Origin of the sequence: Paraglaciecola mesophila KMM 241 (assembly GCF_000315015.1) — a bacterium.
GTDB classification, from domain to species: domain Bacteria; phylum Pseudomonadota; class Gammaproteobacteria; order Enterobacterales; family Alteromonadaceae; genus Paraglaciecola; species Paraglaciecola mesophila.
Map to the genome: position 1 here is coordinate 1 of NZ_BAEP01000024.1, position 91,762 is coordinate 91,762.

Sequence of the window (91,762 nt, forward strand, 5' to 3'; positions counted from 1 at the left end):
GTTCTTAGCTTGGATGAATTTGAATTTCAAACTCGCCCAGATGAAATTAACGTGGAAGACGGTGAAGTGGGTGACCCAAGTCTACAGTGGAGCACTTCTATTGATTACCGTATAGACGATCTAAACGTTAACTGGAGTTCTCGTTTCATAGATAAGAGTGCGTTGTTTGACGTATCACCAGGTGGCGGTTCACCAGAAGATGCATCACCTAACTACATTGATTCAGTATGGACTCATGACTTGTCAGCGGTGTACTACCTAAATGACAACGTTAGCTTCTCTGCTGGTATTCGTAATGTGTTCAACGAAGTCCCTTCAGGAAATACATTTGACGCACTTTATGACCTTATTGGTCGTCGCGCAAATGCAGGTGTTAAAGTTAGCTTCTAATATTTAGCTAACTCAGTGCATCACCTTCGTCCCTGCGGGGGTGATGCATTTTTAAATTACATATCAATCCTTCGAAATACTCACTCGACCATTCACGGTTGACACCGATACCTTGCCTTGGCCTTGTCCTGTGCTTGTGGCTAACCAGCTACTAGGGCCGTACTTTTCTTTTTGTACTGTATCTTGGGTTAAACGGTTAATGATTTTTCCGCCTGCATGGGCTCGAATGTCAAACAACGCGGAAACCCCTGCACTAAAATTCAAATCAATTTCTCCGCCCACCGACGTAGCGTGAAGCTCCCCCCCCTCAGCCAGTGCTAGTGCTATTTTGAGCTCACCGTTAACGGTCTCTAAATTGGCGTATTTAACGGACTGCATCATGAGTTTCACGTCACCGTTGACAGTCGTAGCGCGCACCTCTTCACTACTAGATTCTGCGTTCACGTCGCCATTGACAGTTTCATATCTATCTTCACGGCCTTGGGTGCTGTTTGAGCGAATGTCACCGTTGACCGTTTGAATGGCCACATCACCTTGGAGTTCGCTGGCGTTAATGTCGCCATTAACCGATTCAAGACGCAGGCGCCCAGCCAGCTGCTTGGCCTTAATATCACCGTTAACCGTTTCTGCGCTAACACCTCCTTTAACATCGCTGAGCAATACATCTGCATTGACGGCTGTGTAGTTTAGGCGGCTTTGGCGCGGTACAAAAATTACCAACTTATCTTCGTCATCTCCCCCCCAACGACTGCTATGCTTGCGGCTGTTTTTAACTTTCACCTTGATTAACACTTCGTTGCCTCTGCGTTCAAACACAAACCGCTCTGTTAGCTCGCCCAGCGTTCCTTTCACTTGTACTTGGGGTTTATCCCACCCCTTTATTTCAGCCTTTCCATTAACGTGCTCTATTTCCACATACCCCTTAGGATTTGCTTCAACGATGCGATCGATCTGTTCGCCCGCAGAAACACTCAACACAGTCATGATACCGATTACTGTGAACGCCCCTTTAAGCATTATTAGTTTCATTTTTCACTCCTAACATTCTGACTAGATCTGTGACCACTTGGGTGAATGCACACGTTCTATTAAGTTGATCTGTTGCTGATGTACGCTTTGCAGCATTTTCAACAACGCCATATTATTCGGTTCGTTTTGCAGCGCTTTCTTAATCGCCTCAGCGGCATTATCAAGCTCAGTTAATTGCTGCTGCCAGTTGTCGGTAAGAGCGCTTTTTCCTTTAAATTGCACTAACAGTGCATTTTTTTGCTCTTCGTGCTGAGCGCTCAAGGCAGCCACTAATTCATCACCGCTTATCATTTCGTCACTAGGGAGCAGCCCTTTCCAGCTTACCAAGGCAAGCATAGCGACAGCCGCTGCAAATACGGCTGCCTTGGTCCAATAACGATGATTGCTATTAGCTCGAACATTCTTCTCGCTCAGGTCAAATACATTGCGCGCTTCGTCTTCCTGCTTAACTAACGCCAACTCTATGCCCGGCCATAAATCACGTTCAGGTTGCTTTTGGGTGTCGAGCTGGGCAAGTTTTCCCTGCAAGACCTGTTCAAAATCTGGCTTATGCATACCCCATCCACTCCTCTAGTAACTGCTTTGCTCGATGGAATTGAGCCTTACTTGTTCCTACTGCCATATTGGTCATTTGCGCAATTTCTTCATGGCGGTAGCCCTCAATAGCGTGTAACACAAAAACGATCCTCGCGCGCTCAGGTAAACGGGTCACGTAGTTTTCAATATCTACTTCCCCAGCAGAAGGTTCGGCAACATCGTTTGCTACGCTTGAGTCTTCTATATTAAACATGCGCTGCACCCAGCCTCGCTGCTTACGAATATACGAAATCGTAATATGGGATGTCACCGTATGCAGCCATGTAGAGAACTTACTTTGTTCTGAGTAATCCCCTATTTTTCGCCACAATTGAATAAAGACCTCTTGTGATGCATCCTCTGCCAACGCCTTATCTCCCGTCAGCCGGTAGCACAAAGCATATACCTGACCAATATATTGATGGTACAGCTGATGATATGCCTGTCGGTTTCCATTTTTTACTGCTAGCAGTAGCTGCCGCTCTTCATCGGTGGCAAACTTGTGCTTAGCAGCAACAACGTTCGAATTCTCAGTCAATCTTCTATCTTCGTTGGCTAGCTTACTAAGTGAGTCGCAGGTTACCTCACAAAGGTTTAAAGCTACAAAAAAGAAATGCGAATGAGTACAACGGGTTTAGTCGTTATACCAACGGGAGCGATATGAAAGTATTAGGTTTATTTGCAGGTGTTATCCGTCCTATCGGCCCAAAGTACGCCCCTTCAGGCATTGATAAGCGACCTGTCGAGCGCGCAGAGGTGAATAACCTTGGTATTGTTGGTGACGTTCAGGTTGATAAGCGTTACCACGGAGGTCCTGAACGCGCTTTACATCAATATTCTTTGCGAGGTTACGAGACGATAATAAAACGCCACCCTTTGATGCACAGGACAGCGGTAATGGGCTCCATTGGAGAAAACCTAGCAGCCACTGATATGCATGATAAAAACGTGAACATTGGCGATATCTATCGCGTTGGCGACGTCACAGTGCAGGTGACCTCCCCGCGCATTCCTTGCTGGAAGATTGAAGAAAAACTCCATCAAAAGGGCTTAGTCGAGCTCATTAAAAACCAGCAGATCACTGGTTGGTACTATCGTGTCCTTGAAAACGGGACAATTACATTAAGTGACAGCATCACACTTGTCGAGCGCCCTAATGCCAACTTGTCAGTAGCGTCTTTTGTTCAGCAGCACTTTGACAAAAACACATCAGCGGATCCCCTACACCAAATGAGCAATGCGATAGGGTTAGACTCAGAATGGCAACAAAAACTACTACGGCGTATCGATAATCAATAGTCAATAAACTGTAGGCATAAAAAAACACCGCTTAGTGCAATGCAACTAGGCGGTGTTTTTAGTATCCAAAAAGGCTTAAATTAAGCTTCTTGAATAACAACCAATTTGATTGTAGCCGTTACTTCTGAGTGCAACTGTAGGTCGATTTCGAACTCGCCAGTTTCACGTAAAGTACCAGTAGGCAATTTAACTTCAGATTTAGCAATCTCAACACCAGCGGCAGTAATTGCCAATGCGATGTCGCGAGTACCGATAGATCCGAACAATTTACCTTCGTCACCAGCAGGAGAAGCGATAGTCACTTCAGCCAACTCAGCAACTTTCGCTGCACGAGCTTCTGCCGCTGCAAGCTGCTCAGCAATTTTTGCTTCAAGCTCTGCACGACGTGCTTCAAATTTTTCTACGTTTGCTTTAGTAGCAGGAACAGCTTGCCCTTGAGGGAACAAGAAGTTACGTGCATAGCCTGATTTTACAGTGACATTGTCACCCAAGCCGCCCAGGTTGGCGACTTTGTTTAGTAGTATGATTTCCATCTTGCTACCTCTTAATTTCGCTAGGGTTACTTGTGAGAATCAGTATATGGAAGCAATGCTAGGAAGCGCGCGCGCTTGATAGCAGTTGACAACTGACGCTGATATTTAGCGCTAGTTCCAGTGATACGGCTAGGTACGATTTTACCACTTTCAGTGACATAGTTTTTCAACATAGCGATGTCTTTATAATCGATCTGAACAACACCATCAGCTGAGAAACGGCAGAATTTACGACGTCTAAAAAAACGAGCCATTTTTTGTCTCCTTATTCTTGTTCGTCAGAAGCAGTAGCTGCTTCTGGTTCTGCAGACTTGTCTTCAGAAGACGGTCTTTCATCACGCTTTTCACGACGCTCTTCTTTAGCCATTGGCGATTGCTCAGTTTCAGCATCTTTTGTACGCATAACAAGGTTACGCAATACAACATCATTGAAACGGAAAGCAGTCTCTAGCTCTTCAACTGCTTCAGCAGAAGCTTCAGCGTTGATAAGTACGTAGTGTGCTTTATGTAATTTGTCGATAGGGTAAGCCAATTGACGACGGCCCCAATCTTCCATGCGGTGGATTGTGCCACCATTCTGGGTAAGAATTCCGGTATAACGCTCGATCATACCAGGAACTTGTTCACTCTGGTCAGGGTGAACCATGAATACGATTTCGTAATGACGCATCATATTGCTCCTCACGGTTGTAGCCTCGACAGCACAGTCAAACTGTATGGAGACAAGGAACTAAAATTAAGGTGACTGTTTTAAGCGGCGCGAATTGTATATAAACTAGTCGAAGGGCACAAGCTATATTTATGCTTATGCCCTATAAAAACGGGATGTTTAGAAAAATAGAGGTGATTTAAATAAAGTGACTCACATACCTTCGCGGCTACGCCCCTTAATCGTCTATATCTTGCTTGGTTAGCCAGTCACCGAGTTTTTTCATATCTTCTTCGGCGGCAAAGGTCAGCTCTTCAACCCAATCATGCACATTTTCCCACCATGCGGGGTGATCGCCCTGCTGTATTTGGTTGGCAATTTTCTGCACTCTTGCTAAGCCAACAGAACCCGCTGCGCCTTTTATCTTGTGCGCTTGGGAACATACTTCGTCTTTTTCACTGGCACTTAAGCTAAGCTGCAGAATCTCTAAATAAACAGGCATATTCTCTTCGAACACTTTAACACTGGTGCTAACCATTTCATGGCCTATGGTATCCACCAACATTTGCAGTAAATCCAAATCCAATATTGCGTCTAACTCTTTATCAGGCTCTTCATCTTTGGGTTTGTGAGACTCATACGGCTGTTCACTAAAGAGTGAATTAAAGACTTCAATGATTCGGCTCTTTTTAACAGGCTTAGCAATAACATCATCCATACCGCTATCAAGGTATTCCTGACGCCGCTTAATCACATTGGCTGTTAAAGCGACGATACTGGTTTGTTCCACCAAGCTCTCTTCATGCAACGTAGCTGCGACATCAAAGCCCGTCATGTCTGGTAGTTGAATATCAAGCAGAATCAAATCATATTGTTTATCGCGCACCATTTTAATCGCTTCGCCACCTGTCATTGCCACATCTACATGCTGATCAAGTTTTTCTAAAAGCGCTTTTGCGACCATTACATTGAGCTCTATATCCTCTACCAACAAGATATTCAGGCCTCGCACTTGCAACTCTTCCACTTGCATCGGGCGATTACTAATCGGCAAGGGTAACTCCACCGAGAAGCATGTGCCTTTACCTATCTCACTGCTGACTTTTATTTCACCGTTCATTAACGACACCATCTGCTGACATATCGCCAAGCCAATACCTGTACCGGTCGCACTTTGATGCTCAGGCAAGTTCACTTGATAGTACATGGCGAATATTTTATCGAGCTCAGTTTGCGGAATACCCACGCCAGTATCACCAACACGGAAGGTCACATGGCTGATACCATCGCCTGAGGTTTGCGCTTCCACACTCAAGCTGACCTTACCTTTTTGAGTGAACTTAACCGCATTGAACAGCAAGTTCCACAGAATTTGACGCAACCGGGTACCATCAACTTCGACAAAATCAGGAAGCGGCTCTCTTATCTCGGTATCAAAAGCAAGGCCTTTATCTGCCGCAAGCAACTTAATAATGCTGCTCAATTCTTCTGTAAAATCTTTGATAGATACCGTTTTTAATGACAGCTCAAGTTTGTCACGCCCCATGCGGTCAATATCAATGATGTCATTAAAAATATTGCCCAAAGTAATGCCACTGGCGTAAATAGTGCTGACCCAAGCAAATTGCTCTTTATCTAATTTGGTATCGCGCAGCATGCGACTTAAACCGACGATGCCGTTTAACGGCGTGCGCAATTCATGGCTGATCGTAGCGATAAATTTGGTTTTATCTTTACTCGCCTTAGCCACAATATTCTCAGCTTGTTTACGCTCAGTAATATCACGTCCAAACGCTAATAATCCTAAGCGTTTATTGTCTTTGTCATAGAAAGGTACCTTGCGCATTTCAAAGTAACCACGGCGACCATCGGCAAAGCGCAGCCAAATCTCTTCGGTAATACTGACATCGTTTTCTAACACTTCTTGGTCACTCGCCGCTACCTGGCGAGCCAACTCTTCTTCCCACACTTCGTGCGGCGTTAAACCAATTAATTCAGCTTCGGTGAGTCCAGTCATTTGCTCGGCGACGCGGTTGCAACCGGCAAATTGGCCTTCTTCATTACGGTAGTAAATTAAATCTGGTGAGGCATCGATAATGGAACGCAATAAGGTCGATAAACGCAGAGCCTGTTCTTCTTTTTCGGCCCTGTCTTTAATTTCGTTCTCTAGTTCTACAAAAACATTTTCACGTTCTTCTTGGGCATTTTTGCGCTGCTCAATTTCGTAATTTAACTGTTTAATATTGTTTTGTAGCTCTCGGCTAAGCAAAATATCTTCTTCACGAAGCCGTTCAAGTTGAGTCACTGCGTCCGATAGATGCTCTCTGGAGCGCTCAAGCTGCTTAACCAACTCACTGAAGAAAAATAACACCCATGGCGCACTGACTATGGTCAGAATAATCGCACTCATAAAGTCTTCGAGCTTTACATCACCAATGATGTAAATGCGCAAAAAGTACGTACCAGTCATGGTAAACATTAGGGTCAGAATAACGAACAGCACGCTGACACGCAGGGTGCCAAAACGGTTAATAAACTGGGCAAATCGAAGGGCCCAAGGTTCTACTGATTCTTCTCGCTGCATGTATCGCTCTCATATCTAAATGTAAGGCTGTAAGCGCGACATGCTAGCAAGTTCGACCACAGCGTCAACTGATAATCTTTCGTGGCCGATGCTAATCCAAGGAGGCTTATCCTTCATAAAAATTAGATATCTCACCGCTTCTGGCAGGTTTTAGCAGTGTTTCCACATCGATACGCGTACTTTTTATGCATTTTTTTTAAATAAATATTCTCCTTACAATGGAAAACTAGGTGTTTGCGGAGGCTGAAATTAACTATTTATTAACACATGACAGTAAATACCACCTTTATTTCATAGGATATAACCAAGTAAATGGAATAGCCTTAACTCACTGTTTAACATAAAGTTAATAAGCAAAACCCAACTGAATGTAAGGATTTTTCAAGCAAGTTCGCACTTCTCAATTGATTTATATATTTTAACTCGGTATTTTGTACGGCCTGCTTAGTATAAATATTCGATACTCGACTGGTATCCCCAATAATAAAAACGACAAGAATACATAGCGTGACATGGCGCAATTAGGCCACTTTTTTTGTGTGCCAAAGTTTACCCGTGAGCGTTATACAAAAATACAGCAGTAACCTAAAACACAACCCTAACCAGTCGTCGGTTGAAGGAGTTACGTCAATGAGTTTATATAATCCTAATGATTCCAAAGACAACTGTGGATTTGGTTTAATCGCCCATACCCAAGGCGAAGCCAGCCACAAGCTTGTCACCACTGCAATTGAAGGATTGGATCGCATGCAGCACCGTGGTGGTATCGCCGCCGACGGTAAAACCGGGGATGGTTGCGGCTTGCTACTTCAAAAACCGGATGCGTTCTTTAAAGAAATCGCCGCTGAAAACGGTTGGAAATTAAGTAAAAAATACGGTGTGGGGGTTATTTTCCTCAATCAGGACGACACCTTAGCGGCCCGTGGCCGTGAAATCTTGAACGAAGAGCTAGAACGCGAAACATTGAGCGTTGCCGGCTGGCGTGTGGTACCGACAGATCACTCCGTATTGGGTGATTTAGCCGCTTCAGGTGTACCACAAATTGAGCACGTTTTTGTTAATGCGCCTTCTGGATGGCGCAAACGAGACTTAGAACGCCGCTTGTTTATGGCACGTCGCCGCGCTGAAAAGCGCATGAGCGAAGACAGCGAATTTTACATCGCTTGTTTATCCACGCTTGTGACTGTGTATAAAGGCCTTGTTATGCCGAAAGATTTGCCAAAGTTCTATTTAGACTTGGCAGATGAGCGCATGCAATCAGCGATTTGTGTATTCCACCAACGCTTCTCTACTAATACTTTGCCTAAGTGGCCATTGGCGCAGCCTTTCCGCTTCTTGGCACATAATGGTGAAATTAACACTATTCGTGGTAACCGTGATTGGGCGCAAGCCCGAAGCAGTAAATTCGTTACCCCGTTATTGCCTGATTTAGCCGATGCAGCCCCTTTTGTGAATACAGAAGGCTCAGATTCGTCTTCATTAGATAACATGCTTGAGTTGTTCCTTGCTGGCGGTATGGATTTGTTCCGCGCCATGCGCTTGCTTGTGCCACCTGCATATCAAAACAACAGCACCATGGACGACGAGTTACGCGCGTTTTACGAATTTAACTCGATGCACATGGAGCCGTGGGACGGACCAGCCGGTATCGTATTGACCAATGGTCGTCACGTTGCCTGTAACTTGGACCGCAATGGCCTGCGTCCTGCACGTTATGTCATCACCAAAGATGGTTTAATCACGCTTGCCTCTGAAATTGGTATCTGGGATTACAAACCTGAAGATGTGGTTGAAAAAGGCCGTGTAGGGCCAGGTGAAATGCTTGCCGTAGATACCTACAATGGCAAAATTTGGCGTTCTAACGAAATTGATGAAGAGCTCAAAAGCCGTCATCCTTATCGCGAATGGATCGACAAAAACATTCGTCGTTTAACGCCTGTTGAACAATGCGATGCGTCATTGATTGGTCAACGCGTATTTGACGACAATATGATGGCGACCTACCACAAGCTGTTCGCCTACAGCTACGAAGAGCTTCAGCAAATTGTTAAAGTGCTAGCCAAAGATGGTCAAGAAGCAGTGGGCTCTATGGGTGATGACACCCCAATGGCCGTGCTTTCATCAAAACAGCGCACCATTTACGATTATTTCCGTCAGCAGTTTGCCCAAGTCACCAACCCACCTATCGATCCATTACGTGAAAATCACGTTATGTCGTTAGCGACATGTATTGGCCGTGAACAAAATGTCTTTAGCGAAACATCTGGCTATGCGCATCGCGTGCTGTTTGACTCTCCGGTACTTATTTATACCGATTTAAAGCAACTGCGCGAATACAATGCTGAGCATTATTATTCTGAAGTGGTTGACCTAAACTACAAGCCAGAAGAAGGCTTGAAAAAAGCCATCTCGCGTATTTGTAATGAAGTGGAATATTTGGTTAAAACCAAACGTGCTGCGTTTGTGATTTTGTCTGACCGCAACGTGAAAGCGAACCGCTTAACCATTCCAGCAGCCATGGCCGTTGGCGCAGTGCAACGTCGCTTAATCGATAAATCACTTCGTTGTGACGCCAACATAGTGGTTGAAACCGCTTCGGCTCGTGACCCGCACCACTTTGCCGTATTGCTAGGCTTAGGTGCTACCGCGATTTATCCGTTCTTGGCTTATGAAAGTATTGAGCAAATGGTCGATAAGGGCGAACTTGGCATTACCGCCATGCAAGGGGTACTGAATTACCGTAAAGGCATCAATAAAGGTCTGTACAAGATCATGTCTAAAATGGGGATCAGCACCATTGCCAGCTACCGTAGCTCGAAGTTATTCGAAGCCATTGGTATCAATGCTGACGTCACCAAGATGTGCTTCCAAGGCGTGCCAAGTCGTTTGCAAGGCGCTGGTTTTGAAGACTTCGAACAAGACCAAATTAACTTAAGCCGCGTGGCTTGGTTAAAACGTAAGCCGGTCGATCACGGTGGTTTATTAAAATACGTCCATGGCGGTGAGTATCACGCCTACAACCCAGACGTTGTCACCAGCTTACAAAAAGCGGTTGTTAGCGGAAAGTACGACGATTATCGCGTGTTCAGTACATTGGTGAATGAACGTTCACCGAGTCATTTCCGTGATTTATTGGCACTAAAAGCAGAAAGCCCAGCGATTGATATCAGCGAAGTTGAACCAGCAGAAGATTTGTTCAAACGCTTCGATACTGCTGCCATGTCAATCGGTGCGCTTAGCCCTGAGGCTCACGAAGCCTTAGCAATTGCGATGAACCGCTTAGGTGGCAAATCTAACTCAGGTGAGGGCGGTGAAGATCCAGCGCGTTTCAACACTGAGAAAAACTCCAAAATCAAGCAAGTTGCATCGGGCCGCTTTGGGGTCACGCCGCATTACTTAGTGAATGCAGAAGTGATTCAAATCAAAGTCGCCCAAGGCGCCAAGCCAGGTGAAGGTGGTCAGTTACCGGGTGATAAGGTCAACAGCTACATCGCAGAGCTACGCTTTGCCGTGCCTGGCGTGACGCTAATTTCACCGCCGCCCCATCACGATATTTACTCTATCGAAGATTTAGCCCAGCTCATTTTTGACTTGAAACAAGTTAACCCCACTGCGCAAATTTCAGTGAAATTAGTATCTGAGCCAGGCGTAGGAACCATCGCTACAGGTGTGGCTAAAGCCTATGCCGATTTGATTACCATTTCAGGTTATGACGGCGGCACAGGTGCGAGTCCACTGACGTCAGTTAAGTACGCAGGTAGTCCGTTTGAGCTTGGCCTTGCTGAAACCCAACAAGCACTGGTTGAAAACGGTTTACGCCATAAAGTTCGTGTCCAAACCGACGGCGGTCTTAAAACGGGTTTAGATGTGATAAAAGGCGCCATTCTAGGGGCTGAAAGCTTCGGCTTTGGTACAGGCCCAATGGTGGCGTTAGGGTGTAAATACCTAAGAATATGTCACCTGAACAACTGTGCGACAGGCGTAGCAACCCAAGACGAAAAACTACGGGAAAACTACTTTATTGGTTTACCCGAAATGGTAATGAACTACTTTAAGTTTATTGCCCAAGAAGTGCGTGAAATCATGGCATCTATTGGTGTAACCAAGCTTGATGATTTGATTGGACGTACTGAATTGCTTGAAATATTGCCTGGTGTAACCGCCAAGCAAAGTCACTTAGACTTAAGCCCTATTCTGGCTAAGCCGAAAGCAGGTTCGCACACAAAACTGTTCTGTTCTGAAATAGCCAATAATCCTCTGGATAAAGGCGACTTGAACGTACAAATTTTAAATGACGCTCAAAGTGCAGTCGCGTCATTACGCGGTGCATCTTTAAAGTACAACGTTCGCAACACCGACCGTTCAGTGGGTGCCATGCTTTCTGGTGCTATTGCTAAAGTACATGGCAACCAAGGCATGCACGACGCGCCTATTCACATTCAGCTGACCGGCACAGTCGGTCAAAGCTTTGGTGTATGGAACGCAGGTGGCCTTGAAATGCACCTAGTGGGCGATGCCAACGATTATGTTGGTAAAGGTATGACAGGCGGTAAATTGGTTATCAGTAACCCAACCAACATCAGCTTTGACCCACATGTTAGCGCGATAATGGGTAATACTTGTTTGTACGGTGCAACAGGCGGAAAATTGTTCGCTGCGGGTCGTGCAGGTGAGCGTTTCGGTGTGCGTAACTCAGGTGCGGTAGCGGTTGTAGAAGGTACAGGCGACAACGCGTGTGAATACATGACAGGCGGTATTGTTGCGGTACTTGGCGCCGTTGGCGTTAACTTTGGTGCCGGTATGACAGGTGGTTTCGCCTACATTCTGGATGAATTAGACGATATTGAACATCGTATTAACCCTGAACTAGTGGAAATTATGGGCATTGAAGACAAGGTTATTTTGTCTGAGCACTTACGTGGCCTCATCAATCAACACTACGAAGAAACAGGCAGCGAGTACGCCATGGGCTTACTTAATAACTTCAATGAAGTGTTGTCTAAATTCCGCTTAATTAAGCCTAAGACCAGTAATGTGAAAAATCTGTTGGGGCACATTAGTCGCTCATCATCAGAACTTAGCATTCAGGCCCAATAAGTAGCAGGACGAGAATCATATGTCTAAAAACGTATACCAATTTGTTGACGTAGAACGTATCGACCCGCCGAAAAAGCCGATCGTTGTACGTAAAGCAGAATTCGCTGAAATCTATCAGCCTTTGACCCAATCACAAACAGAAGGTCAAGCTGACCGCTGTTTAGATTGCGGTAACCCCTATTGTGAATGGAAATGCCCAGTGCATAACTTTATCCCTCAGTGGCTTGAATTAGCCAACCAAGGGAAGATTTTAGAAGCGGCTGAGCTTTCTCACAAAACCAACAGTTTGCCAGAAGTCTGTGGCCGTGTTTGTCCACAAGACCGTTTATGTGAAGGTGCTTGTACCCTTAACGACGACTTTGGTGCCGTGACCATTGGTAGTATTGAAAAATACATTACTGACACGGCCTTTAAGATGGGCTGGCGTCCTGACATGTCAGGTGTTGTGGCAACAAACAAGAAAGTCGCCATTGTCGGTGCTGGGCCTGCGGGCCTTGCCTGTGCGGATATTCTAGTACGTAACGGCGTCAAACCCGTTGTGTATGACAAATACCCAGAAATCGGCGGTTTGCTGACCTTTGGTATTCCGGCCTTCAAGCTTGAGAAAGACGTGATCACCCGTCGTCGAGATATTTTCACTGAAATGGGCGTCGAGTTTGTGCTCAACACTGAGATCGGCAAAGACATCGACTTCCAAACCTTACTCGATGAATACGATTCCGTGTTCCTAGGCATGGGCACGTACAAGCCAATGCAAGGTGGTTTTGCGAATGAAGGAGCACCGGGTGTGTACGAAGCCCTGCCCTTCTTGATTGCCAACATCAACCGTCACCTTAAGTTTGAAAAATCAGCGGATGAATTCGTTGATATGAAAGGCAAGAAGGTCGTAGTGTTAGGCGGTGGTGACACCACTATGGATTGCGTACGTACGTCCATTCGCCAAGGCGCCACAGACGTAATCTGTGCCTATCGTCGTGACGAAGACAGCATGCCGGGCTCACGCCGTGAAGTGGTTAACGCCAAAGAAGAAGGCGTTAAATTCACCTTTAACGTACAACCGCTGGATATCGAACTTGATGCCAATGGTAACGCGTGTGGCGTACGCTGCGTAAAAACTGAAATGGGCGAGCCAGATGCAGAAGGTCGTCGTCGTCCTGTTGTCATCGAAGGCTCTGAACATGTTATCGAAGCTGACGCAGTCATTATTGCGTTTGGCTTTCAGCCTAGCCCTGCAGGCTGGTTTGGTGACTACGGTATTATCCTGGATGAAAAGGGTCGTGTACGCGCTCCAGCTAAAGGAAAGTATGCATTTCAAACGTCTAACCCTAAGATTTTCTCGGGAGGCGACATGGTACGCGGTTCAGATTTAGTAGTTACGGCTATTTTCGAAGGCCGAGAAGCCGCCGAAGGTATGCTCGACTATATGGGCGTGTAAGCTGCTCCAAGTCTATTGACCTACCAAACTGAATAAAAAAGGAGCTTAGGCTCCTTTTTTTTGTGCTCCAGTACATCAGTAAAACTCACACTGTATTTATTAGCCTAAAAAATAATCACTGAGCGTTTGTGTATGGCGTTACTCTTCACTATGGGTTAGCGTAAACACATGACTTATTGAGGTATTAGCGCTATGACGACCACGATTAATCTACCCAAAATCATGCAAATTGGCGCGGGCGCTATTAACGCTTTACCCGCGACGCTTGAAAACCTAGGCTGCCAATACCCATGCATTATTACTGACGCCACTATGGTCACCCTTGGCTATACCGATAAGATCACTAACTTACTAAAAGCGCAAAACATAGATTACGGCCTATTTAGCGAGACCAGAGCGGAGCCAAGTGAAGATTCCATCCTGCCTGCGGTAGACTTGGTTCGTCAGGGCAAATACGATTGCTTGCTAGCATTAGGGGGCGGCAGCGCCATTGATACCGCCAAAGCGATTGCGTTATTAGCTAGCCACGGCGGTACCATGCGCGATTACAAAATGCCACGCCTGGTTAATATGCGCAGCTTGCCAGTCATTGCCATTCCTACCACTGCAGGCACCGGCTCAGAAGCCACCCAAGCCACCATAATCACTGATGCCAGCACAGACGAGAAAATGCTATGCATGGGGCCAGGCTTAATGCCCATGGCCGCCATAGTGGATTACGAGCTAACCCTAAGTTTACCCATGCGCATAGCTGCCGACACCGGTATTGATGCCCTCACCCATGCGATAGAAGCCTACGTCAGTCGCAAAGCGAATTTGTTTAGCGATCAACAAGCCATCGCCGCCATGAAACTCATCGGGCAGAATTTACTGCGCACCTGCCAAGACGCGACAGACCTAGCCGCCCGGGAAGCAGTTATGCTCGGGGCAACCCTTGCTGGTGTCGCCTTTTCTAATGCCTCTGTTGCTTTAGTGCATGGTATGAGCCGCCCCTTGGGCGTGCATTTTCATGTACCCCATGGGTTGAGTAACGCCATGTTGCTGCCTACGGTAACGGAATATTCCATTAGCAGCTCGCCCACACGCTATGCTCAGTGCGCTATGTATATGGGACTGGTCGATGACATTGCTGATAAACATCAAGCGCACAAAGCATTGCTTAGCCAACTCAGGCTTATTAACACGACATTAAAAGTACCAACATTAGCCGAGTTTGGTGTGCAAAAAGACACCTTCTATAACACCTTGGCGTTAATGGCGGAGCAAGCCCTGGCCTCCGGCTCGCCAAACAACAACCCACGCTTGGCTAGTAAAGATGAAATCATCACGTTGTACAAAACAGCATGGGAAAGCGAATAGCTAGCTACGGCGACCTTCTTCGTTATCTGTGTCGTTATCGTTAAAAAGCGCCCAACAAAAAAGGAGCCTAGGCTCCTTTTTCTCTTTTACTGACTTGTATATTAACGACTTATCAACTATCGATTCGTCAATCGCGCCATCGAGACTTAGGCGCTCACATTCTCAGCTTCCACTTCTTGGGCAATCTGCGTTAATGCTTGCTCAAACACGGAAGCAGGCTGACCGCCGCTGATCAAATGTTTGTTGTTCACGATAACCGCAGGGACTGAGCTAATCCCATTAGATTGGTATAAATGCTGTGCTTCGCGCACCTCTTGGGTGTACTTACCCGAGGTCAATACTTCTTGGGCAGTGGCTTTATCAAGCCCAACACGCTCAACCACGGTTAATAATTGCTCGTGGTTACTTGGGTCACCACTTTCTTTGAAGTACAAATCGAAAAAGGCCAACTTAAGCTCTGTTTGTTTGCCTGCTTCTTCTGCCCAATGCAACAACCTGTGCGCATCGAAGGTATTGTAAATACGACCACCGCCTCGATTACCAAACTCGTAACCCACATCTAGACCGCGCTGCTTGATCATTTCGCGGTTCTGCTCACTTTGTTCAACGCTGATGCCGTATTTTTCAGTGATGTGCTCAACAATTTCTTGGCCCTCTGGGGGCATGTTCGGGTTCAGTTCGAACGGCTGCCAAGTGATATCCGCTTCAACTTTGCCGTCAAGTTTACTTAGTGCTTCATCCAAGGCTTTATAACCTATAATGCACCATGGGCACGACACGTCAGAAACGATATCTATTTTAAGGGGGGTAGCCATAATTTAACTCCTACTAATTGCTCAGCAAACACAGTAGCGTGTTGCCGTTTAATAACCAATAGATTGGTCTTGCTTTGCTGATAGATTGGTCTTGCTTTGCTGATATTCAAGCGCAACTACCAAAAACACATCCCTAGAGCCAGTCAATCATTCGGTCGCATTCACAAAGATGAAGCTATGTAGGCGCAAGCATCAGCCCATCAAAATGCCACTAAATACTAGTGGGCTAAGTAGCAAGACCGTGCTAAATGCTAAATAAATGCACTTTTCGTAAAAAAACACGAATTTTTTGATAATTTAACTTGAGATAATTTCCCCTAACCCCATTTATGACCGCAGAACAAATTTCTGAGTAAGGTGAAAACCATGCTCATTTTAACCGTCCGAGCAATCGGCAACTTAAACCTTTATTAACATTGGAATTTTCAGGAGATTTGAAAATGGCAATTCGTCCTTTAAACGATCGCGTTATCGTTAAGCGTCACGAACAAGAAAGCAAATCTGCCGGCGGCATCGTATTAACGGGCTCAGCAGCAGAAAAATCAACTCGCGGTGAAGTTATCGCTGTCGGCAATGGTCGCACACTTGATAACGGCGAAGTGAAAGCTGTTGACGTTAAAATCGGCGACATCGTTATTTTTAACGACGGTTACGGCGTAAAAACAGAGAAGCTAGACGGCGAAGAAGTATTGATCCTTAGCGAAAACGACATCCTAGCAGTAGTCGAATAATTAACCGTTAACCAAATTTAGAGGAATTAATATCATGGCAGCAAAAGAAGTACGTTTTTCTGATGACGCTCGCGTAAAAATGCTTGCAGGCGTTAACATTCTAGCTAACGCAGTAAAAGTTACCCTAGGTCCTAAAGGCCGTCACGTAGTGCTAGAAAAATCATTCGGCGCACCCACCATCACTAAAGATGGTGTTTCAGTCGCCAAAGAAATCGAATTAGAAGATAAATTCGAAAACATGGGCGCCCAAATGGTGAAAGAAGTTGCTTCTAAAGCCAATGACGAAGCCGGTGATGGAACAACAACTGCAACTGTACTTGCACAGTCTATCGTGACTGAAGGCCTAAAAGCCGTTGCAGCAGGTATGAACCCAATGGATCTTAAGCGCGGTATCGACAAAGCAGTTGTCGCTGCGGTTGAACAGCTTAAAGCCCTTTCTGTTCCTTGTGCTGACAGCAAAGCAATCGCCCAAGTAGGTACGATCTCTGCTAACTCTGACACTGAAGTAGGCGACCTAATCGCTGAAGCAATGGACAAAGTAGGCAAAGAAGGCGTTATCACCGTTGAAGAAGGCCAATCTCTACAAAACGAATTAGAAGTTGTAGAAGGTATGCAGTTCGACCGTGGTTACCTATCTCCTTACTTTATGAACAACCAAGAAAACGGCACTGTTGAGCTAGACAGCCCGTTCATCCTATTGGTTGACAAAAAAGTATCTAACATCCGTGAATTACTACCGACTCTTGAAGCAGTAGCAAAAGCCTCTAAGCCTTTGTTAATCATTGCTGAAGACGTTGAAGGTGAAGCACTTGCTACGCTAGTTGTGAACAACATGCGCGGTATCGTGAAAGTAGCAGCAGTTAAAGCGCCTGGTTTTGGCGACCGTCGTAAAGCGATGCTTCAAGATCTTGCCACCTTAACGGGCGGTACTGTGATTTCTGAAGAAATCGGTCTAGAGCTTGAAAAAGTGACTCTAGAAGACCTAGGTACAGCTAAGCGTGTTGTTATCAACAAAGACAACACTACGGTGGTTGACGGTGCTGGCGAAGAAGAAGCGATTAAAGGCCGTGTTGCTCAAATACGCGCTCAAATCGAAGAATCAAGCTCAGACTATGACAAAGAGAAGCTTCAAGAACGCCTAGCTAAGCTTGCTGGCGGTGTTGCGGTTATCAAAGTTGGCGCAGCCACTGAAGTTGAAATGAAAGAGAAGAAAGACCGCGTTGAAGATGCACTACACGCAACTCGCGCAGCGGTTGAAGAAGGCGTAGTAGCCGGTGGTGGTGTTGCTCTTGTACGTGCAGCGTCTAAAATCGCTGACCTTCAAGGCGACAACGTAGACCAGACTCACGGTATCAAATTGCTACTTCGCGCAATGGAATCGCCAATGCGTCAAATCGCAGCAAACGCCGGTGCAGAAGCATCTGTCGTGACTAACGCTGTTAAAAACGGCACTGACAACTACGGCTACAACGCAGGTAACGACACGTACGGTGACATGATAGAAATGGGTATTCTTGACCCAACTAAAGTGACGCGTTCAGCACTACAGTTCGCAGCATCAATCGCAAGCTTGATGATCACAACTGAAGCGATGATCGCTGAAGCACCAAAAGATGATTCTGCCGGTGGCATGCCTGATATGGGCGGCATGGGTGGTATGGGTGGAATGGGCGGCATGATGTAAATCGTGTTTCTCAAAGCTCCGCTTTGAAATCTTAGAAAACCCGCTTCGTGCGGGTTTTTTATTGTTTGTTTTTTATGGCCTGCGGCCAACTTATGTGCTGCGCACACTATGCGCGTTGCTTACTTGAGAGCTGCGCTCACGATATGCGCTTCGCTTATTTATGGCTTTCAGCCACTTTATGCACTGCGCTCACCTCATGTGCTACGCACACTATGCGCAAAGCGCACCTATGGGCTACGCCAACCTTTACACGCTGCGCGTGCGGGGCATTCGCTTCGCGAACTTTATGCGCTTCGCTTATGGCATCCATGCCTACTTTCAAACCTCATCCATGAGGTACGACTGACTTTTTACCAACAGCCGCAAAAAGTAAGCAAAAAGGGCCGCTCTCCAGCAAGACTCTATTCTCTATGCGTCTCGACTAACACCGGTCGTGAAAACGTGTTCCCGACACGACTTTCACTTAGATTGCATCCATGCAATCGACCCAGTGTTAGCCTTCAATGCTCGAGGATTCTTGAGTCGAGAAAAGGGTGCTTCGTAGTTAGATTAAAGGTATAACAAGGCGCCACTTTTAGCGGGAAAGTGTGAGTCGCAAGAAAAGCAAAAGCAGCGACTTCGTCGCCAAAATATACGCTTCGCTTATGGCATCCATGCCTTTTTCCAAGCCGCGTCCCTCGGCTCGCCTCACTCTTTCTTCAACAGCTAAGAAAGAGTCACCAAGACAAAATGGTCGGGAACCATTTTGAACATCCGAAGGATGGCCCGCAGGGCAAAGTACAGGACGTACTTTGTAAAGGCCGCACTCCAACCAATTTTTTGATCCATATTTTTAATCGACTTTCATGTCAGAGCGGCGAAAGGAAACATCCATGTAAAGCACTTCGCTAACTAAACTCTTTGAAAACTCATAATACAAAACTAAGTTTAAACCCGTCCTTGGTACCTCACCCAGCTTCACCATCCATGGCGAATCGTTCACCCGATAGGAGCGTTGCTCCTAAAAGCCTCGGCTTCATCCCTGTCTGGACATCTGACAAGCCGAAGAAAAATATGGAAAATTGGAGTCGTGAAAAAGCCAAAGCATGCGCTTCGCTTATAAACATTACATCGACACCCATAATAAAAATGCTTACCGAAAAGCCTTTGATAACTGTATTTGACGGTTTGCGGGATTGTAAGCGCGGCAAGTTTTGAGCTGTACAGGTTTAACGGCGTGATCGGTATTTGTATAAGCAGCTAGATATAAAAGAATCCCCTCAATTCGAAGTGTTTCTTGTTTGTACATGAAATAATGCAGTTAATTATTAACCCAACCACCTACTTTATTGATAGCTCTACCACGTCTTTTCTTGCTGCGACTCTGAGGGTCATTAGGATGGCGTTGTCGTTTATATCGGTAATGTAATCCACCGCATCGGGTAATTGGCCAAGTACCTCGAACGAGCCGTTTTCGAGCATGTACTTCCACAGCTGATATTGGTCATTTATGCCGTAGATAACGTCATTTTTAAGGATGAAGTGTTGATGACTGCCTTGTGTTGTCAGTTCGGGTATAAGTTTGTTTTCAATTGCGCTGGATAGCCAAAACCTGTCTGCATTGTCTTTATAAATCAGTTCGCCGCGATCGGTTTTTGCTGCCCACGTGACTTCGTGATTGGTTAAAATACTAAATTCACTGTTGGTGAGATTCAGCTCTACCAAAGTACTGACTCCCCGATAGAGAATATTGGCGATGATCATTTTATGCTCGCTGTCCCAGTGAAATAAGCTTGTCACTGGGTAACTAAGTGAAGTGCTTTCTTCTGCACCGTTCAAGTAAAGGCGTGTTAGCTGGGATGACGCATTCACAAGTAAGCTCTGGCCGTCAGCGGCCCACAGTATGTTTCGCACATAGGTATTGGTAGGAAATTGGCTACGCTGTTTGGTGTAATTACTGTCAGCTGCATTGTGGGCAAAGTCGTTGGGTGAGACTGTGCCGGCTAAGCCTTCATGGTGTAAATCAGTGCTGCCCTGCGCTATGTTGGTTGTCCATACCTGTGATGTGCCGTCGCCCTCAGAGTAGTAAGCAATAAGGCTTCCATTGGGATGGTACTTTGCACGGTTTTCTTCCTGCATAGAGCGCACGACTGTTTCATACTCAACAGTGGCACCTAAAGTGTCAGTCTGTTGCGTATGAGAATGAGAAAATTGTGATAACGGGATAGATACGATATCGCTGTCATAATGCCCCTTTATAGCGAGCATCTTTTTACCGTTGGGGTGAAATAACGGCGTACCTATGGCGTCGGTAAGCGGCATGCTTATGGCGCTAATATCTCCGTCAAACGATAGCGTGAACAGTTGCTTGCCAGTGCTAAATATCAAGTGCCCGTCTATTGGGGAAAAGTTCGGGTAAATAGTGCCATATTGCGGAACCACGCCGCGAAAATTAATCGCGTGACTAGAGAGCTGTGCTCCCTCTGGCGTTAGTTTTTCGATATGAAGTACACCGCTTTCGTGCACTGTGGTCAGAGCAATTAAGTTATGTCTTTTTGAAAAATCGTAAGACACCACGCTGCCATTATTCACCTCGTACAGTAATCCGCTTTTGTCTGCTTTTACGGAATAGCGAATTAACTTCCAGCGCCCCTGGTCCTTCTGCAAAAGCGCGATGTCATTTGCACTCAACCATGTTGGGCTTTTAATGTCAGTGTGCTTACATTCCATCAATGTGGCGGGTGTTTGTGGTGATTGCAACGCTTGTTCAAAATCTAGCTGTTGTAATAGAAAGCACTTTTTCTGTAGGGCGGGCGCTGAACAGTTGTTCTGTTTTACAAAGGTGAGCGAAGCGCCATCTTGAGAAAACGCAAGGCTGCCATATGAGCCTAAATCAAGAGTCAGTTGGAACTCTTGTTGGGTCTCGATATCTTTTGCCCATAAATGACTTGTACACATCACCTCGGGAAAGCGCTGAAATACGATAAATTTTCCATCAGGGGAGTATGCACTCGCTAGCTCTCTATTATCGGTTGATGTAAGCAATCGAATATCGTTAATGTGCAGTGGGCTAGCAGGCGACGGAATAGGTAAAGAGGAAGGCCATAGAGTACTGGTGATACTAATCACTAGCACAATAAACAAGCTTAAAACGAAGATGTGCTTGGCGCTAAACCTGTCTTTTACTACTTTATTGGTGCCGGGCTTCGGGTGATGAGGAGGGCTTTTGTTCAATTCATTCGTATTAACAGTAATATTGCCTCTTCGCGAGTCTTTCCAGCGAATAGCAGCCTCTAAGCTGTAGCCTTTTTTAGCATGGGTTTTAATTAGGCCTTGTGCCTTGCCATCATCACCGAAGGCTTTTCTTAGCTGCGCAATACAACGCTGTAGGGAATTAGGCGAGACGACTATGTCTTTCCATACCTGATTCAGCAAGTCTTCTTGGCTTACCACATCGCCTTGATGCTTTGCGAGGTAAGTTAAAACGGCGAGGGCTTTTGGTGGCAGTGTTTGGGTATGCTCATCATGCGTTATTTGGTTTCTTGGCAAGTTAATAAAAAAGTCACCAATCCAATATTGTTCGGTCATACACTCTCTAACCCGTAAATTAATAAGATACAGGCATGTAAAAGCCTGATTAACTTTTATTACCGTACCACTATAAATCATTGATCAGAATAAGGTGTTTCCTGAACACGCAGAAATCAGCGAAAAATCAGGCTTTTGTCATGTATATCTTGTTCAGTTCGTTAGCGTGGTGGCTAACAGCGTTTATGTGCCACTGACATAGTGCGCACTTGCGCGTTTGGCGCTCCTTCAAATGTCGTCATGCACATTAACGCGGCAACGAAAACAACAAGGAAATAGTATGAACATAACAATAAAAGCAACCGCTTTACTCGCGATTGTATGCTGCTCTGGTGTTGCAAATGTTTCGACGGTATTGGCTGGGGAAGAAAGGACAATCCCCCCAAAAGCGACTCCCGATGAGGCTCAAATTATGCATTGGCGAATGCCCGAAATAGAAAAACGGTTTATGGATATCCCTGAGTTAGATTCTCCTTACATAAGTACTTCGCCCATTGTTTTAGATGACGGTATCGCCGTTGGTCAATTCAGCCATAAAACTACCCATGCAAGTACCGATGAAGGTGATAAAGCTATCGAGGAAACGCCAATAATAACACTCGCCAAAGAGCTGGCAGCAGGTGATCACGGTAAATACGACAGCCTGTTAATTGCTAAAAGTGGCACTTTGGTGTTTGAGTCTTACTACAAAAGGGGCAGAGTCGATTTGCCTCATCCCCAATCTTCGGCCACAAAAAGTTATACCTCATTAGCCCTAGGCCGAGCGATTCAAATGGGATATTTATCAATGGATGATTTAGATAAACCGGTCATTAGTTTTTTTAACGATATCGATAGTACCAAGCTTGTGAAAGGCGCAGAAACGATCACGCTACACCACGCACTAACAATGACCACCGGTATCGATATTTCTGAGGAAGGGTGGGATGCCATAGCGACGAACCTAAAGCGTGTTAACGGGCAAGGTGAAATACAAGCTATTTTAGAAGACAGTGCGCCTGTCACTGAACAAACACAGGTTTTCAAATACGGTACGGGCCCTCAGTTTGTAATGCAGGTAATTGAAGCCGTAGTACCTGGTTCAGCTGAAGAATTCATCCGCACTGAGTTGTTTGGCAAGCTAGGTATCACAAACTACGATTGGCGCTTGGCACCCAGTGGCTTACCAGAATCAGGATGGAAAGTAAGCGTGACCGCCCGAGATATGCTTAAAGTAGGACTGCTCATTGACAATTATGGTAAATGGAAGGGGGAGCAACTTATCCCTAAAGCGTATTTGCAACGTGGCACCAGCAGACAAATATTGACCGGAGATGACGATATTTACGGCGGCGGTGAGTTAGTATCAAACCAAGGTTATGGCTATTTTTTCTGGGGAACAGACTTGGCACTAAAGGGTAAAAAGCACCATGCTTTTTCAGCCCAAGGAGGCGGCGGTATGTATATTCTATTGGTGAAAGATTTTGATCTTGTTGTGGTGGTCACCGCCCACGAACGAGAAGATGTTACGCAGCAATTGATTGCCGAGCGCATTCTGCCTTTGCTTTCCAAGCGTTAACGTAAATTAAAACGTTAAAGAATCTTGTAGTTCAAATAGCTTTTAAGAATGACGCTGAGTTAATCCCTCAGCGCAATGCGCAAATGGCGCCCGGTCAAAATGACGCGAGTTGCGCCCTTGGTTTCTCTGCGAATTGATGTTGTGAAGCTCATTAGGCGGTCTTTAGTGTTCTGCCCTCATGATATTTAGCTGAGCTCTTATCAGGTTGCTCAGCTATAAATCTATCCCCTTGAGACCCGCAGCTCGTTCAACAAATCCCCATACCGATTGTTGGGCTGTAGCTACTGGCAGAGGGGGCGTGCTTGTTAACGCAATTCTAACCCCCGACATCACACCAGAGAGCAACATAGACGCTAACATTAACGGGTTATGAGCAGCATCGATTTCACCTTTTCGCTGGGCATCGGCGATGTTTCTTGCTCCTAATTGCTCTAACCTGTCATTGCGTTGCAGTTCTTCTTTTGTGAACGCAGGGTCGGTGCGTAGCCGCGTTGCTGCAATCATTGCCACTGGGTCATCATAAAATAACGAGACCATGGCGTGTACCCGTGCTTTTTCTCTTTCTTTCCATGTGTCACCGTCAAAAGGTACGCCCGCAACCTTGTCGTCTAAATCGTGATAAAATTCATTTACGATGGCATTGATAAGCCCAGCTTTATTACCGAAATGATAGTATGTAAGTCCGTCAGATACCCCCGCTCGTTTGGCTACATTCGCCACGTCTAAATCCCCATTGCCGTTAACAATTTCAACTCTGGCCGCCTCTAATAAACGCTTTCGCGTGGACTTTTTCGCTGCTTTTTTTGTCATCACATGTCCTCTAATAGTCGTTTAGGATGCATGCCATTGACCATTCCAATAAACGGAGGGTGAATAGAAAACCCCAACATTCTGCGTATGTCCTCTGACAGATCCGCGACTACGTTTAATGGCGTACCCAAAAAATAGTTTTCTTGGGTGCGCAACCATGGCTCACAATATTGGCAGGTGACCGCAAGGCGATTAGCACTTGAGTGGTTTGCGCCTCCACCATGCCAAAACGTTCCAGGATAAAAGAGTACAGATCCCGCTTTCATAACTGCTGATTTCGCCTGCTCTGTTGTGGGCTTTTGGTTATCGTCCCATGTGTGGCTATTTGGCACGATTACGGTTGCGCCATTGGACTCTGTGAAATCATCAATTGCCCATATGGTAGCCGCGCCTAGCGGTGCCCGGGGTCGAGGGATAGGGTAAAAGCCATCATCGAAGTGCAGTGGCTGACCAGATTCGCCCGGTAACAAATTGATGACCTGCAATTGGGACAAAAGGTAATTTGGCATGAATAATTTGTTGAGTAAGGCAAGAATACGCGGGTGGTCAACTAAGCGATCCAGTGCTCTCGTTTTGTTCAGAACGCCATACAATCTCTGTGTTTTGTATCCTTCAAATGAATTCCTGCCAGTTTCATTTAGCAAAGGCGAAATTGAATTTTTAACCGTCGTAATTTCGTCTCCCGACAACACGTTTTCAATCACTATATAACCGTGTTCTTCCACGTGTTTTAGATCAGCTTGTGTCACATGTTCCGGTATCAATTTGACCTTCTCACTCTGGGTCTGTCGATACTTACCTGCATTGTCTCCTGCTACATATGCGTTATCGATATTTTTAGTTGCGAGCGTTGACATAGGGCCTCCTGAATTCACTTTACTGAGTTGAGTTCAACTCAAATTTAAACCCAATTAAATTACTGGTCAAATTTTAAGCATAAAAAGGAGCGTAAAAATTTATACAGGGTGAAACGCGGCTGAGTATAAAAGCGGAGGTCTAGTTACGATCAATATTTAATTACTGTGTTTGGATAAACAGATTTAGAGCGCATTTTAGATATACAAAAACATTGAGCTGCACTTTTATTGGTTTAAAGGTACAGGTTTAGCTTTCAAGAATTTAGGTTTTCAAAAAGTTTTAAAACTTAATGGATTGGGAGATTTAGTCATTTAGGGATTACTTTAAAATGAGATTCAAGGACACTTTGGCAAACCGCAGTGGTTTATCAATTAGATTAGAATGACTAACTTACTTTCATTTGCCAGTTGCAAACGCTTATCGTTATAATATAACATATCTAAAATAATGTTACATTATAACGATATGGATTCTGTGTGATAGAAATAGATCAGGCTAAGGCTGTCATTGAAGCAAGTTCGCTTTGCGTCAACATAAAAAATAACCCCATTTTGAAAAGTCTAAACTTCCGAGTTAAAGCCGGTGAAATATACGCTTTGCTCGGTGGCAATGGGGCGGGTAAATCAACCACACTGAAGACCCTTTTAGGGTTTAACGCCCCAAGCAGTGGCTCGGTAAAGGTAGATGGCAAAGAGGTTCTAGAAGCCCTGAATCATGTACGCAAAAAAACTGCTTACTTACCAGAATCAGCGACCTTATACACTCACCTTACCGCCAGAGAAAACGTCAAATATTTCTTATCTTTAGCGGATATTGAAAAAACAGATGCGGAGATTGACCAAGCGTTTGATCGCGTTGCTTTACAAACGAAAGCACGGGATCGTCACATGCAAACCTATTCAAAGGGCATGCGACAAAAAACCGCAATTGCGCTGGCCTTGTTGCGTGAAGCCCCGATATTTTTGTTAGACGAACCCACCTCGGGCCTCGACCCTGTGGCTATCGATGAATTTAACCAACTTGTGCGCGAACTTGCCTCCGGTGGCGCTACCATTTTAATGGTGACCCATGACGTATACGGTGCCTGCCAAGTAGCTGATCGTATCGGCTTGTTACGCGATGGCGAACTTGTGGGTGAATTTTCGGCTCCGCAAGACGGGCAAATTGAAACCGAGGAAGTACACGCGGCATTTGCCCAACGAGGCGCAGCGTGAGCGAGAATTCATCTTCAACAACACCTTTTGCAAAAATCATTATTGTCGCCAAAGACGAGTGGCGGTATTGGTTGCGCTCTAAATTGGCCATATCCGTGTTAGCTATCGGCTTATTGCTCACATTATCTTCTGTAATCGTTACCGCCATTAATACCATGGAGCTAAGCCATACTCGCCATGAATTACAAAACGATGCAGATCAAACGTTTGTTGACCAACCTGACAGGCATCCTCACAGAATGGTGCATTATGGGCATTATGCCTTTAGAGCCCCATCGCCATTAAGTGTTTTAGACCCTGGTGTTGATGCCTACACCGGAAATTCTATCTTTCTGGAAGGACACCGACAAAATAGTGCAATGTTCGCAGACCAAAAACAAGGCACAGCATTAACTCAGCTGGGTAGCCTAACACCCGCGTTTATCGTACAAACCTTGGCCCCGCTACTCCTCATTCTGATTGGCTATAGTTCGGTCAGTCGTGAGCGCGAATCTCAAACACTCACCTATCTTTTATCCCAAGGTACATCAGGGTTTACCCTAATTGCCGGCAAGGGCTTGGCGTTAATGTCGGTCATTGGCCTTATTTTAGTACCCTTGACCATCTCGGCGCTCTTTAGCCTACATGAAGGGGAAAGCGTCGCTGCTATCTTAGGCTTTATTTTAGGCTATGCGCTTTATCTAACAGTGTGGGCGTTATTAGTTTTGCTGTTTTCTAGCGCGCTTTCAAAAAACAGTGAGAGCTTTACTGCTTTAGCGCTCACTTGGATTTTACTGTGTGTGGTTATGCCGCGAGTCGCTAGTTCAACCGCAATCACAACGGTTCCGGCTGCAGGGAAACTAGAAACAGATTTCGCTGTAATCGCCGAGCTGCGAAAATTAGGTGACGGTCACAATGCCAACGACCCTGCCTTTGCGCAAATAAAAGCCTCTCTATTAGAAAAATACAATGTGGACTCAATTGAGCAGCTGCCAGTTAATTATAGAGGTGTCATCGCCATGACATCAGAAGCAAAATTAACAGAAGTGTTAAATGAATTTGCCGAGCAACGTATGCAAACTGTGTTAGCCCAAACCATTGTATCGAGGGATTTCGGTTGGTTATCACCTATGGTCGCTATTCGCTCATTATCAATGCTTACAGCTGGTACGAGCATAGAGACCCATCATAAGTTTTTACGTGAAGCGGAAGACCTGAGGTTCAATTTTGTTCAAGGCTTAAATAAAGTGCATGCAGAGCGGCTTACTTACCAAGATGACATGAATCGCAACAAAGATCTTGATTCGTCAAACAAAGCGCGGGTTGCAGCAAAAAACTGGCAAGTGTTAGACGATTTCGCGTTCGCTGTTGATAAGCCCAGCCTTCGATTACAACGCAGTGCACCTGCATTTTTACAACTGCTAGCGTGGATAGCAGTGCTCATTATTGCCATTCGTTGGGTAGGGAAACGCTTAGTATGAGTTATATGTTTAAACAACTTAGCCGTGAATGGCGATTTATGCTGCGCCAGAAGTACTTACTGGTGCTACTGGGCTGCGCTATTTTGATCTCTGGGTTTTCAGTACAAAGTGGCTTAAATGAGATTGAGCAACAGCAGCAAACCATTGAGCGCTTAACAGCAGCCGATGAGGCTGACCGTATTGACGCGCAGCATAAGCATGACGAATTTGGGATGTTGGCCTATTACACCTTCCATCTTACTTATTCAGCACCTTCGGATTTAGCCTTTGCGGCCTTGGGTGAACGCGATATTTACCCTTGGAAGCATCGTATCAAAATGCTCGCCATCGAAGGGCAGATATACGAAAGCGACACCCAAAATGCGGAACTAACCCAAGCGGGTAAAATTGACTTTTTGTTTGTTATCAGTGCGCTCTCGCCGCTTATTATTATCCTATTGTTCCATGACTTATTCGCTAACGAACGCAATAGTGGCAGGTACGATCTATTAGTCACCACGGCAAAATCACCGTGGGCATTGTGGGGAGCGCGGGGTGCGATACGTTTCATAGCCATTTTCTTGTGCTTAATGCTGCCATTTTATGTGGGCGCTTGGGTAAGTGGCACCTCACTGGCTGCGATAGGGCTTGTTTCTTTCTACTGCTTTATCTACTTAGCGTTTTGGGCATTGCTAAGCGTGTATTGGGGCAGGAACGCAAGTAGCGCCCCTAAGGTGGCATCTGGGTTAATAGGCATTTGGGTGTTGTTCGCCTTTATTACCCCTATTTTAGGTGACTTAACCATCAATAAATTTGTTCACTCTCCTAAAGGTGGCGACATAGTGTTTGCACAGCGAGAAGCCGTTAATGACGCATGGGATTTACCCAAGGAAGTCACTATGGATGCGTTCACCGCTACCTATCCTGAATGGAAAGACCATGTCGCCATGCAAAGTATGTTTGAATGGAAATGGTATTACGCCTTTCAACAGGTAGGTGACCAGATCGCGGCTTCAATGTCACAAGAATATCGCGATGCCGCTAAGAAGAAATATCAACTAGCTGGGTATGCATCCTTACTTTCCCCTCCCCTGTTATTGCAGCGCATTTTGACTCACCTTGCAGAAACGGACGCTGTTGCCGCGTTTAAATACGAGCAACAAGTACGGGACTTTCACCGAGAGCTTCGTTTGTTTCACTACCCTTTCCTATTTGCCCAAGGTGAGTTCAACAAGGGGGAACTAGCTAACATGCCAAGTTTTGAAAAATTCATTATTGAACAACAAGACGATCGGAATACAGATAGCGCTCAATCGACCAATAAATAACACTCAAACGATAAAGAAGGTTTTATCATGAACCCTGCAAAACACGGGCTAAAGCTCACTCATATCAGTGCTTGCTTAGCTAGCCTGTTAATTCATCACGGCGTTGCAGCAGATGAACAAGTCGCGTCACAAAACATCGACCAAGATGGTGCTATAGAAACCTTAAGTATTGTAGGGGCACGACAAGCGTATCAAGGTAACTTTAGTCCTTTAGAAACCCCCCAATCAGAATTGAAAATAAATTCTGAAGCATTAACAAATGCTGGGGCAATTGATTTAAACCAAGCATTAGATTTGTCAGCCTCTGTTGCCCGTCAAAATAATTTTGGAGGCCTGTGGAACAGCTTTGCACTACGCGGTTTTGTGGGTGATGAAAACCTACCCAGTAACTACTTGGTAAATGGCTTTAATGCAGGCAGAGGCTTTGGCGGCTCTCGTGACTTATCGGGCATAGAGTCAGTTGAAGTATTAAAAGGCCCACGTGCCGCACTATTTGGCCGTGGTGAACCAGGTGGCACTGTAAACTTAGTCACTAAACGCCCAACATTTGATACTACAGGTGAAATAAAAATATCTGCAGGAAGCTATGATACATACCGAGCTGATATAGATTACACCACCCCATTGACCGACGATGTAGCGGTGCGTTTGGTCGGCTTTTATGAAAATGCTGGCAGCTTTCGAGACACGATCGAAAGCAAGAAAGAGGGCTTTAGCCCTTCAATCGCATGGGAGATTAGCGATCAGAGCTCTCTGGTTTACGAATTAGAATACGCTCATCAAGAGGTACCCTTTGACCGAGGTGTGTTAGCGATAGATAACAAGCTTGGGGTCATTCCACAAAGCCGCTTTCTAGGTGAGCCCGCCGACGGGCCGATCGAAACTGACACGCTAGGGCATCAAGTAGAGTTTCAACATGATTTTGACGACAACTGGAGTTTATTATTAGGCGCCAACTATCGTGATACCTCATTAGAAGGCTTCGCGACGGAGACGGGTTTTTCTGGCGTGGTTGATGATGAAGTAAATCGTTTTCGCCGCTTCCGTGACTATGATGCTACATACCAAGTCTTTCGCGCTGAACTGACTGGTAACTTAGAAATAGCAGGTTTAGAGCATCGCTTAATCGTTGGTGTTGATTCAGACGAATTTGAGAATGACCAATTTGCTTTGCGTGACCGCACCACTGAGCAATACATCAACGTGTTCGCCCCGGTTTATAGTGCCGCTGATCAACTAGCGAATGACCTTTCGACTCAAATTGACCGCGTTGAAGTACAAGAATCCCTTGGTGTGTTTATACAAGATCAAATTAGCTTAACCGACAAGCTTGATCTGCGTATCGGCGCACGTTTTGACGACTATCAACAAACACTGAACAACCGCTCCTCTGATAGCCGCTCAAAGCAAGAGGAAACACGGGTCAGTCCGCAGTTTGGCATTGTGTATGAAGCATCCGAGACTCTGTCTCTGTATGCGTCTTATGGTGAAAACTTTCGCCCTTTATCCGGTACAGATAGCAATGGTGACGGCTTTGAGCCAAACCAGTCGACCTCTGCCGAGGCGGGCATCAAGTTCACCTTAAACGACGGCGCATTATTTGGAACGGTCTCCATATTCAAAGTCGAACAAGACAATCTTCTCGTGGTTGACGACCCAACCAGTTTCACTTACGCAGCGATTGGCGAGGCCGAAAGTCAAGGTGTTGAAATAGATATCAACGGCGAAATTGCGGATGGGTTAACCCTTTGGGCATCTTATGCTTATGTGGATGCGAAAACTAAAAACGCCTTCTTTGACGGCAACTTTGGTTACACTATTGAAGCTGGCACAGACTTACTCAATGTGCCTGAGCAACAACTTAGTCTTCAGTTAGTTCAATTACTTGAGTTAGATGGTAAAGCATTCGAAGTCGGAGGTGGCTTGGTGTACGTAGATAAAAGAAATGGTTACTTTGGCACCGATTTCACCCTACCTAGCTATACCATCGCCAGAACATTCGTCGCTTATGACATAACAGAATCGATTTCGTTACGAGCGGAGGTCGACAATTTATTTGATAAAGACTATTACACCAACTCATTCGCAGATGTTTGGGTACAGCCTGGCACCCCGCGCTGCTTTAGAGTGTCAGCCTCATACAACTTTTAAATCGGTAGCACGTCATTTGGCCCTGCGGTGCGGGTAAATTGACGTAAGTTTGCCTGCTGCATAGCCAGCTCGTAAAGCCTTAAAAAGCCTACAGACCTCAAAGTCTGTGGGCTTTTTATTAAGCACGGCTCAGCGAAGCTCAGACGATTTATGACACTGCCGCTTCGGGCAGCCCAAACGGGTTATCAATACTCTCGCTTGGCTGGGTAAACCAGCGAGGTCCACCGTCGGTCATATAAAAATGGTCTTCTAAACGAATACCGAATTCATCGGGTATGACCAGCATAGGCTCATTACTAAAACACATGCCAGCAGCAAGCGGCGTTTTGTTACCGCCAACTAAATACGGCCATTCGTGAATATCTAAACCTATGCCATGCCCGGTGCGATGTGGGCAACCTGGGGTCTGATACTCTGGGCCTAAACCTTGTGAGGCTAAATAGTGTCGCGCCGCTGCATCGACCTCTTCACATGGCACGTCTATTTGAGCTGCATTAAAAGCAGCGAGTTGTGCGGCTTTTTCATTGTTCCAGAACTGTCGTTGCCTGCTCGTTGGCGTGCCAAATACATAGGTACGGGTAATGTCAGATATATAGTCGTGCACTTTGCAGCCAGTATCGATTAACACAACATCTCCCTCTTTGAGGGTTTGCGGGTCTTTAACGCCATGCGGAAATGATGTTGCTACGCCAAACAGCACAATACAAAAATAATTACCCGGCGCACCGACCTTTTGGTGTGCTTGTTCAATGAAGGCTTCCACTTCTGTGGTGCTAATTCCCGGGCGCAACATACTTGCGGTGGCTTGATGCACAGCCAGTGTCATGTTCATGACCCCTTGCATTAACGCCAGTTCGTTATCAGACTTATGCATTCTACAATGGGCAGTCACCTCTTGTGCATTGATGAGGGTTAAGCCCGTTTGCGCTTTATTGATACCGTCAAATATAAAAAACTGTGCGCTTTCGTCTATGCCTATTTTAGCGGTATCAACTATTTCCAATTGTTTTAAAACATCAACAAATAAGCCATAGGGGTTTTCGTGTTCTTGCCATCCGTGTATCGGCCCATCTATGACTTTAAAACCATTTAGACTACCAATTTCAAAGTGAGGGGCGATATATTGCACCGCGCCTTTTGCTGGCAAAATTGCCCCCACCATACGCTCACTGGCATACCATTTCATGCCGGTAAAATACGTCAGGTTTGTGCCTGCATTCAGATAAATTGCATCAATCGTATTGGCTTGCATATACGCTTGGGCTTTAGCAATACGCAGCAAGTATTCCTCTGGCTGAATAGGCACAAGGTCTTGAGTCATATCGCTCAATGTGGCTAATGCTTGCTCGGGTGTTTGTGTTCCGATGCCTATGCCCGCTTCGCTGCTGGCTCCAGTGCTGCTTTCAAGAGTCCCCATTTTGTCTCCTATTGCTAGGCGCTGACTAAAAGTAAAGCCGAGCTACCTGTTAAGTGCTTAGTTAATGTGTAATGTAGGTGATGGTACCACTGACATTACTTAATCCGCACAGTGATAACTTACATGTTGTTTTGTCTGAAATTGAAAGGTTCGCGAGTTAACCTTGTTCGTTTCTCGTCTTCTGGCCTAAGGTACTTTTTTCGCCTTACTTATAAAACACACAGCTTTAAAAAGCGTTAAAAACAAGGCTGTTTCAATCCGCAGTAAATAACTTTGCTCGAACTGTTGCTCGGTATTCCCGAGGTGAGGTGGCCAGTAACTTCACAAACAAAGAGGTAAAATACCCCACATCTTGATAGCCAATTTTATCAGCTACTTCACTTACGTTTAAATTACTTGTTTGTAATAAATCTTTGGCTATTTCAATACGGACTTTTTGTAAATACTGCAGCGGTGTTTGTCCAGTGGCATTTTTAAAACGGCGGTTAAAGTTGCGTACACTCATTTCAAACCGCCCCGCTACCTCACTCACGTTAATTTGTCGGTTGTAATTGTCTTGCAGCCAAATTTGCGCTTGTACTATTTCCTCGTCAGGGTGCTGTTTTGTGCTGCCTTCAAAATAACTGGTTTTCTCATACGGGCGGCGAATTTCATGGGAAAAATTTCGTTCGACCACACTGGCTATCGCTTCGCCATAGAGTCGTTTCACAAAATGCACAGTGAGATCGGCCATCGCATTCACACTAGCCGAACAGTACAGGTTGCTAGCTTGGGTAATGAAGTATTGACGCTTTAATTTTACCCTTGGGTAGTCTCGTTGAAACTGATCAAAATAATGCCAATGGGTGGTAGCAGGTTTATCGTTGAGCAACCCTGCTTCAGCCAAGAAGCAACAGCCTGTGCCTACCGCAGAGAGCATCGCACCATTTTCATAAGCCTTACGTAACCACGCCAAAATTTCAGGATGTTTTTTCACAATTGGTCGCGGGTTTCGCCACAAAGCAGGTAAATAAATAATATCACTGTCGTCCACATCTGTGAGTTCGGTATCTGGTAACAATGAAAAGCCGATACTGGTTTTAATCGGCAATTTGTCTATCGACGTGGTTTGAATGAGCACGGGTTCAACTTGACTGCCTTCCTTTGCCCGAGCAGCACTTTCGGCTGCACGCAACATTTCAAAAGGCAAAGTAGCGCTAGTGGTCAGCATATTATCGCAAAGTAAAAAGGTAATTTTATGCATAACTCTGTTTAGTCAATTTGGATGATATCAGCCAAAGATAGCGAACTAACGGCTTAAAAACCACGCTTTATGGCCAATATAGCCCTGCCAGAACGCTAACCTAGGCAGTAAACTGCTGGCATTCAAACATTTGGTAGCTTAAATATGTCTTCATTACCGGTCATCGTTGGGTTTGGTGGTTTTAATGCCGCAGGTCGCAGTTCGTTTCATCATGCTTATAAACGAATGGTAATTGAAAGCTTGCCAGCGAATGAACGAGAAGAAACCTTGCTTGGTTTGGCCACAATGATGAAGTTAGTTCGTTTCGAAAACGGGCGCTTTATTGATAACGCAATCGAAAGTAATCAACAAGCCTTAACGCCAGAAGAAGTGGTTGAACGTTTTTCAGAGCAAATTCTAAATTCGACTCTCATTCGCACCATCGAAAAAAGCCATTTTGATGTTAATGCCGTGCATTGGCAGAAAAACGTCACTATGCACTCAGCAGAAAAAGCCGGGATTTGTTTTGAATTAACACGTAAACAATTACCTGAGCCCATACCATCAAATTGGCAGTTAACTGATATTGATAAAAACCGAGTGAGCGTTGAAATAATCGGCGAAGTCGATTTCAAAATAGCCAGTTACCGTGAATGCCCAGTGAAAGTAGCAGGGCAATTACCTAGCGGATTTAACCCCGAAGATCACTACAATGCCCGCTTTCATCCTCGCGCCTTACAAATGGCCATTATGGGCGCCTCAGATGCCATTCGCTCATTAGGTATGGAATGGAACACAATCGCCGATGCGGTCAAACCAGACGAAATAGGGGTATACGCCAGTAATGCCATGTCGCAACTGGATGAAAACGGTTTTGGTGGCATGTTGCAATCACGCTTAAAAGGCGGCCGGGTCAGTACTAAGCAGTGCCCATTAGGTTTAAACACTATGCCAGCTGATTTTGTGAATGCTTATGTGTTAGGTAACGTAGGTCATACGAGTGCAATTGTTGGAGCCTGTGCCAGTTTCCTTTATAACCTCAGTGCAGCCATTGAAGATATAAAAAGTGGTAAGCGCCGCGTAGCTGTCGTTGGCAATGCCGAAGCCCCGATTTTACCTGAAGTAATTGATGGTTATGCCACCATGGGCGCACTTGCCAGTGAAGATAATTTAAAGCGTTTAGACAAATCTGATACCGTTGACCATCGCCGCGCTAGTCGACCTTTTGGCGAAAATTGTGGTTTTACCATCGCCGAATCGACCCAGTACGTGGTGTTAATGGACGATGCCTTAGCGTTAGAGTTAGGGGCGGATATTCATGGCGCAGTGAGCAATGTATTCATTAACGCTGACGGTTATAAAAAATCCATATCAGCACCCGGCCCAGGTAACTACATCACCATGGCGAAAGCTGTCGCTGCGGCCCGTGCGATCGTGGGTGAAGAGTCTGTTCGCGAGCGCTCGTTTATTCAAGCTCATGGTTCAAGTACGCCAGCTAACCGCACCACAGAATCTCGTATTTTCCATGATGTGGCTAAGATTTTTGATATTCAAAACTGGCCAGTCACTGCGGCAAAAGCCTACGTGGGTCATCCGTTGTCGCCGGCGAGCGCCGAACAGTTAGTGGTGAGTCTTGGGGTGTTTAAACATGGGTTTATTCCGGGTATTAAAACCATCGATAAAGTGGCAGATGATGTGTTTGATGAACGCTTAAATATCTCAATAACAGATATCGACAAAGGTGCAGGGAATGTTGACGTTGCCTTCTTAAACTCCAAGGGATTTGGCGGTAACAACGCCACTGCAACGTTATTATCGCCTCAGGTTGTCAATAGCATGCTCGCTAAGCGATACAGCAGTGAAGATATTGTGGCCTATGAATCCCGCCGTGAGCAAGTACGTGAAAAAGCCAAGACCTATGATCTATCCGCTAGCCAAGGCAACTTTGATACTATTTATCATTTTGGCCAGGATCTTATTAAAGAGGATGAGATTCAAATGACCGAACAAGAAATTCGTATTGCAGGATTTGCCAATCCGATCGACTTAAGAATGAAAAACCCTTTTGAAGATATGATTTAGAAAAAATAAAAAATAGGAAAATACAGAGAGATGCAGCAGAAAAATCCGGCCAACGTTGCCGGATTTTTCACATAAGAGGCGTACATCCGATATAAAAATAGATAACTTTTAGCCACTTTATTTTAATTGGCGGCAAGCTGTCGATTTGGTTTATCATCGATGAACTCTCCTTACTTCTCTATCACTCCTTATACCCATTACAATCATGGAAAACCAAAAAATGACTGATTTGAAAAAAGCGCTATCAGTTACGCCAGTCGCGCGCACTGAACCGTGGTGGCAAGAGCGGCATTTACAAAAACTGGATGAGAAAAAAGCATTTAACGATGATGTGGATTTGTTGTTCTTGGGGGATTCCATTACCCACTCCTGGGAAGATACCGGCGCGGCGACTTGGAACAAACATTATGCCCATTTAAAACCTTTAAACTTAGGTTTTTCAGGCGACTGCACTGAGCATTTGTTATGGCGCTTACAAAACGGTGAAATCGACAACCTAGCGCCTAAACTCACTGTGATATTAATTGGCACCAATAACGCTGGGCATAGAGTGGAATCACCAGAAGATACAGCAGCTGGCGTCAAAGCTGTTTTAGACGAGGTACGAAGCCGTTTACCTAATAGCAAAATACTCTTATTAGCTACCTTTCCTCGCAGCAAAAGTAAGAATGCGCCCATGCGAAAAAGAGTGAATGCCATCAACGATTTAGTGCAACGCTTCGCTGACAATGAAAATGTGTTCTGGTTAAACATAGGCCAAGTCTTTTTAACTGAAGATGGAACAGTGTTAGACACCGTCATGCCAGATTTTTTGCATTTAACCAGTGAACAATACCAAGTCTGGGCAGAAGCCATGCAAAGTACTATTACTAGGTTAATGCGCTAGTCAAAGCGCACTTGGCAAACAGTATCACTTTGACGGTTCATAATAGAGTCAGTGGAGAATATGAGCCTAGTTATTTTAATTAGGTGTGCCACATCGGTGAGGCTCTGTATCTTACGTATTACCTAGGTCACTGCTTCTCCTGAGATTTAAGAGCTAGTACTAAAAGCCACGAAGTCCTGTTCTCATTTTCGCCCATTCCCTGCTGTTGATGCAGCGCGTTAGCCCATTCGCACCTTTTAATTAAACTCATGTCGTGAAGCTAGTTCGGACCAAACCCGTGGTAATTTTTTACTCAATAAACTTTGCGAAATTGAGATTCCTTATTAATCTTAAGTGTACTCACATGCAATATTAATGGACGTCGATATTGCTCATTTTGCCACGCATACAAGGAAGACTAATATGAAAAACCCAACTGTTATCACCTTTTTACTTTCGAATATCTTGCTTTTGTTATTGCTATCGGGCTGCTCTTCACAACCGATATTGTTAGCTGATTTTGACAATGACGCTACGGGCAACCTCCCCGATCTAACGCTTACTGGCGATCCTACAGGTGATGAAATCACGTGGTCTGGCAGTACAGCTAATAGCTCAGCATCGCTAGCTCCATTAAAAGTGATTGCAGACGTTAATGGCGAGGATGGCGACAACATCTTGCGCCTGTTTCACGCAACGAGTGTACAAGCGATAGGCTCTCACTTAGGCTTTCATGCGCGACCAACTACGGAGCCAGATGGCATTTATAACGTTTTTTGGGACGGTGTCATTGAGTATCCAGGTAATCGCTCATCTCAAGCACTTTTCATTGCGGTTTATAGGACGGCTCAATGGCATGCCTATTCTCTCGTCGGTTTGCGTATTTATCGCACACCTGATGGACCTGGCGAGGGTTGGACGAGCGTGAATGTAATAGACCAAAATGGGCCAGAAAGACGAATAGGGTATATACGTGAGGATTTGCCTCATTCTGGGGTGTTTGTGATAAATCTCGATACTCAAAAATACAGTCTCCTTTTTGGCGGCCTTTCTGCGACTGGCGACCTGCCCTCCGATTCGACTATTGACCGCTTGAGCCTATATTTGAGTTACTCTCCCACCGATCGCCAAGATGACTCATCTGGCCTAGGGACTTACTACATTGATAACGTAAAAATGCTACAAGGTGAAACTGATGAAGATTAAAACCCGGATCACTTAAATTTGATTTCATATCTGACAAATGACTTTTGTGAAGGGAAATAATTCCATTTGTGATAAGCAAAGGCGGCGATGCTTCTTCGCGGCGTTCCGCCTACGACTTCTTGAACACCAGCTAAATGCCTATAGTTTGTGATTTCCGATAATTTTTATCTCGCCCTTAAAAAGTCTTTGTCCAGCGCGCCTGAAATATTACGTAGTTCGTAATCAATAATCTCAGCTGTGCGTTTTGCCCCAGCGGTGTTGGTTATCTGAGCTATAGCACTAATGATCAACGCTTCTAGTGCGTCGCTGTCGTTAATGTTCTCCTCGCTCGCTGCTGCTAAAGCATCGGCTATACATTGCTTGGCAATACTGTATTTACTCATTTTGGCTCTCCTTAAAAAAAGCCCTAAAATGGAAAAGGTAAGGGCCAGAATCGCCGGCCCTTATCGTTTACGTACTCACGCTATATTGGTTAATTAACCTTTGTTGCGCTCATATTCCCGTACTTCATTTCGCCCCACCACCATATGATGTACCTCATCTGGGCCGTCAGCGTAACGTAAGGTACGCTGACCAGCGTACATGGCAGAAAGCGGTGACCACTGTGAAATACCGGTAGCCCCATGCATTTGCATGGATTGGTCGATAATTTCACATACACGCTCAGGTACCATCGCTTTGATCATGTGGATCCAAATACGGGCTTCTTGATTACCCAATACATCCATGGCTTTAGCGGCTTTAAGTACCATCATGCGCATGGCTTCAATGTCGATTCGCATCTTCGAGATAACTTCAACATTTTTACCCAATTGATATATCTTTTTACCGAAGGCTTCTCTTGTCGTTGAACGCTCGAGGGCAAGCTGCAAGGCTTCTTCCGCTTGTCCAATTGAACGCATACAATGGTGAATACGTCCTGGTCCTAAGCGTACTTGAGAGATTTCAAAACCACGGCCTTCACCTAACAACATATTGGTTTTAGGCACACGTACGTTTTCAAGTTTGATATGCATGTGCCCATGAGGGGCGTGGTCGTGACCAAAGACATGCATTGGGCCAACTATCGTGACGCCTGGGGTATCCAGTGGCACAAGAATTTGCGACTGTTGTTTGTGTGTAGGGGCATCTGGGCTGCTTTTCACCATGCATATCATGATTTTACAACGGGGGTCACCGGCACCAGAGATATAGTACTTCTCGCCGTTGATGACCCAGTCATCGCCATCTTCAACCGCCAATGTTGAAATGTTTTTCGCATCAGAAGAGGCAACATTAGGCTCTGTCATACCAAAGCAAGAGCGAATTTCACCCCGTAGCAATGGCTGTAACCATTTTTCTTTCTGCTCAGGTGTGCCTACACGCTCTAGCACTTCCATATTACCTGTGTCAGGTGCTGAACAGTTTAATGTCTCTGACGCTAAAGGCGCTTTACCCAGTTCAACGGCAATATAGGCATAATCCAAATTCGTTAGGCCTTGCCCTGTTTCTGCATCAGGCAAGAAGAAATTCCACAGGCCAGCTTCTTTCGCTTTGTTTTTAGCCCCTTCTAACAACTCCATTTGACGATCAGAGTAACTCCAGCGGTCCGCAAGCTTTTCACCAATGGAGTAAAATTCTTCTTGGATCGGGATAACATTCTCTTCAATGTGCTTCTTTACCGCCAGGTAAAGTGGACGCACATCATCAGACATACGCAAATCGTTTAAATCTTCAGTCGACATATTTACTTCCTTAAAATTGAGTGAAATCTGCCGTGTTTTATTGTTACTTCACGACACGAATCTTGCAGCTTAAAACGATAAAAAATCAGTCAAAATATAATATGTAAACAAAGTGTAAATAGCTATAGGAAATTAGTACAAGAATCTGAAATTATTGATATTTTTAAAAATTAGGCGGTTCAAGGACGACGTTATAAAAGTGAATTATAGAGGTGTATCACCGTTAGTTTTTAAAATTGCGTTTTACACTTATTTCGTGTAAATCTGTGGTAAGTATTCACTCGTACAACAAAAGTGATTTTTTGAAAAAACTGCCAGTAACGCAACTTTTCGCCCCGTGTTTTTAATTAAAAAATCTTATCTAGGCACCTTATTGAGATGCCTGTTTCTCGACTGCCAATTCCCAGCTTTAAGCTCTCAAATTCAAAATATTTAATTTCCAAATCTTACTTGGCATAAATCTATACGAAAAGAGCCATTCTAGTCTGAGTGCATAAGGCTGCGGTAGAGCACCATTTGGCACCGCGATCCCTAACCGGTAAAAGTCACTGCACTGGCACTAACATAACAATTTGATGTATTGTCTTGACTTATACTAAGGATCAGGAGTATCTTTGCGCCGAGCTTGAGAAGAAGCTTATTTTTGTGAATCCCACGATGTTAGATATTTGTAGTACTCTAGTTTTATTAGTTTATTTTTAATTCTTCGCGTTATCCTCAGTAAAATATTCGTTTTCCTCATATGCTTTATTGCCACTAATTTTTGGCGCACTTATTAATTATTTCTAGGATATCTATTATGTCTACTAAAACTACCGGTTCTGTAAAATGGTTCAACGAAGATAAAGGTTTTGGCTTTATCGAGCAAGAATCTGGTCCTGACGTTTTCGCTCATTTCAGCGCAATCGTTAGCGAAGGCTTTAAAACATTGGCTGAAGGCCAACGTGTAGAGTTTACCGTTACTCAAGGCCAAAAAGGCCCTCAAGCTGAAAACATCGTTTGTATCTAAACCTTGTTAAGCTGCGTAGTTAAATACTGCGCTATGGTTTCACTCATTCTCAGTGATGAGTGAAACAAATATTATGTTTATCTCAAACTAGTATTGAATACCCTGTTAAACGAGTTTAAAAAACCTCGTCTTTATTTTTCGGCTCATATTCCGAGTCATCCCGCCTTATGCTTCAACCCGTATTCCTTTTCCTACATTAAGAATTTTATATCCCTAATTTGAAAATACCCAGTACAAAGCAATCGGCGGCTCAAAGAGAATTTTATTAATTTGAATCAAACCGCACAATTATCCACCATCCGTACGTATGACAACCCAATCCCTGGCCGCGAATTCATTCTTAGTCTTTTTAGTAGCTTAAAAAAACACTTAAATCGCGAACAAATAGCAGATGCTTTAGCACTAAATTCCCCTCAAGAAAAAGAAGCGCTCAGAAGACGTTTGCGTGCAATGGAGCGTGATGGCCAACTGTCATTTCAACGCAAAGGTTATCAATTAATTGATCCTGATTCGCTGCTTAGCGGCCCTATCAGTATTCACCCTGAGGGTTTTGGCTTTGTTACCTATAGCGATATCGAAAAAGACATCTTTCTGCCAAAGAACCAGCTCAAACACGTATTTGATGGTGATGTGGTACAAGTGCTAGTAGAGCCTGGGAAAAACGCAAAACGTACCTACAGCAACCTGATTAAAGTACAGCGACGCAACACTACCCACGTCGTGGGCATGCTGCAGCGTGAAGGTAAGTTTTACTTTCTAGTGCCCGACGACATTAAAGTTTCACATAAAATCCATGTTGAGCACAGTTCCATAAACCAAGCGCGTGTCGGCCAATATGTCAGTGGCAAAATTACCCGCTACCCTGACTTTCGCCAAGAAACTCAAGTTGAAATTGTTGAAGTGCTGGGCAATGCGACCGATGCGGGCATAGAAAGCACATTGACGCTTCATCGCCACGGTATTTCTGACCAGTGGGAGAAAGCATTGCTCGACAAAGCGAATACTCATGGCGCGCGAGTATCACAAGCCGACAAAGCACAGCGCGTAGATTATCGCAGCTTGGCGTTTGTCACTATCGATGGGGCTGATGCGAAGGACTTTGATGATGCCGTTTATTGCGAGAAAACTGATGCAGGAGATTGGCGCTTATTAGTCGCAATAGCTGACGTGTCGCATTATGTGTTACCCAACGACCCATTGGATATTGAAGCGCAAGCGCGCGCCACATCGATTTATCTACCGGGTCAGGTTGTGCCTATGCTGCCCGAGGCTTTATCTAACGGTTTGTGCTCGTTGAATCCACATGAAGACCGCTTGGTGATGATGTGTGAGATGATTATCAATGCAAAAGGGCTCGTTACACAGGCTAATTTTAGCGAAGGCGTGATTCAATCTCATGCTCGGCTAACTTACAATCAAGCGAACGCGCTTGTCACTCAGCCCAAGAGTAAGCTTGCCAAAACTACCGCTGCTTCTAGCCCAGCAATTGTGCCCCATGTGAAAAACCTACATGCTCTTTTCCAAGTTCTGCTCAAACAGCGTAAGCAGCGCGGTGCGATTGACTTCGAAACACGAGAACTCGCACTCAAGCTCAATAAACACAAAAATATTGCGAGTATTTCACCGTTAAAACGAAACGACGCTCACCGAATGATCGAGGAGTTTATGTTATGCGCGAATGTCGCCACGGCACAATTTTTACAACGTCATAAAATTCCTAGTTTATTTAGAGTGCACTCAGGCCCACAACAAAAGAAACTCACTGCATTACGCGCATTTTTGACTGAGAAAGGCTTAACCCTTGACGGCGGAGATAGCCCAAGTTCGCATCACTATAATGATTTGTTGAAAAAAGTGAGCCACAGGCCTGATGCCAAACTCATTCAAATGCTGTTATTACGCTCGCAAAGTCAGGCGGAATACTCCCCCGTGAACCAAGGGCACTTTGGTTTAGCCTATGACGCGTATGCACATTTTACCTCACCCATAAGACGCTACCCAGATTTGTTAACCCATCGCGCGATAAGAGCAACGCTACGAAGCAATAAATCCGCTAATGACACTAGCAAGTCTGAATCCGGTTTCAAACGGTTATTGCGTCAGTTAAAACTCAGCGTATCAACCAGCAAGGCTGTGCCGAATAATGCATTCCCCTACACGGCAGAAAAGGTAGCGCTTTTAAGTCATCATTGTTCGGGGCAATCACGTTTAGCTGATACGGTTAGCCGAGAAGTCGAAAATGCCCTTATGTGTAAATACATGCAACCTTTTATCGGGGACTCTTTTAGTGCTTCTATATCAGGAATGAATAATGCTGGTTTTTTCGTCACGCTTGAAAACACGGGGGCAGAAGGTTTAGTCAGTATGATGAGTCTAACAGGTGACGCATATACGCTTGACGCCCAAAAACAGTTAATCACTAACGGGCAACAAACTCACCGCATAGGCGATGATTTAACGGTCGTGTTAAAAAGTGTTGATTTACGCGCCCGAAAAATGAGCTTTGAAGTGGCATAAAGCACGCTGGAAAATTGTCTATGGGCGAGTTTTATTGGAAATGGCTTTAACTGTTTTTTACTCGCTATGGCGCTTTGACGTTCAGCTGGCGAAATAACCAAAATAGATAGAAAGGCAAAGCGGCTATACACGACCCAACAAACGCTATCCCCATATCTTTTTGCGCATCCCATATATCTCCTTGTGTTCCTAGATACGAATCCCCCTCAGCTGGGAAGAAAATATCGGCAACCAGCCACTCTAAAATTTCATACAGGGCACTGATTGACAGTATAAGAGTGATGGGCAGAAAGAAGGCAATTCGCGGTGGGTATTTTATCCATATTGAAAAGCACTCTTTCATGGGATAGTAGAGTAAAAGACCGAAGCTAAAATGGACAAGACGATCATATTGGTTTCTAGGCGAATGAAAAACATCTTGAAAATAAAACCCTAGAGGGTTCTCGGCATAAGTATATTTTGAACCATATACATGTAAGCATAAAAACACACAGAGCAAAAAATAACTCACAATACTGAACTTGTATTTTTTGTAGGTAATGATTAAAAACAGCAGCGAGATGACCGTCAGCGTATTTTCAATAAGCCAATTTGCAACGTCGGTAGTGCCAATAATTGAATTGGCCCATACAAGTGTAAACACCAATATGAACAGCAGCAACCAACCTAAATCTGTTGTCTCACTGCTGCCGTTTACCATTTATCTTTCATATCTTTATCGGTTGACCTTGTGGCAGTTCGTACAGCCGCCTGACACTTTCCCTGCCACAAAATAGCGAGGTTGCTTTAATGATGCGGCAATTCTTGCTTCGTCTATTTGGCTGACGAAACCTTGCATATAGTCTTGCATAAACGGGTGATTGGCTCCCATGTCACCTGCTTTTAAATTAGACGCAATTTTGCTCATATTCCCTAGCGCCTTGAGTACCTTTTCACGTTGCAGTTCGGGCTCATTCTTAGCCTCGACGCTTGGCATCCCAAGTGCCACTTCGAGCAAAGCCATCTGGGCAGCGAGACGATGCATATCAGAGCTCAAATCCGCTTTCTCAGTATATTTGAATTCTGGCGGGTAGGTCACTTTGCGCAGGTTCGAGTTGAATTGACTACTACACCCTACTAACGCAATAGTACATATCGTCAAGACGCTGACTAGTTTGCTTGGTGTCACTGAAAATAGTTTCATTGGCATAGCTTCTTCATGGGTGTAGCTTCCTTATACAACTCGACGTTTCAACTACAGCGCTTGCTCTGTTTTTTGAATGATATTCAGCAATTCATCTTTGAGATGAACACGTTTTACTTTGAGTGACTCAATATAGTCATCTTTCACTGGGGTATTTCGACTTTCCAGATCATGTACTTCGCTTTCCAGTGCATGATGTGCAGTAAATAACTTAGCAAAATGACTGTCATTCATTTTAAGGTGTCGAATGGTGTGATGATGCTCAGGAAGATCTTTTACCAATGAGTGTTTCTCAAGTTCTTGCATAAATATCCTAGGTTGTTAGTGCTTAACCCCATACTAGTCAGATGCTTGTTAAACATATTGATCCCTATCATTTTTCAGCCTGATATACGTAACGAATAACACGGTTGTTATGTCATTTCGAAACGCTAAGCCTAAATGCAGCTTTTCTTTAAAGTAACTGGCCGACTACTGGTTGTCTCGCATACCCAGCAGGGATAGTGGCAAGCGAATCGCTCGCCCTGTGCCCATTGAGCTTAAGCAGGCTTGTATAACTAAGCGACGCATAAAGTTTGACTCCCCTACCCGCTGCGGCGATGATGTGCTTTCTTCTAAAATTGGGTTTTAAAAGGAGTTTATAGATTATGCAGCCAAACCTTCAAGGGCGCGTCGTGGTATGTACACGGCATATCTTCAAGCTGATATTCATCGCTATGCTGTTGTCATCTTGCGCCACCCTTAGCCCTGATTTTGAGAAGCCTGAGTTGCAGTTGACCAACTTGAGTATGCTTCCGGCTCAAGGCCTAGAGCAGCGATTTCGTCTGACGTTTCGAGTGACCAACCCGAGTAATATCTCTTTCCCGGTAGACGGCATGAACTTCAAACTGAATCTGCGTGGTTTGCAAGTTGCTACGGGGGTGAGTGATAAAAAGTTTGTGCTTGAACCTTTAAGCGACAATACCTTTGAAGTTGACGTAAGCGCGAGCCTATTCAATTCCGGTCGGGTACTTCTCGATATTATGAATTCTAAGCCTCAAGAGTTGGCCTACGAGATCAACGCTAAAATATTCACCAGCAAGGGATTATGGGGAAGCATTCCTGTTACGCGCAGCGGCCTTATTCCATTTGGCTTAAATAAAAGTAGCAACTGAAAAACGCTTTTTAATTCCTCCACAAGTCAATCCATGCTGGCCAAGTCTTTTGGTAAAATATGAGTAAATTACAGTGCAAAGAAAGCACTTAACCATTTGTGCTAAACTACGCGCCGCTTTCAATCCCAAGAGTAACAAAATGTCGTTCTTAAAAGGTACACGTTTGACGCTAGTCGTTATATGCGCCGTTCAACTGTTTTGCAATCAAGCTATTTCCCAAGAGGCTTTTAAAACAGTCACCGCGAGTACCGATGTTGAAGCCACCATGAAGACGATGTCTTTGACATATAAACAAGCGATGAAAACAACTGAACCAAGCACCATGTTAGGCCGCATCGATAAATTACAACACTTGGTGGCATCGGTGCAATTAGTGAAATTTGACAAAAAACGCCACGCCATCTTGCAGCAGGGTTTAAGTGAGGTGCAGGCGCAATTGAGCCTAGTTCATCGCAGTTTGACGCACAACGATATCACTGCAGCCAAAGCTCAATTGGAAAAAGTGGCTGAACTGAGAAAGCGTTATCACAAAGAGCGTAGCCCTGATATCTGGCAACTCATTTTCGGTGATGAATGAGCGCTCGTTAAAATGAAGAAATTCTATAGATTGTTGGTGTACAAGTTCAGTACCTCTCTTCAAAAACGATAATGGCAAAACCAAATTCAAAAGCCCCCACTAAAAGCGTCGATATTTATTGCGCTAACTGTCAGCAACAACTTTTTCGCTATAAAAAGGGCGGTAAAGGGGCCTTAGTAAAATGCTTTAAAGAAAGGATAAGCAAGGACTTCACCAGCGTTGAAGGAACATGCCCCAAGTGTGAAACCATTTTTGCCAGAGATACGCTAGTACGCGGCACACCTGCACTAAAAATAATCGGCGGTAAGGTGCGGTTCAAATAACCAGCGCATTGCATAAGCTTTGATTTAAACAGACTATGATTTACTCGAGCTTGGTTTTAGCCCATTGCAATTAAACACATACAAGGATGAAACTCGCAGCGGTGATTAATCCACCACCATGAGCGCGCGGTATTCATCATATGCATACTGATCCGTCATGCCGCTAATATAGTCTTGCAGCAAACGACAACGGTAGTAAAACTCCAGCTCTTCACTGGCATCATGATGGATGGCATGCAAATAGGCTCGTAAGTGCTTACCCGGTAACTTTTTCACCAGTCTTTTTGCTAACAGTGGCGCGTCTTTTTGTTGTTGATATACCTGAGTGAATTGCGCTTTAGTCAACTTGAGTAAAGGTTGATAGCAATCAAGTAAACCACTGATAATTTTGTAACCTTGCAACTCCCTTGCTTCAACCTCTTTATTGCAAAATGCATACTTCAAAGCGACTTTTTTGAACGCTTCAGATAGCGCATGAGCTGTGCTTCTATCTTCTAAAAGCGCTTGATTAAACGAGCCATGAAATATGCCATCGATATTATTGATAAAGCGTTCAACAGCATGAGTCACTAAGGGGTGAAGTACGCCAACTCTCAGGGATATGAAGAATTGGCTGTCTTTTGATATGTCATCCGCTTGCGCGGCTTTATAGGCTTTTGAGGTTAAACTTTGCATGGTATTCTTGCTGGGATCCAAGTCGAATTCAGACAGCAGTAACAGAAATTCTTCACACAAAGACGCTTGCAACTTTTCAATACCCAAAATGCCTTTTTCAACGGCATCTTCGAGATCAGCGATACAGTAGGAGATATCATCGGCAGCTTCCATGATGTATGACGCGGGGTGACGATGCCCAACCTCCATGCCTAAGGTGTCACACAAGGTTTCGACGTACTCTTTTTCACTGAAATAAAAGCCAACCTTTTTTTGTAAATAACCAAGCTTATCGCTTTTATCCGGTTTTACATCAGTACCGCAGCGAGTGTATTTGAGTATGCTCGCCACTTGACTAAAAGTGAGGTTCAATTGCAGCAGCGAGTGTATAAGTCTTATCGCTTGGGCGTTACCTTCAAAGTTGCAAATATCTCGCTGTAACGCCGTATTGAACGTGAATTCACCGTCGCTGTATGCAGGAAAGGAGCTATTAAGATTGAGTGTAAACCAGTCATTAATTGCCTGCTCACCGAAATGACCGAAAGGCGGGTTGCCTATGTCGTGCATGAGGCACGCCATTTCCACCACGCTTTCTAAATGTCGCTCGAATTCGGCAAGGTTGTATTCTGCCTGTTTAGCGCTATCTAATTTATTAAATATGCTCTGCACAATAAATCGCCCAACTTGCTGCACTTCTAATGAGTGAGTCAGCCGACTTCTAACCGCTGCATTTCGCTCTAAAGGGAATACTTGGGTCTTTTGCTGCAACCTGCGCACCGCTGCCGAATTGATTATACGGCCGCGATCACTTTCAAAATCGAAGAGTATCGATTTGACGGACTCTCTATTTCTCGTATTGTGAAGTCGATGACTTGTTAGCTTTTTGGAAAAATCAATCATGGGAACGTCTTGCAGCATTAATGTTCACTGACAATACAACAGTGGTTCATCACATGACACTTTTTTACACGAAATAAAACAACGGCTTACGACTAACGCAATTGAAGCTAGTGATTTAAGGTTATGCTAAAAAATACCAACCTTGAACTAACGACTAGGTGGCTAACTGGGCTTGCGATAACGCAAGCGGAATCTCTGCACCCGTTTATCAAATTTATGCACTATCCTGCCAATGCGCCCGCTATACACGTGAATAAATTCAATATTTCTAGCCATTAACACCGCACTTAAGTATTTCTCATGCAAAATAGCGACACTTTTATTTCGAATGACATCGTTATCGCTCGAATGAGCCCGATACCAGCCTTTTCCAGTTGGCCTCAGCCAGCTATTGATATGTTCTTGCATGGGAGTATCAACAACGGTTTGATCAAAATAAATCGATTCGTCAGTGACTTCCTTTACCGCTGAACAAAGACGCGTATTGAGAAAAACCAGTGCTTGGAATGCAGTATAATCCAACACAAAAAAATAAGATGAAATCCATTTGGATAAGGGCAACTTATCCACTTTATATTCTGTATTTCGGCTATCAACCCGTCCTAAAATGAAACCACGTTGGCGCTTTGCAGCCTGTTTTGATTTTAAATTATATAGCCATGCAGTTAAACGAGAAAAATAGTGGTTCTTGTCGTAGGTGTCATTTGCGAAGCAAAATAGATCGCCGTCTTGCAAGGTATAATTCTTTTCTAAGTATTGTTTACCGGCTTGCCAGCCAGAGAACTCAAAATAGCGGTTATCCCCAGGAATAAACTCGATATTGTTTAATGATGAGCTATGTATCTGCTCGCCATTATTGATGACGAGAATTTTAGCTTTTTTTCCGCTTGAGGTGAGAAACCGATGGAGACGTAATAGCGATTTTTCTAAGTTAACGGGCTCATATATCAAGAAAAGGCAATATATCATGTGTCACTAACTTCATTAATGGGTTTGAGGTAGTGCTGCTCTACTGTACATCTATGGCTAAGTAAGGTTATTTGCTGCGCTGACAATTAATCAGAAAAAACAAATAACAACAGCTTGCTGGCATGCCTGCATAAATCAAAATGTCTGTTCAAACGTCGCCTGAACATCCGTTTCTGGCATTTATAATCTACATAATGACACATTAATCTGCGCCTGTTGAGGGGCAATGCTAATAACGGAGCGCCAAGTGGGAAAACAGTAAACCGGCAAAGAGTCTTGCAACCCAATTAAAATGTGAACTTCAATAATATCAACGGGTAAGTTAATCACTCTAAAAAAGAATGCACATTCTAGAGGTCGCAAACCATCGCGTATTAAAATCGATTGGCGATGCTATTTTTCGCCAACTATAGTTGCTCTATCCCCATGATTATAAAGCGGGGTTTCCAATAAAAACGATAACAAAATACTGGTCAACAAATCTCTAGTTGTGCACATGTTAACCAGAATAAACGTTAACCAAACATGGATAAGAGCAACGAACAAAAGGACACGCACATATGGATAAATCTAATACCGGCCAGCTTAAAAAGAACCCTATCGCACTATTGATTTCGCTCACATTGGGGGTTCCCATCCCTATTGTTAGCGCGCAAGAAATCGAAGAAGAGGTAGAAACACTACGTCTGGAAACCATTACAGTTGAAGCGCAAAAGCGTCGTCAAAGTATGCAGACGGTGCCTGTTTCAGTTAGCGCCTTCTCTGGTAAGCAACTTGACCAAGCTGTACTTAAAGATATTTTTGATGTGGCTAGCATGGTGCCAGCCTCCTCTGCATTTCAAACCCAGAATGTGACCAACACTAGCTTCTCAATACGCGGTATAGGCACCTCGTCACAAAATTTTGGTTTGGATCCCTCAGTAGGGCTCTACATTGACGGTATTTATCGTGCCCGTCAAAGCTCTATGGTCAACAATTTAGTGGATATCGAAGCCGTGGAAGTGCTTCGCGGCCCTCAAGGTACGTTATTTGGGAAAAATACGCCTTCAGGCGCAATTCTGATCCGTTCCGTTGCACCAAGCCATGATGGTGCGAATAACTTTATCGAAGGCACAGTTGGAAATTATGGTTTACTTAACTATTCCGCTGCGGCGTCCGTGTCTGCTATTGATAATATACTGGCATTCCGCGTGACTGGTTTTGGTAGTCAGCGTGATGGTTTCGTTAGCGAAGTCAGCACAGGAAGTGACGTCCTAAATGATCGAGACCGCTGGGGCGCGAGACTTCAAGCCTTATATACTCCAAGTGACGATGTCACTTTGCGCATTATTGCTGATTACGCGGAAATTGATGAAATTTGCTGCGCCGCACCAGTACAAGTCAGTAATGCTCAAGCCACGGGTATAGAAGGTAAATTTGGCACCGACAGTCTTCTATCTCAAGCGCCGTTTAATGCCACTATATTTGATGGAAGTGACTTTTTCGATTACAAAGTCGCACTGTCATTTTTACCTGAGTCACAGGTAGAAGATAGCGGGTTGTCAGCTGAGTTGAACTGGGATATCAATGAGCAATTTACCTTGGTGTCTATTTCCGCTTATCGTAATTTCGACTCCTATGACAACATAGACAGCGACTTTACGGATGCTCATTTGTTTGGCACACGAAATGACTCCCAGCAAAATTCATTTTCCCAAGAATTACGAATCGATTACACGAGTGACCGCGTCACAGGAATACTCGGCGCTTACTACTTTAGGCAAGATTTAGATCTCGATTACAGCTTATATACTGGCGAGCAATTCAATGACTTTTTTCTGGCTGGCTTCGCGCAAGGAGCATTCAATGATCTGCTCGCTGGCATTGATGCTTTAAGCATCGCGACCAATGGTCTTATTGCAGCGTCGGCCTCTCCAGCCCCTGCATCGACCAGCTTTGATCACCGCGCAGATCAAAAACATGAAAGCTACGCTATTTTTGGTCAAATTGACTACCAACTTTCCGAAACACTCACCCTAACCACAGGTTTACGTTATACCGATGAAAGTAAGGATCTCTCGACTATTTTTAGTGAAGTATTACCCGCAGATTCAACCTTTCCAACCTTCTTCACCTCGGTTGGTGATCCAGCGGATCCTGAGTCAATTGTGCCAGGCTCACTACTTTACGGTGCAGGTGTAGCCGGTAACGTTTTGGCGGGCATTCAAGCCAATACTATTGATATTACAACGGCTAACGGCCAAGCAGCACTGGCTGCTCTGGCTCCGTTTCAAACGCTGGGTTGGGGGTTCAATCCGCTTGGCGCCATTACCGCTGCTCGCTCAGATATTTCTGATACCTTAGATGATGACCAAATTACCGGCACACTGAAACTCAGCTACACCCCAAATAGAAACACACTCATGTATGTCTCATACGGCACAGGTTATAAATCTGGGGGGACCAACACCGATAGAATATCAGAAGGCTTCGACCCTATATTCGCTGCTGAGAAATCCAGATCGCTGGAAATTGGTATTAAGAGAGACTTTCCAGAACAAGATCTTAGGGTTAACGCCGCAATACACTCAACTAACGTAGATGACATTCAAGCGAATACATTTACCGGCACAGGATTTAATCTACAAAATGCAGGGGATTATAAAACCTCTGGCTTAGAAGTAGAGCTAACGTGGCTGCCTACCGATACTATTGAAGTCGGTTTTGTGTATGCCAGAGTCAATGCGGAGTATGACAACTTTACGCGCGGCAATTGTTGGATAGCCTACACGTGGCACACCGGTATTACCGATCCCGGACAAGAAATTTCGGAGTCGGGTGCACCGAATCCTTATTGCGATCGCTCTGGTGACCGCCCAACTGGCGAGCCAGAAGACTATGCCATGTTAAGAGTGAAAAAGGATTTCATCATTAGTGATGGCGTCGATGCCCATATCGTAGCTGAATACTCTTACACGGGGGATGTCGTTTTAGATGGCAGTAATGATCCCTTCGCCGTGCAAGACTCATACAGCTTGCTTAACTTGCGTTTCTTTATGAACTTCGCGAAATACGATATGGATTTGGTTTTCTGGGGTCGCAATGTGCTGGACGAGGAATATATTAACCATGTGAATTTTAATACGCCTTTGCAAGAGGGTAAATTCAACGCCTATATTTCTGACCCTGCTACGTTTGGCATCACACTGAGAAAACGCTTTTAACGGCAGTGGCTAATTATTTAATGAAGTTGGAGTAATACCATTCCACGTTCCGTTCCACGCCAATAAGGGATCACTTATTCGCGTGGCTTGTCACGTGGATTGGCTTAAACAAAGAAACCGGCAGCTGCCGGTTTTTTTATTGCCAACGAGCATCCCTAGCATTGTCTATGTTGCTGCGCATGGCGCTAATGAATGGATGGTCTTTGTTATAAATAACTAATCCCGCAGCTAACGCCATTTCATAATATTCAATCGCCTTTTTATACTCTGCTTTCGCGTACCATGCGCTACCAAGATTGCTTCGCGTCGCCGCCACATTCGGGTGATTTTCACCGAGGGTTTGCACGTAGATCGCCAGCGCCTTTTCGTAATATGTTATGGCTTTGTCGTACTGCCCTTTCGCTTGCCAGCAACTGGCTAAACTGTTCTGGCGTATGGCGACTGACGGATGATTTTCCCCCAACATGCGGATCCCGCTTTTCAGTGCTAATTTATAGTAGCTAATCGCTTTGTCATATTGCTTAAGTGCTTTAAAAACACTCCCTAAATTACTGCGCCTTTTGGCCACTGCTGGATGATCTTCACCAAAGTGTTTAATACCGCCTTGTAGTGCTAACTCATAATATTGTATCGCTTTATCGTAGTCTCCCAACGATTCCCAAGCACTGCCTAAGTTACTTTGTCTGATGGCCACCGCGGGGTGGTCTTGACCAAAGGTGTTTATCCCACTGTTAAGTGCTAATTGATAATATTCAATCGCTTTTTCATATTGCCCTTTGGCTGACCACAAACTACCTAAATTACTCCACCTTATGGCTACCGACGGATGGGCTTCTCCAAAGGTTGCAATACCACTACCAAGGGCCAATTCGTAATATTCTATTGCTCGGTCGTATTGGCCTTTTGCCTTGAATATTCGACCAAGACTACTGCGTATCTCAGCGACATCAGGATGTTCTTCCCCCAAGCTCAGAATAGTGCTAGCCAACGCCTGCTCATATAACCCTAAGGCTTTATCATATTGGCCCTTAGCCAACCAGAGACTGCCCATATGGCTCTGCGTTGTTGCCACGACTGGATGCTGTTCACCTAGAGATTGCTGACCACCCACTAAGGCGAGTTGATAATATTCGTTGGCCTTATCAAATAGCCCTTGCGCTTGCCATGCACTGCCTAGATGATTGTATGTTTTAGCGACTTCAGGATGTGCGTTACCGTATTTTTCAAGCGTGTGTTGCAGGGCCAAATCGTAATACTCAATCGCCTTGTCGTAATCGCCCTGAATTTGCCACAAACTTCCCAAAAGCCTGCGCGTGACGGCGACGTTAGGGTGATTATCCCCAAAGGTTTTTTTGTCACTGGCAAGCGCCGAGGCATAAAACTCCATCGCTTTGTCATATTGACCTTTTTCCTGCCACACACTGCCAAGCTGCCTGCGCGTATCAGCCACTTCGGGATGGCTCTCAGTAAAGGTTAACAAGCTACTGCTAAGAGCAAGTTGATAGTATTTGATAGCCTTATCGTACTCACCTTTAGCTTGCCAAAGACCGCCTAACAGGCGATGCGTAACGGCAACACCTGGGTGCTCACCCCCAAAAGTTTTTATATCACTGGTTAACGCCAACTCGTAAAAACCTAAGGCTTTATCGTATTGCCCTTTCTCCTGCCAAGCCCGGCCGAGCTGACGCCGAGTTTTAGCCACGCTTGGGTGACTATCCCCAAATTTAAGCAAGTGGCTCTGATAGGCTAAATCATAAAATCCGATCGCCTTATCATATTGCCCTTTTGCCCCCCATAAGCTGCCAAGTAGCGCATGGGTTAACGCCACATTTGGGTGATCTTCACCAAATGTATTTATCTCGCTTTTTAACGCTTGCTCATAGTAATTTTGCGACTTCGTGTATTGGCCTTTAGCTTGCCAAACGCTTCCAAGTTGACGATGAATGCTGGCAACTTCTGTATGGCCAGGGCTGAAAATCACCAAACTACTGGTGAGCGCAAGCTCATACAGTTTCGTTGCTTCATCAAACTGGCCTCTGGCTTGTAAGAGGCTGCCCAAACGCTTGCGCGTGTCTGCAACACTGGGATGGACAGCTCCGAACGTCTTGATGTCACTCGTCAACGCTTGCTGGTAGTACACTAATGATTTGTCGTATTGACCCTTTTTATGCCAAGCACTGCCCAATTGCCTGCGCGTGCTAGCAACGTCAGGGTGGCTTTCACCAAAAATTAGTATGTTGATTTGCAGCGCTTTTTCATATTGCTCAATCGCTTTTTTATATTGGCCTTTGGCTTCCCAAGCGCTACCTAAACTATTTAGCATCACCGCCACAAAAGGGTGGTCTTTTCCAACAGAATTTAAACTGCTCGTTAAGGCGAGAGTGTAGTATTCAATCGCTTTACCGTACTGCCCTTGAATCTGCCAAACATTACCCAGTTTGTTGCGTCTCGTGGCCACAGTAGGATGATTCTCACCCAGTTGACGTATGCCACTTTCTAAGGCTAATTCGTAGAACGCAACCGCCTTTTTATACTGTCCTTTTGCTTCCCACGCACTGCCTAGATTACTGCGCCGAATGGCTACCGAGGGATGGTCGTCCCCCAAAGTGGCAATGCCGTTTTCCAGTGCCAGCGTGTAGTATCGGATGGCCTTGTCGTAGTCACCTTTGGCTTGGAACACTAAACCGATATTGCTTCTTATCGTTGCAATAAACGTGGAGTCTTTGTCTAAGTTTTTAACGCTACTTGCAAGCGCTAATTCATAGTATTCGAGGGCTTTATCGTATTGCCCTTTGGCATGCCAAACTAACCCCAAGTTACTGCGAATAGAAGCGATTTCCTGATGGCCGTCGCCGTAGTTTTCTATGCTGCTAACAAGTGCCAACTGATAATAAGTGATTGCCTTGTCGTATTGACCTTTTGCTTTATGCGCGAGCGCTAAATTATTATGCGTTGTCGCCACATTAGGGTGTGCTTCGCCAAAGAGGTTAATGTCGTCTTCAAGGGCTTGCTGAAATGCCTCTATCGCTTTGTCGTATTCGCCTTTACTGTACCAAGACGCTCCCAACTGGCCGTATGTCATTGTGCTGTTGGTCTGACTACTTTGACTGTTGGCAGTGGTGAGGATTGCTGGCAAAACAGCGACGATAAGCAAAAGAAGTATTTTATTTAAAAAGTGTGCTGTGTAACCTGATGATGTCTTTGTTTGGCGGGGCTGCTTAACAAAAGATTTAAAGTGACAGTGATGTGTTCCGTTCATACGCACTCAACTACCCAGTTCGAATCTAACCATTATTGATATCAAATGATAATTAGCTGACACGATGAAAGTGGAGTGATGAACTTTAGCAAACTTTACTTGGTCAGTTTATATCGTCGTTTTTTTGAGTATTTCAAGAAAGAAAAGATTCAATATACGGGGTATAAGAAACACAGCATCCTAGCTCTTCACTTTATAGTAGTAAGTCTGGGTTAAATGTCTATCACTCAATGCGATTAGTGAGCTTGTCGTACCATTGGGCAATGATTTTGTGCCTAAGTAAATTGAATAAGAGCCCATATTTAGCACGGAATAAAACAGTAGCGCGCTTTGACGCACTACTGTCCGTCTATCCGAAGGGTAATCTTGAGTCTCGCTATTTAATGATTAATCTAGTGAGAACTCATCAAATAATTGTACTTGTGAATCGAGGTCAGTTGGGTCAAAAACATAGCTTTTTACCGTTCCTGTACCAGTATCCATAACAGAAAATACAGATAGCGTATTACTGGTTACAAAAGGCAAGTTAGGGTAATTTTCATTTTCAAAATCCATTGGGCTAAACACACTCGGAAAACTCATTGCTCTGCCATGCGGATCCCCATTGGGTGGGTAATTTGCGATTGACCAACGGGGCGTATCCGAGTTCACATCAGCCCAAAAATCAGCATAACTTGCGCGTACATCCTTAGTATACTCGCCCGTGGTATCTATGTAGTAAGCACCATAAGAATTTCCCACATTTGAGCTTTCTAAATAATGCATGTTGTCTACTTGGGCTCTATTCCATAGGTGTGAATGCCCAATGTGAACCAGATTAACGCCATTTTCTAGCAGCATTGGCTCAATGTCATTCATCCAAACATCTTGGGCTAAAGGATACTGATAACGTACTTCAGTTATATCGTCCAGCATGGGTTCCACCGTGTCAGTCCATGTCTCTTGAGACAAAGGAAAAGTCACCTCAGTGATAGTTTCAGCACCTGCGCTGCTGGTTTGTACTAGTTGCATTACCGGCTGAGAAAGCACCGGCACTGTATTGTCTCCCAAGCCAAAAACACCTTGGTGAGCCATAACCACTTTGTATTTTGCATTCTTAAACTCATCGCTTTGCATGGTATTTTCTAGCCATGCGTATTGCTCTGAGTCCTTATCGAAGCGTTCGAATAAGAATTCACCGAATCCCCATTGAGAAGGCTCTTGTAAGGTACTCAAACCTTCTACAAATTTAGATTTATTGTCCCCTGAAACACTCCATGAGCGCCATATTCTTGAGACATTCATCGAGATAATAAATACATCGCCAAACGAGCTAGAGAAATACTCTTCACCACCTAGGCCATCATCAGGGAATGAGAATATATCTAAAAAGCTTTGTTGATTGTGTGAGTTATCAGCGATCCACTGTGCTTTAATATCAGCATCATCATTAGGGTTAACCTCGGCTTTGACTTGTTCGTACGCTACCTCTGCGTACCACTGGGGCTGTGGATCATTAAAGCTGCCATTTAAGCTGTAACTTTCATCGTCTGGTGCGTATCGACCCATTACTTCGTGATTGCCAATGGTGCCAAATAACGGAGCATGTTGCAGAATTTCGCCACCGTTGTAAGGAAACCCCGGCAAGTACTTTTGGTAATGGCCTTGTAACGCAGGGAAAAAGCCAGGCGCATTGTCTTTTGCCTGATCAAACCATTCTGATGCGCGGTCTGGTACGTTTACAAAATCCCCTGCGAAGAATACCGCATCAGGTGTACCAACGGTTTCAACAACCTTCTGATAATTCGCTACAACGTTCTTTTTCGACTGCAAATCAGACGTGAGCAGTATCATCAATGCTTGATCTTTGGCAGGCTCTGGCGCCAAAGTAAATGTACTACTGGTAAATTCAAAACCGTCACTGTCAGTACTCGTAATGGAGTAATTTACACGCTCTCCCTGAGTCAAATCTGTCGCTGTCGCTTCATGACGGTAGATTGGTCGATACGTCACTGCATCGTAGGTTTCCCCAAACTGTTGCGATGAAGCATCTTCCATCATTCGGGTTAATGCTGTGGTCGTGACTTGAGAGGTCGTTTTGTCATCATAGGTCAAGCTATGTTGGCTACCTTCAAAATTGGTGAACCAAACTACATTGACTGTTTTTTCAGAAGGTTTTTGTAAGAACGGGTCACTCAATAGCTTGTGAGCTGGGTTAACACTGACCGGGTCTTCTACAGGAACTTCCACTTCAACTATTTTGTCGTCATCACAGGCACTAAGGCCAGCTATCAAACATACAGCACCCATTGAACGGGCTATCTTCGACATTTTATTCATTTCCATTCTCATCAATTAACGGTAGGTTGAATTGCTTATTCATAACCAAGAAGTTTGAACGACTAAATAATTCAAGGAAAAGACTAGATGAGTAGAAAGACAGAAATGTTACATCGCAAAACTGTTATAAAACTTTCACAATTCACTAGTTTATGACAGAAAGGCGACTAAATCAGCTATAAGCTAGGTATGTTGCAGGATGAAAAAGATGTGAGCGGTAAGCAAATTCCCCTTAGCGAGAAAAATTGACACTATATTTCCAAATTCAGGTTCGACAATAACGCCAGTGCCATGTGCACTTTTAGGTAGAGAAGGGCCGTCAGCCAAGAAGGGCCATCACAGGAAAACGACCGCTCTTGGCTATAAGTAACACTAGACAATCGCGGTTATGCGGCGATGAGCTTTAGCCGCCCATCGCCACTGAATAGAAATTCTAGTTAAAGACTTAGCCTTCTCCTGGGGTCACGGCAACTGCCATATTCTCATTCGCGGCATCAGCCAACCCTCCACCTAATACACGATATAGAGTAACCCGGTTGATGAGATCAGTTTGACGGGTGCTGACCAATGTTTGGCTCGCATTGTACATAGTCCGCTGCGCCTCTAGTGCATTTTGAAAACTGTCCACGCCACCTTTATAACGCGCAAGTGACAAGTCATAGCTGCGTGTTGCCGCTGCAACCAATGCCTCTTGTGCAGCAAGTTGCTCCTGAATGGTCGCCTTACGCGCTAAGGCATCAGCCACTTCTGAAAACGCGCTTTGAATCGCATATTCGTAAGCCGCTAAAAACTTCTGCTTTTGAGCCTGCGTAAACGCCAATTGGGCATCGTTAGCACCACCAGTAAAAATAGGAATATTTAAACTCGGCGCCAATGTCCAGATTGAACTTGCGCCACCACTGAAAATATCCGCTAACACCGAGCTCGCTAACCCGCCTGTAGCTGTTAACGACAAGGATGGGAAAAACGCTGCTCTGGCCGCGCCTATATCGGCATTTGCTGATTTCAAGTCGTGTTCAGCTGAAAGCACATCAGGTCTTTGCAACAACACATCTGAAGATAGTCCGGCTGGAATATCACTCACTAACTCGGCACCATCTGGCAACGCACTGGGCAACAATGTGGTATCAAGTTGTTGGCCAACCAATAAGCGCAACGCATTGATATCTTGCTCTACTTGGGTGTTGAAACTGGCAATATCTGAGCGAGCTGTATGATATACGGTCTGTGCACTGGCTAAATCAATCTTAGAATCAACCCCTAGCTCCAAGCGCTTTTTGGTGATATCCATTGTTTTTTGCGCGTTGCCCGCTGTTTCTTTTGCAAGGCTGAGCAAACTGCTGTCAGATGCAAGCGTCAACCAAGCATTCGCAACTTCACCAATTAAGGCAATCTGGGCTGCCTTAGCGGTTTCAGCACTGGCTAAGTAACTTTGCATATCCGCTTCACTCAAGCTGCGGTTTTTACCGAATAAGTCAATCTCGTAACCACTCAAACCCGCTTCTGCCTGATACAAGGTTGAAATGTCGCCATCAGAAGACTTCGCTCGTGTACCACTCAACCCTGCGCTGATCTGCGGGTAAAGATCTGCTTTTTGAATACGATAGGTAGCACGAGCAGACTCTACGTCAGCCAAGGTTTCACGCAGGCTTCTGTTGCTGCTAAGCGCCAGCTCTATCACTTGGGTTAAACGAGGTTCGTGAATAAACTGCCTCCAAGGTAACTCAGCTGCTTTTTGCGAAGTTAACCCTGGCGTTTCCTCCAGAGTTTTGCTTTGCTGTTGCGCCCAGTCGCTCGCTATCGGTAATTCCGAGCGTTCGTAGTCAGGTGCCATCGAGCTACACCCTGCTAATTCGATGGCACACACCACTGATAATAATGCTGGGCGTATAGTGCGAGTGGTTAATTTAATCACGGGCATTCTCCATTTTTTTAGGCTCATCATTATAAACAGGGCGTCTTTTTGAAAAGATCCCGCGAATGATTACGAAGAATAAAGGTACAAAGAAAATCCCAAAAATCGTCGCCGTAAGCGTACCACCTAAAATACCGGTACCGATTGAAATTCGGCTGTTTGCGCCAGCACCAGATGAAATTGCCAATGGCAAAATACCAAACATAAAGGCCAGTGAAGTCATGATGATAGGGCGTAAGCGAAGCTTAGCTGCTTCAACAGCAGAACCCACTAGCGACATGCCTTTTTGATAAGACGCTTCAGCAAACTCAACTATGAGTATGGCGTTTTTGGAGGCCAACCCTATGGTGGTCAATAAGGCCACTTGGAAGTAAATATCGTTTTCAAGCCCGCGCAGGGTTGAGGCCAGCGCAGCACCGACTACCCCAAGTGGTATAACCAGTATGACTGATAAAGGCACTGACCAGCTTTCATATAGAGCAGCAAGAGCTAAGAAAACCACTAAAATTGATATGGCATACAACATAGTCGACTGGCCGCTTGATAGCTTTTCCTGATAAGACAAACCACTCCAAGCGAAGCTTAACTTTCCTTGACCCACTTCTTGAACTAATTGCTCTAATTCAGTCATCGCCTGACCAGAGCTAACGCCGCTGGCAGCTGAGCCTTGTATTTGATACGAAGCAATACCGTTGAAACGCGACAAACTTTGCGGTGCACTAGACCAAGACGAAGTGCTAAAGGCTGAGAATGACGTCATGGTGGTTTCACCATCCGCGTTTTGCCCTCGCACATACCAATCATTCAAATCTTCTGGTTTAGAGCGGTACTGCGCTTCACTTTCGATATACACCTTTTTCACTCGGCCATCATCGATAAAGTCATTCACATACGAGCCAGCCCATGCAGCAGTCAACGTGTTAGACACATCCGCCAGCGATAACCCAAGGGACGTCGCTTTGCCATGATCTATGTCTATTTTCAGTTGAGGAGTGTTACTCAATGCCCCTTCGCGCACCCCCATCAGCATCTCACTTTGCCTTGCTGCGGCCATAAACTCGTCTTTTAAAGCAGTGAGTTCGTCTCGGCTTGTGCCAGCAGCCGCCTGCAGTTCAAAGGTAAAACCATTACTTTGACCTAAGCCTTGAATAACGGGCTGCGACAATGCAAATATACTTGCATCACGTATTGTGGATAGATTCTTATTTATGCGTCCAATCAGCGCATCTGCACTTTGGTCGTCCTCAGTTCTATCATCCCATGGGGTTAACGACACAAAGCCCATACCGGCATTTTGGCCACTACCTGAGAAGTTAAAACCAGAAATACTGAACACCCGTTGAATATCTTCAGACTCATTTTCCAGCAAGTATTGCTCTACCTGCTCAGAAACGTCGCGTGTTCTGGATATAGATGCACCAACAGGCATGTTCACTTGAAACATAATACTGCCTTGATCTTCTTGGGGTAAGAATCCTGTGGGCATACGTACCACCAATAACCCTAACACCACGATAATTACGCCATACCCTAATACCCAGCGCACTTTGCGGGTGATGATTTTACCTACCTGGCTGGTATACGAGGCCGTCAACTTTTCGAACATACGATTGAAGCGCGCAAAGAAACCTTTACCTTTTTCACTATGCTCTTTATGGGTTAAGAAGCTGGCACACAGAGTAGGGCTTAAGGTCAACGCCACAATTACAGATAAGGTCATAGATGACACTATCGCAATAGAGAACTGCTTGTAGATTACCCCTGTTGAGCCGCCAAAAAAGGCCATGGGTAAGAATACCGCAGACAAGACCACCGCAATACCAATCAAAGCACCACTGATTTCAGACATAGATTCGATGGTAGCGTCTCGTGGCGAAAGGTTTTTCTCACGCATCAGGCGTTCGACGTTTTCCACCACCACGATGGCATCATCTACCAGCAAGCCGATAGAGAGCACAATGCCGAACATGGTTAGGGTGTTAATGGAAAAGCCAAACGCCGATAACACTCCAAACGTACCCAATAGCACCACAGGCACCGCAATGGCGGGGATCAATGTGGCGCGCCAGTTTTGTAAGAACAACCACATAACCAGTACTACCAATACCACTGCTTCGCCCAATGTCTGCACCACTTCACTGATAGAAATTTTAATGAAGTCCGTACTGTCCCGAGGGAAAGTGACCTCATAGCCCTCAGGTAAATTAAGAGCAAGCTCGGCGACTTTGTCTTTGACGCGAGTGGCGGTATCAAGTGCATTCGCACCGGGTGTTAGCATCACAGCGATACCTGATGCTGGGTGACCGTTTAACCGCGGTATGGCGTCGTAACTTTCACTGCCAATCTCAACACGTGCTACATCACCTAAGCGCACCCTGGCGCCGCTGGTATCTGATTTTAAAATAATATCGCGAAACTGGTCAGGCGTTTCTAACATTGACTGTGCGGTTACGGTGGCGTTTAGCTCTTGATTATCAAGGGCAGGCACAGCACCAATTTTACCCGCGGGTACCTGTATGTTCTGCGCCGCGAGAGCAGTTGTAATATCCGACGGCATCAATTCATAAGCGGCCAATTTAGTTGGGTCTAGCCAGATACGCATGGCGTATTGTGAGCCGAATACGCGGGTGTCACCTACGCCGTCTATTCGTGCCAGTGAATCTTCCATACTGGAAGAAATATAATCAGAGATATCAAACGCCGAGGCTTTATCTGTGGTGTCATATACCGCCGTAACCAGCAAGAAATCCGTATTGGACTTGGTTACCGTTACCCCCTGAGATTGTACTGATTCAGGTAAGCGCGAGGTCACTTGTTGTACCTTATTCTGTACCTGTACTTGGGCAAAATCGGCGTCTGTGCCCTCTTCAAAAGTCACATTTACTGATGCAGAGCCGTCAGATGTACTCGAGGACGAAAAATACAACAGCCCATCTAATCCTGTTAGTTGTTGCTCTAAAATTTGCGTCACGCTGTTTTCAACAGTTTCTGCATCCGCTCCAGTGTAAGTTGTACTTACCGAGATAACGGGGGGCGCCACAGTAGGATACTGTGCTATAGGCAGCGACATAATAGACGCGATACCCGTAAGCATAATGATAATCGATATAACCCAGGCAAAAACTGGGCGGTCAATAAAGAAACGTGCAAACATGTTTTACACGCCCCCTTTTGCAGCAGAAGGGGCAGAAGACGAATTGCCTGATTGAGCTGCAACAGCAACCATCTTGCCATTACTCTGCATTTGTACTTCTACCGTTTTCACTTCACTACCTGGGCCAACCTTGCTTGAGCCCTCTACCAATAATTTGTCACCCGCTTTTAAACCTGAGCTAATAAACCATTTGTTACCAACTGCGCTGATGGTTTTAACCACGCGCGACTGCACCTTGTTGCCCTCGTCAATTACGTAAGCGTATGCATCACCTGCCGGGTTATGGTAAACACCTTGCTGAGGTACAAGAATGGCGTTGTCATCAACCGCTTCATTGACTCGAGTACGCACAAACATTCCTGGCAACAACACTCCGTCAGGGTTAGGAAATTCAGCTCTTAGCGTCACGGCACCCGTTGAGGCGTCAACAGCTACTTCTTGCATTTTAAGCTGGCCTTTTAGCTCGTATTCACTGCCATCTTCAAGAAGCAAAGAAACATCAGTCGAGCCTTTTTTAATATCTGTTTTGGCTAACAATTGACGTAATTTTAAAATTTCTGTGCTGCTTTTAATCATGTCCACATAAATAGGGTCTAAGGTACGAATTGTCGAAAGAGCGGTCGTTTGTGATGCTGTGACTAATGCACCTGGGGTTACATTAGAAATACCAATCCGCCCTGAGATAGGCGCTTTTACTTTGCTAAACTCAAGGTTGATGCGCGCCGTTTCAAGGGCTGCCTCAAAACGTTCGATATCTGCTTTGGCTTCTAAATAGGTTGCATGTGCATCGTCTGCATCTTGTTGCGAAACACCTTCAAATTCCAACAGGTCAGCGAAACGCTGATCTTTAAGCTTGGCGGTTTCAACGGTTGCTTTAGCGCTGTTTAAGTTTGCTTTCGCTTCGTTGACAGCAGCTTGAAAAGTGGCAGGCTCGATTTGATACAAAACGTCACCTTCTTCTACAAACTCGCCCTCAGTAAATAAGCGCTCATGCACAATACCACCGACCTGGGGACGGACTTCAGCCGTCAACGTGGCCACCACTCTACCTTGCATCTGAGTCTCAATTTTATGCTCGCTAGGGGTCACTATGAGATAAGCAACTTCAGTAACACGCGCAGCCTGAGGCTGAGTTGTTTCTTGCTGGCAGCCACTTAGCAGTACAGAGGCTAATAACAGCCCCCCGATACACGTTGAGTATTTCATGGTAAAGCGTTCCTCGTGATAAATTAAAAACGTGAGACAAAAGACAAACTTTCCAACGATGGTTAATCAAGGAAATGTTGTCACTGCCTATAATGGCGAAAATAGTAGCAAACTGAGGGTTAAGATAGGGTTAACTTACATCAATAAAATGCCCTAAGTGCTAGGAACTACAGGACCTAGAGCAAGGTTAAATGTAAGTAAGTATGTAAAAGTGCCGAATTTTTAAAACAGCTGAAACAATCGGCAACTGGCGCTTAAATCCAGTGCCGAGAGCTCTTGATATATACGGTGAATCTCACGGTTCAGCTTAGGCTAAATGAGCCTTTTCAATCTGCGCTCTTCGGGCCAAAAGATGCACCAACCAGCAAGTAAATAAGCGAGCACTCATTTTTTGTCTAGTTTAAAAATACCAACTGCCGCTTAAGGAGAGCTCTGTATTGTTGTGATGGCTGATACCCAAACGAATATCAGATGACTTGGATGCAAAAGCACTTACTTCACAGGTACTTTTTATCTTTTTTTGATAAGCATGGCTGTCTATGCGGATCGGAAACACCAATTTACACAAACCTTTATAGGCATCCGTTTGCCATAGAACGCCCAACGTCGGTAACAACATAAAGCGCGTATCAAGTGAATCAGGTGTTTGTACTCTGCCGAGGGCCAATGCATAAAGCGTTGTATCACCCAATGCAATTCCTTTACCGAAGCCACTTTCTAGGAAGAATTCATTACTGACATCCGCGGGCCCTAAATAGTCTCGTTCGTTACCCAAGCGCAGCTGCCACGCTATACCTATATCACCCGGTAAACCGGTCGCTCCGGTATCGACAGTTTCTATATTCAGCAGATCTAATTTACTCAACGCCAAATTACCATCCGTTACACGTAATGTCAGCGCTGCCATTGATAATGCTGAGTTTGCAAGGATACCACCGCCGCGGGCTAGCATGTCGTAGTAGGCTGGGCGAAACATGACCTCTGCGAAGCCTCCGTGGTCATTCTTGTGCCCTAATGTCGTCCGCACTGTGGTGGGGTCTTGCCCTGTGTGCGGCAACACTTCAGTATGCGTACTCCACTGCACTTTTTTGGCTGGTAAAACGATACGTGCTCGCTGAGCATTTCTTTTAAGTGACTGCAGTGTCTTATCATCTTTATTTAATTCTAGGCTGAAATTGACGTAGTCGAGTAAGACATCGAGTAACATCAGCTGTTGTTTCAGTGGCAACGCCACGAGATACGTTTGGATCTCCTCTAGCGTATTTGCGTTATTAACGATGTCGCTCAGTTTCTCCTGCATCGTCACGTTTAATTCAGCAAAATGTTGTCTAAACCGCGCTTGGCGAGAAAGTGTGTGCTCTACCTTTTGCACGGCGGGGTGACCCGAAATCGTTGTTGCTTGCTCAAGGGCTGAAAATACGCTGATGGGTAATACGAAAGGCCGCCTATTTGATATTAAGTCTTGCTCTAATACTAGCTCGAGCATTTTGGCAATATGATACGCGCAATTGCGGTGGGTAAAATAATAGCGATATTCTGTGAAAAGCAACTCCCAAGCATGGGCAATTAATATCGTTTTTTCGTCAGACGTTAAATTTAAGGTGTATTGCCAAAGGTCACGCATTTCAACTTCAGCGTAATTAATATTGTAGCGGTAATAGTGGTTGCTGCTGTACTTAGCGTCATACCCCCCACTAATCCCTTTAAGATATAAGCCACTGTTATTACTTTGCATAGCCCTTAAATAGCATCTTCAAAAGTAGGGGAATATGGTATTTGCCTGCTCGATATCGACTGACTTGCCATGGCGATTAACGGCCCGGTATTTCCCTAATTCGACTGGTTTAAGGTAGCCAGCAACTTGCTCTAAATCGTTTAATCGAACCCCTTGGCTGACCAAGTACGTTAAGTAGGTATGCCTTAACACCTCACCAGAAGGCTGATCTGGATAAGGTAACTCAGCATCATGGGCAGCGTTGATCATGAGTTGATTAAAATCTTCAACACTAAGCGGGTTTAACCATAATAAATCATCGTCCTTCAGCATTTCGCAAAGCTGTTCAAGGACAATGATTAATTGGCCAGCCAGCGGTATTTGCCGCGCATATGCACCCGTTATATTCAGCTTCGCTTCGCCTAGCAAACAATCAGCTTTGGTAATTTGGCGCAGTTCAGTGATATTTACACCGCTTAACAAAAAGCCGATTACGAGCTTAGCTTGCTTATTTGCAACCCGATACAAGGCTTGACACTCATCAGTGGTGAGTAAACGGATGTTTTCTTGCTCGGGTTGAGGACTCTTTTGGGGTTGAAGACTCTCTTGCGGTTGATGACTCTGCTGCTCACCGAGACGCAACGCTTGTGCTTTGGCTTCTAACTGCGCCTGGTGCGCCCCCGGCAATTTTGAATAAGGCTGGCCGCGCTGCTCACCGGGTAAAACCACAAAATTGGTGCTGCCTAAATTGGATGAACTTTTACGCACAATAAAGCTGAATAATAATAATGCCGCTACAGCACATACAATGGCAGCAATGATGCTGATTAAGGTGTCTTGCCAGTAGTTAGGGCCCACAGGAAACTCTGGAGTAAAGGGCGGTTCGAGTATGCTTATTTTGGCATCGAACGGTTTCGATACTTCTTGTTCAACCAGCTGATTATTTAGCGTTTTCGCCTGTAATTGTAAGTCTTTGAGGGCATCATCTAACCGTCGATACTCGGCCAATTTTTGATTAAATTGCTGCGCTTGATCTTGGAAGTCTGCTAATTGCGCTTGCAAACTGTTCACTTTGCCCACAGAAGCGGCTAAATTCCGCTGAGAATCCTGCAAATATAAAAGCTGGCTGTCGGCTATTTGGTTTGCTAGCTCTTCTTTCAAGGCCTTCGCCTTTTGCTGTTTGGCCACCACTTCAGGATCACGTTGCAGGTATTGCTGTGTATATCGCTCTGACAGCGCTGACAACTCACCCTCTAGAGCTTGCAGTACAGCTCGGTTCGCATCGATACTTGGGCGATCCGTGGGACGCTCAACTTGCTGACCACTTGCTAATGATGCATTAAGACTGTCTAGTTCTGCTAGCGCTTGCGCTTTTTGCGCTTCGGCCTCGTCTAAAGAATTACTCAATCCCTTGATTTTATTAGGAATAATATTTTCATTACGCTCTAAAGAGATAATATTATTGGCCTCAGAAAACGCCTCTACTACGTGCTTCTGTTCAGTGATTTTTTGCTCTAATAGCGCCAGTTGTTGTTGGTACTGCAGTTCTTCGTCAGAGCCGTTACTAAGCTTCTCCCGCTCCAACAACGAGATATACAATGACAACCACTGTTGCAATACATCCTCAAGCAAGCCAGGAGCCGGCCCCGTGGTTTGTAAGGTGATAATCTTGCCTGTTTCACTGGCCGTTGCGCTAAGCATATCTCGTAACTGCTGAACATTAAGATCAATTAAATGGTCTTCTCGCAGCTTAGTTGATAGCGCCTGTAACGTGCTATTGCTGGTTAAACGTTTCTGGTTAAGGCTAAGTTGCTGCTGGGCTATATAATCAAGCTCTTCGGCATTTTGCGAGGTGTAAGCAAAGTGCATAATCGCCTGACTTTGATACTCAGGCGCTCTGGTCCAAATAAAGAGATTGGCCAAGATCATCACAAAAAGAAACGTACCTACGAGTACTTGCCATCGCTTGGTTTGTATCTTTTGTTGCTCTTGCGCAGCGATAGGGTCGTAACCACCGTTTGGCATATTGGGAATATAATCAACTTTGTTAAAGGGCATTGCACGATTCCATTTAGCACTGATACGAAGAGGAAATAAAAGAACTAGCGAAGCTTAGGATAAAACGTATCAATTTATTGCCTATCATATTTAGTCTAATTAGGTTTACCGTTGATTAAAACATGACGCAATACTCAGCCACTACTAAAAAATTAATTCGCTTGGATTTTAATCGATATGATCGTGACTGATAAGGGATCGGGCTCTAGGTTGAGTGCTATGGATTGTGGGCTTAGGGTAGTGAATCGTGCATTGTGAGCAAACTACCGTCAGCGCGCAGTAAAAAGACTAACTTGGCGCGCTGACTTGTTGAGTGCTTTTGCCGCTATATTGAGAGTACGTTAAGACTTCATTGAGTGCGTTAAGACTTGGGTAACCCGGCAAAAAACGCTTGGCTCTCAGTTAAAATACGCTCTGTTTCTTGTGGCTCAAGTTGCTTCGACCAATCTCCTGGTTTAAAGGTACCGCCTAAGATCATGTAGTCATTTCGCGAGAACATATACAGCGGGCCTTTACCACTGCCGCCGCCCACAGTAAGAAAATCTACCGCTGGATCTGGTGGGAGCAATATCAACTGGCCTTTTGCAGGGGTAATACCTTCATCACCGAACAAGGCACGTGAACCTAAACCAGTGCAATTGAACACGACGGGCTCTTGTAACGCATGTATTTCGTCTTGGTCTTTGAAGTCGCGGATCACAAATTCACCACCTGCAGCCCTAACGTCTTGGATCAAGCGGCGTAGAAAGGTGGCAGTCTCCACCAGCATGGTAGCCGACACAGTACAGTAATTTGTCGGAAAGGGATGATCACCAGGGCCGTATGTGTCTCGATAAGGGTAAAACTGACTAAATGGGCTATCCGCCTTCGGAGGAGTGTTGCTTGCAGTGTATAGCTCTATCCATTTTATCGCGTAGTCGTCACCCACCATACGGGCAAAGGTTTCATGGGATATTTGCGCTGCTAGTTGCAGCTGTAATTTAAAAGCGGCTGAAGACACTAAAGGGTCATGCACGCTAAACGGACCCCATTCGCCACCGGCGACTTGCGATGTGGTGTGCCGCGCCATTTCACGGGTATAAATGGTCACGCTCCAGCCTGCTTCTTGCAATAATCTGGCTGTGGTGAGGCCCATAACGCCGCCCCCAACAATCGCTGCTTTTTTACCTTTAGCATTGCTCATTTCAGCATTTTTGACTTCACTAACCGCTAATGCAGAAGAGCCCCAAGATAGGGTAACGCCACCGCCACCATGTCCATAATTGTGCACTAGGATTTTATCACCGAAAGGTTCGCTTCTGACCACAAAGCCTTCGGCCCTGTAAGGTCTATGGCCGACAATTTCAGTGATGATATTATTGGCAGATATTCTTGGTGCCACCATGGGGTTTCGAGAAAATGGTCGCTCAAAGCCTTTGTTTACTGGTGTTTGCGTACAACCACTTAGCGATGCCGCAACCGCTCCAGCCCCCAGACCTTGTAAAAAATGTCTACGCTTTAGTTCTCGATGCAACATGTATTCCTCTCAATTTTTTGTTTTTTTGCACCAGCGCCCACTGCAAACTGATGCATGGGATTACAAGAAATACTGGCTCAGGCCACCCTAAGCAAAGTGCCTGCCAAAAACCGAAGACGATTGAAAAGTTGATAGTGATAAAGCTAAGACGCAAGAATTAAGGGTTAAAAAGCGATAGAAGCATTGATTCGTTAGTTGAAGACGCTTTTTGCCCATTGAATAAAGTCGGCAGTGACTTGATCGCGATTGATTTCGCTTAACAATTCGTGACGTCCGTCTTGGTAGAATTGATGTGTGACCTGAGTTAACCCCTGTTTTTGATAGGCGTTTAGTAATCGTTGAACGCCTTTGCCTTTTTCACCTACGGGATCATCAGTGCCTGAAAACACATAAATCGGCAGGGTCTTATCTATTTTTTTGAGGGCGTGCTCAGACGCTATCGTGCCTAATGCGGTAAACATGTCGTGCCAGGTTTGGGTAGAGCATTCAAAACCACACAGAGGGTCAGCGACATATTTGTCGACTTCAGCTTCATCTCTAGATAGCCAGTCAAACTCAGTACGATTGGGTTTAAACGCTTTATTGTATGCACCAAATACCATGCTCAAAATGACGGGGCTATGCCCTGTAGGGCTTAACCTGCGCCGCTCAAACCGCGCTAACATCTGGCCCACCCTGAGCAATGCGCCAACCGGCCCATTGGTTGCTAATAGGGCCGCGGCCGAAATAGTATCACCATAACGCGCCATATAATCTTGGGTCATAAACGAGCCCATGGAATGACCGAGTAAGATAATGGGTGTATTGGGTAGGCGCTGTTGAATATGTTGATTAACCACTGCTAAATCATTTACCGCTTTATGCCAGCCGTCTTCATCCGCCATATGCCCCAATTCGCGATCCGCTAAAACTGACTGACCATGCCCTCGGTGATCGTTCGCTACCACAGCAAAACCTGCGTCATTAAGCGCCAAAGCGAACCGCTCGTATCGCAGGGCATGCTCACTCATACCATGAGCAATATGCACCACTGCACGTACGTTATTTGCAGGCTCACTACTGGCTGCCTCTCCGCCGGTTGGCAGCCACTGATAACAACTCAGTTTCAGGCCATCACTGCCCGTCACGCTAAAGGTTTGCATAGTCTCTCCAGAAAAGCCTTACATTGCGACACCTAAGCGTTAGGTGACCATTAAGGCGGCGATATTTTGTTGGCCTAGTGCAGGTCTTCTTCCCATAGTATGCCCTCACCACGGTCTTCATCAAACAACCAACTATAATGACGCTCTACATCACTGCGCTTAACCTTAGTGGTGGCGGTGAGTAAATCATTTTCTACCGTCCAGCCGTGGCTACATACCATAATAAAATCGAGTTTTTGATGACTTTCCAGCTGACTGTTAACGTGCTTTAAAGTGTCTTGCAGGGATTTAATCACTTCGCTTGATTTACGCTTGCACGACTGATTAAGCACCACCATGGCCACTGGTTGCTTTTGCCCAGAGCCCAGTACGCAGGCTTGCTCCACATTTAAGTTAGCAAACAGCAAGCTTTCAATCGGCACTGGCATCACATACTTGCCCTTTGCGGTCTTAAACTGCTCTTTGATACGCCCGGTTATCTTATAAGCGCCATTGTCGGTAATAGTCGCCACATCACCTGTTCTAAACCAACCATCAACGAAGTTTTCAGCTGTCGCTTCTGGGTCGTTATAATATTCTGAAAAGACCAAATCACCACGAATAAGAATTTCGCTATCAGGAGAAAGCTTCATATCGATGTTGGGCATAGGTTTGCCGATTGTACCTAAATCTTGGTGACTGAAGGGCATATTACCACTGGCAAGGCCGGTGGTTTCTGTCATGCCCCACCCTTCGTTGATTGGAATACCTAAGCGGTGATACCAGGCCAAAACAGACTCTGACATAGGCGCGGCGCCCGAGCCAAAGGTACGGGCCTTGTGTAAGCCGAGTTTTTTGCGAATTTTACTGGCAACCAACTTACCGATAATCGGTAATTTGAGCATTTTATCCAGCTTTTCAGCACCCACTTGGCTGATGACCTGAGCCTGAAATACCGACCATAAGCGCGGTACAGACGAGAATCCCGTCGGGCTAGCGTGTTGAATATCCGCCACGAACGTTTGCAAATTCTCAGTAAAATAGACCTCAACTTTACGGCGCACAAATACCGCCACTAAACTGCGCTCGGTAATATGGGCTAACGGTAAATAACTGATTGAGCGATCGCCATCTCTTATTTCAAAAAGTTTAATGACATTATCTGCCGCAGAAGAAAAGTTCTTATGAGAAAGTACTACGCCTTTAGGCAAAGAGGTGGTGCCTGATGTATAAGAAATCGTTGCCATATCTTCACTGGTTGGCAAGTGTGGCTCGTCGATAGGGTCGAAGGCTTTGAGCCAGTCGTCCCACTTTTCATGACATTCCACCGTGGGGTAAGGAAATGAGATGCTTAATAAGGTGCTAGGAATGGCTGCTTTTGCTGCATCAAGATTATCCAATTTACCCACGAATATCGCTTTTGCGCCACTGTGATTAATCACGTGCTCGATAATATTCACCCCAGCAGTGGCGTAAATAGGCACACTGACCATGCCCGCCATGGTAATGGCGAAATCGGCGATGATCCACTCGGCGCAGTTTTTCGACATAATAACGATGCGATCGCCTTTTTCGAACCCTTGGGCGCGTAACCCTTGCGCAATACGCTTGGCTTGATCCGTGACTTCAGCCCAGCTAAACGTGCGCCATTGACGCTCAATGGGTTGATGAAACATGGGCTTATTTGGATGCGCTTCGTTACCTGCAAATAAGCTATGCAGTACCGTTGTATTGTCCATTATCTACTCCTATATCAATAAATTAGGACCTACGGCGCATTACCCAAAATATGCCGCTATGTCCTTATGTTAGTACGACTACCGACCAGTGAATTGCGCTTTACGTTTGGCTAAAAACGCGCGGCTACCTTCTTTGGCATCTTCACTATTGGCACATATTTTTTGTAATTTGGCTTCATGGTCAAACGTATCACTCAAGCTGCTTTGCGTAGCAACATTTAACGCCTCTTTGGCGTAACGCAATGCTAGTGGCGCTTTAGTAGTGAGTTCGTTAGCCAGTGCCATAGTTTCATCGAGTAGTGCAGCGTTTGCTACCACGCGATTACACAATCCCAGATGCAAACACTCCATTGCGTTTAATTTTGCGCCCAACGCGATCAGCTCGTAAGCGCGTTTACGCCCCACTGTTTGCGCAAGGTGCCAAGTAGCGCCGCCATCAGGAATCAAACCAATGGCACTAAAAGCCTGATAAATATAGGCATCCTCGGCCATCACCGTTAAATCACATGCCATAGCGAACGCGCTACCAATGCCAGCGGCTGCGCCGTTAACGGCGCTAATCCAGGGTTTTGGTGCTTGCGTTATTGCCATCAAAGCGGGTTTGTATTCTTGTATCAAGCCCTGCTCTACATCTACGTCATCGGGCATAGCTTCACTTAAATCTGCGCCTGCACTGAAAGCTCGGCCGTCCCCCATAAGCACCACAGCACGTATGCTGTCGTCGGCATTGACCTTGCTCGCGGCTTTACGAAAAGCCTGACGCTGGCTCTCGTCAAAGGCATTGAGCTTATCAGGACGATTAAAGCAAATAACGGCAACGCTGCCGTGGATAGAAGTGGTGACTGACAATGCTTGGGACACAATGTTTGCTCTCTACTCGAAATGGCTCGTTTAGCTTCTGGGCTGCGCCTTAATAGCGCTACCGCGAAAGAGCGAGCGTATAAAAATGACGCGAAAGAAATAAACCATGCCATCAAGTAAGTAGAAAGGTAAATTGAATCTAACTATGGGGGACCATATTCAGATGTTATAGAAGTGTTAATATGCTAATTATTGCCGTTTTTTCGGCTATTAACGCCGCAATTACTTTAATTAGCGGCGCAAAAAATACATGTTGTTACAAAGACGCCGCTGCGCGCGACGCCTGATCATATAAGCCTGACATTGAACGAAGCGTTGAGGCCAGCTTAGCCAATTCTTGTTGGTCGATATCGAGCATTTGTAGCCCATCGAGTAAACATTGCTCCCGCACGCGGCCATACTCCTCACAAGCCAACTTCCCCCTGTTGGACGTAGCATAAAAAACCTCCTTACCACGCTTTGTACCTGTGACTAACTCTAGTTTCAGCAGTTTTTTAAGCGCGTAATTCACTGTGTGGGTATCAATAATATTCAGCATAAAGGCTATGTCGTTCAGGCGCTTTTCACGCCCTCTATGATTGATATTGTGCAGTATTAAAATATCTAGCACCGCCAATTCACCAATACCTGCTGCATTAGCGCAGCGCACCATCCACTGTGAAAAGGCGTTGTACACCACAGTCATGCCATATTCGACTTCAGATAATGGCCAATTTCCATCACTGGCCAAATGTTCAGACGAGACGATTTTTCTTCGGTTATCCATGCCTTGGGTATCTGAGTGCTCCATATCAGTTCGTTCGCGACCAGTCGCTTCAGCTGTGGCCTTAGTCGTTTTGTCCTTTTCGCTCACGATTACTCTCCTCGCTCAGCGGTATCTGTCTTTTTGTCAGCTCTCTTTTTGTCTGCCGTCTTTTGGTCTGCCGTTTTTTTATCAGTCACTTTATCAATAACGCTACCGAACCCGCCGCCAGTAGGCGTTTGAATAACCACCACATCATTTACTTGTACTTGGGTTTCACCGTTACCGGTTAAATCGAGCCATGTCTGGCCTTTACGCTCAATCCAGTTATGCCCCAGTTCCCCTGAGCCGCCGCCATTAACACCGGCCAGTGGCACTTCCCGATGGCCAGATAATATAGCGCACTGCATATCAGCTAAAAAGCGAATGCGTCTTTCGATTCCGTCACCTGCATCCCATTGGCCTTTGCCACCCGAACCTCTGCGTACGATAAACTTGTCCAACAAGACGGGGTAACGAGACTCTAGAATTTCTGGATCCGTCAAGCGTGAGTTCGTCATGTGGGTATGCACTGCAGCTGCCCCATCAAAACCTGGCCCAGCAGGGGCGCCAGAGCAAATGGTTTCATAATATTGATACTGTGCATTACCAAACGTCAGGTTATTCATGGTGCCTTGGCTCATGCCGAGCGTGCCTAACGCACCAAACAATGCGTTAGTTGCCGCTTGGCTGACTTCAACGTTACCGGCAACCACCGCCGCGGGGTAAACGGGGTTAAGCATTGAACCCTCTGGCACAATAATGCTGAGCGGGCGCATGCAGCCTGCGTTTAACGGGATATCACTGTCGACCAGGCAGCGAAATACGTAAAGCACAACGGCTTGAGTAATCGCCCCAGGCGCATTGAAGTTATTCGGTTGCTGAGCACTCGTACCAGTAAAATCGATGCTTGCACTGCGATTTGCGTGATCTACTGCTACTTTTACACAGATGTGTAAGCCGCCATCCATTTCGTAGCGGTACTCGCCGCCTTGTAGGGTGTCTATGGTACGCCTTACACTTTCTTCAGCATTATCCATAATATGTTGGGTGTAGGTGCTCACTACCGGCAAGGTGTATTCATCGACTAACTTAAGTAGCTCTTGATAACCTCGGCGATTAGCGCCTATTTGGGCCTGTAAGTCGGCCACATTCTGATCAAAATTACGTACTGGGTACGTCGCGCCTTGCATTAGCGCTTGCAGCTCGTCATGCAGAAAGCGCCCCTTTGAGACCAACTTCATGCACGGGATCACCACACCTTCTTCAATAATAGTTTTGGCCTTTGGTGACATGGAGCCAGGCGCGATACCGCCTATGTCAGCGTGATGTGCACGGCTGGCGACAAAGAAGATCACCTTGTCATTTTGTTTATCAAAAATAGGAGTAATCACCGTCACATCTGGTAAGTGGGAGCCGCCATTAAACGGATCGTTATGAATAAATACATCCCCCACATCAATACTCAGGCCGCTCTGAATAAGTACTTTCACCGTGGCATCCATGGAGCCTAAGTGCACCGGAATATGCGGCGCATTGGCAATTAGCTGGCCATGCACATCAAACACGGCGCAGGAAAAGTCCAATCGCTCTTTGATGTTGACCGAAGATGAGGTATTGCGCAGCACTATGCCCATTTGCTCTGCTATCGACATAAACTGGTTGTTGAAGATTTCTACCAGCACTGGGTCGCTTTTGTGATGACTAACCGTTTGTTTGTTATGAGCTTCACTTTTTTGCTGAGCCGCAGCGTGCTTTTTTAACACCAAATGTTTGTGTTTGGTCATGTTCGCTGCCCAATGGGGCTCAACAATTACGGTTCCATTGTCCTCAATAATAATCGCCGGGCCTTGCACTTGATGACCGGGTAGCAACTGCTTCAACCGGTAGATAGGTGTGTTGTGCCACGCCCCTCCTGAAAATATTTGCGTAGTGTGCTTCACACCAGGCAAGGCTGATTCAGCAAGTGGATAAATGGGCTCATCAATGTTTTGCCCGCCACCGGCCGACTCCATAGAAATGGATTCAACAATAATGTCTTTGTCGGGTGAAATAAAACCGTATTGGGCCGTGTGCTGCGCTTCGAAATCTGCTTGCATCTTATCAATAGCACCTTGGCTCACGGGCAGTGTTGTATCCGTACCTTGGTAGCGCAAAAATACTGTTGCACTGTGGGTTTGCTCAGCAGCAGTGATACCTTGTTCTGTCAGCTCTGTACTGGTGTGCACTTTTAATCGAGCGAAGGCATCATTAAGCGCTTCAAGCCCGCGAGCATCCATCACTTGCTGAAAGGTTTCCGTGCGTTGACTGCGAATATCCGCCAGCCCCATACCATATGCCGACAAAATACTCGCAAAAGGGTGAATAAAAATAGTTTGCATACCTAAACGGTCAGCCACTAAACACGCATGCTGGCCGCCTGCGCCGCCAAAACAGGTTAAGGCGTATTGCTGCACGTCGTACCCGCGCTCAATTGAAATCTTTTTGATCGCCTGCGCCATATGTTCAATAGCTATGGTCAAAAAGCCTTCAGCCACCTGTTCTGGGCTGCTTTGTGTGCTTTGTTGCTCTGCAATCTTTGCAAAGGCCGCTTTAACCGCTGCATCATCAATAGCTTGATTGTGCTGGGGGCCAAATAACTTAGGGAAGAATCGCGGGTCAACTTTACCCAAACACACATTGGCATCCGTCACGGTTAAGGGCCCGCCATTTCGATAAGACATGGGGCCAGGAAATGCGCCCGCTGATTCGGGCCCTACGCGAAAACGTTGCTGGTCAACATGCAGTATCGAACCACCACCAGCGGCTACCGTATGCACACTCATCATGGGCACACTCATACGCACACCGGCTACTTGGGTTTCAAAGGCGCGTTCAAAATCCCCCGCATAATGCGAGACATCCGTAGAGGTGCCGCCCATATCAAAGCCGATTATTTTATTAAAACCTGCTAATTCACTGGTGCGCACAGCACCAATAATGCCACCAGCTGGGCCAGATAAAATCGCATCACGGCCCTGAAATTTACTGGCTGCGGTTAAGCCGCCGGATGAGCGCATAAACTGTAGGCGCTTGCTATCTCTGCTCGCCGATTTTGCGTCAACAATAGCTGTACTTTCATCTGTACCAGTACTTGTTTCTGAACCTGCACTTGTGTATTCACTTGTTTCTGAACCTATGTCTGCGCCAGTATCAGCGCCAATTGCTACTCCAACACGCTGCACATAACGACGTAATATAGGCGATAAATAGGCATCGACCACAGTCGTATCGCCTCTTGGCACAATACGTACCATTGGGCTTACATCGTGACTGGTGCTGATTTGGCTAAAACCAATCTCTTTGGCAATTTGCGCAATTCGCAACTCATGCTCGGGAAATTTATAGGCATGCATTAATACTATAGCGACTGAGCGAAACCCTGCCACGTAGCGCTGCTGAAGGTCTTGGCGCACAGCCACCTCGTTTAGTACTACTAGTTCGTTACCCTGATCATCAAAACGCTCTGACACTTCGATAACGTCTTGATACAACACTTCAGGTTTTTCAATATTTAGCGCGAAGGTTTTTGGTCGCACTTGGTAGCCTATTTCAAGCACATCACGCAATCCTTGCGTAATAACAAGTACTGTGGGTTCGCCCTTACGCTCGAGCAACGCATTGGTAGCCACGGTGGTGCCCATTTTCACGCTGCCAATTAAATGGCTGGGGATAGGCGCTGTGGCTTCAACGTTTAAAAAATCACGAATGCCTTGCAAAGCAGCGTCTTCGTAGGCCGTTGGGTTTTCAGACAGCAGCTTTCTTGTGAGAAACTCGCCTCCGGGCGTTTTCACAACGATGTCAGTGAACGTACCGCCCCTGTCAATCCAAAAATCCCAGCGCTTGGCATCTGAGCGGTTTGTATCAGACGAGGATTGGAGGTTAGGCGTTGTTTGCTCACTGGCGGTGCGCGTCATGTTTTATCCTTTGCGTAACGAAGTAAAAATGTACTTTACGCCAATCTAACCACACAATGATAATTTATCAACATTTTATAAATATAATGTTGATATGCTTTTTTTATGTTGCTAAGTTGACGCAACAACAAAGCTAACTGGTATGCTCGTTTACCGTGAATATGGCTTAATATAATTAGATTCGCTCAAGCGAGCACATAGGGAACACCTGATATGCCATCATTAAATTATTTCAAGAATATCGGGCCCGGCGCCTTAGTCGCCGCTGCTTTTATTGGCCCAGGCACGGTAACTGTGTGCACATTAGCTGGCGCAAACTTTGGCTACACCCTTCTTTGGGCCTTATTGTTTGCCACGGTAGCGACCATCATATTCCAAGAGATGTCAGGCCGTTTAGGCACCATAGCGCAAAAAGGATTGGGGGAAGCTTTACGAGATAGCTTGCAACATTCAATGTGGAAATGGCCTTTGTTTGCCTTGATTGCCATGGCGCTTTACGGAGGTAATGCGGCCTACGAAGCAGGCAATTTATCAGGGGCGGCACTGGGTGTCAGTGCGATACTGAATGAGCCAAACGACACTATATTTACATGGACCATAGTTCTCATCGCGCTTGTCGCTGGGTTAGTACTTTGGCGAGGCAGTTATAAACAAGTAGAGCGCTTACTCATGGTGCTGGTACTTTTTATGGGCGTGGCATTTATCAGCACGTTTATTGTTAGCCGTCCTGATTTAGGTGCTTTCATGCAGGGCATGTTTACCCCCACATTACCAGATGAAAGCTTGATCACTGTGGTGGCATTAATTGGCACCACAGTTGTGCCTTACAACTTATTTCTACACGCCTCTGCGGCAAAGGCTCGCTGGCAGGGCGAAGCTGATTTGCCTGCCGCCCGTGCTGATTCAGTGATATCTATCGGTTTAGGTGGCTTAGTGGCCATGTTTATTGTCTCTACTGCTGCTGCGAGTTTATTTTCTCGCGGTTTAGGGGCCGATAGCGCTGCGGATATGGCGATTCAATTAGAGCCATTGTTTGGCAGCTTTTCTAAGTATCTGTTGGGTGCCGGATTATTAGCTGCGGGCCTCAGCAGCTCTTTAACCGCGCCCCTTGCCACAGCTTATGCCATCACCGAAATCATTAACCCAAACGCCAAAATCAAAGAGAAAATCTTTCGTGGCATCAGCTTAAGTGTGCTGATAGTGGGAGTGATGTTCGCTCTAAGTGGCGCTAAGCCAATTAATATCATTATTGGGGCTCAGTTTGCTAACGGGCTATTGCTGCCGATCATAGCCGCTTTCTTACTTTACACCATGAACAACAAAGCCTTGCTAGGTAGACACACCAACGGCTGGATTGCCAATGGCTTAGGCGCAATCGTGTTTTTAGTGTCATTAGGGTTGGGTGTGCGCTTGGTACTTAAATCATTATCAGTCATGTAGCGGTTATTCAAACCTACTTAAGCAGGTACAAAAAAAGGCGCTAAGCGCCTTTTTTCAAATCTGAATTGTCACTGTACCTGTGCGTTATTCATCTTTCGGCGCGTATTTGTCTTTCATCAAATAAGCGAACGCGGTATTAAACGCGGTTTCTTGAAACACTTTCAGCCCTGTTTCAGCATAGGGAATATGCACTGGGTTACGGCGTAATGATTCTTTTATATCTGTTGGTGACATGATCACCACGTCTAAATCTTCAATAAGCTCAATTGCGGCTTCAAGTTTAAAGCCCACCGCGCCTCCAGCAAATTTGCCTTTCATCGGCCGCTGGCGAATAACCACTTTATCCACTTGGTAGTCAGCCATTAACTTAGCGAAGGTTTGCTGAAAATAGCGCAAATCACTGCTGCTATTGATGTTGGTTAATGTGAGACGGCGGCTGCGAAAATCAGGTAGTTGAAACACCTCGTCTGCCAAAGACAACAAACACACATTTACATCATTACTATTTAATTCAACACCACAAACTTTCATATATCACCCAACTTGTTAAGACCGGCGCAGTATAACGCATTGCTCACTCAGGATCTTGACATAATTAGCCTGAAATCTCAGCCAAGAATAACGGCTTCGCTTTCACCACCAGCGCAAAATAATGGCATAAGGCGATATGATCCCTAGCTGTATTCTACTGCTTCGATTTCACGTAAACGTTTCTCGGTGGGGTTAAAAACAAAGTTATATAACAGGCCTAAAAACAACACCACACTAAACCCAGTTGCTACCATAAATCCGTATTTTGCATCTCCGCCGAAGGCATCACTGACTAAGCCCATAATAAATGGCCCTGCTGCTGCCCCTGCGGCGGTGAAGAATAAAATCACCCCAGCCACAGTGCCATGCTCACTTTTAGCAAAGCAGCAAATTCCTTTTGAGTTAAAGGTCGGGTAAATGACTGACATAAATACGCCAGTAAGTGGAAACGCATACAAAGCAACGCTCTTTCCTCCTGCTAAACCTGCGATAAAACACAAGGTAATAGCAAGACTAAACAACATTAACACTAAGGCCCAATTGTAGCGTTGCATCATCCAAATCCCGACAAACCGGCCAAGGGCTCGCAGTGAGAAGAATACAGAAACCGCGTACATCGCCAGCATTTTTTGCGGCCCATCAGTGTAACAAGCGAAAGACTCTGACACGCTCATGGCATCACAGACTAGGTAACTAGGCATCCATACGTAGATGGCGCTTTCTGCAGCAACATATAAAAAAGCCCCGATTGAGAACCCCATAGCATAAGGGTTTTTCAGCAATCTTAAGCTACTGATAAAACTCACCGGTTTGTGGCCGTGTGTTGGCGGCGCCTGAACCGGATAGTCTGCTTTCCAAGCCATCAATATGAGTAAGGTACATAACCCGCCCGCGAGCACATAGAGTAACTTCCAGTCAACGCCTTCACGTACCATCCAAGCAACAATCAACGGCCCGATAATCGCACCTACGCCAAAAAATGCTTCGGCTCCGTTCATGGTGCCTGTATGCTCTTTAGTAGAACGCGATATGTCACCAATCAGCGCTAGGGCGGCTGTTTTAAACACCCCCACCGCTAAACCGGAAAGCGTGATCAAACCTAGAATGAATTCGAAGCTAGAACCGACCAAGAATAAATAACAAGACAGGGCAAATAGTGCCAACCCAAGGATAATAGTTTTCTTGCGGCCAAATTTATCAGCTAAAAACCCTAAAAATAGCCCTGAGAAAGCGATACCAATCATGAAAAGCGAATGCATTAGACTGGCTTGTGTATTACTCACATCAAACTCACGTTTGACCTCTTTTATGATTTCACCCACCGAGTCAGATGTCATCGCAAACATCATAAACATCAAATACGTCAGCCAGCGTATTAAGTGCACATTTTTCTCGTGCATCGCAGTGGCGGCTCCAATATCAGTTTGCATCTAGTGCGCCTCGTTTTAGCAATAATGTCTTGGTCAATAGTCATTCGCTAGCCAGCGATTTACTGGCTAGCGAGCCTCAGGTTTAGAACTGATATTTCAACGTCATAGACGTCGTTCTGCCATTAATTGAACGTGCGCGAATGATGCTTTGATCACTAGCCACAGCGCCTTCCTCAGCCTCGGTAATACCCACAGTATCAAACAGATTATTAACGTTTATTGCCACACTTAAGGCGTCAGTGATGTAGTAATCAGCAAATGCATTGACTTGGGTATAGCCGTCAAACTTCAACTCATTGCTATCTTGTGCGTAAGCATCTGTGGTACCAATAAAGTTCACACCCACGGCGGCCATGTCCATTTGGTATTGTGCGGTTAGCTGATAGATAAAATCAGCTTGGCGACGAGGCGTATTGCCAACTACATCAGGGGTGACATTGTCTTCAACAATTTCAGCGTCCGTCCAAGTGAAGCCACCTTTTATCGTTAAGTTATCACGCGTGTAGGCAACTTCCGTTTCAATACCATATGCCTCATATACTCTATCGAAGAATTTTTGGCTGGTCGCTTCAAAGTTTTGCTCTTCTGTTTCGGCGTAGAAACCTGTCACAAATACACCTAAACCTGATTGACGATATTTAACCCCGGCTTCTACTTGATTTACCATGTCCACGGCGTCAGCGGTAGCCACACTGCCATCTTGATTAATTTTACCGAAAGCCAAACGATCGGCATTCGCTCGACCGCCGCGACTGATTCGGGCAAACGTTGCTAAATCATCGTTAACTCGATAGTTACCACCAATAGAGTATGAGGTGTAATCCCAGTCATAATCCACCACACTGGCGTTAGCTAAATCAATCCCTACTACATTCATTTCAGGCTGAGAGATTTGCCCGTCACGGTTGACATCAAGTGTACTGGTGACTGCGCCTGCGTATGAGCCAAAGGCGTCTCCACTGTCTCTACGTACACTGGCTTCCCATGTAAAATCACCATATTCACCCGCTAAGGCTAGGTAAGGAGCACTGATATCGTATTGAATATCATAATTACGTTGGCAGCAATTTCCCCAAAAAGGAGTGCCGTATGCGTACAAGCCGTTCTCAGAGTATTGGGTTCCATCTGCACCAACCACGTTTAGCAGCGCCGCATTATCCCCTTTTACTTCCATCAAGTACGAGTTCCACAACCAGCTCATATCGATGTTTTGGCGAGACTTATAATACCCAGCAGTAACAGAGATATCGCCGAAGCTACGTGATAATTGCAGGTCATTCACGTAAGAACCAAAGTCGTTCATTTCTACATCGAAAGTGTGCGTGCGCATAACAAGACCGTTGCCGGTCGCGTCAGTAAATGCTTGCCCAGCACTTGGACCATTTGCATACTCAAGTGATGCACCCGCACCACCAATGCTTTGAGCAATAGAGGTAGGGTCTGCCACCTCAGCTGGAAACGGGCTATTAAAACTGCCGGAAACATCAGAAAAACGGAATTTATTGACTAAGGTCCAATCTTCGCTGACATCAAAATTAGCCTCAAAACCAATACTGGTTACCGACGGATTCATACCATTTGCAATACTGCCTCGGGTGATCTGATTGTCACCGTTCAAACGCACGGTATCTTGCAAGTAAACACTGTGTGGCGTGTCACTTTGGGCGTCAAAACCTGGAATTGAGTCACCATTGGCGTACATAGGCATAGGTAAATAACCGATACTCTTGTCATCTAGGTGCTTAAAGTAAACACGGATAAACCCAGTTTCGAATTCTTTTGTGAGGTTTGCCTTGATTTGCCCACCTGAATTGGCGTTATATCCCGCCTCTCTTGGGCCCTCACCTTCACGGAAAAAGCCCCCAATGTGAAAACGCATGGTGTCACTGATATCACCACCGTATTCAAAATCAGTACGAGTCGTGTCGTAATCCAAACCGATAGTGGTTGAGATGCTGCCACCTTCGCTATCACCTGTTTTACTTATAAAGTTGATAATGCCGCCGGGCGAATTACTAGCCAAGGTTGAAGATGAACCACCACGAATAGCATCAATCGTGGCAATGGTTGAATCGGCACGCAAGAAAATATCTGCATTACCAAAGGCAACATCACCAAATTGCATAACCGGTAAACCATCTTCTTGTAACACTAAAAACTTAGCGCCACCTGATGCTACGGGTAAGCCACGCACCGCGATATTTGCGTTACCTTCACCGCCGGTAGACTCAGAACGGATACCCGGTATAGAGCGAAACACTTCAGCTGTTGAGCGAGGCGCAGCAACGGCGAAATCCTCTGGGCTTATAGAGCTAACCGAAACACTTGAATCCATTTTGGTGCCACCGCGCACAGAGCCGGTAACGACAATTTGTTCAAATCCTAGGGCATCTTGTGCTTCATTCGTGGCTTGCGGGCTTTCACCCTGTTCTTGTTGTGCAATAAGGGGTGTACTAAATGTTAAAGCGATTGCCATAGATATGGCGCTACGGTTAAAGGGTGTGCTCATGTGTGTTTCTCCGTTTAATACCTGCGTAAGTACCTGTTTAGCGTCAACCTAGGGTTGGCTAGTGTCCCATGTTTAGTGTAGGACAAGGCCGAGCACTGCACATGAGTTTGAAAAAATAATGTGTAACGTCAAAAACGATCCGTAGAAGCATTTAAAAAATCAACTTAATCGTTTAAGATAACTATAACAAAGCTAACAAAGAAATTAACATTTGTAAAACATTTGTTGATTATTTATCAAATTAATGGGCTAATATGATCATTAATTGAGTTTTACATTAAATCTTAAACGTATAAGTTTATAGGTGAGAAATGGATATAGAACGTGAATACAAGCGCTCATTAGAGCGCATTTTAACAGGCTTAGATTTAAGCGGAATGTCCAAACGTGAACAGGCAGTGTTCATTGACCGTTTAAATGAACAATTTCCTCGGCTTTTCGCTTTATTGGTAGATATCTATGGTCAGCGGTATGATTTTTTTTACTACCTACAGCAGCTGGTTCAAACATTGGCAAACGGCTTCACTAAACGCTCAAACGTTCTTAAGCAAAAAGACAATGCTAGGTTGGCTGCCCCTCATTGGTATCAAGATGAAAACATGTTGGGCATGGCGTGCTACGTGGATTTATTCGCCGGTGATTTAAAGGGCTTACAGCAGCGCATTCCTTACTTAGTCGAAACCGGCATAACCTATTTACACCTGATGCCGCTTTATGATTCGCCTAAAGGAGACAGTGACGGTGGCTATGCGGTCTCTGATTATCGCAAAGTAAATGACACGCTCGGTACCAATAAAGATCTGGAAGAATTATCAAAAGCACTCGCTGAAGCAGGCATTAGCTTGGTACTTGATTTTGTGTTCAACCATACATCAGATGAACACCCTTGGGCGCTGGCTGCCAAAGCCGGTGATCAAAAGTATCAAGAGTTTTACTACATGTTTGATGACAAACACGTGCCTGACGAATACGAAAAGCATCTCAGAGAAATCTTTCCTCAAGTGCGTCGTGGTAACTTCAGCTGGGATAGCGATAGCAATAAATGGGTTTGGACCACCTTTAATAATTTCCAGTGGGATCTAAATTACACCAATCCAGCTGTGTTCAATGCCATCACAGATGAGATGCTCTATTTAGCGAATCTGGGATGCGAAGCGCTGCGCTTAGACGCTCTGGCATTTATATGGAAAGAAATGGGCACAAATTGCGAAAACCAAGCTAAAGCTCACAGTTTGATTCAAGCATTTAACAGTTGCTTGCAGATTGCTGCGCCTGCTGTGGTGTTTAAATCTGAAGCCATTGTGCACCCTGATGAAGTGTTAAAATACATTGACAAACAAGAGTGTCAACTGTCTTACAATCCACTGTTGATGGCACTAATTTGGAATACTCTGGCCACCAGAGATACTCATTTATTGACTGAGTCCATGCAGAAAAGCTTTGAGATATCGCCTGATTGCGCTTGGGTAAATTATGTACGCTGCCACGATGATATCGGTTGGACCTTCGATGATGCAGTAGCAGGACAACAAGGGGTGAATGGTTATGATCATCGTCGTTTTCTTAACCAATTCTATACAGGTCGCTTCGAGGGCTCGTTTGCCACTGGCGTTGCATTCGGTGAAAACCCAAGTAACGGAGATTGCCGTGTCTGCGGCTCTTTGGCTTCGTTAGCAGGCTTAGAGCAAGGTATTGAGCAAAATAATGCAACATTGATCGAGCACGCCGTGGCGCGAATTTTAATGGTTCACAGCATCATTTTAAGTATCGGTGGTATTCCGTTGATTTATTCTGGTGATGAATTGGCCCTGCTTAATGATTACAGCTACGAACAAGACGACAGTAAAAAACACGATGAACGTTGGGTGCAAAGGATCCCAGTAAGAGATGCCGACATACAAGCCAGTAAGAAAAAAGATACACCACAAAATCGTGTGGCAACTGGTTTACAAACCCTTATCGGTCTGCGCAAGCAATACAACGTTTTTGGTCAAGCAAGCACCCGGATTATCAACTCCCACCAAAACGCATTATTTGCTTATCAGCGCACGGCAAAAGATGGCACGGCTTTGTTGGCCATTTGTAATTTTAGTGAACATAAACAAAAGGTATCAAGTGTTACGCTAGGTTTGGGCAATGGCGATGTGTGGCAAGATTTGCTGTCCCCTGTACGGGTTTCTCCCGCTCCTCAAGAACTTGAGCTCGCACCCTATCAGGTGATGTGGTTACTCAATTCGCAACCCGTGTAGGGGGTTGCGAGTTTAGGGCGCGAATTTAAGTTAGCGGGTTTAAGGCTGCCGGTTGAGCTGTGAGCTGTGAGTTGCGAGCTAATAGCTGTGAGTGTTGAGACACATTCTAGCTAACTAGCCACAACTGGCTCTAATCACCAGTCGAGTATCGAGTATCACACTGTCTTTAGACTCATTTTTCAGCAGTAGCCGGGTAGCCACTCGGCCTTTCTCTGAGCTTTGCTGACACACAGTCGTTAACCCTGGTGAGCTGCGCTGCGCCTCTGGGATATCGTCAAACCCTGTCACTTTTACCTGCTGTGGAATAGCAATATTCAGCTTGTTCGCCACTCTCAGTACACTGAGCGCAATCACATCACTCATGCATAAAATCACCTCAGGCAAAGGGTTGAGAGTCAAAGCCTCTTTGGCCGCTATTTCTGCCATTTCTGGGGCATTAAGCGGTATATGCCAAACGTGACTGGGTGAGATAGCCAATTGCTGCTCTTCAAACGCACGCAAATATCCTTTTAATCGACTACGAGATATTTCTTTTGACTCAACACTCATATCTTGTGCTGTGAGTCGGCAGATACGTTGCGAGTCGACCAAACGCAAGCCTAACACAGCCGCATGCTTCGGCTTGTTAGCTAATGCGTGATTCGCAACGCTAAAAGCCCCCTCTTCATTGTTAATATTAACAGATTCGATATCGTGGGTTTCAAAGTCCACGGCAATAATTGGCTTACCTGTGCGACTGACTCGCTCAAAAATATTGCCGCTAGGGGCGCCGTAGAAAATAAAACCATCAGGCAGTGACTCAGCACTGCTTTGCTCTAGTTCGTCTGATGCACTTGAAAGCAATAACAGTTGTTTTTTATTTTCACCCAATACCTCAGCCACGCCTTGCAGAAATTGACTGGCAACAGGATCCGAAAGGCTGTAGCTAATGGAATCCGCGAGTACCACTGCAACAACATCTGACGCCCCTTTACGTAACGAGCGGGCGGCAAAATTCGGTCCGTGATACCCCAGCTCAGCTGATTCTCTTAAAATCCGCTCACGTAACTTGGCTGATAATTGATTAGGGCGATTAAACGCATTAGAAACCGTCGCCGTAGACACCCCGAGCTGTTGAGATACTTGTTTTAAATTGAGTTTTTTATTGATAACTGTGACTTTCGATGGTCCTTAATTGCGCCATAAGTTAGCACAAGTGGCAATGAAATCGCTAGCGTAAACCCGTGCCCGGCCAAGGTAAACGCCAGTGATAGTTAACTATCACTAGTTGCATGTTGAGAAGCGTCTCAGGTTATCTGATGATTAAGGGTAAACCACCACAGTGAGAACCAAGATGCTTAAATTATATGGATTCGACGTCAGTAACTACTTCAATATGATCAAATTAGCCCTAGCCCATAAAGGGTTAGATTACGAAGTGGTTACCGTATACCCCAATCAAGAACCCGAATTTCTAGCTAAAAGCCCGATGGGCAAAGTCCCCGCTCTTGAAACAGAAGACGGAATCATTGTTGAAACCAATATCATTTTGGAATATCTCGACGCTAAGTATCCTGATAAACCACTCTACCCAGTAGACCCCTTTGCTCAAGCCAGAGTGAAAGAGTTGGTCAAGTTTATGGAGCTGTATTTAGAGTTACCTGCCCGTCGCTGTCACCCTGAAGCTTTCTTTGGTGGCAAAGTTAGCGATGAAACACGTAAAGAAGTGAAACGCGCCCTTTTCAGAGGCATGACAGGTTTAAACAGATTAGCTTCTTTCTCGCCTTATGTGGCAGGAGATCAATTTAGCGCTGCGGATATCATGTTCTTATACAGCGTTGACTTAGCCTCTGGTGTCGCTTACAAACTGTTCAACATTGATTTGTTTGATGGCTCACAGGGCGCCAAAAACCTGATGGCGATACTGAACGAATTACCTGAAGTGCAGAAAATTGCGGCGGACCGCAAAGCCGCAAATAAAGCGTTTGTGGAATATGTAACAAGTTTTCAAAAATAAAGCGTGATAAACGGTAGGAAGATTACCCAATCTTCCTTTACCATATAAGGCTTATATAGGAGTACTACGATGAGCCTTACATCAAATGCCGAATTCAGCTGTCCATACTGCATGGAAATCAATGATATAGAAATTGATCAAGACAACGATGTTAATCAACAGCAAATCGTAGATTGTCAGGTATGTTGTAGCCCTATAGAAATCCTCATTACCCAAGACAGTGATAACGACTTCATTATTCACGCCCGAACCGACAGCGAATAGCCTGTTTTTTGATACGGAGTTCTACTTTGATTGATATTTTCCATGCGTCAGACTCTTTACGACGTAAATTACACACCATCGACAATGAGCGCGACCTCATGCAGCTTGTCATTAAAAACCTGAGCCAGTATAGATTTGCTACTCGTGTTGAGCATAGCGAGTTAGACATCGCGTTTGCTGCATCCGGTGGGCCTAGCCATTTCGCCAATGGTGACGCCGCGGATGTTGCCTGCACACCTGCTGTTAGCCGTCCCACACAATTCAATGACATTTTACTTGAGCGTCAAACAGGGTATATCAACCTTTCAACTCCAGCGGGTTTTATTCCTTTAGTTGACGCAGTAGAGCGTAATGGCTTCTTGCATAAAAAACTACTTAGCTAGGAAGTTTACTACGCCCTCACGTAAAAGCGGTTTAGCGAACCGCTTTGTGATTAGGCATGTAAAACGCCGGTTGGCCTTTTTCATGTGGACAACTGTTTTATCTGTCAGCCCTATTCACTTTGCCCACAGCGAGCAAATAAGCTTTAGCAAAAACATCCTCCAGAGCGATATCCAATTAAGCTATAAATGGCGCGATAAGGACCAAGAGAAACATCGGTTTTCGTTCACTTTACCTTTAGACGACGTCAACACAGCGCATCACAAACGCTTTGTACCTGAGCAAGTTACCCGCTATCAGCAAATTGCCATGCTAAAAGAGCGCAACAAAATCGACGCCAAAGAAGCACGTATTGAGATAAAACGCATAGGGAAAACGCTGCAGATCAGTGTGAAAAGTCGCTCTGAAGAATCGGCAAAAAAGTATCAAAAACAATTGCTGCAAGCTAAAGATGATGCATTCGAGCAATATTTAAAGGATCACTACTATGCACGGTTTAGTGATTACCTTAGTCAAGAAGGCATCAAACCCGACCATTTGCGTTACATCAAGGAAAACCAGAAAGTACTAAAGCCATTTGCCGAAGCTATGTATGGTGAAGCCTCTGAACGCGGAGACATGCGGGCGTTTTTGAATTTACTGTTAGGTTGGTTACAGAGTATTCCCTATGATGATTTAGAAAGCCGCGTTTCTTCCAATGGCGCCGGGTTCTCGCCCCCGTTAACGTTATTAAGCAATAACCGTGGCGACTGCGACAGTAAATCTGTGCTGATGGCGAGTGTTATTCGTGCGCTGTTCCCGGACATCGAGTTAGTTATGCTGTATTTACCCAACCATGCGTTATTAGGCATAGGCGTACCCGCTAAAAAGGATGAAAGAAGCATGCAAATAAACGGTGAAGCATATTTATTAATGGAGCCAACGGGCCCAGCGCTATTTCCGTTAAATGAAACTGCACTGAGTAGCCAGCGCTTTCTCGATACCGGTATGTATAGTTATGAAGTCATTCCTTAGGATTATGCTGGCGCTAATACGACAAATCCTGTTGTTTAAATGAATAATCTAACATTTGATAATTGCCATGTGTTTAGCTGCACCTTTGGGTTATATCTAATCTGCATCACTATATTAATAATATGAGTAAGCCTTTATGACGCCATACGATATCGCTCTTTTGATCCATATTTTACTTTTTTGCTACTGGCTGGGCGGTGACGTCGGGGTTTTTTACTCGAGTCAATTTGTAGTAGACAGCAAACTCAGCAGAGAAACCCGCTTAACCGCCGCTAAAATCATGCTTGGTTGCGATTTAGTCCCAAAAATATGTATGAGTTTGATGCTCACAGTGGGGGGCATACTTGCCCATTACTTAGGCATTGAGCACTCACTTTGGCAGTTAATAGGAATTATTTTGCTTGGACCCATTTGGCTCACTATGGTGCTGGTGCTGCACTACAAGCACAACGCCAGCTACATCCCATTGTTGACCAAAGTGGATTACTTGTTCCGCTGGGCGGTCATTGCTGGGCTAATCGCCTCAAGCATATATGCCTATAACACTGGACGGTTAGCTGACAATCCTTGGATAATCATTAAGTTACTGGGGTTCGCGTTCTTAATTTTTTGCGGGCTAATGATCCGTATCAATCTAAAAGAGTTCTCAATCACTTACGCCAAAATGTTGCAAGACTCACACGATGACGCAGACAACCTACAAATGGTCCGCAGCCTTAAAAAAGTAAAACCTTGGGTAGTGTTAATATGGTTTGTGCTGATATTTGAAGCTTATGTAGGGATCGCTAAACCGCTAATGAGCTAGTTGCGAATAAAAAAACCGCCGATTGACTGGCGGTTTTGCTTGTTCAGTAACTGAGATTTTCTAAAGCTGCTCTTCTGCGAACTCTGCTAAGCGACTACGTACCACACCATCTAAGTTAATCGTGGCGCTACCTGAGAAGTTTTTAAACTTCTCAACTATGTAGGTCAAACCAGAGGTGACCGCACTTAAATAGTTGCTGTCTATTTGCGCTAAGTTACCGCTACAAATTAACTTAGTACCTTCTCCACAACGGGTAATTATGGTTTTAAGTTGTGAGGCCGTTAAGTTTTGCGATTCATCTAAAATCACCCCCGAAGTGATACCATACTATCATACCCTAAAGAAACTTGATTAAAAAAGTTTTTACAAATAAGATATTCTTAGAGGTGAATTAATATGGTAGTACGAACAAAATCTAAAATAATAAAAACAGCGGTCAATTTGGGGAAAGGAATGTCTTTTCACCAAGATCAATCTGGGCAACCTATTAAAACTGAAGAGGGCATCAGAACTCATTCATTCCGTAATGATAAAGTAGAGCCTAATTTCTCTCTACTTTATCACCCAGATCGTATTACCGAATGCCAAGAAATGAACCTGTTCTTAATGCACCGATTCGAAGGTCATTTCAGTCTTAGGAAGAACATAAAAGAGAGCGAAGCTTTCAGTGATGCTTACTATGCAAGTCAACCGGGAAAACAGTTAGACGTAAAAACTGTTCATAGTATAGCTAAGCATTTAAAAGCCTTTTTAGACTGGTTAGTCAAAGATGGAGCTTCTTACTTTGAAGTCATAGCGGCTCCGTTATCTAGACAATCCGTAGACGATGATATTTCACAATTGCCTGTTTGGCGCTACCACAAATACTTATGTGATCGAGTAGCCACTAATGATAAAACCAAACGGCTAAGTTACAACACGGCTCAAGAGCGAATAAGAGCTGTAAAAACATTTTATATTTGGAGTCATAAGCGAGGCGCTATAGATAGCCTTCCTTTTTCACTTGAATATAAGCAAGTACGTATAAAGTCCAAAGCTAAGCCTAGTGAAAGCTCGTTGTTTCAATTACCAACTAGCACAACACGTTCAGGTGGTTTATGGGAATGGGTCAGTAACCTGAGCATTCCTAAAACAATAAAACAAAAAGAAGATTCACCTGACAAAGAGCTTCAACCATACTCACCGCAAGAACTTAAACAGCTATTAAAGACAATTACTGCACAAAGGAATTCATACAAAATCTACTTACAGTGTGCGCTGTTGGGTGGATTACGTTCCTTTGAGGTCTCTGCAATTGACCAGAGTGATATTTTTGATCCAGACAAAATAGAAAACAAAAAACGCATCCCGAAATTAAACATTGTTCGCAAGGGGCATAAACCTGTAAGACTGACAATAGCCAGAGTATTGATGAAGCTTTTATATCTTCACAT

The 91,762-nt window shown here is 45.1% G+C and carries 65 protein-coding genes and 2 pseudogenes; 29 read left to right on the forward strand and 38 right to left on the reverse strand.

What is annotated here, in order from left to right:
- A pseudogene (locus GMES_RS06005) lies at positions 1-390 on the forward strand (TonB-dependent receptor); the annotation flags it as partial.
- 63 nt (positions 391-453) lie between these two features.
- Here the strand turns inward: GMES_RS06005 and GMES_RS06010 are convergent.
- Genes GMES_RS06010 through GMES_RS06020 form a run of 3 tightly spaced genes read right to left on the reverse strand, consistent with a single transcriptional unit; the run spans position 454 to position 2,533 of the window.
- Positions 454-1,419 carry a DUF4097 family beta strand repeat-containing protein gene (locus GMES_RS06010; protein WP_006991711.1) on the reverse strand — a complete coding sequence of 322 codons (966 nt, stop codon included), beginning with the start codon at positions 1,417-1,419 and terminating at the stop codon, positions 454-456.
- A gap of 21 nt (positions 1,420-1,440) precedes the next feature.
- Entirely contained in the window at positions 1,441-1,974 is a 534-nt protein-coding gene (locus GMES_RS06015) for a hypothetical protein (protein ID WP_006991712.1), read from the reverse strand.
- Complete coding sequence (locus GMES_RS06020) at positions 1,967-2,533, reverse strand: RNA polymerase sigma factor (protein ID WP_006991713.1); 567 nt, start codon at positions 2,531-2,533, stop codon at positions 1,967-1,969. The genes GMES_RS06015 and GMES_RS06020 overlap by 8 nt, the downstream gene beginning before the upstream one ends.
- A 122-nt stretch (positions 2,534-2,655) precedes the next feature.
- Between GMES_RS06020 and GMES_RS06025 the strand changes: the two genes are divergently transcribed.
- Complete coding sequence (locus GMES_RS06025) at positions 2,656-3,294, forward strand: MOSC domain-containing protein (RefSeq protein ID WP_006991714.1); 639 nt, start codon at positions 2,656-2,658, stop codon at positions 3,292-3,294.
- An 80-nt stretch (positions 3,295-3,374) separates the two neighbouring features.
- On the opposite strand, the gene rplI is transcribed toward GMES_RS06025, so the two are convergent.
- The 4 genes from rplI to arcB all read right to left on the reverse strand — a co-directional run bounded on the left by rplI (position 3,375) and on the right by arcB (position 7,060).
- Positions 3,375-3,827, reverse strand: a complete 453-nt coding sequence (gene rplI, locus GMES_RS06030; protein WP_006991715.1) for a 50S ribosomal protein L9 — start codon at positions 3,825-3,827, stop codon at positions 3,375-3,377.
- Positions 3,828-3,853: 26 nt separating this feature from the next.
- On the reverse strand, positions 3,854-4,081 hold the full coding sequence (gene rpsR / locus GMES_RS06035) for a 30S ribosomal protein S18 (protein WP_006991716.1): 228 nt from the start codon (positions 4,079-4,081) through the stop codon (positions 3,854-3,856).
- 11 nt (positions 4,082-4,092) lie between these two features.
- Positions 4,093-4,497 (reverse strand): 30S ribosomal protein S6, encoded by a 405-nt coding sequence (rpsF, locus tag GMES_RS06040; protein WP_191917690.1) that lies wholly within the window; start codon positions 4,495-4,497, stop codon positions 4,093-4,095.
- A gap of 217 nt (positions 4,498-4,714) precedes the next feature.
- Complete coding sequence (gene arcB, locus GMES_RS06045; RefSeq protein WP_006991718.1) at positions 4,715-7,060, reverse strand: aerobic respiration two-component sensor histidine kinase ArcB; 2,346 nt, start codon at positions 7,058-7,060, stop codon at positions 4,715-4,717.
- A gap of 630 nt (positions 7,061-7,690) precedes the next feature.
- On the opposite strand from arcB, the gene gltB reads away from it, so the two are divergent.
- The 3 genes from gltB (at position 7,691) to GMES_RS06060 (ending at position 14,951) form a co-directional block, all read left to right on the forward strand.
- Positions 7,691-12,157: a glutamate synthase large subunit gene (gltB, locus tag GMES_RS06050; protein WP_006991719.1), complete on the forward strand. Its 4,467-nt coding sequence runs from the start codon at positions 7,691-7,693 to the stop codon at positions 12,155-12,157.
- 19 nt (positions 12,158-12,176) lie between these two features.
- Positions 12,177-13,592 (forward strand): glutamate synthase small subunit GltD family protein, encoded by a 1,416-nt coding sequence (locus GMES_RS06055; RefSeq protein WP_006991720.1) that lies wholly within the window; start codon positions 12,177-12,179, stop codon positions 13,590-13,592.
- A 192-nt stretch (positions 13,593-13,784) separates the two neighbouring features.
- Positions 13,785-14,951, forward strand: a complete 1,167-nt coding sequence (locus GMES_RS06060; RefSeq protein ID WP_006991721.1) for an iron-containing alcohol dehydrogenase — start codon at positions 13,785-13,787, stop codon at positions 14,949-14,951.
- A gap of 146 nt (positions 14,952-15,097) precedes the next feature.
- Here the strand turns inward: GMES_RS06060 and GMES_RS06065 are convergent, their stop codons facing one another.
- Positions 15,098-15,766 (reverse strand): DsbA family oxidoreductase, encoded by a 669-nt coding sequence (locus GMES_RS06065; RefSeq protein ID WP_006991722.1) that lies wholly within the window; start codon positions 15,764-15,766, stop codon positions 15,098-15,100.
- Positions 15,767-16,206: 440 nt separating this feature from the next.
- Between GMES_RS06065 and GMES_RS06070 the strand changes: the two genes are divergently transcribed.
- Both GMES_RS06070 and groL read left to right on the forward strand, forming a co-directional pair.
- Positions 16,207-16,497 carry a co-chaperone GroES gene (locus GMES_RS06070; protein WP_006991724.1) on the forward strand — a complete coding sequence of 97 codons (291 nt, stop codon included), beginning with the start codon at positions 16,207-16,209 and terminating at the stop codon, positions 16,495-16,497.
- 34 nt (positions 16,498-16,531) lie between these two features.
- Positions 16,532-18,181, forward strand: a complete 1,650-nt coding sequence (gene groL / locus GMES_RS06075) for a chaperonin GroEL (RefSeq protein WP_006991725.1) — start codon at positions 16,532-16,534, stop codon at positions 18,179-18,181.
- A gap of 1,320 nt (positions 18,182-19,501) precedes the next feature.
- Here groL and GMES_RS06080 read toward each other — a convergent pair.
- Positions 19,502-21,748, reverse strand: coding sequence for a winged helix-turn-helix domain-containing protein (locus GMES_RS06080; protein WP_006991729.1), 2,247 nt, complete (start codon positions 21,746-21,748; stop codon positions 19,502-19,504).
- A 280-nt stretch (positions 21,749-22,028) separates the two neighbouring features.
- On the opposite strand from GMES_RS06080, the gene GMES_RS06085 reads away from it, so the two are divergent.
- Positions 22,029-23,306: a serine hydrolase domain-containing protein gene (locus tag GMES_RS06085; protein WP_006991730.1), complete on the forward strand. Its 1,278-nt coding sequence runs from the start codon at positions 22,029-22,031 to the stop codon at positions 23,304-23,306.
- 213 nt (positions 23,307-23,519) lie between these two features.
- On the opposite strand, the gene GMES_RS06090 is transcribed toward GMES_RS06085, so the two are convergent.
- Both GMES_RS06090 and GMES_RS06095 read right to left on the reverse strand, forming a co-directional pair.
- Complete coding sequence (locus GMES_RS06090) at positions 23,520-24,116, reverse strand: TetR/AcrR family transcriptional regulator (protein WP_006991731.1); 597 nt, start codon at positions 24,114-24,116, stop codon at positions 23,520-23,522.
- Positions 24,116-24,973 (reverse strand): phytanoyl-CoA dioxygenase family protein, encoded by an 858-nt coding sequence (locus tag GMES_RS06095; RefSeq protein WP_006991732.1) that lies wholly within the window; start codon positions 24,971-24,973, stop codon positions 24,116-24,118. The genes GMES_RS06090 and GMES_RS06095 overlap by 1 nt, the downstream gene beginning before the upstream one ends.
- 477 nt (positions 24,974-25,450) lie before the next feature.
- Between GMES_RS06095 and GMES_RS06100 the strand changes: the two genes are divergently transcribed.
- Genes GMES_RS06100 through GMES_RS06115 form a run of 4 tightly spaced genes read left to right on the forward strand, consistent with a single transcriptional unit; the run spans position 25,451 to position 31,106 of the window.
- Positions 25,451-26,188, forward strand: coding sequence for an ABC transporter ATP-binding protein (locus GMES_RS06100; RefSeq protein ID WP_006991733.1), 738 nt, complete (start codon positions 25,451-25,453; stop codon positions 26,186-26,188).
- Positions 26,185-27,648, forward strand: a complete 1,464-nt coding sequence (locus GMES_RS06105; RefSeq protein ID WP_006991734.1) for an ABC transporter permease — start codon at positions 26,185-26,187, stop codon at positions 27,646-27,648. The genes GMES_RS06100 and GMES_RS06105 overlap by 4 nt, the downstream gene beginning before the upstream one ends.
- Positions 27,645-28,955, forward strand: coding sequence for a DUF3526 domain-containing protein (locus GMES_RS06110; protein WP_006991735.1), 1,311 nt, complete (start codon positions 27,645-27,647; stop codon positions 28,953-28,955). The genes GMES_RS06105 and GMES_RS06110 overlap by 4 nt, the downstream gene beginning before the upstream one ends.
- Positions 28,956-28,982: 27 nt before the next feature.
- Complete coding sequence (locus GMES_RS06115) at positions 28,983-31,106, forward strand: TonB-dependent siderophore receptor (RefSeq protein ID WP_006991736.1); 2,124 nt, start codon at positions 28,983-28,985, stop codon at positions 31,104-31,106.
- Between the two features lie 148 nt (positions 31,107-31,254).
- Here the strand turns inward: GMES_RS06115 and GMES_RS06120 are convergent, their stop codons facing one another.
- Positions 31,255-32,523, reverse strand: a complete 1,269-nt coding sequence (locus tag GMES_RS06120) for a M24 family metallopeptidase (RefSeq protein WP_006991737.1) — start codon at positions 32,521-32,523, stop codon at positions 31,255-31,257.
- 253 nt (positions 32,524-32,776) lie between these two features.
- Complete coding sequence (locus tag GMES_RS06125; RefSeq protein ID WP_006991738.1) at positions 32,777-33,766, reverse strand: GlxA family transcriptional regulator; 990 nt, start codon at positions 33,764-33,766, stop codon at positions 32,777-32,779.
- A 144-nt stretch (positions 33,767-33,910) separates the two neighbouring features.
- Here GMES_RS06125 and GMES_RS06130 point away from each other — a divergent pair, with 144 nt between their 5' ends.
- The 3 genes from GMES_RS06130 to GMES_RS06140 all read left to right on the forward strand — a co-directional run bounded on the left by GMES_RS06130 (position 33,911) and on the right by GMES_RS06140 (position 37,898).
- Positions 33,911-35,827, forward strand: coding sequence for a beta-ketoacyl synthase (locus tag GMES_RS06130; RefSeq protein ID WP_006991739.1), 1,917 nt, complete (start codon positions 33,911-33,913; stop codon positions 35,825-35,827).
- A gap of 220 nt (positions 35,828-36,047) precedes the next feature.
- Positions 36,048-36,713 (forward strand): platelet-activating factor acetylhydrolase IB subunit, encoded by a 666-nt coding sequence (locus tag GMES_RS06135; protein ID WP_006991740.1) that lies wholly within the window; start codon positions 36,048-36,050, stop codon positions 36,711-36,713.
- Positions 36,714-37,115: 402 nt separating this feature from the next.
- Positions 37,116-37,898: a hypothetical protein gene (locus GMES_RS06140; RefSeq protein WP_006991741.1), complete on the forward strand. Its 783-nt coding sequence runs from the start codon at positions 37,116-37,118 to the stop codon at positions 37,896-37,898.
- A gap of 164 nt (positions 37,899-38,062) precedes the next feature.
- Here the strand turns inward: GMES_RS06140 and GMES_RS06145 are convergent, their stop codons facing one another.
- Positions 38,063-38,281, reverse strand: a complete 219-nt coding sequence (locus GMES_RS06145; RefSeq protein WP_006991742.1) for a hypothetical protein — start codon at positions 38,279-38,281, stop codon at positions 38,063-38,065.
- Between the two features lie 93 nt (positions 38,282-38,374).
- Complete coding sequence (locus GMES_RS06150; protein WP_006991743.1) at positions 38,375-39,622, reverse strand: acyl-CoA dehydrogenase family protein; 1,248 nt, start codon at positions 39,620-39,622, stop codon at positions 38,375-38,377.
- Between the two features lie 799 nt (positions 39,623-40,421).
- Between GMES_RS06150 and GMES_RS06155 the strand changes: the two genes are divergently transcribed.
- Positions 40,422-40,631, forward strand: a complete 210-nt coding sequence (locus tag GMES_RS06155; RefSeq protein WP_006991744.1) for a cold-shock protein — start codon at positions 40,422-40,424, stop codon at positions 40,629-40,631.
- Between the two features lie 270 nt (positions 40,632-40,901).
- Positions 40,902-43,148: a ribonuclease R gene (rnr, locus tag GMES_RS06160; RefSeq protein WP_006991745.1), complete on the forward strand. Its 2,247-nt coding sequence runs from the start codon at positions 40,902-40,904 to the stop codon at positions 43,146-43,148.
- A 64-nt stretch (positions 43,149-43,212) separates the two neighbouring features.
- Here the strand turns inward: rnr and GMES_RS06165 are convergent, their stop codons facing one another.
- Genes GMES_RS06165 through GMES_RS06175 form a run of 3 tightly spaced genes read right to left on the reverse strand, consistent with a single transcriptional unit; the run spans position 43,213 to position 44,637 of the window.
- On the reverse strand, positions 43,213-43,848 hold the full coding sequence (locus tag GMES_RS06165) for a DUF2238 domain-containing protein (protein WP_006991746.1): 636 nt from the start codon (positions 43,846-43,848) through the stop codon (positions 43,213-43,215).
- Positions 43,849-43,863: 15 nt separating this feature from the next.
- Complete coding sequence (locus GMES_RS06170; protein WP_226990256.1) at positions 43,864-44,331, reverse strand: hypothetical protein; 468 nt, start codon at positions 44,329-44,331, stop codon at positions 43,864-43,866.
- Between the two features lie 51 nt (positions 44,332-44,382).
- Positions 44,383-44,637 (reverse strand): HP1242/YdcH family protein, encoded by a 255-nt coding sequence (locus GMES_RS06175; RefSeq protein WP_006991748.1) that lies wholly within the window; start codon positions 44,635-44,637, stop codon positions 44,383-44,385.
- Positions 44,638-44,978: 341 nt separating this feature from the next.
- Here GMES_RS06175 and GMES_RS06180 point away from each other — a divergent pair, with 341 nt between their 5' ends.
- From GMES_RS06180 to GMES_RS06190, 3 genes are all read left to right on the forward strand, one after another.
- Complete coding sequence (locus GMES_RS06180) at positions 44,979-45,485, forward strand: LEA/WHy family protein (RefSeq protein ID WP_006991749.1); 507 nt, start codon at positions 44,979-44,981, stop codon at positions 45,483-45,485.
- Between the two features lie 139 nt (positions 45,486-45,624).
- Complete coding sequence (locus GMES_RS06185; RefSeq protein ID WP_006991750.1) at positions 45,625-46,062, forward strand: cytochrome b562; 438 nt, start codon at positions 45,625-45,627, stop codon at positions 46,060-46,062.
- Positions 46,063-46,133: 71 nt separating this feature from the next.
- A complete protein-coding gene (locus GMES_RS06190; protein ID WP_006991751.1) occupies positions 46,134-46,385 on the forward strand; it encodes a hypothetical protein in 252 nt (83 codons plus the stop codon).
- A gap of 105 nt (positions 46,386-46,490) precedes the next feature.
- Here GMES_RS06190 and dgt read toward each other — a convergent pair whose 3' ends face one another.
- Both dgt and GMES_RS06200 read right to left on the reverse strand, forming a co-directional pair.
- Entirely contained in the window at positions 46,491-47,939 is a 1,449-nt protein-coding gene (gene dgt, locus GMES_RS06195; protein ID WP_039986781.1) for a dGTPase, read from the reverse strand.
- A gap of 162 nt (positions 47,940-48,101) precedes the next feature.
- The gene (locus GMES_RS06200; RefSeq protein WP_006991753.1) at positions 48,102-48,908 is read right to left on the reverse strand and encodes a hypothetical protein; all 807 of its coding nucleotides are present in this window, start codon (positions 48,906-48,908) and stop codon (positions 48,102-48,104) included.
- Positions 48,909-49,468: 560 nt separating this feature from the next.
- Here GMES_RS06200 and GMES_RS06205 point away from each other — a divergent pair.
- Complete coding sequence (locus tag GMES_RS06205) at positions 49,469-52,111, forward strand: TonB-dependent receptor (RefSeq protein WP_006991755.1); 2,643 nt, start codon at positions 49,469-49,471, stop codon at positions 52,109-52,111.
- Positions 52,112-52,247: 136 nt separating this feature from the next.
- Here GMES_RS06205 and GMES_RS06210 read toward each other — a convergent pair whose 3' ends face one another.
- The 13 genes from GMES_RS06210 to GMES_RS06270 form a co-directional block, all read right to left on the reverse strand.
- Positions 52,248-55,247: a tetratricopeptide repeat protein gene (locus GMES_RS06210; protein WP_226990257.1), complete on the reverse strand. Its 3,000-nt coding sequence runs from the start codon at positions 55,245-55,247 to the stop codon at positions 52,248-52,250.
- A gap of 510 nt (positions 55,248-55,757) precedes the next feature.
- Entirely contained in the window at positions 55,758-57,689 is a 1,932-nt protein-coding gene (locus tag GMES_RS06215; RefSeq protein WP_039986785.1) for a metallophosphoesterase, read from the reverse strand.
- Positions 57,690-58,134: 445 nt separating this feature from the next.
- On the reverse strand, positions 58,135-59,601 hold the full coding sequence (locus GMES_RS06220) for an efflux transporter outer membrane subunit (RefSeq protein ID WP_407636006.1): 1,467 nt from the start codon (positions 59,599-59,601) through the stop codon (positions 58,135-58,137).
- Positions 59,597-62,758, reverse strand: a complete 3,162-nt coding sequence (locus GMES_RS06225) for an efflux RND transporter permease subunit (RefSeq protein ID WP_006991761.1) — start codon at positions 62,756-62,758, stop codon at positions 59,597-59,599. Before GMES_RS06225 ends, GMES_RS06220 begins: the two co-directional genes overlap by 5 nt.
- Before the next feature lie 3 nt (positions 62,759-62,761).
- The gene (locus tag GMES_RS06230; RefSeq protein WP_006991762.1) at positions 62,762-63,964 is read right to left on the reverse strand and encodes an efflux RND transporter periplasmic adaptor subunit; all 1,203 of its coding nucleotides are present in this window, start codon (positions 63,962-63,964) and stop codon (positions 62,762-62,764) included.
- Positions 63,965-64,364: 400 nt separating this feature from the next.
- Positions 64,365-65,699 (reverse strand): DUF7840 domain-containing protein, encoded by a 1,335-nt coding sequence (locus tag GMES_RS06235; RefSeq protein WP_006991763.1) that lies wholly within the window; start codon positions 65,697-65,699, stop codon positions 64,365-64,367.
- Positions 65,700-65,717: 18 nt separating this feature from the next.
- Positions 65,718-67,736, reverse strand: coding sequence for a tyrosine-type recombinase/integrase (locus GMES_RS06240; RefSeq protein WP_006991764.1), 2,019 nt, complete (start codon positions 67,734-67,736; stop codon positions 65,718-65,720).
- A 361-nt stretch (positions 67,737-68,097) separates the two neighbouring features.
- A complete protein-coding gene (locus tag GMES_RS06245) occupies positions 68,098-69,252 on the reverse strand; it encodes an FAD-dependent oxidoreductase (protein ID WP_006991765.1) in 1,155 nt (384 codons plus the stop codon).
- A gap of 191 nt (positions 69,253-69,443) precedes the next feature.
- On the reverse strand, positions 69,444-70,394 hold the full coding sequence (locus tag GMES_RS06250; protein ID WP_006991766.1) for an alpha/beta hydrolase: 951 nt from the start codon (positions 70,392-70,394) through the stop codon (positions 69,444-69,446).
- Positions 70,395-70,468: 74 nt separating this feature from the next.
- A complete protein-coding gene (locus GMES_RS06255) occupies positions 70,469-72,112 on the reverse strand; it encodes an AMP-binding protein (RefSeq protein WP_006991767.1) in 1,644 nt (547 codons plus the stop codon).
- 78 nt (positions 72,113-72,190) lie between these two features.
- Positions 72,191-72,973 carry an enoyl-CoA hydratase/isomerase family protein gene (locus GMES_RS06260; protein WP_006991768.1) on the reverse strand — a complete coding sequence of 261 codons (783 nt, stop codon included), beginning with the start codon at positions 72,971-72,973 and terminating at the stop codon, positions 72,191-72,193.
- A gap of 256 nt (positions 72,974-73,229) precedes the next feature.
- On the reverse strand, positions 73,230-73,826 hold the full coding sequence (locus GMES_RS06265) for a winged helix DNA-binding protein (protein ID WP_006991770.1): 597 nt from the start codon (positions 73,824-73,826) through the stop codon (positions 73,230-73,232).
- A gap of 2 nt (positions 73,827-73,828) precedes the next feature.
- Entirely contained in the window at positions 73,829-77,710 is a 3,882-nt protein-coding gene (locus GMES_RS06270; protein ID WP_006991771.1) for a hydantoinase B/oxoprolinase family protein, read from the reverse strand.
- Between the two features lie 213 nt (positions 77,711-77,923).
- On the opposite strand from GMES_RS06270, the gene GMES_RS06275 reads away from it, so the two are divergent.
- The gene (locus tag GMES_RS06275) at positions 77,924-79,150 is read left to right on the forward strand and encodes an Nramp family divalent metal transporter (RefSeq protein ID WP_006991772.1); all 1,227 of its coding nucleotides are present in this window, start codon (positions 77,924-77,926) and stop codon (positions 79,148-79,150) included.
- Positions 79,151-79,234: 84 nt separating this feature from the next.
- On the opposite strand, the gene GMES_RS06280 is transcribed toward GMES_RS06275, so the two are convergent.
- The 3 genes from GMES_RS06280 to GMES_RS06290 form a co-directional block, all read right to left on the reverse strand.
- A complete protein-coding gene (locus GMES_RS06280) occupies positions 79,235-79,681 on the reverse strand; it encodes a DUF3010 family protein (protein WP_006991773.1) in 447 nt (148 codons plus the stop codon).
- A 143-nt stretch (positions 79,682-79,824) separates the two neighbouring features.
- A complete protein-coding gene (locus GMES_RS06285; protein ID WP_006991774.1) occupies positions 79,825-81,111 on the reverse strand; it encodes an MFS transporter in 1,287 nt (428 codons plus the stop codon).
- Positions 81,112-81,193: 82 nt separating this feature from the next.
- A complete protein-coding gene (locus GMES_RS06290) occupies positions 81,194-83,620 on the reverse strand; it encodes a TonB-dependent receptor domain-containing protein (protein WP_006991775.1) in 2,427 nt (808 codons plus the stop codon).
- A 311-nt stretch (positions 83,621-83,931) separates the two neighbouring features.
- On the opposite strand from GMES_RS06290, the gene GMES_RS06295 reads away from it, so the two are divergent.
- Positions 83,932-85,869 (forward strand): alpha-amylase family protein, encoded by a 1,938-nt coding sequence (locus GMES_RS06295; RefSeq protein WP_006991776.1) that lies wholly within the window; start codon positions 83,932-83,934, stop codon positions 85,867-85,869.
- A gap of 114 nt (positions 85,870-85,983) precedes the next feature.
- Here GMES_RS06295 and GMES_RS06300 read toward each other — a convergent pair whose 3' ends face one another.
- Positions 85,984-87,018, reverse strand: a complete 1,035-nt coding sequence (locus tag GMES_RS06300; protein ID WP_083879586.1) for a LacI family DNA-binding transcriptional regulator — start codon at positions 87,016-87,018, stop codon at positions 85,984-85,986.
- 184 nt (positions 87,019-87,202) lie between these two features.
- Between GMES_RS06300 and GMES_RS06305 the strand changes: the two genes are divergently transcribed.
- From GMES_RS06305 to GMES_RS06325, 5 genes are all read left to right on the forward strand, one after another.
- Entirely contained in the window at positions 87,203-87,865 is a 663-nt protein-coding gene (locus GMES_RS06305; RefSeq protein ID WP_006991778.1) for a glutathione S-transferase family protein, read from the forward strand.
- A gap of 69 nt (positions 87,866-87,934) precedes the next feature.
- Positions 87,935-88,129: a zinc ribbon domain-containing protein gene (locus tag GMES_RS06310; RefSeq protein WP_007985042.1), complete on the forward strand. Its 195-nt coding sequence runs from the start codon at positions 87,935-87,937 to the stop codon at positions 88,127-88,129.
- A gap of 26 nt (positions 88,130-88,155) precedes the next feature.
- Entirely contained in the window at positions 88,156-88,512 is a 357-nt protein-coding gene (locus tag GMES_RS06315) for a hypothetical protein (protein ID WP_006991780.1), read from the forward strand.
- Positions 88,513-88,594: 82 nt separating this feature from the next.
- Positions 88,595-89,524 carry a hypothetical protein gene (locus GMES_RS06320; RefSeq protein ID WP_006991781.1) on the forward strand — a complete coding sequence of 310 codons (930 nt, stop codon included), beginning with the start codon at positions 88,595-88,597 and terminating at the stop codon, positions 89,522-89,524.
- Positions 89,525-89,660: 136 nt separating this feature from the next.
- Positions 89,661-90,329: a hypothetical protein gene (locus GMES_RS06325; protein WP_006991782.1), complete on the forward strand. Its 669-nt coding sequence runs from the start codon at positions 89,661-89,663 to the stop codon at positions 90,327-90,329.
- Between the two features lie 60 nt (positions 90,330-90,389).
- Here GMES_RS06325 and GMES_RS06330 read toward each other — a convergent pair.
- A pseudogene (locus GMES_RS06330) lies at positions 90,390-90,638 on the reverse strand (PhoH family protein); the annotation flags it as partial.
- An 87-nt stretch (positions 90,639-90,725) separates the two neighbouring features.
- Here GMES_RS06330 and GMES_RS06335 point away from each other — a divergent pair.
- The coding region (locus tag GMES_RS06335) for a site-specific integrase (protein ID WP_039986777.1) at positions 90,726-91,762 on the forward strand (1,037 nt) is incomplete at its 3' end.

Excerpts from the sequence above, each read along its gene's own strand:
- GMES_RS06010 (WP_006991711.1), bottom strand. The coding sequence starts at position 1,419 with ATGAAACTAATAATGCTTAAAGGGGCGTTCACAGTAATCGGTATCATG.
- GMES_RS06015 (WP_006991712.1), bottom strand. The coding sequence starts at position 1,974 with ATGCATAAGCCAGATTTTGAACAGGTCTTGCAGGGAAAACTTGCCCAG.
- GMES_RS06025 (WP_006991714.1), top strand. The coding sequence starts at position 2,656 with ATGAAAGTATTAGGTTTATTTGCAGGTGTTATCCGTCCTATCGGCCCA.
- rplI (WP_006991715.1), bottom strand. The coding sequence starts at position 3,827 with ATGGAAATCATACTACTAAACAAAGTCGCCAACCTGGGCGGCTTGGGT.
- rpsR (WP_006991716.1), bottom strand. The coding sequence starts at position 4,081 with ATGGCTCGTTTTTTTAGACGTCGTAAATTCTGCCGTTTCTCAGCTGAT.
- rpsF (WP_191917690.1), bottom strand. The coding sequence starts at position 4,497 with ATGCGTCATTACGAAATCGTATTCATGGTTCACCCTGACCAGAGTGAA.
- arcB (WP_006991718.1), bottom strand. The coding sequence starts at position 7,060 with ATGCAGCGAGAAGAATCAGTAGAACCTTGGGCCCTTCGATTTGCCCAG.
- gltB (WP_006991719.1), top strand. The coding sequence starts at position 7,691 with ATGAGTTTATATAATCCTAATGATTCCAAAGACAACTGTGGATTTGGT.
- GMES_RS06055 (WP_006991720.1), top strand. The coding sequence starts at position 12,177 with ATGTCTAAAAACGTATACCAATTTGTTGACGTAGAACGTATCGACCCG.
- GMES_RS06060 (WP_006991721.1), top strand. The coding sequence starts at position 13,785 with ATGACGACCACGATTAATCTACCCAAAATCATGCAAATTGGCGCGGGC.
- GMES_RS06065 (WP_006991722.1), bottom strand. The coding sequence starts at position 15,766 with ATGGCTACCCCCCTTAAAATAGATATCGTTTCTGACGTGTCGTGCCCA.
- GMES_RS06070 (WP_006991724.1), top strand. The coding sequence starts at position 16,207 with ATGGCAATTCGTCCTTTAAACGATCGCGTTATCGTTAAGCGTCACGAA.
- groL (WP_006991725.1), top strand. The coding sequence starts at position 16,532 with ATGGCAGCAAAAGAAGTACGTTTTTCTGATGACGCTCGCGTAAAAATG.
- GMES_RS06080 (WP_006991729.1), bottom strand. The coding sequence starts at position 21,748 with ATGACCGAACAATATTGGATTGGTGACTTTTTTATTAACTTGCCAAGA.
- GMES_RS06085 (WP_006991730.1), top strand. The coding sequence starts at position 22,029 with ATGAACATAACAATAAAAGCAACCGCTTTACTCGCGATTGTATGCTGC.
- GMES_RS06090 (WP_006991731.1), bottom strand. The coding sequence starts at position 24,116 with ATGACAAAAAAAGCAGCGAAAAAGTCCACGCGAAAGCGTTTATTAGAG.
- GMES_RS06095 (WP_006991732.1), bottom strand. The coding sequence starts at position 24,973 with ATGTCAACGCTCGCAACTAAAAATATCGATAACGCATATGTAGCAGGA.
- GMES_RS06110 (WP_006991735.1), top strand. The coding sequence starts at position 27,645 with ATGAGTTATATGTTTAAACAACTTAGCCGTGAATGGCGATTTATGCTG.
- GMES_RS06115 (WP_006991736.1), top strand. The coding sequence starts at position 28,983 with ATGAACCCTGCAAAACACGGGCTAAAGCTCACTCATATCAGTGCTTGC.
- GMES_RS06120 (WP_006991737.1), bottom strand. The coding sequence starts at position 32,523 with ATGGGGACTCTTGAAAGCAGCACTGGAGCCAGCAGCGAAGCGGGCATA.
- GMES_RS06125 (WP_006991738.1), bottom strand. The coding sequence starts at position 33,766 with ATGCATAAAATTACCTTTTTACTTTGCGATAATATGCTGACCACTAGC.
- GMES_RS06130 (WP_006991739.1), top strand. The coding sequence starts at position 33,911 with ATGTCTTCATTACCGGTCATCGTTGGGTTTGGTGGTTTTAATGCCGCA.
- GMES_RS06135 (WP_006991740.1), top strand. The coding sequence starts at position 36,048 with ATGACTGATTTGAAAAAAGCGCTATCAGTTACGCCAGTCGCGCGCACT.
- GMES_RS06140 (WP_006991741.1), top strand. The coding sequence starts at position 37,116 with ATGAAAAACCCAACTGTTATCACCTTTTTACTTTCGAATATCTTGCTT.
- GMES_RS06145 (WP_006991742.1), bottom strand. The coding sequence starts at position 38,281 with ATGAGTAAATACAGTATTGCCAAGCAATGTATAGCCGATGCTTTAGCA.
- GMES_RS06150 (WP_006991743.1), bottom strand. The coding sequence starts at position 39,622 with ATGTCGACTGAAGATTTAAACGATTTGCGTATGTCTGATGATGTGCGT.
- GMES_RS06155 (WP_006991744.1), top strand. The coding sequence starts at position 40,422 with ATGTCTACTAAAACTACCGGTTCTGTAAAATGGTTCAACGAAGATAAA.
- GMES_RS06165 (WP_006991746.1), bottom strand. The coding sequence starts at position 43,848 with ATGGTAAACGGCAGCAGTGAGACAACAGATTTAGGTTGGTTGCTGCTG.
- GMES_RS06170 (WP_226990256.1), bottom strand. The coding sequence starts at position 44,331 with ATGAAACTATTTTCAGTGACACCAAGCAAACTAGTCAGCGTCTTGACG.
- GMES_RS06175 (WP_006991748.1), bottom strand. The coding sequence starts at position 44,637 with ATGCAAGAACTTGAGAAACACTCATTGGTAAAAGATCTTCCTGAGCAT.
- GMES_RS06180 (WP_006991749.1), top strand. The coding sequence starts at position 44,979 with ATGCAGCCAAACCTTCAAGGGCGCGTCGTGGTATGTACACGGCATATC.
- GMES_RS06185 (WP_006991750.1), top strand. The coding sequence starts at position 45,625 with ATGTCGTTCTTAAAAGGTACACGTTTGACGCTAGTCGTTATATGCGCC.
- GMES_RS06190 (WP_006991751.1), top strand. The coding sequence starts at position 46,134 with ATGGCAAAACCAAATTCAAAAGCCCCCACTAAAAGCGTCGATATTTAT.
- dgt (WP_039986781.1), bottom strand. The coding sequence starts at position 47,939 with ATGATTGATTTTTCCAAAAAGCTAACAAGTCATCGACTTCACAATACG.
- GMES_RS06200 (WP_006991753.1), bottom strand. The coding sequence starts at position 48,908 with ATGATATATTGCCTTTTCTTGATATATGAGCCCGTTAACTTAGAAAAA.
- GMES_RS06205 (WP_006991755.1), top strand. The coding sequence starts at position 49,469 with ATGGATAAATCTAATACCGGCCAGCTTAAAAAGAACCCTATCGCACTA.
- GMES_RS06215 (WP_039986785.1), bottom strand. The coding sequence starts at position 57,689 with ATGAATAAAATGTCGAAGATAGCCCGTTCAATGGGTGCTGTATGTTTG.
- GMES_RS06225 (WP_006991761.1), bottom strand. The coding sequence starts at position 62,758 with ATGTTTGCACGTTTCTTTATTGACCGCCCAGTTTTTGCCTGGGTTATA.
- GMES_RS06230 (WP_006991762.1), bottom strand. The coding sequence starts at position 63,964 with ATGAAATACTCAACGTGTATCGGGGGGCTGTTATTAGCCTCTGTACTG.
- GMES_RS06235 (WP_006991763.1), bottom strand. The coding sequence starts at position 65,699 with ATGCAAAGTAATAACAGTGGCTTATATCTTAAAGGGATTAGTGGGGGG.
- GMES_RS06240 (WP_006991764.1), bottom strand. The coding sequence starts at position 67,736 with ATGCCCTTTAACAAAGTTGATTATATTCCCAATATGCCAAACGGTGGT.
- GMES_RS06245 (WP_006991765.1), bottom strand. The coding sequence starts at position 69,252 with ATGTTGCATCGAGAACTAAAGCGTAGACATTTTTTACAAGGTCTGGGG.
- GMES_RS06250 (WP_006991766.1), bottom strand. The coding sequence starts at position 70,394 with ATGCAAACCTTTAGCGTGACGGGCAGTGATGGCCTGAAACTGAGTTGT.
- GMES_RS06255 (WP_006991767.1), bottom strand. The coding sequence starts at position 72,112 with ATGGACAATACAACGGTACTGCATAGCTTATTTGCAGGTAACGAAGCG.
- GMES_RS06270 (WP_006991771.1), bottom strand. The coding sequence starts at position 77,710 with ATGACGCGCACCGCCAGTGAGCAAACAACGCCTAACCTCCAATCCTCG.
- GMES_RS06275 (WP_006991772.1), top strand. The coding sequence starts at position 77,924 with ATGCCATCATTAAATTATTTCAAGAATATCGGGCCCGGCGCCTTAGTC.
- GMES_RS06280 (WP_006991773.1), bottom strand. The coding sequence starts at position 79,681 with ATGAAAGTTTGTGGTGTTGAATTAAATAGTAATGATGTAAATGTGTGT.
- GMES_RS06285 (WP_006991774.1), bottom strand. The coding sequence starts at position 81,111 with ATGCAAACTGATATTGGAGCCGCCACTGCGATGCACGAGAAAAATGTG.
- GMES_RS06290 (WP_006991775.1), bottom strand. The coding sequence starts at position 83,620 with ATGAGCACACCCTTTAACCGTAGCGCCATATCTATGGCAATCGCTTTA.
- GMES_RS06295 (WP_006991776.1), top strand. The coding sequence starts at position 83,932 with ATGGATATAGAACGTGAATACAAGCGCTCATTAGAGCGCATTTTAACA.
- GMES_RS06305 (WP_006991778.1), top strand. The coding sequence starts at position 87,203 with ATGCTTAAATTATATGGATTCGACGTCAGTAACTACTTCAATATGATC.
- GMES_RS06310 (WP_007985042.1), top strand. The coding sequence starts at position 87,935 with ATGAGCCTTACATCAAATGCCGAATTCAGCTGTCCATACTGCATGGAA.
- GMES_RS06320 (WP_006991781.1), top strand. The coding sequence starts at position 88,595 with ATGTGGACAACTGTTTTATCTGTCAGCCCTATTCACTTTGCCCACAGC.
- GMES_RS06325 (WP_006991782.1), top strand. The coding sequence starts at position 89,661 with ATGACGCCATACGATATCGCTCTTTTGATCCATATTTTACTTTTTTGC.